Here is a 113,776-nt window from a genome sequence, read left to right on the forward strand (position 1 = left end):
CTCCCGCGCCGCCTCGTCCACCGCCTCGACGACGAACGGCAGCGTCACCCCGAGCGGGCCGTGCACCCGGCCGCGCACGCCCGCGGCGAGCCGGGCGACGGGCACGGAGACCCCGGTGATCTGCGGCGCCCACTGCGGCCAGCGGGCCGGGACGGCGTAGCGCTCCCAGACCTCGCCCGGCGCCTCCGGCCCGGTCGCGTGCAGGGTCAGGACGGTCACGGTGTCTCCTCTCCGGCCGGCACCGGCCGGGTGCGGCACTGCACGACGACGGCCACGAGCCCGTCGGCCGACCCGGACGCGTGCTCCTCGCCCGGCGCCCACAGCGCCGCCTCGCCGGCCCGCAGCGGGCGGCGCTCGCCCGGCGGCCCGGACACCCAGCCGGCGCCCTCGACCACCAGGTACAGCAGCCACCACCGGGTGGGGTGCCGGCCGATCACGCCGCCGGGCGCCACCCGGACCACGTCGACGGCGAACCCGTCCTCGGGTCCCCGCACGAGCGCCGCCCGCAGCAGCTCCACCCCGCCGCTGCCGTACGCGACGAGCGACCGGGCGGACGGCGTCAGGAGCTCCACGCCGTCACGCCGGCGGGCCGCCGACGAGCAGCTGCCGCAGCATCTGCATCGCGAGGGACACCGACCGCTGCCGCACCGCCGACCGCGAGCCCGGCAGCACGACCGAGCGGGGCAGCTCCTCGGAGTCCGGGCCGATGGCGCACAGGTGCACCGTGCCGACCGGCTTCTCCGCCGTCCCGCCGCCCGGTCCGGCGATGCCGGTGATGCCCACGCCCACGTCGGCGCCGAAGCGGGACCGCGCGCCTCCTGCCAGCGCCCCCGCCACCTGCGGGCTCACCGCCCCGTGGGCGGCCAGCAGCTCCGGCGGGACGCCGACCAGCGCCTCCTTCGCCGAGTTCGCGTAGGACGCCACCCCGCCGAGCACCCACGCCGAGGACCCGGCCCGCTCGGTCAGCCGGGCCACCAGCAGCCCGCTGGTGCACGACTCCGCCGTGGCCACGGTCAGCCCGCGGTCGGCGAACGCCGAGGCGACGACCTCGTCGACCGTCGGGCCGGTGGAGAACAGGGTCTCGCCGTGCGCCTGCGTCACCGCCGCGACCAGCCGGTCGTACTCCGGCTGGGCGTCGGCGCCGTAGCGGGTGACGATCTCCAGCTCGCCGTCCCGCAGGCAGGTGGTGACCTCCAGCCCGGGGAACTCCGCCTGCCGCAGCGTGGCCGCCAGCTGCGACTCCAGCGTCCCCCACAGCCGCAGGGTCTCCTGGCGCAGCTCCTCGCGGCCGGCCAGCGCGTGCTGGACCGGGGCGGCGGCCAGCGCCGCCGGCCACATGCCCTGCAGCTCCGACGGCGGCCCGGGGAGGACGAGGACCACCGGTCCGCCCCGCCCCTCGGCCGGGGGGACGACCAGGCCCGGCGCCGTCCCGACCGGGGCCAGCACCGTGGCGCCGTCCGGCACGAGGGCCTGCTTGCGGACGCCGGCCGCCGTCGCCTCCGGGTCGGCGCGCCAGCCGCGGCGGGCCATGAGCCGCTCGACGATCGCGGCGATCTCCCGCTCCAGCGCCGGGTCGACCGCCGAGGGGCGGCCCTGCACCTCGCCGACGACCTCGGCGGTCAGGTCGTCGGCGGTCGGCCCCAGCCCGCCGGTGGTGACCACCAGGTCCTCGCCGGCGAGGAAGCGCAGCGCGTCGACCAGGTCCGCGGGCCGGTCGCCGACGACGACCACCGCCCCGACGTCGACCCCGAGGCGGCGCAGCTCCTCGGCCAGCCAGGGGCCGTTGCGGTCGATCACCCGCCCGGTGAGCACCTCGGTCCCGGTGACGACGATCCCCGCGCGCACGCCCACCCGGCCGACCCTAGTGAGCCCCCGGCCGGTCCGCGCCGCCTGCCCGACGGCGGGCGCGCGGCCCGATACCGTCCGGGGACGGACCGGTCCCGCCGGGCCGGTGCCCGCCCGCGTCCCGAGCGAGGAGCGACCGTGCCGCAGCCGACCCCCAGCCCCGAGCCCCCGGCACCGCGCCGCCCGGCCGACCCGCGCACCCCGGACCCCGCGCCGGCCGCCGCAGCCGCGCACCCGTCGCCCCCGGACGGCGGCGTGCAGCCGATCGGGCCGGTCGGGGCCGTGCCCGGCCCGGCCCCCGCCGCGCCACCGCCGGCCCCCGCCGTCCCGCCGCGCGCCCGGCGGACGGCGACCGCCCCGGCCCGCCGGCCCCGGACCCCGCGCCCGCCGCAGGTGCGGGCCGCCCGCGTGGGCGCCGGCCTGGCCGCGCTGTCCCTGCTGCTGCTGCAGGGCGGCCTGCTGACCGGCGCGGGCGGCGTGCCGCTGTGGACGGCCGCGCCGCTGTGGTCGGCCTCCGCCACGCTCGCCACCCTCGCCGGGGTGGTGCCGTTCGCCGGCCGCCTGCTGCCCGCGGTCCGCCGGCGCCCCGACGCGGCCTGGCAGGTCGCCGCCGCGGGGCTGACCGGCACGGCGGTGTTCTGGGTGCTCGTCGTGCTCCCGCGGGTGGACACCGACCGCGGGTTCGTGCTCACCGCCGCGCTGGCCGCCCTCGGCGCCGCGCTGTGGGTCGCACCCGGCCGGGACGGGGGCTGACCGCCGCGGGTCAGCGGTCGCTGCGGTCCCGGTCGTCGTCCACGTCGTCCGGTGCCGGGTCCTCCACGGCCGGGTCGTCCCCGGCCGGGTCCTCCGCCGGCTCCTCCTCCGGGAGCTCCTCGTCCGGCTGCTCCGGCGTGGGCGGTGCCCACGGGTCCACCGCCTCGGGGGCCACCGGCTCCCCCTCCGCCGTCCGCTCCGGGGGGGTGGCTGACGGGGACGGCGTCCCGGAGGGCGCGGCGTCCGCCGGCCGCTCCTGCCCGGGCGTCGGCGGCGTGCTCGGCGTGGGCTCCGCCGGCGCGGGCGCCGACCGCCGCGGCACCTCGTACCCGTCGGCCACCCGGCTGGCCGACGCGGGCGGGCGCTGCGGGACCGGTGCGGGCTCGGGGGCGACCGCGAAGGACACCCGGACGGCGTCGCCGGCCCGCAGCTGGGCGCCGGCCGGGTCGACGGCGGTGACCCGGCCCGGGGTCGCGGCCGCGGTGACGTCCTCCACCCGCTGCACCAGCAGCCCGAGCGCGGACAGCGCCAGCGCGGCCTCGTCCACCTCCCGGCCGACGTAGTCCTCCGCGGCCAGGACGATGCGGGCGTCCTCGGTCCGGGCGGCGACCACGGTGGGCAGGCGGTCGTCGCCGCCGGCGGAGACCGCCGCGAAGACGCCCGCGGCCGCGCCGGCGCCCAGCAGCAGGGTCACCACCGGCACGAGGACGGCGGCCAGCCGGCGCCGGTGGCCGGCGGCGGACGCGCCGGCCGCGTCGCCGGGCGCGCGGTGCCGCCCGGTCGGCGGGCCGGGCCGGACGGCGGTCAGGGTGGGCGGCGGCTCGGGCTGCAGCCGGCCGGCGCGCACGTCGTCCACCGCCGCGACGAAGGCGGCGCCGTCGGGGATCCGCGCCGCGGGGTCCTTGACCAGGGCCCGCCGGATCAGCGTGCGCAGCCCGCCGGGCAGGTCGTCGGGCAGCGGGTCGGGGTCCTCGCGGACCTGCTTGAGCGCGATGGTGACGGCGTTCGCGCCGTCGAAGGCCGGGTGGCCCGTCAGGCACTCGTAGCCGACCAGGCCCAGCGCGTACACGTCGCTGGCCGGCAGCGCGTGCCGGCCCTCGGCCACCTCGGGGGCCAGGTACTGCGGGGTGCCGATCACCTGCCCGGTGCGGGTGAGCGGCACGCTGCCGGCCGACCAGGCGATGCCGAAGTCGGTGATCTTCACGCTGCCGTCGTCGCGGACCAGGATGTTGCCCGGCTTCACGTCGCGGTGCACCAGCCCGACCCGGTGGGCCTCGGCGAGCGCGGAGGCGGCCTGCTCGAGCAGCGCGAGCGTGGCCGCGGCCGGGAGCCGCCCGTCCTGCTGCAGCAGCGCCGAGAGCGGCCGGCCCTCCACCAGCTCCATGACCAGGTAGGCCAGCGTCTCGCCGCTGCCGTCGGTGGCCTCGGTCTCGCCGTAGTCGAAGACCGCGGCGATGTGCGGGTGGCTCAGCGCGGCCGCGTGCTGGGCCTCGGCGCGGAAGCGGGCGCGGAACGTGGGGTCGCCGGTGTACTCGCTGCGCAGCACCTTGACCGCGACCGGCCGGCCGAGCAGGACGTCGGTGCCGCGCCAGACCTGCCCCATGCCGCCGGCGGCGATCAGCTGGGCGAGCTCGTACCGCTCACCCACGCTGCGCCGACCAGGCTCCACCACCGCGGCCACCCCCCGCCCGTGCTCGTCCGCGGCCCCGGGACGACAGCGCCCCCGACCGTGGATCATCTGCTCCCCGTCCGAGCACACACCCCCGGGTGCTCTGCTCGCACCCGGCAGGCGTGCCACCGTCGTCCGACACCCATCGTCCCAGGTGTACGCCGTCCCCGGGGGGAACGGTTCGTCACGAACCGGCGACGACGGACCGGCCGCGGGGTGTCCGGGCGCGCTTGCCAGGACCCCGCCCGGCTGTGACGGTGGACACCGCGGCGCCCGGCGGAGGGCGCCGGGCGACGGAGGGGGGCGGCGGCGGTGAGCACCTACACCGACCGGCCGTGGCTGGCCCTCTACCCCGAGGGCGGGCCCACCGACATCGCGCCCGAGCAGGCCACGGTGCTCGACGTGTTCCGGGCCTCGCTGGCCGCCGCGCCGGACGCCGTGGCGATCCGCTACTTCGACGGCGTCCTCACCCTCGCCGACCTCGACACCGCCTCCGACGCCCTCGCCGTGGGCCTGGCCGACGCCGGCTTCGCCCCCGGCGACCGGATCGGCCTGTACGTGCAGAACGACCCGGCGTTCGTCATCGGCCTGCTCGGCGCGTGGAAGGCCGGCGGCGTCGCGGTGGCGGTCAACCCGATGAACCGGGCCCGCGAGCTGACCCACCTGCTCACCGACTCCGGGGCCACGGCACTGCTGTGCCTGGAGGAGCTGTACGAGTCCGTGGCCCGCGACGTCCTGCCCGGCACCCGGGTGCGCACCGTGGTCACCTGCTCGGCCCTGGACCGGCAGTCGCGGGACGACGAGCGGGTGCTCGGCGGCGTCGTCCGCTCCCGGCCGGAGGGCACCCTGGACCTGGAGGAGCTGGTCACCACCACGGCCGGGCGGCGACCGGCGGCGGCGTCCCTGGCCGCGGACGACGTGGCGGTCCTGACCTACACGTCGGGGACGACCGGCGTGCCCAAGGGCGCGATGAACACCCACGCGAACGTGGTGTTCAACGCCCAGGTCTACCGGGACTGGGTGGGGCTGACCCCGGACGACGTCGTCCTGGGCGTGGCGCCGCTGTTCCACATCACCGGCCTGGTCGGGCACGTCGCCGTCGCGCTGCTGACCCCCTGCCCGCTCGTGCTGGCCCACCGCTTCCACCCCGAGGTGGTGCTGGACGCCATCCGCGAGCACCGGCCGACGTTCACCGTCGGGGCGGTCACGGTGTTCATCGCGCTGGCCGGGGTGCCCGGCGTCGGCCGGGAGGACTTCGCGTCGCTGCGCACCGTCTACTCCGGCGGCGCGCCGATCGCCCCGGCGGTCACCGACTCCTTCGAGGCCGTGACCGGGCGGTACATCCACAACGTCTACGGGCTCACCGAGACCAACTCGCCCTCGCACGCGGTGCCGCTGGGCCGGCGGGCGCCGGTGGATCCGGCCTCGGGGGCGCTGTCGGTCGGGGTGCCGGTCTACAACACCGTCGTCCGGGTCGTCGGCGAGGACGGCGGGGAGCTGCCCGTGGGCGAGGTCGGCGAGCTGGTCACCTCCGGGCCGCAGGTGGTGCCCGGCTACTGGGGCCGGCCGGAGGCGACCGCGGAGTCCCTGCCCGGCGGCGAGCTGCGCACCGGCGACGTCGGGTTCATGGACGCGGAGGGCTGGTTCTACCTGGTCGACCGCAAGAAGGACATGATCAACGCGGCCGGCTACAAGGTGTGGCCGCGCGAGGTCGAGGACGTCCTCTACGGGCACCCCGCGGTGCGCGAGGCGGCCGTGGTGGGCGTCCCGGACGCCTACCGCGGGGAGACGGTGAAGGCCTTCGTCTCGCTCAAGCCCGGCGCCTCGGTGACGCCGGAGGAGGTCATCGCCTTCGCCCGGGAGCGGATGGCCGCCTACAAGTACCCGCGGACGGTCGAGGTGGTCGCCGAGCTGCCCAAGACGACGACCGGCAAGATCCTGCGGCGGGAGCTGCGCGACCCGGCTCCCGGATGACGACGGACGAGAGGGGGGCGCGACGGTGCCCGAGACCGTGACCCGCGAGGACGCCGGCGGGGTCGCCACGATCACCATGCTGCGCGCGGGGCTGACCCACGAGTCGCGGCGCGAACTGCTCGACGCCGTGCGGGGGGTCGCCGCCGACGACGCGGTGCGGGCCGTGGTGCTCACCGGCACCGGCCGGGCCTTCTGCGTCGGGCAGGACCTCGGCCAGCACGTGGCGGCGCTGCGCGGGGACGCCGCGACGTCGCTGTCGGTGGTCGAGGAGGAGTACAACCCGCTGGTGCTGGCCCTGGCCGGGCTGCGGGTCCCGGTGGTCGTGGCCGTCAACGGCGCCTGCGCCGGCGCGGGCCTGGGCATGGCGTTGGCCGGTGACCTGCGGGTGGCCGCCGCGGGCGCGAAGTTCACCACCGCGTTCGCCGGCATCGGCCTGTCCAGCGACTCCGGGCTGGCCTCCCGCCTGGTGCACTGCGTGGGCGGCTCGCGCGCGGCCGAGCTGCTGCTGCTGCCCGAGCCGTTCCTCGCCGAGACCGCGGCGCAGTGGGGGCTGGTGCACCGGGTCGTGGAGCCCGAGCGGGTGCTCGCCGAGGCGCAGGCGCTGGCCGCGCGGCTGGCGGCCGGGCCCACCGCCGCCCACCGGGCGATCAAGACCGTGCTGGCCACGGCGGCCACCGACCGGCTCGAGGACACCCTGGCGCTCGAGGCGCGGCTGCAGACCGAACTGGGCCGCACCGCCGACCACCGCGAGGCCGTCGAGGCGTTCCTCGCCAAGCGCGCCCCGGAGTTCACCGGGCGGTGACGGACCCCGGCGTCAGCTGGTGAGGACCACGCAGGCCGGGCAGACGTCGCGGGCCGGCGTCGGCCAGGGCTGCTCCCGATCGACGCGGGCCAGCGAGCCGCAGAGGGTGAGCTCGCAGGCGCCGTCGACCTCGGCGGCCGGGCGGTGCAGCGCGACGGCGTGCCACAGGGCCGACGTCGGGCCGTGGGGGCGGCTGCGGGCGGCCAGGACCGTGGCGGTGACCGAGGCGGGGACGGCGGGGGCACTCATGCCCTCAGGGTCGGCAGCGCGCGGCCGCCGGCTGAGCACCGGCACGGCCGTCCCACCCCACCGGGTGAGGCGGTCGGCCCGGCGGCGGCCCCCGCGGGAGCGGGGCAGGATGCCGTCATGGAGCTGACCAAGCACGGCCACGCCTGCGTCGTCCTCAGCGAGGGCGACCGGCGGCTGGTCATCGACCCCGGCGCCTTCACCGACCCGGCGGCCCTGGACGGTGCCGGCGCCGTCCTGGTGACCCACGAGCACGCCGACCACTTCGTGCCCGACGTGCTGCTCCGCGCGATGGACGCCGACCCGGCGCTGGAGGTGTGGACCAACGGCTCGGTCGCCGCCCGGCTGGAGGGCGTGGGCGCGCGGGTGCACGTGGTCGGCGACGGCGACGCGGTCACCGCCGCCGGGTTCGAGGTGACGGTGCACGGGGAGCTGCACGCGGTGATCCACCCCGACCTGCCCCGGCCGGCCAACGTGGGCTTCCTCGTCGGCGGGGCGGTGTTCCACCCGGGCGATGCGCTCACCGTGCCGCAGGAGCCGGTGGCCACCCTGCTGCTGCCGGTCCACGCGCCGTGGTCGAAGATGTCCGAGGTGGTCGACTACGTGCGCGCCGTGCACGCCGACCAGGCGTACGCCATCCACGACGGGCTGCTCAACGACGACGGGCTGCGCATCGTAGGCACGCTGCTGGGCGAGGGCGGCCCGGGCACCCCGACGCCCTACGGCCGGCTGGTCCCGGGGGACACCGTCGAGGTCTGAGCCCCCCGGGGGCCGGGGTCAGCGGGGGACGGCCCGGCGGCCGGCCGCGCCCTCCGCGATGCCGATCAGCAGGACCGCGGTGATCAGGGCGAACAGGAAGCCCCAGAAGTTGAGCTCGGTGATCGAGCCGACGTCCAGCCAGTCGGCGATCAGGCCCCCGATGACCGCGCCGGCGACGCCGAGCAGCAGCGTCGCGAGGAGGCTCATCCGCTGCCGGCCCGGCTTCACCAGGCGGGCCAGCGCCCCGATGACCAACCCGACCGCGATGAGCCCGAGGAGCTGGGACACGTGCCCTCCTGGTGTCCGGGGTGGGCGCCGGCCCGCGGGCCGGCCGGTGCCGGGGACCCCGCCGCACTGCAGGGTCCCCGGTCGCAGGTCAGCGGATGGCGCGGCTGTTGCGGCCGGTGAGCGTGGAAGCAGCCACGACCAGCACCGCGGCGAGGATGATGGAGATGATCCACCGCATCCAGTCGATGCCAGGGGTGGCGGCCACGCCCAGCGCGCCACTCACGTAGTAGCCGATGAGCACCCCGCCGATGCCGCACAGGATCGTGAGCCAGATGGGCGTGTTGTCCTTGGCGCCGGGCGCCACGAACTTCCCCAGCAGGCCGATGATGAGACCCGCGATGATCAGACCGATGATCTCCATGGCACATCTCTCCTATAGCCGGACCGGAGTGCACAGTCCCAGCACAGTGCTGGGTGTGCCGCCGGTGCGCGACGGGAGACCTACCCACAAGATCACACGAACACACACCCCGGTCGTGGGACGACCGGTCACACCGCCGGCGACTGCGCCACGTGGGCGGGCAGCCGGTCCAGCTCGCCGTCCACCGTGCGCTGCACCATCTCCCGGACGCCGCCGCGCATCAGCCGGTGGGTGACCCGCTGGACGAACCGCCCCCCGGGGTGTGCCTCGTGGCTGACGGTGATGACGACCCGGGTGGCGCCGGGGCCGGCGTCGGCGAGCTCGATCGTCGTCGTCCAGGTCTCCGGGGTCAGCTTCAGCCGGGTGGTGACCCGCTCCCGCGGCACCCACTCGACGATCTCGCCCTGCGGCGCACCGGGGGGCGGGGCCACGCCGTCGTCCAGGCGGCCGGGGACGCAGACGAACCGGGTCCCGCGGCGCGGCGGGCCCGCGCCGTCGACGACGTAGGAGACGTCGCAGACCGCGCAGTACGGCGCGAGGACGGCCAGCGCCTCCCACACCCGGCGCCGCTCGTGCGGCACCTCGCGGGTGCCGCTGACGGTGACCGGCTCGGGCATGGGACCTCCGGGGACGACGGGCGCGGCTCGCCCGACGGTACGGCGAGTGCCTGGAACGGGCCCCGTCCAGGGGACCGGCCTGAGCGTGCGGAGGCTGGGGGAGGACGGGGTCCTTCGTCAGCGTCCGGTGACCGAGACCTCGAACTCGACCTGGCTGACGTCGGGCCGCAGCCGGGAGAAGCTGTGCACCAGGGGGTGCCCGGCGCTGTCGTGGACCGTCGTCCGGACGACGAGCAGCGGCGAACCGGCGACCACCTGCAGCAGGTCGGCCTCCTCCGGGGCCGCCGTCGCCACGTCAACGACGATCCGGGCGTGCGCCAGATCCGCCGCGTACTCGCGCCGGAGGAACTCGTAGAGCGACCCCTCGCTCAGGTCGGCCTCGGCCGCCCGCGGGTAGCGCCCGGCCGGCAGGAAGCTGTGCGCCACGTGGTTGGGGGCGCCGTCCACGCTGCGCAGCCGGACCAGCTCCACCGCGTCGGTCGACGGCTCGAGCCCGAGCTCGGCGGCCACCGGCTGCTGCACCGGCACCACGCGCTGGGTGAGCACCGTGGTGCCCACCTGCGCGCCCTGCTCGGTCATCACCGAGCTCCAGCCGGCGATGCGGTGCACGAAGCTCTCGCGGTACTCGTGCCGGATCGCCGGGCGGGTCACGTAGGTGCCCCTGCCCTGCTGGCGTACCAGGTGACCGTCGGCGACCAGGCCGTCGACGGCGCGGCGCAGCGTGATCCGGCTGACCCCGTACTCCGCGCAGAGCACCGGCTCCGGCGGCAGCACCGCGTGCTCGGGCAGCGCCGACACCCGCCTGCGCAGGTTCTCGCGGACCGACAGGTACTTCGGCCCGGACACGGCGGTCGTCACGGGTCGAAGGTACTGGTGGTGTAGACGTCTGGTCGTCTCAGACGTCTGCCCGTCCCCAGGACGGGTCACCGGCCGTGCGCACGGCCGCTCGCGCCCCGGATGGTGGAATGCCTGGTGACGCGTCCGGACACGGAGGCCGAACGACCGGGGGACGCCGCGGGACCGAGGGGGGACCGACCGTGACCCAGGCGCACCGCGCCCGCCAGTACGCCGCCACGCACCAGCGCATCTACGACACGGCCATGGCGCTGTTCGCGGAGTGCGGCTACGAGGAGGTGGCGATCGGGCAGATCGCCACGGCGGCCGGCGTCTCGGTGCCCACCTTCTACGCCCACTACGCGAGCAAGGACGAACTGATCATGGCGCTGCCCGAGCGCGCCGAGGTCGCCGCCCTGCTCGCCGCCGCGCCCGCCGACCGCCCGCTGGCCGAGCGGTTGCGGTTGATCCTCGGCGGCTTCCTGGCGGGCATGGCCGCGGAGCGCCGGGCCGACACGCTGGCCCGGTGGCGGATCATCGCCTCGACGCCCCGGCTGCGCTACCGGGCGGCGGGGTACGAGCGGGCGACGGCGCAGATGCTCCTCGACGAGCTGGGGGTCGCCGAGGACGGCGACCCCGCCGTCGTCGTGGTCACCGCGCACTTCTCCGCCTACACGCAGGCGCTGCTGCGCTGGGGCGCCTCCGGCGGCACGCTGCCGTTGGAGGAGGTCGCCGCGGAGGCCATGGCCGTGCTGCGCGGGATGTGAGCCGCGGGATGTGAGCCGCGGGATGTGAGCCGCGGGATGTGAGCCGCGGGATGTGAGCCGCGGGATGTGAGCCTCAGGGGGCGCGGAGCTCGACGACGGCCACCTCGGGGCGGGCGCCGACCCGCATCGGCGGCCCCCAGAACCCCGCGCCGGTCGTGACGTACAGCTGGGTGTCGCCGACCCGGGACAGCCCCTGCACCGCCGGCTGGTCCAACCGCACCGCGTAGTCGAAGGGCCACAGCTGCCCGCCGTGCGTGTGCCCGGACAGCTGCAGGCCCACGCCCGCGGCCGCGGCCTGGGCCACCTGCACCGGCTGGTGGGCCATCAGCACCACGGGGACGGCGTCGTCGCGGCCGTCGAGGGCCGCGTCGAGGTCGGCGCCGTGCCCGGGCACCCCCGAGCCCAGCGCCGTCCGGTCGTCGATGCCGGCCAGGTCCACGTACGCACCGCCCCGCCGGATCGGCACCCGCTCGTTGCGCAGCACCTCGACGCCGAGTGTCGGCAGGTGCCGCAGCCAGGTCTCGGTGTCGACGAAGTACTCGTGGTTGCCGGTGACGAAGTAGACGCCCTGCCCGCTCACCAGGTCGGCCAGCGGGGCGGCCTCCTCGCGCAGCTCGGACAGCTCGCCGTCGACCAGGTCGCCGACGATCGCCACGACGTCGGGCCGCTGGGCGTTTACGATGTCCACCAGCCGCTCGAACCGCCGCCCGCCGTACAGCGCCGAGAGGTGCCCGTCGGAGAAGGTGACGATCCGCAGGCCGTCCAGGGCCGGGTCCAGCCCGGCCAGGGTGACCGGCACCCGGCGGACGACGGGCGGGCTGTTGGCGAAGTAGGCCCCGACCCCCGCCGTGCCCACCGCCGCCACGCCGGCCGTGGCGGCCAGCCCCCGCGCCAGCAGCAGCCGGCGCGCGGGGTCGATGACATCGTCGTCCTCCGGACGACCACCGCGGCCAGGTGCCGTCCCGACCGCCGGGGAGCCGACGTGGGCCCCGACCGGCACCGGCACCGCCGCGCGGGTCCACCCGCGCAGCAGCAGCCGCACCGGCTCGAGGGCCAGCAGGGTCAGGAACAGGTAGAAGAGCACGCCCAGCCAGCCGAAGCCGACCCACTGCAGCACGGTGGTCGCCGCGGAGTCCTCGCGCCGGAGGACGACCGCGGCCATGGGCAGCGGGGCCAGCAGCAGCAGGCCCAGGGTGAGCAGCCGCCGGGCGCGGCCCGGGACGGTGGTGCTGTGGGCCACCCGCCACCACACGTAGCCGTGCAGGACGACGATGGCCAGGAGGACGACGGTGACGAACCCCAGCAGGCCGATCAGGGACAGCGGACGGACCTCCTCGTCCCCCTGGAGGGACCACCCCGCCCCCTGCAGGGAGGCCGGTCGAGGCTCGCAGCGGCCCACCGAGGGGCCGGCCCGAGCGGGGGGACCCGCTCAGCCTAGGCGGACGACGGTCGTGATCGCCCGGCGCAGCTCCGGCTCCACGACCCAGAAGCCGTCCTCGGACGCGGCCGCCCGGACCTCCTCCAGGCCGTGCAACCGGCCGAAGGTCCAGGCGTTCTCGCCCGCCGCGAAGGCGGCCAGGCCCACCCGGACGGCGACCTCCCGGGTGACGACGGTGTCCTGCGCCGCGCCCAGCAGCTCCTGCACCTGCTTGGCGCAGGAGATCAGCGCGGTGGCCGGCTCGCCGAGCGTGCCCACCGCGACCTCCGCGGTGTACCGCACCCGCTTGGTGGCCTTGCGCACCTCGTGCAGCGCCAGGTGGCGGGCCTCCCCGGCGGCCTCGCGCGCCACCTCGATCTCCCCGCGCAGCCGCTTGCCGCTGCGCCGGACGGCGTCGGCGAGCACGCCCGGGGCCGGGGCGGCGGCCAGCTCGGTCAGCGGCGGGTCGGCCAGCAGCGCGTCGAGGGCGTCGAGCAGCAGCAGGTAGCGCCGCTCGGTGAGGGTGCGCCCGACCTGGCGGGCGCCGGCCCCGTGGTCCTTGGCCTCGGTCTGCTGCAGCCGGGCGGCGACCGGGCCGAGCACCAGCTCCGGGGGCTGGGCGGCGACCAGCGCGCGCAGGTGGGACAGCGCCACCTCGGTGTCCCGGGCGCCGGAGAGCTCGGCACCCACCCACTGCAGCTCCACGCGCAGCGGGTCGGTGCGCTCCCGGACCAGCACCGGGCGGAAGGCGGCCAGGATGCTGCGCAGCCGGCGGCAGGCCACCCGCAGGTCGTGCACCCCCTCGGGCTGCTCGGTGCGCACCGCGAGGTCGGCGTCGCGCAGCGCCTGGAGCTGGCCGGCCACCGCCCCCAGCACGACCTCTCCCGCCGTGCGCACGGGGACCGCCCTCCCCTTCTTGCCCTTGCCGCCCTTCTTGCCCTTCCCGTCCCGCTCCCCCGCGGCCGGGGCGGGGCCGGGCACCACCGGCCCGGGCAGCCGGCCCTCCAGCACCCGGCCCAGCTTGGAGGACGCGGCGGAGGGGCGGGCGCCGGCCGCGACGAGCCGCTCGCCGACCGCCTCGAGCAGTGCCTCGTCGCCGTCGACCAGCTCGACCTCGACCTCCCGCCAGCCCGTGACGGTGGTCGGCTCGCCGGGTCCGGTTGCCAGGGCGGTGCCGACGACGGAGTCGTCGGCCACCTCGGCCAGCACCCGGCCGTCGCCGTCGAGCAGCCGGTGCACCACCCGGCGGGTGGTGATCGTCGCGACCGGCGCGGCCGCGGCGGTCCCCAGCAGGCCGAGCACGGGGGCGACGACGGCACGCGGGGCGGTCCGGGCGGCCCGGCCGGCCGGCTGGTGCAGCTCCCGCCGGGAGCCGCCCTTCCCGGGCAGCTTGAGGTGCCAACCGGCGTCGGTGCCGCCGGTGCGCCGCCGCAGCGTCACCCGGGCGCGCAGCAGCCGCAGGTCCGGCGTGTCGTGGTAGGTGGCCTCCAGCGACTGCTCCTCCGGCGCACCGACCGCCACGACGCCCCCGGCGCCGGTGAGGTCGGGGAGGGAGAAGGTGTCGTCGGCCTCGTACTTGCGCTCGACCTCGACGTGCTCGGTGGTCACCGTGCCACCGTAGGCAGCTCACCTCGCGTGGGCACGTCCGCCGGGCACGTGATGTTCGGTCGGTGTCCCGGTTGGGCACGGTCGTCCGGAGGGTCCACGCGGACCCCCGTGGACGAGGGGAGCCGACCCGGTGTTGAGCGAGCGAGAGCTGTCCGCGGCGATCGGCAGCACGGCTTACGGGCCCGACGGCGAGAAGATCGGCACGGTCGAGCACTTCTTCACCGACGACCGCACCGGGGCCGCCACCTGGGTGGCGGTCTCCACGGGGCTGTTCGGCACCCGGCACAGCGTGGTCCCCGCGGCCGACGCCACCTTCGCCGACGGCAGCGTGCGGCTGCCCGTCACCCGGGACGCCGTCCGCGCCGCCCCGTCGGTGCCCGACCAGCACCTCGCCCCGGAGGACGAGGCGCTGCTGCGCCGGCACTACGGCCTGGACACCGGCCTGCCCGCCGGCCCGGCCCCCGCCGCCGCAGCCGGGGACGACGCCACCACCCACGACCTGTCCCGGCTGCCGCGCGACACCGCGTCGGCGCCCGCCCGGCAGGACACCGTCGACATCGACCGCTCCGCGGACCGCGGGGGGACCGTGCCGGTGTCCGCCGTCCCCTCACCCCCTGCCGCCGGCGCCATGACCCGCAGCGAGGAGCAGCTGCGGGTGACCCTGCAGCGCCACCCGGCCAAGCGGGTGCGGGTGGTGAAGTACGTGGTCACCGAGGAGGTGACGGTCACCGTCCCGGTCCGCCGGGAGGAGATCCGGGTCGAGGAGGTGCCCCTGGACGCCGACGCGCCCGCGGCGGCCACCGGCACGGGAACCGGCACCGGCCTGCCCGAGGTGATCGTGCTGCACGCCGAGCGGCCGGTGGTCACCACCGAGGTCGTGCCGGTCGAGCGGGTGCTGCTGAGCACCGAGGTGGTCACCGAGCACGTGCAGGTCCGGGACACCGTGCGCCGCGAGCAGGTGGACGTCGACCAGGACCGCGTCCCGGCCCCGCGCCCGTGACCACGCGCCTGTCCGCGTACGTCGTCCACCGCGACGCCCGGGCCGCCCTGGACTGGCTGACCGCGGTGGGTTTCACCGAGGTCCGGCGGCAGGAGGGGTCCGACGGCGTCGTCACCCACGCCGAGGTGCGCTGGGACGACGCGGTGCTCGTGGTGGACGGCGGCGGGGAGGCCGACCCCCCGGCGCCCCCGCTGGCCGGCCAGTCCACCGGCCGGGGTCTGCACCTGCGCGTCGACGACGTCGACGGGGTGTTCGAGCGGGCCGTCGCCGCCGGTGCCCGGCCGGTGGTCCCGCCGGAGAACACCATCTGGCACACCCGCCGGGCCCGGGTGGTCGACCCCGGCGGTCAGGAGTGGACCTTCGCGACCTACGAGCCCGGCGTCGGCTGGTGACCTCCGGGCCCGGCCACGGGCCGGAACGGCCCTCCCTCAGCGGCGGTCGGCGAGGAAGGCCAGCCGCTGCCGGGTGGCGGTGACCTCGGCGGGGTCGACATCGGCCACCAGCACGGTCTCCACGCCGGCCGCGGTCGCCAGCAGCTCGCCCATCGGGCTGACGATGCGGCTGTCGCCGGCGTGCGGGGTGCCGTCCCCGGCGGTGCCGACCCGGTTGCAGGCCACCACGTACGCCTGGTTCTCGATCGCCCGGGCCTGGAGCAGCGTCTGCCAGTGCAGCCGCCGGGCCGCGGGCCAGTTGGCCGTCACCAGGTAGACGTCGGTGTCCAGGGCGGCGTGCCAGAAGACGTCGGCGAAGCGCAGGTCGTAGCAGACGAACGGGGTGACCCGCAGGCCACCGACGTCCACCGTGACCGGCTTCTCGCCGGCCCGGAAGCGCTCGTGCTCCCCGCCGTGGGTGAACGGGTGCAGCTTGCGGTAGCGGTGCACCGTGCCGTCGGGGCCGGCGAGGACGAAGGAGTTGTAGGGCAGCTGACCGTCCGGGGCGACCTCCGGGCAGCTGCCGGCCACCCAGACGCCGTGCTCGGCGGCCTGCGCCTGCAGGAACCCCGCCGACGGGCCGCCCTCGGGCTCGCCGATCCCCGGCGTCATGCTGAACCCGGTCGAGAACGTCTCGCTGAGCAGCACGAACTCCGCCCCCGCGCCGGCCGCGCGGGCCACCAGCGGCGCCAGCCGGGCGTAGTTCGCCGCCCGGTCCTCCCAGACGATGTCGTGCTGGACCACCCCGAACCTCATGCCGCCATCCCCTCCAGTCGCCCGACCGCCTCGCCCAGGACGGCGTCGCTCTTGCAGAACGCGAAGCGCACCAGGTGCCGACCCAGGTGCGCGTGCTGCGCGGAGTAGAAGACCACCGTCGGGACGGCGACCACCCCCGCCCGCTGGGGCAGCGCGCGGCAGAAGGCCAGCCCGTCGCCGTCGGGCTGCACCGGCCGGACGTCGACCGTGGCGAAGTAGGTGGCCTCCGGGCACACCACCGGCAGTCCCGCGGCGGTCAGGCCCGCGACCAGGACGTCGCGGCGGCGCTCCAGGTCCCGCGCGATGCCGGCGAACCAGGCGTCGGGCAGCCCCAGGCCGGCCGCGACGGCGGGCTGGAACGGGCCGCCGTTGACGTAGGTGAGGAACTGCTTGGCCGTGCGGACGGCGGACACCAGCGGCGCCGGGCCGCAGATCCAGCCGACCTTCCAGCCGGTCACGTTGAACGTCTTCCCGGCGCTGCCGACCACGAGGGTGCGCTCCCGCATGCCCGGCACCGTGGCCACCGACGTGTGCCGGGCGCCGCCGAACACCAGGTGCTCGTAGACCTCGTCGGCCAGCACCAGCAGCTCGTGCTCCATGGCCAGCGCGGCCACCGTGCCGAGCTCCGCCCGGGTGAACACCTTGCCGGTGGGGTTGTGCGGGGTGTTGAGCAGCAGCACCCGGGCCCGCGGGGTCACCGCGGCGCGCAGCTCGGCGGCGTCGAAGGTCCAGGGGCCGGCGCCGCCCGCCGGCGGGTGCAGCGGCACCGGCCGGGCGACCCCGCCGGCCATGGCGATCCCCGCGGCGTAGCTGTCGTACATCGGCTCGAACAGCACGACCTCGTCGCCGGGCTCGAGCAGCGCCAGCAGCGCGGCGGCGACCGCCTCGGTCGCGCCCGCGGTCACCAGCACCTCGGTGTCGGGGTCGTAGCCGTGCCCGCCGAAGCGCTGCACGTGGTCGGCGACGGCGTGGCGCAGCTCGGGGGCGCCCGGCCCCGGCGGGTACTGGTCGTGCGGCCCGCCGATCGCCGCGCGGGCGACGTCGAGCACCTCGGGCGGTCCGGGGTAGTCGGGGAAGCCCTGCCCGAGGTTGATCGACCCGGTGGCGACGGCCAGCGCGCTCATCTCGGCGAACACCGTCGTGCCGAAGCCCTGGAGGCGGGACGACAGGTACGGCGCGCGGGTCATGCCACCAGCCTGGCAGTTCCACGTGGAACCGCGCTCAGCGGACCCGCACGTCCTCCATGCCCTCCACGCTCACCACGTCGCCGCGGCGCACCTGCCGCCCGCGCCGCTCCTCGGGCTCGCCGTTGACGCGGATGGCGCCGGTGAGCAGCACGTCCTTCACCTGGGCGCCGGTCGGGACGGCGTCCACCAGCTTGAGCAGCTGCCCCAGCCGGATGGACTCCTCCCCCGGCCGCAGGTGCACGGTGCGCACGCTCACCACCCGGCCAGCTCGTCGCCCACGGCCACGGGGCCCGGCCGGCTGACCAGCGCGGCGATCGCCAGGCAGCCGTTCCGCTCGCGGTGGACCGCCTTCAGGACGCCGGTGTCACGGCCGATCCCACCGGGCTGCGGGCGGGTCACCATGACGCAGCGGGGCACCTGCGCGACGACGTCCAGCCCGGCGCCACCGAGCCACACCCGCTGCCCGACCAGCGCGTCCTCCCCCTCGCCGTCGAGCACGACGTTGGCGCGGAACCGGCGCCGGTCCCAGGTGCCCAGCGTGCCGGTGGACACCAGGGAGACCCGGGTCCGCGAGCTGTCGTGGAAGGCGCCGCGGGCCCCGGCGAAGGTGTCCCAGTCGTACTCGCCGTCCTCCCCCACCCCGAAGGGGTTCTCGTAGTGCCGCTCCCCCGGCGCGTCGGTGGCGGACCGCAGCGTCACCGGGCGGCCCAGCCGCTCCGAGAGGACGGCGTCCTCCGACGTGACGGACCCGTCCGGCAGCACCACCGCCACGGTGCCGTCGCCGCGCATCCGGCCGGTGAGGAACAGCAGGTCGGGGACCCGCCGGGCGGTCAGGCCCAGGCCGGTGGTGGCGTCGAACAGCGCCCACCGGCGGTCGCCGGCCAGCCCCTCGGGCCCGACCTCGGCGCCCGCCAGCCGCTCCCCCTGCAGCGACTTGACCGGGTAGCGCCACAGCTCGGCGACCCGCACGTCAGCTCTCCCAGCCCAGGGTCCAGGTGCCCGACCAGTCCGCGCCGGGCTCGAGGACGACGAGGTCGGCACGGTCGGCCAGCGCGTCGGGCGGGCAGGTCATCGGCTCGACGGCGATGCTGCGCCGCCGTTCCCCGGGCGGGAGGGTGTCGCCGGTGAAGACCTGCAGCCACGGCCAGGCGCCGTCGACGGCCAGCTCCAGGGTGCCGAGGGCCGGGCTGCGCAGCCGCACCCGCGCCCAGCCGTCGGGGTCGCGGTCGAGGTCGGTGAGGGGCGTGTCGAGCACCCGGTCGCCGACCCGGCCGACCGCGCCGTCGAAGGGGCGTCGCTCCCCCGTCGGCAGGCCGCCGCCGTCCACCACCAGCTCGGTGCGGGCCGGGAGCTCGAGCTCGGCACCGGCGACGTCGCCGTCCTGCTGCGCGCCGACGGCGAGGTACGGGTGGAACCCGGCGCCGAGGGGTGCGGGTTCGGCGCCGGCGTTGCGGACCCGCATCGTCACCGTCAGCCGGCCGGGCGCCAGCGCGTGGTCGACCGCCGCGGCCAGCCGGAACGGGTAGCCGGAGCGGGCCTCGACCACGGTGCCGACGGTGACCGCGTCACCGGACCGCTCCAGCACCGACCAGGGCTGCCAGCCGACCAGCCCGTGCATCGCGACCGGCTTGTCCGGGCCGGCGAGGTCCAGCTGCAGGTCGCGGTCGCCCCAGCTCCAGCGGCCCTCGCGGATGCGGTTCGGCCAGGGCAGGAGCACCCGGCCGCGGCTGCCCCGGGGCACCGTGCCCGCGGCGTAGCCGTCGAGCAGCTCGCGGCCGGCGACGGTCAGGGAGCGCAGCGCCCCGCCGCGCAGGTCGACCGCCAGCCGTGCGTCCCCGCTGGCGATCTCGACCTCGGTGGGCTCGGTCGCGGGCCAGGCAGCGCTCATGGGCCCACCCCACCACACCGTCCGCATCCCGGCGGTCGCCGCAGCCGGCGGACCCCTGGGTCGACTCCGGGCCCGGCGCAGCTGGGCTGCGGCGCGCTGATCTCCGCCGCCCGGGCCCGCTGGCTGGCCTGCGACTCCGCCGTCACGAGGATCGTGCTGGGCCCGGACGGCACCCCGCTGGACCACGGCCGCACCCACCGGCTGGTCCCGCCGCACCTGCGCCGGGCGGTCGAGGTCCGCGACCAGGGTTGTGTGTTCACCGGCTGCGCCGCCCCCACCACCTGGTGCGACGTGCACCACGTACTGGCCTGGATCGACGGCGGGGACACCAACCTGGCCAACTCCGCGCTGCTGTGCGAACGGCACCACACCGAGGTCCACCACGGCTTCCGCGTCCAACGACGACCCGACGGCCGATGGCGCACCTGGCGCCCCGACGGCACCGGGATCCGCACCGGCCTGGGCAGCACCGGCCCACCCCTGACCGGCGCCGCCTGACCGCAGCGCCCAACACCCGAGCCGCACGACCACCGAGGTCGTGCGGCCCGGCGTGCGCCCACAGGTCCGGGCGTGGAGGTCACCCGCGCCGGCGTTGCGCTCAGCCGCCCAGCGGGTCCTCGTCGTCCCCCAGCAGCCGGATCCGCACCAGTCCCGCGGCGAAGCGGGCCAGCTCGTCCCCCGGGACCAGGCGGGCCAGTGCATCGGCGTCGGTGGGCAGGCCGACCCGCCGTGCGCCGTCGAGGGCCCGGTCGTCGAGGTGCGGCCGCACCCACGGCCAGACCGCCTGCACCTCCCGGAGGAACACCGCGGCGCCGGTCGGCCCGATGCCCTTGACCTCCTGGAGCAGCCCGGCCGCCCGGCCGCGGTCCCCGTCCGCCTCCGCCGCCAGCCGGCGCAGGTCGCCGCCGTACCGGTCGAGCACCAGCCCGGCCAGGTCCCCGAGCTGGGTGGCCGTGCGCTCGTCGTACCGGCGGTAGTGGCCGCGGCCGAGCGCGTCGACGCGGTCCTGCCCGGCGGCCGCCCGCATCCGCTCCGGCGTGGTGAACCCGGCCTCGCGCAGCTCGACCGCGGCGGCGACCGCGATGCCCGCGTCGATCCGCGCCGACAGCAGCTCGGCGAGCACGAGGAGCTGGAACAGCGGCGCCGGGGTGTCGGCCAGCCGGATGCCGGCCTCCTCGGCGTACGTGGTGCCGTACCGGTCGAGGACGGCGCAGGCGGTCTGCTCGGCGGAGCTGCTCATGCCGCGCCCGGTACCCGCGCCGGCACCGGCAGCAGCCCTGGACGCCTGACGCGTTCCACGTGGAACCGGTGACGTCCGTCAGTACCGCGCGGGCCCCACCCCGCCCGAGACTGGACGCCCGTACCGAGGAGGAGCCCGAGATGCCCGAGCCGCACCTGCGTGCCGCAGACGCCGACCGCGCCGCCGTCGCCGACCGGCTGGGTGAGCAGATGAGCGCGGGGCGGCTCACCGTCGCCGAGTACGACGAGCGCCTGGCCCGTGCCTACGCCGCCCGCACCTACGGCGAGCTCGACGAGCTCACCGCCGACCTGCCGCGGCCGGGGACGCGCCGCGCGGCCCCCGTGCCGTCCGCCGTCCCGGCCGTCCGCGGCGGCTGCGGGGGGTGGAGCGGCGGGCCGAGCCGGCAGGCCGCCTGGCGCACCTGGGCCGTGACCGCCGTCATCGTGCTCGCCGTCTGGACCACGTCCTCGATCGCCCAGGGCGACCTCCAGTACTTCTGGCCGTTCTGGGTGGTCGGCCCGTGGGGCGCGGTGCTGCTGGTCCAGACGCTGCACCGCAGCCCGGCCGGCGAGCGCCGCCGCCAGCTGACCTGACGGGTGTCCCGGCCGGAGCGGGACCCCGCTCCCTTCGTGCCGGGACACCTCCCGCCCCAGGGTGACGGCACACCGGCGGGTCCTCCGGATCGCCTCCGAGGCGGTGCACACCGCCGTCGGGCACGCCGCCGCCACCGCGGTGCGGGTGACCGTCCGTGTCCGGGGTGTCCGCCGAGCTCGGCGCCCGCGACCGCGCGCAGGCCGTGGACAGGGCACGGGAGGCGGGCCCGGGCCGGTCGTGACCGGCGGGTGGGGACGCCGGGACCCGGGTAGGTGGCGGGCCAGTGCCCGGACCACCAGGAGGACTGCCTTGCACTCGATGACCGAACGCTTCACCGACGCCCTGCACCGGATCGACAGCGACCGCGACGTCGGCCCCATGGTCGAGCTCACCGGGGACGACGCCGAGCTGGTCAAGCTCGACGAGCACCACCAGACCCGCGGCAAGGACGGCGCCAGGACGTTCTGGGAGGACTACCGCAACGTCTTCGGTGACCTGGAGACCACCTTCACGCACAGCGTCGTCGGCGAGGACAGCGCCGCCCTGGAGTGGACGTCGACCGGCACCCTGCGCAGCGGCAAGCCCTTCCGCTACCGCGGCGTGACCGTCATCCAGGGCGACGACGAGCGGCTCACCGGCGTGCGCACCTACTACGACTCCGCGGCCTTCATCCAGGAGCGCGGCGGCACCGCCTGACACGCGAGGGCCCCGGGGACTTCCCCGGGGCCCTCGTCGCACCTGTGGGCAAGGGGGGAGTTGAACCCCCACGTCCTCTCGGACACACGGACCTGAACCGTGCGCGTCTGCCATTCCGCCACTTGCCCCGGCGAGGCACGACAGTAGCAGCCCCGCGGGGGAACCCCGGGAGGCCCCCGGACGTCGTCCCTGGGGTCCGCCGGGTGCCGCCCGACGTGAGTCGGTCCGCGGCTGGCCGGCCCGCACCCGGCTACGATCACCGGTGGCGGAGCGGACGACCGGGCGAGGGCGGGGGAGCGACTGTGGGTGTGCTGCAGCGCTTCGAGCGGCGGCTGGAGGGGATGGTCGGGCTCGCCTTCGCCCGCATCTTCAAGGGCAAGGTGCACCCCGCGGAGATCGCCAAGGCGCTGACCCGGGAGGCCGACGAGCAACGCGCGGTGATGGGCGAGGGCCGGGTGCTCGCGCCCAACGTCTACGACGTCCGCCTCGGCGCCACCGACTACGACCACCTCGCCGAGTGGTCCGAGCAGCTGGCCGCGCAGCTCGCCGACATGGTCACCGAGCACATCGAGGGCGAGGGCTACCAGGTCTTCGACGCCGTCCAGGTCCGCCTGCAGCGGGACGACGACCTGCCCACGGGCGTCTTCGAGGTCAGCTCGCACGTCGCCGACCCGGCCCGCCCGAGCACCCCGCTGGACCCCCCCGCCGGTCCGCGCAGCGGCGCGATGCCCCCCCTGCCCCCGCTCAAGGGCCGCATGGCCACCGACACCGGCCGGCAGGCGCCCTCGACCGTGGTCGGCCGCGCCGGCAGCCGCCCCGGCGTCACCCACGTCCTGCTCGTCGACGGCCCGGGCACGCGGCACGAGCTGACCACCGGGCGCAACGTCATCGGCCGCGGCACCGACGCGGACATCCGGCTGCCCGACACCGGGGTGAGCCGCAAGCACGTCGACGTCGTCCTGGACAACGGGACGGCGATCGCGGAGGACCTCGGCTCCACCAACGGCACGCTGGTCAACGGCCGCCGGATCACCCGCCAGCCGCTCGCCGACGGCGACGTCATCCGGATCGGCCACTCGGTGCTGGTCTACCGGCAGGACGGCGCGTGAGGCGGGTCGTGTCATGACCGCCGAGATCGTGCTGCAGATCTTCCGCTTCGGGTTCCTGCTGCTGCTGTGGCTGTTCATCTTCGCCGCCTTCCGGGTGGTGCGGGCCGACCTGTTCGGCGGCCGTGCCGGCCGGGTGGCGTCGGTGCCACCACGCGCGGCGTCGGGGGGCCGCAAGCGCTCCCGCGGGCCCCGCACGCTCGTGGTCACCGCCGGCCCGCTGAGCGGCACGAAGATCACCCTGTCCGACCAGCCGATCCTCATCGGCCGCGCCGACGACTCCACCCTGGTGCTGACCGACGACTTCGCCAGCTCCCGGCACGCGCGGCTGACCAACCGCAACGGCCAGTGGTACGTCGAGGACCTCGGCTCCACCAACGGCACCTACCTCGACCAGCAGCGCGTGCAGGGCCCGCTGCTGGTCGCCCCGGGCCAGCCGATCCGGATCGGCCAGACCGCCCTGGAGCTGCGCTCGTGACCGGCGGCACCGCGGGGGGCCGGCCCCGATGAGCCTCGCGCTGCGCTACGCAGCCCGGTCCGACCGCGGCCTGGTCCGCGGCAACAACCAGGACTCCGTCTACGCCGGCCCGCGGCTGCTGGCCGTCGCGGATGGCATGGGCGGGCACGCCGCGGGCGACGTCGCCAGCAAGGTGGTCATCGCCGCGCTGGAGCACCTGGACGACGACGCGCCGTCCGGCGACATGCTGCAGGCGCTGCGCGAGGCGGTCTTCGACGGCAGCGAGCACCTGCGCGAGGTCATCCGGGACTCGCCGCAGCTGGAGGGCATGGGCACCACGCTCACCGCCGTCCTGTTCGCCGGCGGCCGGCTGGCGCTGTGCCACGTCGGGGACTCCCGCGCCTACCTGCTGCGCGACGGCGTGCTGCAGCAGATCACCCACGACGACACGTTCGTGCAGACGCTCATCGACGACGGGCGGATCACGCCCGAGGAGGCCAACCACCACCCGCAGCGGTCGCTGCTGCTGCGCGCGCTCAACGGCCAGGACGTCGACCCCGACCTGTCCATGCGCGAGGCCCGCGCCGGCGACCGCTACCTGCTGTGCTCCGACGGGCTGTCCGGCGTGGTGAGCGAGGAGACCCTCGCCGAGGCGCTGCAGGACCCCGACCCGCACGCCACCGCGGACCGGCTGGTGGAACTGGCGCTGCGCAGCGGCGGGCCGGACAACATCACCGTGATCGTCGCCGACGTCGTCGAGGACGGCGGGGAGGGCACCTACCCGGTCGACCCGGTCGTCGACGGCGCCGCCGGGGACAACGTCGGGCAGCGCGCGGTCGACCCCCGCTCGGCCGCCGGCCGGGCCGCGCTGGCCGACCCGCGGCCGGCGCCGCCGGCCGCCGGGGTGGGTGGCGGAGCCGGCCGGGCCGCCGCCCCGCCGCCGGGCCGCCGCCGGCGCCGCGTGCTGGCCGCGCTGGCCGCCGTCGTCCTGCTCGGTGCCGCCGCTGTCGGCGCCTACCTGTGGGTGCTGTCCAACTGGTTCGTCGGGGTGCAGGACACCGCGGACGGCGAGCGGGTGACCGTGTTCCGCGGGCTGGAGACCTCGCTGCTGGGCATGGACCTCAACCGCGTCTCCAGCGTCACCGACCTGCCCGTCGCCGACCTCACGCCGGCCGGCGCGAGCAAGGTCGAGCGGGGCATCGAGGCCACCGACGCCGGCCACGCCGAGCGCATCGTCGCCATGCTGCGCGACCAGCGCCTGCAGCCGTGCCCGCCCCCGGAGGAGCCCGAGCCGACCCCGTCGCCGTCCCCGGCGCTGCCCAGCGCGGCACCGGCGACGCCCCCCGACCCGGCGGTGCCCGGCGCCGTCCCCACCGACGGCGTGCCCGCCACGCCGACCCCGACCACAGCCGCGCCGACATCGCCGCGCGCCACGGCCACACTGGAGCCCGGGGTGGACTGCCGGGAGGCGCCGTGAACCGGCCGGCCGGCCGGCGTCGGGTGCGGGAGGAGGTCGCATGAGCAGCGGTCCCACGACCGACCCGCAGGCGACGGCGGGGGCGGCCCCGCCCACCCGCCGCAGCACCGAGCTCGCCCTGCTCGGCTTCGCCGTCCTCATCACGGTGGTCGCCCAGGCGATCGTCGACCTCACCGTCACCGGAGCGCTGACCACCGAGCTGGCCACCTTCGGCCTGTGGTTCACCGCCCTGTGGGCCGTCGCGCACCTCGTCGTGCGCCGGTGGGCCCCCTACGCCGACCCGCTGCTGCTGCCCTCGGTCGCGCTGCTGGTCGGCCTCGGGCTGTCCTTCATCCACCGGCTGGACCTCGCCGCCCGGCAGGCCGGCAGCACGGCCAGCCGGGAGGACGCCCCGGTCCAGCTGGTCTGGGCCACCCTCGGCCTGGTCCTGTTCGTCGCCGTCCTGCTGGTGCTGCGCGACCACCGGCTGCTGTCCCGCTTCGCCTACACCCTGGCCCTGGTCGGCCTGGTGCTGCTCGCCATCCCGGCGGTGCTGCCGGCCTCCCTGTCGGAGGTCAACGGCGCCAAGATCTGGATCCGGGTGGCCGGCTTCAGCATCCAGCCCGGCGAGTTCGCCAAGATCTGCCTGACCGTCTTCTTCGCCGCCTACCTGGTCGACAAGCGCGACGTGCTGGCGCTGGCCAGCCGCCGCGTCATGGGCCTGGAGCTGCCCCGCGGCCGCGACCTCGGCCCGGTCCTGGTGGCCTGGATGCTGTCGATCCTCGTGCTGGTCTTCGAGCGCGACCTGGGCAGCTCGCTGCTGCTGTTCGGCATCTTCGTGGTGATGCTCTACGTGGCCACCGAGCGGGCCAGCTGGCTGGTCATCGGCCTGGGCCTGTTCGCCGGCGGGGCGTTGATCGCCTACCAGTTGTTCGGCCACGTGCAGCAGCGCGTGGACTCCTGGCTGGACCCCTTCGAGTACTACGACGGCTCCGGGTTCCAGGTGGCCCAGGCGCTGTTCGGCCTGGGCACCGGCGGGCTGTTCGGCGCCGGCCTCGGTGGCGGGCGCCCCGACCAGGTGCCGGTCGCCAAGAGCGACTTCATCGCCGCCGCGGTCGGTGAGGAGCTGGGCCTGTTCGGCCTGGTCGCGGTGATCATCGTCTATCTCGTGCTGGTCGAGCGCGGCCTGCGCACCTCGCTGATCTGCCGCGACGCCTTCGGCAAGCTGCTCGCCGCCGGGCTGTCCTTCACCATCGCCTGGCAGGTGTTCGTCGTGCTCGGCGGGGTCACCGGCCTGCTCCCGCTGACCGGGCTGACCACCCCGTTCCTCGCCTACGGCGGGTCCTCGCTGGTGGCCAACTTCGTGCTGGTCGCCGTCCTGGTGCGGATCAGCGACGCCGCCCGCCGCCCGGCCGCCCCCACCGGGCCGCCCCGCCCGGCCCTCGGCGACGCCCCGACCGAGGTGGTGCAGACGTGAACGCCCCGCTGCGCCGCGTCGCGATCAGCGTGCTCGTGCTGTTCACGCTGCTCATCGTCAACGTCAACGTCATCCAGGTGGTCCGCTCCGAGGAGCTGCGCTCCGACGGCCGCAACACCCGCGTGCTGGCCGAGGAGTACGACCGCGAGCGCGGCTCGATGATCGTCGGCGGCACCGAGGTCGCCTTCTCCGTGCCGACCGACGACCGGCTGACCTACCTGCGGCAGTACGACCAGGGCCCCGTCTACGCCCCGGTCACCGGCTACTACTCCCTGGTCTACGGCAACGTTCAGATGGAGCGGGCGGCCAACGAGGTGCTCGCCGGCACCGACGAGCGGCTGTTCGTCCGGCGGCTGGCCGACCTGTTCACCGGGCGCGACCCCTCCGGCGGCGACATCGTGCTCACCCTGGACCCCGCCGTCCAGCAGACCGCGATGGCCGGCCTGGAGGGCGTCACCGGCGCCGTCGTGGCCCTGGACCCCTCCACCGGCGCGGTGCTGGGCATGGCCAGCACGCCGACGTACGACCCGAACCTGCTGTCCAGCCACCAGCCGGCGGAGATCCGCGCCTACGCCGACCAGCTGGACGCCCAGGAGCTCGACCCGCGGCTGAACCGGGCGACCGACGCCCGGTACTCCCCCGGGTCGATCTTCAAGGTGGTGGTGTCCGCCGCGGCGCTGGCCGGCGGCGACTACAGCCCGGACACCGTCGTCCCGGCGCCCGACGAGCTGGTCCTGCCCGGCACCCGGACGCCGCTGGAGAACTTCGGCGGCTCGGCCTGCGATCCCAGCGGCCGGCAGAGCCTGCTGGACGCCCTGACCGTCTCCTGCAACACCGCCTTCGCCCAGCTGGGCATCGACCTCGGCGAGGACCGGGTGCGGGAGATGGCCGAGGCGTTCGGCATCACCGGCGAGGGCATGGAGATCCCCCTGGGGGTCGCGGGCAGCACCCTGGGCGAGATCGAGAACGACGCCCAGCTCGGCGTCAGCTCCATCGGCCAGCAGGACGTGCAGCTCACCCCCCTGCAGGCGGCCATGATCGCCTCCGCGGTGGGCAACGACGGGACGCTGATGAGCCCCCACCTCGTCGAGCAGGTCCGTGCCCCGGACCTGTCGGTCATCGACCAGGCCGATCCCGACGAGTTGGGCGAGCCGGTCACCCCCGAGGTCGCCGACCAGCTGACCGAGATGATGGTCAGCGTCGTCGAGGACGGCAGCGGCCGGCGCGCGCAGATCGACGGCGTCACCGTCGCGGGCAAGACCGGGACGGCGGAGAACGAGGGCCCCGACCACAACTGGTTCATCGGATTCGCCCCGGCCGACGACCCGCAGATCGCCGTCGCGGTCTTCGTGGCCAACGGCGGGGGCACGGGCGGCGACGTGTCGGCGCCCATCGCGCGTGAGGTCATGCAGGCCCACCTCGAGGGACAGGGCGGCTCATGACGCTGTCGACCGGGACCATGCTCTCCGGGCGCTACGAGATCACCGCACCCATCGCCACCGGCGGCATGGGCGAGGTGTGGCGGGCCCGGGACCGCGTGCTGGACCGCGAGGTCGCCGCCAAGGTGCTGCGCAGCGAGTTCACCGGCGACCCGAGCTTCGTGGCCCGCTTCCGCAACGAGGCGCGACACACCGCGGCGCTGTCGCACCCCAACATCGCCTCGGTCTACGACTACGGCGAGACCACCGACGAGCGCGGCTCGCAGCTGGCCTTCCTGGTCATGGAGCTGGTCGAGGGCAAGCCGCTGGTGACCATCCTGCACGAGGAGGGGACGCTGCCGGTCGACTGGACGCTGCACGTCCTCGGCCAGGCCGCCGACGGGCTGTCCGCGGCCCACCACGCCGACGTCGTGCACCGCGACATCAAGCCGGGCAACCTCATCGTCCGGCCCGACGGCGTGGTGAAGCTGACCGACTTCGGCATCGCCCGGGCCCGCGACGCCACCCCGCTGACCCGCACCGGCATGGTCGTCGGCACCGCCCAGTACCTGTCCCCCGAGCAGGCGCAGGGCTTCGAGGTCACCGCTGCCTCCGACGTCTACTCCCTGGGCGTCGTCGGCTACGAGTGCCTCACCGGCGGGCGGCCGTTCGACGGGACGTCGCAGGTCGCGGTGGCCCTGGCGCACATCAACCGGCCGCCGCCGCCGCTCCCGGCCGACGTGCCCCCGGCGGTGCGGCTGCTGATCGAGCGGGCCCTGGCCAAGGACCCCGCCGACCGGTTCCGCGACGGCGCCGCGTTCGCCGCCGCCGTCCGGTCGGTGGCCGCCGGGAACGGCCTCGCCTCCGGCCACGTCCCCGCCGTCCCCGCGGCGCCGGGGCCCGGGACGACGCCGCCCGTGCCGCTCGCCGCCGGGGCCGCCACCGCCCAGACCGAGGTGGTCGACGACCTCGCCGACTCGCGCACGCAGGTGATCGGCGCCGCCTCCGCGGGCGGTGCCGCCGGCACGCGGACGTCGGTGGGCGCCATGCCGCCGCTGCGCCGCCCCCCGGAGGACGACGGGGACCGCTACGCCCCCGCAGCTGCCCCCGCCGGCGACGCCGGCCGCCGCCGCTCCCGGTGGCCGCTGGCGGTGGCCGGCCTGGTGCTGCTCGTGCTGCTCGGCGTCGGCGCCGCGTTCCTGCTCGGCGGTGGCGACGAGGACCCCGCGGGCACCACCGCCGACCCCACGGCCCCGGCGCCCACCACCGCGGCCGCCCCGGCCCCCGGGACGGTGTTCGTCGACAGCAGCGCCTTCGTCGGCGACCCGGTCGACGACGTCGAGCAGCTCCTGGCCGGCCAGGGCCTGCAGGTGGTCACCGAGGAGGCCGACGCCGACGACCTGGCCACGCTGGGCCGCGCGCTCGACGAGGGCGACGTGGTCACCACCGACCCGTTCGACCAGGCCGTGGCCGAGGGCGCGACGGTCACCCTCTACTACGCGCCGGAGGACTACTCCCCCGACACCGGCGACGGGGACACCGGGACCGGCCAGGACGACGCCCCGGCGCCCGCGGACCCGACCACCGAGGCCCCGCAGCCCCGGACGTCCGCCCCCGCGCCGGCCCCGACGCCCACCCGCAGCAGCTCCGCGCCGACGACCGCGGCGACGACGACCGCCTCGACGTCCGCGCGCCCGTCGACCAGCGCGTCGGCCTCGCCCACGCAGCCCGGCAGCCCGGCGCCGACGGCGACCCCGACGACGAGCGTGCAGCGCGGCCAGCCCGCCCCGAGCCCGGCGGACGACACCGTCGCGGAGGGCCGGGCGGCCGCGCCGCAGCAGACGGGCCCGGGCGCGGACGGGTGACCGGTCCCCCTCGCGCCGTCCCGGTCCGCGGGGCCGCAGCGGTTAGGCTGCCCGCCGGCCCAACCGTCCGTTGCGGTCCGCCGAGCACCGCCCGGATGCAGGACCGCACCGCCCGAGAGGACCTCCGATGACCACGCCTCCCGTGCTGGGCGAGCGCTACGAGATCGGTGGGGTGCTCGGCCGCGGCGGCATGGCCGAGGTGCACCGCGGCCGGGACCTGCGGCTGGGCCGCGAGGTGGCGGTCAAGGTGCTGCGCCAGGACCTGGCCCGGGACCCCTCCTTCCAGGTCCGGTTCCGCCGGGAGGCGCAGGCCGCGGCGTCGCTGAACCACCCGGCCATCGTCGCGGTGTACGACACCGGCGAGGACCGCAGCTCCAGCGGCGCGACGCCCTACATCGTCATGGAGTACGTCGAGGGGGAGACCCTGCGCGACGTGCTGCGCCGCGAGGGCGTGCTCGCCCCGCAGCGGGCCATGACGCTGGCGGCCGACATCTGCAACGCCCTGGACTTCAGCCACCGCAACGGCATCGTGCACCGCGACGTGAAGCCCGGGAACGTGATGATCACGCCCGAGGGCACCGTCAAGGTCATGGACTTCGGCATCGCCCGGGCGGTGTCGGACTCCGCGGCGACCATGACCTCCACGGCCGCGGTGATCGGGACCGCCCAGTACCTCTCCCCCGAACAGGCCCGCGGCGAGAGCGTGGACGCCCGGTCCGACGTCTACTCCACCGGCTGCCTGCTCTACGAGCTGGTCACCGGGGCACCGCCGTTCACCGGCGACTCCCCCGTCTCGGTCGCCTACCAGCACGTGCGCGAGGACCCGCGGCTGCCGTCGTCGGTCAACCCGGCCATCCCGCCGGACCTCGACGCGATCCTGCTCAAGGCGCTGAGCAAGAACCCGGCCAACCGCTACCAGTCCGCCGCCGACATGCGCACCGACCTGCTGCGGGCCCTGGCCGGCCAGCGGGTCGAGGCCACGCCGGTCATGGGCGACGCGGAGAGGACCGCGATCATCGGCGCACCGCCCGGCGGGTACGGCGGGGACTGGGACGACGAGGACGGCGAGGACCGCACCCGGCGGCGCAACCGGGTCATCGCCGCCGTCGTCGCCGGCCTGCTGCTGATCGGCGGCGTGGTCGCCGTGGCCCTGCTGCTCGGCGACGGCACCGAGCCGCCGGCCGCCACCCCGCCGGTGGCCACGCAGGTCTCGGTGCCCAACGTGGTCGGCCAGGACGAGGCGACGGCCACTGCGACCCTGCAGGGGGCGGGGCTGACCGTCGGCCAGGCGACGACCCAGGTCACCCGGGACGAGGCCCAGATCGGCACCGTGCTGGGCACCACCCCGCCCAGCGGCACGCAGGTCGACCAGGGCAGCACCGTGGCCCTGGTGCTCGGCGTCGGGCCGGACACCGTCGAGGTGCCGGCCGTCATCGGGCTGGACGCCGACCGGGCCGAGGCGACGCTGGAGAACGCCGGGTTCGAGACCGTGACCACCGAGGAGATCGACTCGGTGGCCCCCGAGGGGCAGGTCACCGGGGTCGAGCCCGGAGAGGGCCAGGCGGTCGACCCGGGCACGACCGTCACCCTGCAGGTGTCCGACGGCGACGCCCAGGTGCCCGACGTGACCGGCCAGCAGCAGGCCGCGGCCACCCAGGCGCTGCGGGCCGCGGGCTTCACCAACGTCGTCCCCGAGGAGGTCGAGGCCGAGCAGGCCGCAGGCACCGTCGTGGCGACCGACCCGGCCGCCGGCGACCAGGCGTCGGCCGACGACGAGATCACGCTGCAGGTGTCCAGCGGCCCGGCCGAGGAGGAGACCGTCGCGGTGCCGGACGTCGCCGGCCAGACGGGCACCGCCGCGCTCGACGCGCTCGAGGGCGCCGGCTTCACCGACGTGACCGTCGTGGACGCCACCGGCGAGGAGGCCGAGCCCGCCGGGGCGACGGCGGTCCGCACGAACCCGCCGGCCGGTTCCGAGGTCACCGTGGACACCCCGATCGTGCTCACCGTCCAGGGGCCCGCGCCGACGGCGACCCCCAGCCCCACCGGCTGAGCGGGCCGCCCGGCTACGCGGTGACCGTGGTGAGCCGGGCGGCCGCCGCGCCGGCCGCCTCGACGACGGCCGGGTCGGGGGCCAGCCCGCAGGACGCCAGCCAGGTGGCCAGCATCCGGTGGCCGCCCTCGGTGAGCACCGACTCCGGGTGGAACTGCACGCCCTCGACGGGCAGCTCGCGGTGCCGCAGCGCCATGACGACGCCCGACGGCGTCGTCCCGGTGACCTCCAGCTCGGGGGGCACGGTGTCGCGGTCCACGGCCAGGGAGTGGTAGCGGGTGGCGGTGAACGGCGACGGCAGCCCGGCCAGCACGCCGGCGCCGTCGTGCACCACCTGGCTGGTCTTGCCGTGCAGCAGCTCGGGGGCGCGCACCACCTCGGCGCCGAACGCCTCGCCGACGGCCTGGTGGCCCAGGCACACGCCCAGGACGGGCGTGCCGGCCTCCGCGGCCGCCCGCACCATCGGCACGGTCACCCCGGCCTGGGCCGGCGTCCCCGGGCCGGGGGACAGCAGCACTCCGGCGACGTCGAGGTCGGGCAGCTCGTCGACGGTGACGGCGTCGTTGCGCCGCACGACGCAGCGCACGCCCAGCTGGCCGAGGTACTGCACCAGGTTGTAGACGAAGCTGTCGAAGTTGTCGACGACGAGGACCGGGCGGCTCACGCCCCCTGTCTACCAGGAGGAGGACCCCCCGGAAGGACGCCGTCGCCCCCGCCACTCGCAGGCTCGCGGCGGGTCCCTGCGACGCGGCCGGGGCCTCAGCCCCCGGCGGCGGTCGCGTACTCCATGGCCGGCGGGGTGTCGTAGCCCGGCAGGGTGAGCTCCGCGCGCTCCTGGACGCTGAACCCCAGCCCGTAGTCCTGGACCGCCTGCTGGAACACCCGCACCTGCGGGGAGGCGGCCAGCTGCGCCCGGACGGCGTCGGCGTCGGCCACGGCGGTCACCACGAACGGCGGGGAGTACGTGCGGCCCTGCAGGAGCAGCACGTTGCCCACGCAGCGGACGGCGCTGGTGGCGATCAGCCGCTGGTCCATGATCGCCACCGCGTCGGCGCCCGCGGCCCACACGGCGTTGACGACGGCCTGCACGTCGGACTGGTGGATGACCACGTCGTCGGGCTCGGCCCCCAGCGGCAGCGAGCCGTCCGGCCGCCGCGGGGCGTCGTCCAGGGTGATCTCCACGCCGGGGCCGGTGACCGGCAGCAGACCGGCCGAGAGCAGCCCGGCGTCCCCCGCGTCGCGGGCGGCGGCCACGTCGCCGTCCCGGGCGGCCGCGGCGTCGGTGAGGGCCTGCACCCGGGTCTGCAGCGCGGTCAGCTGGTCCTGCTGCTCGGCGACGACCACCTCGCGGGCGCGGATGAGCGCGGACAGCTCGGTGGCCTCCCCGCCGCGCAGGTCGGTGCCCTGGGCGGTCTGGCTGGAGGTGGCGAACAGCAGCCCGGCGGCCAGCGCCACCACCGGCACCAGGGCGGCCCACGCCGTCCCGCCGCGGGTCAGCCGCGGGCGCAGGCTGCGGGCTGTGGCCACCCCCGCAGCTTAGGCTGGGCCGGTCACGGCCGGTCGCGACGGACCGGCCCCGGAGGGAGTTCGCACGGTGCCCAAGTCCAAGGTGCGCAAGAAGTCGGTCTACACGCCACCGGCGGGTGTCCTGCAGCCGGGCACGTCGGCCGCCCGGGTCGCCGGGCCCAGCCCGCGCTGGTACGCCCCCGTGATGGTGACCCTCATGCTGCTCGGGTTGCTGTGGATCGTGGTGTTCTACGTGGCCGGCGAGAGCATCCCGTTCATGGCGGGTCTGAACGTGTGGAACTTCGCCATCGGCTTCGGCCTCATGGTCGCCGGCCTGGTCATGTCGATGCGCTGGCGCTAGCCGGGGAGCCACGCCGCTGCGGCCCTCGTCCCACCAAGGACGGGGGCCGTTCGTCTGTCATCGCTCGGATACGCACAGTGTTGTCCACAGACGGCGCTGTGCACAGCCCGAGAGCGCTGTCCACAGGTCGACAAGGCGCTGGACCCCCAGGGTTGTCCACGACATGTGGAGAACGGGTGTTCGACGGCGAGCCGCTGACCTGCGGCTCCACCACCACTGTGGTGGGTGGGACGGGAAGGGCACCCCGGTAACTACAGGACTGTGAGTCCATCCCCAGTTGTGCACAGCGCTGTGGACGAGTCGACACGTCGCCAGCCCCGGGGCCGGGGGTCCGGTCGCCGTCCCGCCCCGGCCGTGGTAGGCCGACACGCCGTCTGACCACGGCGGACGCCGGCCTCCCCGCACCGCCGACGGGACGCCGACGGCCCCCGGTCCGCTGGGACCGGGGGCCGCGGGGTGGACCGTGGACGGGCCTCAGTCGGAGGCGAGCAGCTCCAGGACGGTGGCGTTGGCCATCCCGCCGCCCTCGCACATCGTCTGCAGGCCGTAGCGGGTCCCGGTGGCCAGCATGCTGTGGACCAGCGTGGTCATCAGGCGCGCCCCGGACCCGCCGAGCGGGTGGCCGAGGGCGATGGCGCCGCCGCGGGGGTTGAGCCGGCCGGCGTCGGCGCCGGTCTCTGCCAGCCAGGCCAGCGGCACCGGCGCGAAGGCCTCGTTGACCTCGAACAGGCCGATGTCGCCGATCGACAGGCCGGACCGCTGCAGCACCCGGTGCGTGGCCGGGATGGGGGCGGTGAGCATGACCACCGGGTCGTCGCCGGCGACCACGGTGGTGTGGACGCGCACCAGCGGGCGCAGGCCGAGCTCGCGGGCCCGCTCGGAGGTGGTGACCAGCAGTGCGGCCGACCCGTCCGAGATCTGGCTGGCATTGCCGGCGGTGATGACGCCGTCGGCCCGGAACGGGGTCTTCAGCGTGGCCAGCTTCTCCAGGGTGCCGCCGGGGCGGATGCCCTCGTCGGCGCGGACCACCGTGCCGTCCGGCGCGGTGACCGGGACGACCTCCTCGTCGAACGCGCCGTCGGCCTGCGCCTTGGCCGCCGACTCGTGCGAGGCCAGGGAGTACTCGTCGAGCCGGGTGCGGGAGAACCCCCAGCGCTCGGCGATCATCTCCGCGCCCACGCCCTGGTTGGGGAAGACCCCCTCGTAGCGCTCCAGGAACCGCGGCCCCAGCGGCGCCCCGGCGCCGACGGCCTCGCCGTACGTGGAGCCCATCGGCACCCGGCTCATCGACTCCACCCCTCCGGCGACGACGACGTCGGCCTGGCCGCTGACCACGGTGGCCGCCGCGAAGGCGACCGCCTGCTGGGAGGAGCCGCACTGGCGGTCGATGGTCGTCCCGGGCACCGACTCCGGCCAGCCGGCCGCCAGCACGGCGTTGCGGCCGATGTTGGAGGTCTGCTCGCCGACCTGGCTCACGCAGCCCCAGAAGACGTCGTCGACAACGACCGGGTCGACGCCGGTGCGCTCGACCAGCGCCCCGAGCACGGCGGCGGACAGGTCGACGGCGTGCACGCCGGACAGCCCCCCGCCGCGCTTGCCCACCGGGGTGCGCACCGCGGCGCAGATGACGGCGTCTCGCATGACCACTCCTCGTCCCTGGGCGGCGTTCCGCCCGCGCGGCGATGGTAGGACGTCCACGCACCCGCACCCGCCCGCTGGCAGGCTGGGGGCCGTGCAGTGGTCGCCACCCGCGGGGCAGACGGCCGTCCTGGCGGCCGCGGGCGTCCTGCTGGCCGGCGCCGCGGTGCTGCTCGACCCCCTGGGCCGGGTCCTGGTCGGCGGGGCCGCCGTCCTGCTGCTGGCGCTGGCCGCCCGCGAGCGGCTGCTGCGCCCGCGGCTGGCTGCCGGGCCGGCCGGGGTGGCCGTCCGCCGGCTGGGCCGCACCACCGAGCTGCCCTGGGCCACGCTGCGGGTGCGGGTGCGCGACACCCGGCGGCTCGGGCTGCGCTCGCGGCTGCTGGAGCTGGACACCGCGGCCGGGCCGGACGACGGGCGGCCCCGTCTGGAGGCTCGCCCCGAGCTTGCGAGGGGTGAGAGGGACGGGGTCCTTCCTGAGGAGGACGGGGTCCTCGTACTGCTCGGCCGCCTGGACCTCGGCGCCGACCCGGCCGAGGTCGCCCGGGCCCTCGGCGCGCTGCGGCCCAGGTGACGGACCAGGTGACGGACCAGGTGACGGGCTAGCCCAGGACGACGAGCGTGGACACCGTCAGCGCGACCACGACGAGCGCCGCGGTGAGCAGCATGAGGCCGAGCACCTGCAGCTCGGTGCGCCGCCGGGCCAGCACCACGACGCCGGTGGCCACGAAGCCGGCCACCAGGCCGCCGAGGTGGCCCAGCAGCGAGACGCCGGGCAGGAAGCTGACCAGCACGTTGATGGCCAGCAGGGTGAGCAGGCCACGCAGGTCCTCGCGGCGGGACATCATGACCACGGCCAGCCCGCCCAGCAGGCCGTAGATCGCGGCCGACGCGCCGGCCACCGGCCGGCCGGGCTCGCCGAACAGCTGCAGGGCGACCGCCCCGCCGAGCAGCGACACCACGTAGACCGTCAGGTAGCGCCACCGGCCGAGCTGGCGCTCCAGCTCGGAGCCGAACACCAGCAGCGCGAGCATGTTGAGGACCAGGTGCATCAGCCCGATGTGCAGGAACGCCGCGGTGAGCAGCCGCCAGTCCTCCCCGAGCTGGACGAGCACCGGGATCTGCGCCAGCTGCGCGAACACCGGGGAGAGCTCGTTGTCCAGCGGGTTGGCGCCGGCCAGGCCGGCGGAGACGGCGGTGACCACGAAGACGGCCACGTTGAGCACGATCAGGCTGACCGTGGTGACGCCGAACTGCCGGCCGGCGCGGCGCAGCAGCGGCGTCTGGCGGACCGGGCGGACGCCGGCGTTGCCCGCGCGGACGTCGTCGGGGCACTGGAAGCCCACGGAGGCCGGGGTCATGCACTCCGGGCAGATCGGCCGCCCGCACCGGGTGCAGGAGATGCGGGTCGGCCGGTCGGGGTGCCGGTAGCAGGCGGGGGCCGGGGGCGCCGGCTGCGGCTGGCCGGCGCCCCCCTCGTCCGGGGTGGTGGTCAGCTGCGCTGCACCTCGACGGACTGCAGGACGACGTCCTCCGCCGGGCGGTCGCCGCGGCCGGTCGGCACCTTGGCGATCCGGTCGACGACGTCGCGGCCGGCCTGGTCGGCCACCTCGCCGAAGATGGTGTGCTTGCCGGTCAGCCAGGTGGTCGGGGCGACGGTGATGAAGAACTGGGAGCCGTTGGTGCCGGGCCCGGCGTTGGCCATGGCCAGCAGGTAGGGCCTCGTGAAGGCCAGCTCGGGGTGGATCTCGTCGCCGAACTGGTAGCCGGGGCCGCCGATGCCCTGACCCAGCGGGTCACCGCCCTGGATCATGAACCCGTCGATGATCCGGTGGAACACGGTGCCGTCGTAGAGGCGGTCGGTCGTCTTCGCGCGGGTCTGCGGGTGGGTCCACTCCCGGCGTCCCTCGGCCAGGTCGGCGAAGTTCGCCACCGTCTTGGGCGCGTGGTCGGGGAACAGGTCGACGGTGATGTCGCCGTGGTTGGTGTGCAGGACGGCGCGGCGTGCGGGGGTCGCTTCGGTCACGGCATCCACTCTCCCACCGGACGGGCGGCGGCGTCGCAGCGGCCGGGGCCGCTCACCCCTCGGTGCAGGCGGCCCGGCCTGCGGACCCCTGAGGGCGGAGAACGGACGGAGGAAGTCGTCATCGAGGTCGACGACTCGGTCGGCCTCGTGGATCAGCGCCTGCGAGACGTCGCTGTTCCCAGCCGGCTCGACGGCCATCAGCACGACCTGGACGCCGAGGGACTGTGCCTCGGCCACGCCCTCGCACAGGTCCTCGTCCCCGGCCACGAGGTACGCGGTGGCCACCGACCTCTGTCGGGCGAGCGTGGTCAGGTCACGGTAGATCAGCGCGTCGACGCCCTTCTGCCGTCCCTGCACGAGGCGGCCCAGCCGCAGCTCGGTGTAGTCGAGCTCGCGCAGTGCGGCGAGTTCCGCGGAGAGCCGGCCATTGGGGACGCCGTCGTACCAGTACGTGCGCAGCAGAGGCAGCTCGGCGTCCCGCTCGACGCGGTCGGCCAGGGCAGCCGCCAGCTTGCACACCTCGACGTCCAGGCAGTTGCGCCGGTGCTCGGCCACGGTGAGGCTGCCACCGCCGGAGAGCAGGTGACCGGCGTCGATCAGCGGGACAGTGCGGTCCACCCCGACGACGGTGCCGATCGGGTCCCCGCTGGACCAGCACCGCCTGGCCCGTGTCCCGGACGTGGACCCGGGGCCGCTCAGCCCTCGGTGCAGGCGGCCGTGAGCTCCCCGTGGTAGGCCAGCACCAGCGGGGGGCCGCTGCACACGGTGCTGCGGCCGGGTTCGAGCGCCGCCGCGCCGGTGCCGCCCACGGAGGAGGTCGCGCCGAGGAAGGACTCGAGGAACCCGGGGCCGGCCACCCGGTCCACGCGGGTGTCGTCGGGGTCGGCGCCGTTCATCTCGGCGGCGTACCGGTAGGCCTCCTCGCGGCCCAGGACCCGGTCGACCAGGCCGCGGTCGACGGCGGTGTAGCCGTCGAAGACGAAGGCGCCCAGCTCGTCGACGATCGTCTGCGCCGGGATGCCCCGCGCCTGGGACACCCACGAGACGAACTCGGCGTACTCGCGGTCCAGGCCCGCGCCGAGCACCGCCCGCTCCTCCTCGGTGATGTCGCGGTAGGGGTTGCCGAAGTCCTTGCCGCGGCCGCGGGTGAAGTACTCCTCGGTGATGCCGCCCTCGGTGGTCACGCCCGGCTCCAGCAGCGAGCCGGGGATGCCGGTGACGTCCCGGAAGCGCTGCAGCGGGCCCATGATGACCCCGATGCTGCCGACCAGGCTGCCGTGGTCGGCGACGATCTGGTCGGCCCCGGCCATCGCGTACATGCCACCGGAGGCGGACAGGCCCTGCACGTGGGCCATCACCTGGTTGCCGGTGCGCTTCTGGTAGCGCTCCACGGCGTCGGCGATGGCGCGTGAGCCGTAGATCGTGCCGCCCGGGGTGTTGAGCTCCAGCACCAGCCCGTCGGCGTCCTCGGCGGTGAGGGAGTCGATGGTGTCGGCGACGTCGTAGCCGTAGGTCGCCGTGCCGAAGGTGGCGCCGTCGCTCTGCCCGCCCAGGATGACCCCGGTGACCGGGACGGCGATCAGCCGCCCGCCGGCCGTCGGCTCGCCCCAGACGGTCTCCGTGACCGGCCCGCTGGTCGCGGTCTCCCCGCCGCCGGAGGCGAGCCCGACCAGGGCCAGCACCATGACCACGACCAGCCCCAGGCCGACCGTCCCCAGCGCCAGGCCGGCGCCCAGGCTCGCCCCCAGGCCCAGGCCGAAACCGCGCCGGAAGGGGCTCGGCTGCCGCGGGGGCGGCAGCGGACGCCAGACCGGCGGCGGTGACGGGGGCGGCATCGGCGGGGACGGCGACGACGGGGGCGGCGTCGACGCGTCGGGTGCCGGCTGCTGGGTGCTCACGTCGGGCCCTCCAGGGTCTCGGGACAGCGAGGCGCGACAGTACCCATGCGCGTGCGGAGCGGGCGCTCAGCGCGCCACGCCGTGCCTGCACCGTGACCGAGGGGTGGCGACGACGGGATCGATCCCGGCCCCGCGTTGCCGAACCGATCGAGGGGAGGTCCCGGCGCGGTGAGCCGCTCCGACCACCCGTCGTGACCGGCGCTCCCGTCGACCTCGTGGCCGGTAGCAGTCCCGGGCCCCGGGAGGTGTCGCGCCCGGCAGATCTGCCACCACCCGTGTGGCCCGCTGCAGGGAGCATCAGCCCGGTCGCGGCGGCCGGGAGAACAGCTCGAGCGCGATCCCGTCCGGGTCACGGAAGTCCAGCACCTTGCCACCACGTGGAGGCGCGCGTCCGCCACCGGCGAGTGCTGCACCGCCGGAGCGCTCAGCCGCTGCTGCCAGGTCAGCAGCGCCTCTGGATCCGGAACGGCCAGGGCGACGTGGTCGCGGCCGGTCCTCCGCTCGTCGAACTCCTGACCGCTGCCGGGCAGGTGCCGGTGGATCACGAGGATGGTCCCGCTCTCCGCGTGACCACAGAGGGTCCGTCGCCAGCGGTCGGTCGTCTCCGTCGCCAGCGGCTGGAAGCCCAGGACGTCCCCGTACCAGCGGACGCTGCGGTCGTGATCCCCCACGGACAGCGTGACGTGCGCCCACCCGGCCATGGCCACCATCCCGCACAGGGCAAGGAGTGCCGCACCTGGCCGAGAAGGCGGAGGAGCGTCGAACCGACGCGGGGCGGCCGCGGCCCCGACGAGGCCGCCCGGGCCACCGCTCGACGAAGCAGCGCGCGACTGCCTCCGAGGCGGCCCCGGTGCAGGACGATGTCGACATGGACGAGCTGGAGGTCGAGCGCTGGTTCGACTCCTACCTGGAGGAGTTCGCCGCGGTGGGTCGCGGTGACGTCGAGGACGTACGGCGACTGCTGGAGTACTACGGCGTACCGCTGTTGGTCGGCACTGACACGGGGTGCCCAGCCCTCGAGGACGAGTCGCAGGTGCTCGCGTTCGCGCGGCAGCAGGTCGGGAGCCTGCGCTCGGCGGACTACGACCGCAGCGACAGGCTCACCGCCGAGACCACTGTCCTGAACGGGTCCTGCGCCGTCCACGAGGGGCGGTTCTCCCGCCTCCGGGCGGATGGGAGCGAGATCGCACGGATCACCTGCACCTACCTGATCACCAAGGGCCCGGGTGGCCACCGGATCTCAGCCATCGTGGTGCACTCCGGGTCCCCCACCCACGCGGACTGAAGCCGGGTGCAGCTGCTCCACGGGCGGGACGGGCTCGGCGAGCGACTCCGGCAACGGCGCCCTGCCGAGCCGACTGACGGGTGACCGCGCCCGGCTCCGGGCCGGGTCGTCGCCGAGGACGTCCTGGTGCGCCGTGCCGGTCGTCCGCGGAGGCGCGGACAATCCGCAGGTCGTGCGCGTGGAGACGAGGGGAATCGAACCCCTAACCCCCGCCTTGCAAAGGCGGTGCTCTGCCAATTGAGCTACGTCCCCGGGGTGGGCGCGCCGGGACTCAGCGGGTGGTGGGCCTGCTGACGGCCTGGGGGCCGCGGGTGGCCTCGGCCCAGAGGTCGGCCTCGGTTCGGCCGGCCGACCGTCTGCGGACGGCGGCGAGGGCGCTCGCCGCCGCGGCCGCGAGGACCAGCTTCCTGAGCACGCGCGGTACCTCCTCGAAGCGGGTCCCCTCCTCGCGGAGGGGCCGGGAGCCGGCCCGCGGAGCGGGTGCGGGCCGGTGGCGCCGGGACACGGGTGGGCCTGGGAGGACTTGAACCTCCGGCCTCATCCTTATCAGGGATGCGCTCTAACCGCCTGAGCTACAGGCCCGTGGACCTTGGCCAGCGTACCCGGCGGCCCGGCCGGGGCCGCCGGGGGGTCCTGGCTCAGTCCCGCTCGGAGAGGGTGACCTCCAGGCCGCCGACCAGGTCGGAGCACATGTTGTAGATGAACGCCGCGACCGTGCACAGCGCGGTGAGCAGCACGATGTTGATCGCGCCGACGACCGCGGCCCCGCCGAAGACGATGCCCGGGGTGATGACCTCGCTGCGGCCGTCGGCGCCGGAGGCGGTGCCGAGCTGGCCGAACAGGTCGTTGAGGGTGTCGAAGACGCCGAGGCCGGACAGCACGCCGTAGAGCACGCCGACGGCGACCATCCAGATGAAGAACAGCGCGATCGACAGGACCAGCGAGATCTTCAGCGCGGAGAACGTGTCGATGTGCCGCAGCTGCAGGCGGGCCCGGCGCGGACCGCGGGCGGCCTTCTGCCCGGCCGCGGCGTTCTGCCCGGCCGCGGCGTTCTGCCCGGCCGCGGCGTTCTGCCCGGCCGCGGCGTTCTGCCCGGCCGCGGCCTTCTGCCCGGCCGCGGCCTTCGCGGGGCCGGCGGCCGGCTGCGTGCCGGTGACCGGGGCGACGGCGGGCTGCGTCGCGGACGCCGGGCCGGCCGCGGCGGGGGCGCCGCCGTCGGCCGCGGCGGGGGCGCCGCCGTCGGCCGCGGCCTGGGTCCGGGCGGTGTGCGCGCCGGGGATGGACTGGGTGGCCCCCACGGGCGGCACGCCGTCAGCCGCGGGCTGCTGGCCGGTGGCCGTCCCCTGTGCCGGGGCGGTGTCCCCGGTCCGGGACCCGGTGCGCACCGAACCCTGCGTCCGGTCGCTCATGCGAGTCTCCCGTTCCCCAGCGGCCCACGCCGCTGCCTCGCACCCGGGGGTCCCGGCGCGCTGCCGGGGGCGCCTGGGCGCCCGTCATGGTCGGGACGACGGAGGCGGGGTGCCCCGATCCGGGGGAACCGGGCACCCCGCCTCCACCGTCGTCGGACCCAGCCTAGGCGGACGCCTCGTCGTTGTCCGTCGTACGCGCGATCGCCACGATCGACACGTCCTCGGGCAAGTTCATGAGCTTGACACCCATGGTGGCCCGGTCCTTGTTGTGCCGGACGCCGTTGACCGGGGTGCGGATCACGCCGCCGCCGGAGGTGATGGCGTAGAGCTCGTCGCCGAGCTGCACCGCCAGCGCCCCGACCAGGTTCCCCTTGCGCGCCTTGGGGTCGGCGGTGAGGACGCCCTTGCCGCCGCGGCCCTGCGGCGGGTAGTTCTCGATGCCGGTCCGCTTGGCGAAGCCGCGCTCGGTGGCCACGAGGACGTCGACGCCCTCGGTCACCACCATCATCGACAGCAGCGAGTCGTCGCCGGCCAGCGCGATGCCGCGCACGCCCTCGGTGGCCCGGCCCATAGGCCGCAGCGTGGCGTCGTCGGCCTTGAACCGGATCGACATCGCCTTGCGGGTGACCAGCAGCAGGTCCTGGTCGGCGTCGATGAGGGCGGCGCCCACCAGCTCGTCGCCCTCGCGCAGGTTGATGGCGATGACGCCGCCGCTGCGCGGGGAGTCGAAGTCGGTCAGCCGGGTCTTCTTCACCTGCCCGTTCGCCGTGGCCAGGACCAGGTACGGGGCGACCCCGTAGTCCTTGATCTGCATGACCTGGGCGATCTTCTCGTCGGGCTGGAAGGCCAGGATGTTGGCCACGTGAGCGCCGCGGGCGGTGCGCGCGGCCTCCGGCAGCTCGTAGGCCTTGGCCCGGTAGACCCGGCCCTTGTTGGTGAAGAACAGGATCCAGTCGTGGGTGGAGCCCACGAAGAAGTGGTCGACGATGTCGTCCTGCTTCAGGGTCGCGCCCATCACGCCCTTGCCGCCGCGGCGCTGGGACCGGTAGAGGTCGCTCTTGGTGCGCTTGGCGTACCCGGTGCGGGTGATGGTGACGACGACCTCCTCCTCGGCGATGAGGTCCTCCATGGAGACGTCGCCGTCGTTGGCCACGAACTTCGTGCGCCGGTCGTCGCCGAACTTCTCGACGATCTCGGCCAGCTCGTCGCGGACGATCTGCCGCTGCCGCTCCGGGGAGTCGAGGATGGCCTGCAGGTCGGCGATCCGGGCCTCGATCTCGGCCAGCTCGTCGACGATCCGCTGCCGCTCCAGCGCCGCCAGCCGGCGCAGCTGCAGGTCCAGGATCGCCGTCGCCTGGATCTCGTCGACGTCCAGGAGCTCCATCAGGCCGGTGCGCGCGGCGTCGGCGGACTCGCTGCTGCGGATCAGGGCGATCACGGCGTCGAGCTGGTCGAGGGCCTTGGCGTAGCCGCGCAGGATGTGCGCGCGCTCCTCGGCCTTGCGCAGCCGGTAGCGGGTGCGCCGGACGATGACCTCGACCTGGTGGTGCACCCACTTGCGGACCAGCTCGTCGAGCCGCAGCGTCCGCGGGACGCCGTCGACGATGGAGAGCATGTTGCAGCCGAACGACGTCTGCAGCTGGGTGTGCTTGTAGAGGTTGTTCAGCACCACCTTGGCCACGGCGTCCCGGCGCAGCGTGATGACCAGCCGGCGGCCGACGCGGTCGCTGGACTCGTCGGCGATCTCGCTGATGCCCTGCAGCCGGCCGTCGCGGACGGCGTCGGCGATCGCCTCGGCCAGGTTGTCCGGGTTGACCTGGTAGGGCAGCTCGGTGACGACCAGCTGCACCCGGCCGCGGGTGTCCTCCTCGACGGTGACGACGGCGCGCATGCGCACCGACCCCCGGCCGGTGCGGTAGGCGTCCTCGATGCCCTCGCGGCCGACGATGAGGCCGTGCGTGGGGAAGTCGGGGCCCTTGACCCGCTCCATGCAGGCGGCGAGCGCCTCCTCCGGCTCGGCGTCCGGGTGGTCGAGGACCCAGTAGGCGGCCTCGGCGACCTCGCGCAGGTTGTGCGGGGGCATGTTGGTGGCCATGCCGACCGCGATGCCGGCCGAGCCGTTGACCAGCAGGTTGGGGATGCGCGAGGGCAGGACCAGCGGTTCCTCGGTCCGGCCGTCGTAGTTGGCCTGGAAGTCGACGGTCTCCTCGTCGATGCCGGCCAGCATCTCCATGGCCAGCGGGGTGAGCCGGCACTCGGTGTAGCGCATGGCCGCCGCCGGGTCGTTGCCCGGGGAGCCGAAGTTGCCCTGGCCGTCGATCAGCGGGTAGCGCATCGACCAGGGCTGGGCCAGCCGGACGAGGGCGTCGTAGATCGCCGAGTCGCCGTGGGGGTGGTAGTTGCCCATCACCTCGGCGACCGGCCGGGCGCACTTGACGTAGCCGCGGTCGGGGCGGAAGCCCTGGTCGTACATGGCGAACAGCACCCGGCGGTGCACCGGCTTGAGGCCGTCGCGGACCTCGGGCAGCGCGCGGCCGACGATCACGCTCATCGCGTAGTCGATGTAGCTGCGCTGCATCTCCTGCTGGAGGTCGACCGACTCGACGCGGTCGCGGGCGGGTGTCTCGGTCACGGTTCAGTTCTCCGGTGTTGAGGCGAGGAAGCGAGTCCGGCGCATGGCCCCCTCGCAGGGGCCCGCGCCGAGCGGAGCGAGGCGTGGGGGGCGAGGGGGTCCTGTCTCAGACGTCGAGGAAGCGGACGTCCCGGGCGTTGCGGGTGATGAAGCTGCGGCGGGCCTCGACGTCCTCGCCCATGAGGATGCTGAACAGCTCGTCGGCGGTGGCGGCGTCCTCGAGCGTGACCTGGCCGAGCAGCCGGGTCTCGGGGTTCATCGTGGTCTCCCACAGCTCGCTGGCGTTCATCTCGCCGAGCCCCTTGTACCGCTGGATCATCTCCTCGCGGACGCGGCGTCCCTCCTCCTTGCCCGCCTTGAGCAGCGCGTCGCGCTCGCGGTCGGAGTAGGCGTACTGGTCGCCCCACTTGCCGCCCCACTTGATCTTGTACAGCGGGGGGCGGGCCAGGTAGACGTGCCCGGCCTCGACCAGCGGCCGCATGAAGCGGAACAGCAGGGTGAGCAGCAGCGTGCAGATGTGCTGGCCGTCGACGTCGGCGTCGGCCATCAGCACGATCTTGTGGTAGCGCAGCTTGGCCAGGTCGAACTCGTCGTGGATGCCGGTGCCGAAGGCGGTGATCATCGACTGGACCTCGGTGTTCTTGAGCACCCGGTCGATGCGCGCCTTCTCGACGTTGATGATCTTGCCGCGGATGGGCAGGATCGCCTGGAACATCGAGTCGCGGCCGGACTTGGCCGAGCCGCCGGCGGAGTCGCCCTCGACGATGTAGACCTCGGAGTTGCGCGGGTCGGTCGAGCGGCAGTCGGCCAGCTTGCCGGGCAACCCGGTGGAGTTCAGCGGGTTCTTCCGCGCCAGCTGGCGGGCCTGCTGGGCGGCGCGGCGGGCCCGCGCGGCCGAGCTGGCCTTGGTGATGATCTGCTTGGCCTCGGCCGGGTTGGCCTCGAACCAGTGCCCGATCTGCTCGTTGCAGACCCGCTGCACGAAGCCCTTGACCTCGGTGTTGCCGAGCTTGGTCTTGGTCTGCCCCTCGAACTGCGGGTCGCCGAGCTTGACCGACACGATCGCGGCCAGGCCCTCGCGGATGTCCTCGCCGGTGAGCTTCTCGTCCTTGCTCTTGAAGAGCTTCTTGTCCTCCGCGTAGCGGTTGACGATCGAGGTCAGCGCCGCGCGGAAGCCCTCCTCGTGGGTGCCGCCCTCGTGGGTGTTGATGATGTTGGCGAAGGTGTGCACCGACTCCGAGTAGGCCTCCGACCACTGCATGGCGACGTCGACGGACATCGCCGTGTCGTTCTTGCCGGTGCCGTCGGCGGAGAAGCCGATGACCGAGCGGTGGATGGCCGTCCGGGTCCGGTTCAGGTGGGCGACGTAGTCCTTGAGACCGCCCTCGTAGAGGTAGGTCACCTCGGTGGGCTCGAACGCCGGCTCCTCGGCGTGCGCCGCCGGCGCCGCTTCGGCGAGGGACGCCTCCTCGGCCATGCCGGTCTCGGCCTTGCTGTGCCCGGGACGCTCGTCGCGCAGGACGATCCGCAGGCCGGCGTTGAGGAAGGCCATCTCCTGCAGCCGGCGGCTGATCGTGTCGAACGAGTAGGTCGTGGTCTCGAAGATGTTCGGGTCGGCCCAGAAGGTGATCTGCGTGCCGCGCTTCCTGGTCGGCCCGATCTTCTCCAGCGGGGAGGGCTTGGCCTCGGCGTAGTGCTGGTGCCACTCGGTGCCGTCCCGCCAGATGCGGACGTCGAGCTCCGTGGACAGCGCGTTGACCACGGTGACGCCGACGCCGTGCAGGCCGCCGGAGACGCCGTAGCTCTTGCCGTCGAACTTGCCGCCCGCGTGCAGGATGGTCATCACGACCTCGACGGTCGGCCGCTTCTCCACCGGGTGCAGGTCGACCGGGATGCCGCGGCCGTTGTCCTCCACCCGCACGCCGCCGTCGGCGAGCAGGCTGACCCGGACGGTGTCGCAGTAGCCGGCGAGCGCCTCGTCGACGGCGTTGTCGACGACCTCCCACACCATGTGGTGCAGGCCCCGCTCACCGGTCGACCCGATGTACATGCCCGGGCGCTTGCGGACCGCCTCGAGACCCTCGAGGACGGTGATGGAGCTGCCCGAGTAGGCGTTCTCAGCCGGGGCGTCGGTCTTCGGTCGCGCGACCACGTGGGGCCTCCCTGTCGCGCACCCGGCCCACGGCGCCCGACGAGGACAGGGGCGCAGAACGGCTCTCAGCCGGATGCTGGCGGATTCTCCCTCCGAGGATACCGGGTGCCACGACAGGAACGCGGCCGTCCCGGCCCTCACGCCGTGTCTGCGCCACTCGCAGCACGCCTGCCACCCCAGGTGTTGCCCCCGGGGCCGACACGCCCGTGAGGACCCCCCTGTCCCCCACCACCCGCGGGCTCGTGGCGGGCCCCTGCAGGGGGGCCTTCAGTTGTGCGGGCCGGTCGGCCCCCCGCCGGTCAGGTGGCCGGGGTCGAGACGGGGCGTCCCGCTGCCGCTGCGCCGGGTGGCCAGGACCGTCACGCCCCACAGGACGACGCCGATCCCCAGCAGGACCCCGGCGATCCGGTACTGCTCGGCAGGCCGTCCGGCCCAGGGCGTGGCCAGGTAGGCGCAGGCCAGCGCCCCGACGACGGGGAGCACCGTGGGGGTGCGGAAGTGCTCGGCGTCCACCGGGTCGCGGCGCAGCACCAGGACGGCGACGTTGACGACGGTGAACACGATGAGCAGCAGCAGCGCCGTGGTGCCGCCGAGGGCCGGCACCGCCCCGACGAAGGTGATCAGGCCGAAGGCCAGGGCGGTGGTGAACAGGATCGCCGTGGTCGGCGTGCGGCGGCGGTGGTGCACCACGCCGAGGAAGCCCGGCAGCACCCGCTCGCGGCTCAGGCCGTAGACCAGCCGGCTGGCCATGAGCATGTTGATCAGCGCCGAGTTGGCGACGGCGAACATCGTGATGACGCCGAACAGACCCAGCGGGAAGCCCGGGGCGCCGGCCTCCACCACCTGCAGCAGCGGCGTGTCGCCCTGGCTGAGCCGGTCGGCCGGCACCAGGGCGATCGCGGAGATCGACACCAGCACGTAGATCAGGCCGGTGAGGCACAGGCCGGCCAGCAGCACCCTGGGGAAGATCCGCCGCGGCTCCTTGCACTCCTCGGCCATGTTGACCGAGTCCTCGAAGCCGACCATCGCGAAGAACGCCAGGCCGGTCGCGGCGATGACCCCGCCGACGACCGAGCGCTCGCCGGTGTCGAACTCGGTCACCCGGGAGAAGTCCCCGCCCCCGCCGCCGAGGGCCCACACGCCGACGCCGATGACGATCAGCAGGCCGGTCAGCTCCACGCAGGTGAGTAGCACGTTGGCCTTGACGCTCTCGCCGACGCCGCGCAGGTTGACCAGCGCGATCAGGGTCATGAAGCCCAGCCCGATCAGCGTGATGCCGATGCCCGTGCCGACGTCCAGGTCGACGACGTTGGCGAAGTTGGCGCTGAACGCCCGGGCGGCGGTGGACGCCGAGGTGATGCCGGAGCTCATCACCGCGAAGGCGACGAGGAAGGTCACGAAGTGGACGCCGAAGGCCTTGTGCGCGTACAGCGCGGCGCCGGCGGCCTGCGGGTACTTGGTGACCAGCTCCAGGTAGCTGAACGCAGTGACCAGCGCGACGAGGAAGGCGACCAGGAACGGCAGCCAGACCACGCCGCCCACCTGGGCGGCGACCTGGCCGGTGAGCGCGTAGATGCCGGTGCCCAGGACGTCGCCGACGATGAACAGCAGCAGCAGACCCGGGCCCATCACCCGCTTGAGGGCCGGCTGGCCGTCGGCGGTGCGGTCGGGTGCTGCCGTGGTGTCGGCCATGGGGACCCCCTGATCGGTGGTACCGGTGCGTGCGACCGCCGTTGGCCCGGGTCCCGATCGTGGCGGGTGGACCGCCGCGGCGCGACCCGAGCGCGCGCGGCGATGACGCCGGACACTGGGGCATGGCCGAGACCCACGGCACCACCGCCGCCCCCCTGACCTGCCTCGTCACCGGGGCCACCGGCTACATCGGTGGCCGGCTGGTGCCCGAGCTGCTGGCCGCCGGCCACCGCGTGCGGGTGATGACCCGCTCGCCGGAGCGGCTGCGCGACCACCCGTGGGCCGGGGACGTCGAGATCGCCCGGGCCGACGCCGGCGACCCCGAGGCGGTCGCCGGGGCCTGTGCGGGTGTCGACGTCGTCTACTACCTGATCCACGCCCTGGGCACCGGCCCGGAGTTCGAGGGGACCGACCGGCGCACCGCGCGGGTGATAGCCCGCGCGGCGCGGGAGGCCGGCGTGCGGCGGCTGGTCTACCTCGGCGGGCTGCAGCCCGAGGGCGAGGAGCTCTCCCCGCACCTGCGCTCCCGGGCCGAGGTGGCCGAGATCCTCATGGGCTCCGGCGTCCCCACCGCCGTGCTGCGGGCCGCGGTGGTGCTGGGCTCGGGGTCGGCGTCCTTCGAGATGCTGCGCTACCTGACCGAGCGGCTGCCGGTCATGGTCACGCCCCGCTGGGTGCACAGCCGCATCCAGCCGATCGCCATCCGCGACGTGCTGCGCTACCTCGTCGGCTGCGCGACCCTGCCGCCGGACGTGCACCGCTCCTTCGACATCGGCGGCCCCGACGTCATGACCTACCTGGAGATGATGCAGCGCTTCGCCGCGGTCGCCGGGCTGGGCCGGCGGCGGATCCTGCCCGTGCCGGTGCTCACCCCGGGGCTGTCCAGCCACTGGGTCGGCGTGATCACCCCCGTGCCGCCGTCCATCGCCCGCCCGCTGGTGGAGTCGCTGCGCAACACCGTGGTCTGCTCCGAGCACGACATCGCCCGGTACGTGCCCGACCCGCCGGAGGGCCTGCTCGGCTTCGACGAGGCGGTGCGGCTGGCCGTGCAGAGGGTCCGGGACCAGACGGTGGCCACCCGCTGGTCGTCGGCGTCCGTGCCCGGCGCGCCCTCGGACCCGCTGCCCACCGACCCGGACTGGGCCGGCGGCACCCTCTACCTGGACGAGAAGACCCGGGTGACCGACGCCTCCCCGGAGGACCTCTGGCGGGTGGTCGAGGGCATCGGCGGGGACAGCGGCTGGTACTCCTTCCCGCTGGCCTGGGAGGTGCGCGGCTGGCTGGACCGCGCCGTCGGCGGCGTGGGCCTGCGGCGGGGACGGCGCTCGCCGTCGGACCTCTACGTCGGCGAGGCCCTGGACTTCTGGCGGGTCGAGGCGCTCGACGAGGGCCGGCTGCTGCGGCTGCGCGCGGAGATGCGGCTGCCCGGGCTGGCCTGGCTGGAGTTCCACGTGGAACCACAGGAGGACGGGCGCCCCCTGCTGCGGCAGAAGGCGACGTTCAAGCCCTCCGGGCTGCTCGGCCACCTCTACTGGCGGGTGCTGGTGCCGTTCCACGGCCCGATCTTCGGCGGCATGGTCCGCAACATCTGCCGCGCGGCCGAACAGGGGACGGCGGCCTCGGTGGGCTCGCACCGCGCCCAGGCGGCGTGATCTGTCGGCCTACCGGCCGACACCGCGGCCAGGTGACGTGCCCCGGCTGCGCTGAGCCCATCCCGGCGACCCGGCGGGGACCCTCCGGGCCCGCCACCGGGCCACCGCCTCGCAGGGCGGCTCCCGCTCGTCAGACCAGCAGCTGGGCGGCGGCGAGCTCGCGGTAGAGCGGGCTGGTCTCCACCAGCTCCTCGTGGGTGCCGCTGGCGACCACCTGCCCGGCGTCCAGCACCACGATCCGGTCGCTGTCCAGCACCGTGGACAGCCGGTGGGCCACCACGAGCAGCGCCCGGTCGGCCGACGCCGCGGCCAGGGTGTCGCGCAGCAGGGCCTCGTTGCGGGCGTCGAGGCTGGCGGTCGGCTCGTCGAGCAGCAGCAGCGCGGGGCGGGCCAGCAGCGACCGGGCGATGGCCAGCCGCTGGCGCTCCCCGCCGGACAGCAGCACGCCGTCGTCGCCCACCGGCACGTCCAGACCGCGGGCCGAGCGCTGCACCACCCCGGTGAGCCCGACGTCGGCGAGCACCGCCCACAGCTCGGGGTCGGTGGCCTGCGGCGCGGCCAGCAGCAGGTTGTCGCGCACCGAGCCGGCCAGCACCGGCGCCTCCTGCTCGACGTAGCCCAGCCGGGCGCGCAGGCCGGCCCGCGGCAGGTCGCGCACGTCGGTGCCGGCCCACCGCACCGCCCCGCCGGTCAGCGGGTAGAAGCCCTCGACCAGCGCCAGCACCGTCGACTTGCCCGCCCCCGAGGGCCCCACCAGGGCCACCCGACTGCCGGCCGGGACGGCGAGGGAGACCCCGCGCAGCACCTCGGTGCCGTCGGGGTAGCCGAACGACACGTCGTCCAGCTCCAGGAGCGGCACCGCCCGCGACGGCGGGCGCGCCGGCACGGGCAGCGGCGCACCGCCCCGCTCCGGGCGCGCGTCGTCCTCCGGGTCGAGGGCGAGCACCTCCTGCACCCGCGCCAGCGCCCCGAGACCGCTCTGCAGCTGGGTCCACGCCCCGATGGCCTGGCCCAGCGGCATGACCAGCAGGAACAGGTACAGGATGAACGCGACCAGGTCGGCGACGGCGATCGAGCCGGTGGCCACCCGGTAGCCGCCCAGGCCCAGGACGGCGAGGAAGGCCCCCTGGACGGCGATCGAGCCGGCCGGGCTCACCAGCGCCTGCAGCCGGGCCACCCGCACGCCGGCCGTGTACGCCCGGCCGGCGCTGGCCGCGACGACGTCCACCTCGCGCGCGGTCGCGCCGCTGGCCCGGATGGTGCGCACCGCCGACAGCGCCCGCTCGACGGCGGCGGTCATCGCGCCGACCTCCTCCTGGGCCTGCTGCGACAGCCGCCGCACCCCGCGGGACACCGACACGACCACCGCCAGGCCGACCCCGACCGAGACCACGGTGACCAGCAGCAGCCAGCCGTCCACCAGGGCCATCGCGACCACCGCGCCCACGGCCACCACCGCGGAGCCCGCGACCTCCACCACCCCCGAGGTGACCGTCGCGCGCAGCAGCGTGGTGTCCGCGCCCACCCGCGACATGAGGTCCCCGGTGCGCCGCCGGTCGTACTCGGCCACCGGCAGCCGCAGCAGCCGGTCGGTCAGCGTGCGCCGGGTGGAGAGCACGACGCCCTCGGCGGTGCGCTGCAGCAGGTACTGCTGCACCGCGTTCAGCGCCGCCGACGCCACCAGGACGACGACCAGCAGCCCCACCGGCGGCAGCAGGTCCCCGCCGGACCCGACCACGTCGATGACCCGGGCCACCAGCGCCGGCTGGGCCAGCGCCCCGGCCGCGGCGACCAGCGACAGCGCGGCGGCCGCGGCCAGGGGGCGGCGGTGCGGGCGGACCAGGGGCCACAGCTGGCGCAGCGTGGCCTGCGGGGCGGCCTGCGCCGGGGTGCTCACCTGCGCGCGCTCAGAGCGCGGGGGCGAGGGCGCCGACGACGGCGGTCAGCAGCCGGGCGTGGTGCTCGATGAGCTGCGGCCGGTGCCCGTCGGGCCGGATCGCCGCGATCCAGCCACCCGCCAGCCCGCCCCCGCCGGGCCCGGGCGCCGTCCAGAACTCGTCCCCGTCGTCGGTGCCCAGCAGCAGGCCGCGGACGGCATCCGAGCCGACCAGCGCGCGGGCGGCCGGGCCGTCCTCGGCGGCCAGCAGGACCCAGCGGGTGTCGAAGGCGGGGTCACCGCTGGGCACGTGCACCAGCCCGCCGGTGCGGTGCCGCCAGAAGCGGGCCGGCGAGAGCCGCAGCGGCGGCAGCGCACCCAGCACGGGGGCGGCGGTGACCGCGTACTCGGGCACCGCGTACCGCCCGGAGGCGAACAGCACGTCGAAGGCGACCAGGTCCAGGGTGCCGTAGCGGCCGCGCATCACCCCGGCCGGCCGGTGGTCCCTGGTGGCGCGGACCGGGGCCGTACGCACCAGCTCGGCCAGGGCGGCGTCCTCCGGGCCGGTGCCGTCGGAGATGTCCCAGCCCTGCTGCACCGCCCAGGCCTGCGCGCCGACCGGGTCGCCCTGGTAGGCGAAGAGCCGCTCCACCTCGCCGGGGGTGCGCGGCCGGCGCGGGCCGAACAGGCCGCCCCCCGCCGGCGGGCCGGCGGTCCGCGGCCCGGCCGGCGGCTGCTGCGCGGGGCGGTCGGGGGCGGCCGGCGGCAGCTCCCAGCCCGGGGGCTGCCAGGCGGTGCTGCCGCCGCCCTGCTCCGGCCCGGCGGGCGGCGGCTGCGAGGCGGGCGGCTCGGAGGCCGGGGGCTGCGGAGCCGGGGGCTGTGGGGCGGCGGGCTCGGCGCCGGAGCGGTCGCCGCCGCCGAGGTGGCCGGGCTCGCGCCAGCCGCTGCCCTCGTCGGGGCGCTGCTCGAAGCCGTCGCGATCAGAGCCGTCGCGATCGGAGCCGTCGCGGTCTCGCGGGCTGCTCATGCCTGCATCGTCCTCCCGGAGCCGCCCCGCACCGCGCGGCGGCTCCTATCCGTACGTGTCGCGAGGTCCGCGTCCGCGGACCGAGCGGGGACCCTTCTTCCAGCTCGGGGCCGTCGGTCCGACAACGCGCAACCGCGTCACCACGTCCCCACCGACCGAGGCGTGCAGCCGGGCGAGGATCGTCGGGGCCAGCAGCCGCAGCTGGGTGGCCCAGGCGGTGGACTCCGCGACGACCAGCAGCTCGCCCTCGGTGAGGGTCTGCGGAGTGCAGTGCGCGGCGATGTCCGGGCCGACCAGCGCCGACCACCGGCCGAACACCGCACCGACCTTCGTGTGCTCCGACCAGTCCTGGGCCTGCACCAGGTGGTCGACCAGCCGGCCCAGGGGCTGCGGGTCGTCGTCCCCCGGCCGGGGGCCGCTCCAGCTCCGCTTCGGCCCGGCGATCCGGCGGCGGGTCGGGCGGGGCCGGGCCGCCGAGGCCGCGCGGGCGGCCTCCAGCGCCGCGCGCGCGATGTCGCTGGGCCGGGCCGGCCGTTCCTCGCTCATGGGACCTCCTCCCGCACCGCCCCATCCTCGGCGGCCGCCGGGTCCAGCGGTACCGCCTGCCCGCCGGCGACCTGCACCACCGCGCCGCGCAGCTCCACCGGGACGTCGTCGAGCACCGCGGCGGTGACCAGCGTCTGCTCCGCCGACCGGGCCACCGCGGCGAGGGCCGCCCGCCGCTCGGCGTCCAGGGTGGCGAAGACGTCGTCCAGCACCAGGATCGGCTCGTCGCCGTCGGCCCGGAGCAGCGCGAAGCAGCCCAGCTTGAGCGCCAGGGCCAGCGACCAGGACTCGCCGTGGCTGGCGAACCCCTTGGCCGGCATCGACCCCAGCGACACCACCAGGTCGTCGCGGTGCGGGCCGACCAGCGTCATCCCGCGGTCGACCTCCTCGCCGCGCCGCTCGGCCACCCGGGCGCGCAGCGCGGCCGACAGCTCCGCCGCCGTCGGCAGCGGCGTCCCCTCGGCGAGGGGTGTCCCGTCCCCGGCGGCGGGCACGGTGCTGGCGTAGCCCAGGGCGGCCACGGCGGCGTCGGCCCCGGCCACCCCGGCGTAGGCCCGCGCCACGTGCGGTGCCAGGTCGGCGACCAGCCGCAGCCGGGCGGCCAGCAGCTGACCGCCGAGGTCGACCAGGTGGCCGTCCCAGACATCGAGGGTGGCCAGCGCGTCGGCGCGGGCCAGCCGCGCGGTCTTGAGCAGCGCGTTGCGCTGCCGGAGCACCCGGTCGTAGTCGCTGCGGACGCCGGCCAGCCGCGGGGTGCGGCTGACCAGCAGGTCGTCGAGGAACCGGCGCCGCTCGGCGGGGTCGCCGCGGACGAGCACCAGGTCCTCCGGGGCGAACAGCACCGACCGCACCAGCCCGAGCAGCTCGCGGGGCCGCGGCAGCGGCGCCCGGTTCACCCGCACCCGGTTGGCCCGCCCGGGGTTGATCTCGATCTCCACCAGGAGCTCGCGGTCCTCCCGGCGCAGGGCGGCGCGGACCACCGCCTGGGCGGCGCCCTGCCGGACCAGCGGGGCGTCGCCGGCGACCCGGTGGCTGCCCAGCGTGGCCAGGTAGCCGACCGCCTCGACCAGGTTGGTCTTGCCCTCGCCGTTGCGGCCGACGAAGACCGTCGGCCCCGGACGCAGGGCGAGGTCCACCCGGTCCCAGTTGCGGAACGAGCCGAGCTGCAGGTGGCGCAGGTACACCTCAGCTCGCCCGCGGTGGTGTGCTGGGACGGCCCCCCTGCAGGGCCCCGCCACGAGCCTGCGAGTGGTGGGGGGCAAGGGGGTCCTCCATCATGCCGGGCGCTCGACCTCCTGCTGGCGGACGGCCTGCACGGCGTGCCCGCCGAACTGGTTCCGCAGCGCCGCGACGGCCTTCATCGTCGGCGAGTCCTCCTGGCGGGAGGAGAACCGGGCGAACAGCGCGGCGGCGATGGCCGGCATGGGGACGGCGTTCTCGATGGCCTGCTCGACGGTCCACCGGCCCTCCCCGGAGTCCTCGGCGTAACCGCTGATCCGCTCCAGCGCCGGGTCCTCCTCCAGGGCGCGGACCAGCAGGTCCAGCAGCCAGGAGCGGATGACGGTGCCCTGCGTCCAGGACCGCACCACGCCGGGGACGTCCTCGATCAGGTCGACGGCGGCCAGCAGCTCGTAGCCCTCGCCGTAGGCCTGCATCATCGCGTACTCGATCCCGTTGTGGACCATCTTGGAGAAGTGGCCGGCGCCCACCGGGCCGGCGTGCACGAAGCCCGCGCCGGGCATGTCCTGGCCGGACTCGTCGGTGGGCGCGGGCGGCTTGAGGGCGTCGAACACCGGCTGCACCTTGGCGACGTCGTCCTTGGTCCCGCCGACCATCAGCGCGTAGCCGTTCTCCAGGCCCCAGACGCCGCCGGAGACGCCGGCGTCGATGTAGCCGACGCCCTCCTCGCGGCACATCACGTCGTGGATCTGGTCGTCGGTGTACTTGGAGTTGCCGCCGTCGACGATGACGTCACCGTCCTCCAGCAGCCGGGCGAGCTCCTTGACGGTGGCTCGGGTGGGCTCACCGGCGGGGACCATCACCCACACGACCCGGGGGGCCTCGAGCGCCTCGACCAGCGCCGGCAGGCTGTCGACGTCCCGCTTCTCCGGGCTGTGGTCGTAGCCGACGACCTCGTGGCCGGCACGGCGCAGCCGCTCGGCCATGTTGCCGCCCATCTTGCCCAGCCCGATCAGCCCCAGCTGCACGATGCTGTCCTCTCCTCGGCGATCCTCGGTCCCATCGTGGTGGTCCGGCCCGGCCGCCGCCCGGCGGCAGCCGGGGCCGCGCTCAGCCCGGCAACCGCACCGGCATGATCAGGTAGCGGTAGCTGCCCGCGCGCTCGGCCGGGCGGGCGGGGGCCTGGTCGTCGTCCGCGGCGGGCTCGGGCACCCCGGAGAGCACGGCGGGCTTGAGCGGGCTGGTGAAGTCCATCCGCGCTCGCGGGGTGTGCACGGCGGCCAGCCCGTCGAGCAGGAACGTCGGGTTGAAGCCGATGGTCAGCGGGTCCCCGTCGAACTCGACGTCGCAGCGCTCCTCGGCCTGGCCCTCGTCGTCGGTGCCGCCGGCGCGCAGGGTGACCTGGCCGGGGGTGAACTCGCAGCGCAGCGGCGTGCCCCGCTCGGCGACCAGCGCGACGCGCTTGGCGGCGTCGGTGAACGTGCCCACCGGCAGCGTGGCGTTGCTCGCCGACTCGCTGGGCATGATCGCGCGGTACTTGACGAACTCGGCGTCCAGCAGCCGCGTGGTGGTCTGCCGGTCCTTGCCCGAGAGGCCCAGGATGCCCTCGCCGGAGCCCCCGGAGGCCAGCGACAGGGTGATCTCCGGGCCACTGGTGAGCGTCTTCGCGGCGTCGGCCAGCGTGCGGGCGGGGACGAGCACTGCCGCGGTCACGCCGGGGGTGTCCGGGCGCCAGGCGAACTCGCGGACGGCGAGCCGGTAGCGGTCGGTCGCGGCCAGCGTGACCAGGTCGTCCTCGATCTCCAGCCGGACGCCGGTGAGCATCGGCAGGGTGTCGTCGCGCCCGGCGGCCACGGCCACCTGCCCGACGGCCTCGGCGAACACGTCGCTGTCGACGACGCCGGCCGACGACGGCATGGCCGGCAGGGAGGGGTAGTCCTCGACCGGCAGCGTCGGCAGGCTGAAGCGGGCGTTGCCGCAGGAGATGGCCAGCCGCGGCCCCTCGGCGGTCAGGACGACCGGGTGCGGCGGCAGCGCGCGGGTGATCTCGGCGAGCAGCCGGCCCGGCACGAGCACCCGGCCGCTCTCGGAGGCCTGCACGTCGACCTCGGCACGCGCGGAGACCTCGTAGTCGAAGCCGGAGACCGACAGCTGGTTGCCGTCGACCTCGAGCAGGATCCCGGCCAGGACCGGCACCGACGGCCGTGGCGGCAGGCTGCGCGCCGTCCACGCGACGGCATCGGCGAGCACCTCACGTGCCACCCGGAACTCCATGACCCACTCCACCCCAGCCGTCGTCGTGTCCTCGCTGCCCGATGCGGTGCTCATCGTGCCCTGTGCCGCCGACGCGGTGGGCACCGCTGGCCTGCGATCGGGCCCCTCCTGGCGCAGCGTCCCCACCCAGAGTGTGGTTCGAGACACCCGATCTCTCTCCCTCATCCTCGTCATCACAGGTGTGGAAGCTGGGGATCGGGGTCGTCCGCCCAGGTCAGGGCACGAGTCGACGTGTTGGCGGACTGTGGGTGGACAGGGGCCTCCCTGTGTCGACACGTGGACATCTCGACGGTTGCCCACACCGGTCGCCGGCTCTCCACCCCCTGTCCCCCGGTTCCCCCAGGTCCGTCCCCAGGCCGTACCCAGGTGCGGGCGCCGGGCGTCCCCGCGAGCGGCCCGGTGCGGTGTCCGCGCAGGTCAGGACGGCGCCGGGCCGGTGCCGACGGTGCCGGAGGGGGCAGGCGGGCGACGATCTCCCCAGCCTGTGCACATCGTTGGGGACAACTCGTCGACTCCTCGACCGGCGGTCACCCGGCTACTGGCGGGCGCGGCTCTTGATCCGCGCGGTGAGCTCGGTGACCTGGGTGTAGGTGGCCCGCCGTTCGCTCATCAGGTTGGTGATCTTCTTGACCGCGTGCATGACCGTGGTGTGGTCCTTGCCGCCGAAGGAGGCTCCGATCCGCGGCAGGGACAGCTCGGTGAGCTCCCGGCACAGGTACATGGCGATCTGGCGGGCGTTGACCAGCGTGCGGCTGCGGTTGGCGCCCTGCAGCTCCTCCATCGTCACGGAGAAGTACTCCGCGGTCGCGGCCATGATGATCGCCGCGGTGATCTGCGGGCCCTGCTCGTCGCTGATCAGGTCCTTGAGCACCAGCTCGGCCAGCGGCAGGTCCACCTGCTGGCGGTTCAGCGACGCGAACGCCGTCACCCGGATCAGCGCGCCCTCGAGCTCGCGGATGTTGGTCTGCACCTTGCTGGCGATGAACTCCAGCACCTGGTCGGGCACCTGCAGCCGCTCGCCGTAGGCCTTCTTGCGCAGGATGGCGATGCGGGTCTCCAGGTCCGGCGCCTGGACGTCAGTGATGAGCCCCCACTCGAAGCGGGTGCGCAGCCGGTCCTCCAGCGTCGTCAGTTTCTTCGGCGCCCGGTCGGAGGTGATGACGATCTGCTTGCTGGCGTTGTGCAGCGTGTTGAAGGTGTGGAAGAACTCCTCCTGCGTCCGCTCGGCGCGCTCCAGGAACTGGATGTCGTCGATGAGCAGGAAGTCGATGTCCCGGAACCGGCGCCGGAACTCCTCGGCGCGGCCGGAGTGCACCAGGTTGATGAACTCGTTGGTGAACTCCTCGGTGCTGACGTAGCGCACCCGGACGTTGGGGAACATCCGCGCCGCGTAGTGCCCGATGGCGTGCAGCAGGTGGGTCTTGCCGAGCCCGGAGTCGCCGTAGACGAACAGCGGGTTGTAGGCCCGCGCCGGCGCCTCGGCCACGGCGACCGCCGCGGCGTGGGCGAAGCGGTTGCTGTTGCCGATGACGAAGGAGTCGAAGACGTACTTGGGGTTGAGCCCCGGGTCCTGGCCGCCGGCCGGCGTCCGCCGGTCGCCGCCGAACAGGGGGACGGCGTCCCCGCCCCGGGAGCCGCCACGGCGGCCGCGGGAGGGCCCGGGCGGCTCCTGGGGACCCCCGGCGCCGTCCCCGCCGTCGAGGTCGAACGGCAGCACGGCGACGCCGTCCTCGTCGAGGTCGGTGCCGCCCCAGTCGCGCTCGGCCGCACGGGTGCCGCGGCCGGCCGGCCGCCGGGCCGCCGGGCTCCAGTCGGTGGGCGCCCACTCCTCGACGTCCCGCTCGGCGGGGCGGGGGTCGGGTGCGTCGGCGGCGCCGTCCTCCCACGCCGGCCGCACGTCGGCGCGCACGCCGAACGCGCTGCGCCCGTCGTCGGCCCGGTCGCGGGTCTCCCGGTCCTCCTCGGCCCGCTGGGCCTCGACCACCGACCAGGGACGGCGGGTGGGGACCTCCGGCCGCGGCGGGGCGGGCGGCGCGGCGGGGCTGTCCTCCACCTGCACGGCGACCCGGATCTCCCGCCCGAGGTGCTCGGACAGCGCCTCGGCCAGCACCCGGCGCATCCGGGACTCCAGCACGGTCTGGGTGAACTCGTTGGGCGCGGCGAGCACCGCGGTGTCCTCGAAGACGCCGACGGGCCGGGTGAGGTTGAGCATCGCGTTCTGCTGCGGGGACAGGCTCGTGGCCAGTCGCTCGCGGATCTGGTCCCAGACCGCCGCCAGGTCCACCGTGGCATCGGCCATGGCCCTCGTCCTCCCGGGTTCCGTGTGTCGTCGCTCCGCCGTGACCGCCCACCGCCGGCCCCGTGGTCCCCCGGCCGGTCCCTGCTGTGGACATCCGGACACCCGGTGTCCACACCGGTGTCCACAGGCTGTGCACGGTCCGGCGACGCACGCCCACCGGGCCCGTGCGTGCCGTCCTCGTGGGAGCATCCTCGCTGGTCAGAGGCGAGTCGTCGCGCTCGTCGGGAGAGCGTGGGAGTCGGCCGGCGCCGGCGGGGCGGCCCCCGCGCCGGACGTCGGTGTCCGGTGTGGAGCGACGGCGACGCTAACAGCCCCGTCCACAGCCCGGCAACGAGCAGGGCGGCGGGGCCCGGCGTGCCGTGGGCGTGTCGCCCGGGGCCTCCAGCGTGGCACCGACGGGGCCGCCCGCAGTTGCGGGACCGTGAACAGTCGGCGTCCGCACGGGCCCCCGGCACCCCCCTCCCCTCGGCTATGCTGGGCGGAGTCCTGTGGACGGGGACCCGGCTCCCGCCGTGCGCCCGTCCCCGTCGCGTGTGCCCGCCTGCCGGTGGGCGCGCCCCTCGATGCCGTGTAGTGGGAGTACCTCGTGAGCAAGCGCACGTTCCAGCCGAACAACCGTCGCCGGTCCAAGACCCACGGCTTCCGGCTGCGGATGCGCACCCGCGCGGGCCGGGCGATCATCGCCGGCCGTCGGCGCAAGGGTCGCGAGAAGCTCTCCGCCTGAGGTGTTGCCCGCGCAGGCCCGCCTGCGCCGGCGTCCGGAGTTCACCGCGGTCGTCCGGTCCGGGAGGCGGGCCGGACGGCCGACCATGGTGCTCCACTACCTCCCCGAGCGGCCCGTAGCCCTGACCCCCCGCCACGCCGGGGCGGCGGGGGGTCCACGGGCCGGCTTCGTCGTGGGCCGGGCCGTGGGCAACTCGGTGGTCCGCCACCGCGTCACCCGCCGCCTGCGCGCCGTCGTCCTCGAGCAGCTGGACCGCCTGCCGGCGACCGCGGACGTGGTGGTCCGCGCCCGGCCGGAGGCGGCCGCCGCCACCTCCGCGGACCTGCGCCGGGACCTGACCGCCGGGCTGGACCGCGTGCTCCGGGTCCGCACCCCGTGACCGCCGGTCCGCAGGACGGCGCCGCGCGGGGCACGGTCGCGCGGGTGCTGCTGGCCGTCGTCGGGTTCTACCAGCGGGCGGTCAGCCCCAACCTGCCGCCGCGCTGCCGCTTCCAGCCCACCTGCAGCGCCTACGCCGTCGAGGCGCTCACCGTGCACGGCGCATGGCGGGGCGGCCTGCTGGCCCTGTGGCGACTGCTCAAGTGCGCACCCTGGCACCCTGGGGGCCTGGACCTGGTCCCACCGGTCCGCACGCCCCCGCCCGGACCCGACCGACCCGTCCCCCCGGCGCACCGCCGGGCCACGCAGCAGGAGGCTGGCGTTGCTTGACTGGCTGTACACCGCCATCTCCTGGGTCATGGCCCAGTGGCACTCGCTGTGGAGCCTCGTCTTCGACGACCCCGAGGCCGGCACCGGGCTGTCCGGCCTGGCCTGGGCGCTGTCGATCGTGTTCCTCGTGGTCACCGTCCGGCTGATCCTGTTCCCGCTGTTCGTCAAGCAGGTCAAGTCCCAGCGGGCGATGCAGGAGCTGCAGCCGGACATCCAGCGGCTGCGCACCCAGTACGGCAGCGACCGGCAGGGCTTCGCGGTGGCCATGCAGAAGCTGCAGAAGGAGCGGAACGTCAACCCGCTCGCCGGGTGCCTGCCGATCCTGCCGCAGATCCCGATCTTCCTGTCGCTCTTCCACGTGCTGCGCCGGCTCTCCCCGGAGGCGCAGGGCCTCTACAGCTGGTCGACCGAGCTGACCCGCGAGGCGGCCGTCGCTCCGTTCTTCGGCGCGCCGATCTCCTCGTCGTTCTTCATGACCGGCCCCAAGGCGACGGCGATCCTCGACGTGGCCTCCTACACCAACATCCGGGTGGTCGGCTTCCTGCTCATCCTGGTGATGAGCCTGACCACCTACGTGACGCAGCGGCAGATCATGTCGCGCTCCGGCCCCGTCGAGGGGCAGGCCGCGATGGTGCAGAAGCTGCTGCTGTACGTGATGCCGATGAGCCTGTTCGTCTCCGGCTTCTTCTTCCCGATCGGCGTGCTGCTCTACTGGTTCACCAACAACCTGTGGACGCTGGGCCAGCAGTTCTTCATCCTGCGCAAGATGCCGCCGCCCGGGTCCCCCGCGGCGAAGGCCAAGGCTGCTGCCGACAAGCCGGCCGTCGACCCGAAGACGCTGGCGCCCAAGCCCGGTGCCAAGCCGGTGCGCCCGAGGACCGGCCGGACCGCCGCCCCGGCCTCCACCGTGGAGCCGGCGCCGACCGGTGACGCGACGGTCGGCCCGGACGGCAACGGCACGCCCACCAACGGCACGCCCACCAACGGCACGCCCACCAACGGCACGCCGCCCGCGGACACCCCCACGCCCACCGGTGCCACCGCGGCCGGCGCCCACGCCCATCCGCCCGCGGCCCGGTCGGCCAACGGGCGCGCGCGTGGGACGGCCGGGCGCGGCAGCCCCGGCCCGGCCAACCGCGGCAAGCGCAAGCGCCGCTGACCCGGCGCGTGCGGCGCCCGCCCCCGGCGCCCGCGCCGGCCACCGACTCCCGGGGAGCACCCGGACGCCCGCACCGACTGGAGGACACGTCATGAGCGCCCCGCAACACCCCACCGAGCCGGCCGCCCCGACCAGCGAGGCCACCTCCGGCGCGGTCCTGAGCCCGGTGCCGACCGGCGACGGGGGCCCGGCGCAGCCGGACCTGCCCGACCCGGACGAGGACGGGGCGGACGCGGCCGTCGAGCCCGCGGACGTGACCGGGGACGGCGACGGGGACGACGACGCGGCCGCCGACGACCTGCTGGTGCGCGAGGGCGACGTCGCCGGCGACTACCTGGAGCGGCTGCTGGACATCCTCGACGTGGACGGCGACATCGACCTCGACGTCGAGGGCGACCGGGCCTCGGTGGCCATCGTCGGCGGGGAGCTGCAGGACCTCGTGGGCCCCGACGGCGCGGTGCTGGAGGCGCTGCAGGAGCTCACCCGGCTGGCCGTCGCGCAGTCCACCGGCGTCCGCAGCCGGCTCATGCTCGACATCAGCGGTTTCCGCGCCCGGCGCCGCTCGGACCTCGCCTCGCTGGCCGCGGAGACCGCCCGCCGGGTCGCCGGCAGCAGGCAGCCGGAGCGGCTGTCGGCGATGAACCCCTTCGAGCGCAAGGTCGTGCACGACGTCATCGCCGGCGTCGCGGGGGTGCGCAGCGAGTCCGAGGGCGAGGAGCCCAACCGCCGCGTCGTGGTGCTGCCGGAGCGGTGACCGAGCCCACCCCCTCCGGCACGGACGCCCCGGCGGCCCCACCGGCCCCACCGGTGGCGCGGGCGGTCTTCGGCGCGGGCCTGGCCGACGCGGAGCGGTACGTGGCCCGGCTGGCCACCGACGGGGTGACCCGCGGGCTGATCGGCCCGCGGGAGGTGCCCCGGCTGTGGGAGCGGCACGTGCTCAACAGCGCGGCGGTCGCCGAGGCCGTCCCGCGGGGTGCGCGGGTGGTCGACGTCGGCAGCGGCGCCGGCCTGCCGGGCATCCCGCTGGCCCTGGCCCGGCCGGACCTGCGGCTCACCCTGGTCGAGCCGATGGCCCGCCGGGTGGAGTTCCTCGAGGAGGTCGTCGCCGAGCTGGGTGCCCCGTGGCGGGTCGTGCGCGGCCGCGCGGAGGAGCGCCCGGTGCGCGCGGCGGTGGGGGCGGTGGACGTCGTCACGGCACGGGCCGTGGCCGCGCTCCCCCGGCTGGTCGCCTGGTGCCGCGGCCTGCTGCGCCCCGGCGCCCAGCTGGTCGCCCTCGTCGGCGCCCGGGCGGTGGAGGAGCTGCCCGCGATGGTGCCGGAGCTCGAGGCGGCCGGGATGCGGGACGTGCACGTCCGGGCTGTCGGCGCGGAGCTGGGGGAGGCTGCCACTACCGTGGTGGTCATGACGCGTGGGGCCCGCTGAGGCACGTTCCACGTGGAACGTCTCCGTGAGGAGCCCAGCCGTGAGGGGCGCGGCCGTGTTCCACGTGGAACGGACCGGCAGGGAGGAGCTGGGATGACCGACCCGGGCCAGCGGCTGCGCAGCAGCCTCACGGACCAGTCGGCCTCGACCGTCGAGTTCGACAGCCCCATCGCGATGGAGGCGCTGCGGGCCACCCGGGTGCTGCACGCGGCCGACCAGGAGCCGTTCCCCGCACCGGGCCGCATCCGGGTCATCACCATCGCCAACCAGAAGGGCGGCGTCGGCAAGACCACCTCGTCGGTGAACCTCGGGGTCGCCCTGGCGCTGTACGGGCTGCGCACCCTCGTCGTCGACCTCGACCCGCAGGGCAACACCAGCACCGCCCTCGGTGTCGACCACAGCGTCGGGACGCCGTCGGTCTACGACGCCCTGGTCGGTGACAGCTCGCTGGCCGAGGTGGTGCACCCGACGACGGCCACCCCGCTGCTGTCCTGCGTCCCGGCGACCATCGACCTGGCCGGCGCGGAGATCGAGCTGGTCTCCGTGGTCGCCCGCGAGTACCGGCTGCGCCGGGCGATCGAGACCCACCTGCAGGAGCTCCCGCCGGAGCAGCGGCCGCACTACGTGCTCATCGACTGCCCGCCGTCCCTCGGCCTGCTCACGCTGAACGCGCTGGTGGCCGGCGACGAGGTGCTCATCCCGATCCAGTGCGAGTACTACGCGCTCGAGGGGCTGGGGCAGCTGCTCAACAACATCGACCTGGTCCGCCGGCACCTCAACCCGGGGATCGCCGTCCGGACCATCCTGCTCACCATGTACGACGGGCGGACCAGGCTCGCCGACCAGGTCGCCGAGGAGGTGCGCAACCACTTCGGCAGCCTGGTGCTGGACGCCGTCATCCCACGGAACGTACGGGTCTCGGAAGCCCCCGGGTACGGGCAGTCGGTCGTCACCTACGACCCCGGCTCCCGGGGCTCCACCAGCTACGTCGAGGCCGCCCGCGAGCTGGCCCAGCGCGGTGTCGCGCTGCCGCCGCTGCCCTCCCGGCCCACGCCCGGCGCCCCGGTGGGCGCGCCCGTGGGTGCGGCCTCCCCCCACCGGTCCGCGGCGACCGTCCCCGTCCCCCCGTCCCCCGAGGAGACACCGTGAGCGAGCTCACCAGCGGCCCGGGCAGCGCCGCCACCCCGGCCGACCGCCGCGGGGGACCCGCCGGCCGGCGCGGCGGCCTGGGCCGCGGCCTGGCCGCGCTGATCCCCACCAGCGCGCCCGCCGACGAGCAGCCCGCACCGCCGGACGCCGGGGGCGACGCCGCCGGGGAGCAGGCCGCGCACCCCGCGCCGGTGCACCTGCTGCCGCCGGCCGCCCAGGCCGCGGCGACGGTGGCCGCCCAGGCCGCGGCGACGACGAGCGTGCCCGGCGCGCAACTGCGCGAGGTGGCCGTGGGCGACGTCGTCCCCAACCCCCGCCAGCCCCGCCAGGTGTTCGACGACGAGGCGCTGGAGGAGCTCACGCACTCGGTGCGCGAGTTCGGCCTGCTCCAGCCGGTGGTGGTCCGCGAGCGCGGCGAGGGCGGCTACGAGCTGATCATGGGCGAGCGGCGGCTGCGCGCCGCCCGCGCAGCCGGGCTGGAGGCGGTGCCGGCCATCATCCGGGACACCACCGACGACGCCCTGCTGCGCGACGCCCTGCTGGAGAACATCCACCGGGTGCAGCTCAACCCGCTGGAGGAGGCCGCCGCCTACCAGCAGCTGCTGGAGGAGTTCGGCGCCACCCACGAGGAGCTGGCCGCCCGGATCGGCCGCAGCCGCTCGCAGGTCACCAACACCATCCGGCTGCTCAAGCTGCCGGTGCGGGTGCAGGCGCGGGTGGCCGCCGGCGTCATCTCCGCCGGGCACGCCCGGGCGCTGCTCGGCCTGGCCGACGCCGAGGCGCAGGAGGCCCTGGCCACCCGGGTGGTCGCCGAGGGCATGTCGGTGCGGGCCACCGAGGAGGCGGTCGCGCTGGCCGTCGCCGAGCAGCCGGCCGCCAAGCGCCGGCCGCGGCGGTTCACCGCCCCCGGGGTCGAGGACCTCGCCGGCCGGCTGTCCGACGCCTTCGAGACCACGGTCCGCATCCAGATCGGCCGGGCCAAGGGCCGCATCGTCGTCGAGTTCGGCTCGGTCGACGACCTGCAGCGGATCATCGGCCAGATGGCCCCCGACGTCACCGGTCGCCGTTCGGAGGGGTGACCGGGGGCCGGAGACCTGGTTCCGTCACGGATGGATCCAGGTCCCTCCTCAGCGGGTGGCGGCGGCCCGGCGGGCGAGCAGCCGGGCGAGGACGTCGCCCAGCGAGGAGCCGGCCGCCTCGACCGCCATGGGGAACATCGAGGTCTCGGTGAGCCCGGGGGAGACGTTCACCTCGAGGAAGTGGACCCCGCCGTCCGGGGTGACGATCGCGTCGGTGCGCGACAGGTCGGCCAGGCCGAGGACCTCGTGCACCCGGACGGCGATCCGGGCGGCGTGCCCGGCGACCTCGTCGGGCACCCGGGCCGGCGCGTGGTACTCGGTGAGGCCGGGGGTGTAGCGGGAGGTGTAGTCGAACACGCCGGACTCCGGCGCGATCTCCACGGCCGGCAGTGCCTCGGGTCCGTCACCCAGGTCGACGACGGACAGGGCCAGCTCCACGCCGTCGACGAAGCGCTCGACCATCACGGTGTCCCCGTAGGCGAAGCAGCTCACCATGGCGGCGGGCAGGTCCTCGACCCGGCTGACCTTCTGCACGCCGAGCGCGGAGCCGCCCGAGGCCGGCTTGACCACCAGCGGCAGGCCCAGCCGGGCGACGATCAGGTCCAGCACCGCGCCGGCGCCCAGCTCCCGGAAGGTGCTGTGCGGCAGCGCCACCCAGTCCGGGGTGGTCACCCCGGCCGACCGGACGACGGACTTCGCGGCCGGCTTGTCCCACGCCAGGCGGCAGGCCGCGGCGGGGGACCCGACGTAGGGCACGCCGGCCAGGTCGAGCACCGCGCGCAGCGCGCCGTCCTCCCCGGTGGCGCCGTGCAGGGCGATGAACACGGCGTCGGCCGGCGCGGCCGCCAGCCCGGGCAGCAGCTCGGCGTCGGCGTCGCGCAGCTCGGCCTCCACGCCGGCGCGGGCCAGCTCCTCGGCCACCTGGGTGCCCGAGGACAGGCTGACCTCCCGCTCGACGTTGAGCCCGCCGGCCAGGACGACGGCGCGCAGCGGGTGCGCCGCCGCGCCCGGGCGGGGTGCGGCGGCCGGTGCGGTGTCGCTCATGCCCGGTCCCCGTAGCGGTCGCTGGTGGCCGGGCCGACGATGCCCGGCTGGCCGCCGGACACGGCGCGGAAGGTGCCGGTGTCCACGCCGTCGAAGGTGGAGTGCAGGTCCAGCTCGGCCTCGATGACGCGGGCCAGCCGGCGCACCCCCTCGCGGATCTGGTCGGGCTCCGGGTAGCAGTAGGACAGCCGCATGAACTCCTGGCCCGACCCGTCGGCGTAGAAGCCGATGCCGGGCACGTAGGCGACGTGCGCGGTGACCGCGCGGGGCTGCATGAGCTTGGCGTCCAGGCCGTGCGGCAGCTTCAGCCACACGTAGAACCCGCCGTCCGGCCGGGTCCAGGTGGTGCCCGGCGGCATGAGCGCGGCCAGGGACTCCAGGGCGGCGTCGCGCCGCTCGCGGTAGAGCTCGACGAAGTGCTTGACCTGCTCGCGCCACGGCTGGGTGTCCAGGTACCGGGCGACGGCGTACTGGGTGAGCGAGGGCGGGCAGAGCACCTGCGCCTCGGTGGCCAGCACCAGCTTCTCCCGGACGGCGAGCGGGGCGAGCACCCAGCCCACCCGCAGGCCCGGGGAGAACGTCTTGGAGAACGAGCCGAGGTAGATGACCCGCCGGTCGTCCCGGGCGCGCAGCGCGCGCATCGGCTCGCGGTCGAAGCCGAGCAGGCCGTAGGGGTTGTCCTCGATGACCAGCAGGTCGTAGCGGTCGGCGAGCTCCACGATGGCCTGCCGGCGCGGCTCGGACAGCGTCACGCCGGCCGGGTTGTGGTAGTTCGGCACCGTGTAGAGGAACTTCACCCGGTCGCCGGCGGCCCGGCACTCCAGCAGCGCCTGCTCCAGCGCCTCGGGGATGAGCCCGTCGTCGTCCATCGGCACGTGCCGCACCCGGGCCTGCGCGGCCTGGAACACGCCCAGGGCGCCGACGTAGGAGGGGCCCTCGGCGAGGACGACGTCGCCCGGGTCGACGAAGACGCGGGTGACCAGGTCCAGGCCCTGCTGGGAGCCGACGGTGACGACGACCTCGCTGGGGCTGGCGTCGGTGATGCCCTCCAGCGCCATGACGTCGCAGATGCGCTCGCGCAGCCGCGGGTCGCCCTGGCCGGAGCCGTACTGCAGCGTCTGCGCGCCCATCCCGGACACCAGCTCGCCGATCATCGAGCCGACGGCGTCCAGCGGCAGCGCGGTGACCGCGGGCATCCCGCCGGCCAGCGAGACGACCTCCGGGCGGCTGACGACGGAGAACAGCGCGCGGATCTCCGAGGTCTTCATCCCGTGCGTGCGTGCCGCGTACCGGTCGGCCAGGGGGTCCAGCCGCGGGTGGCGCGGCACGTGGGTGGGCTGCGCAGGGTGGTGCGCACCGGGACCCGGGGGCGTGCCGGGCGGGAGGGAGGCCACCCGTCGAGTGTAGGGACGCGGCCGGCCGGGCGGCCCGCACACGGGGGTGCGGCCCGCTGGGACGGACCCGTCCCGTCCCGCCCGCCCCACGCGGCTCAGCCGGCGGTGCCGCTCCGGCCGGGCAGCACGAACGTGCCGGTGGGCGGGTCGGCCTCGGCGGGCAGGAACAGCCGCTGGACGGCGGCCAGGACGGCGCTGGCGACGGTGCTGCGCAGCCGGGCGTCGAGCAGCAGCAGCCGGTCGACGGGGTGGGACAGGTAGCCGCAGTCCAGCCGGACGGCGGGCATCCGGGTCATCCGCAGCAGGTCCCAGGTCTTGGGGTGCGACCCGAGGTCGAGCAGCCCGGTGCGGACGACGACCTCCCGGCGGACCAGGTTGGCGAACTGCTCGCCCACCGTGGAGGACGGGCCCGAGCCGGTGCCGTAGTAGTAGCTGGCCACCCCGCGGGCGTGCTCGGAGCGGTGCGCGTCGGTGTGCAGGGAGAGGAACAGGTCGGCGCGGGCGTCGTTGGCGAACGCCGTCCGCTCGGCCAGGGTGGGGTCCTGCTGCCGGCCGCGGGTCAGGTACACGGTGGCCCCGGCGGCGGCGAGCCGGCCCTCGATGCGGGAGGCCAGGTCCAGCACCAGATCGGCCTCGGTGGTCTCCCCCGCGCTGTACCCGGGGTCGGTGCCGCCGTGCCCGGGGTCGACGACGATCCGCCGGCCGATCAGGTGCGGGCCGCTCTCGACGAAGCTGGCGCTCTGCCGCAGCAGCTGCGGCCGCCCGCCGGTGACCTTGCGGCCGAGCTGGCGCAGCGCGCGCAGCGTGGCCGGCCCGCAGGTGCCGTCGGAGGTCAGCCCGTAGTCGCGCTGGAAGGCCCGCAGCCCCGCCTCGGTGTCCGCGCCGAAGACGCCGTCGACCGGGCCGGCGTCGTAGCCGAGCTCGTGCAGCCGGTCCTGCAGGTTGGTGACGTCGTCCCCGCGCATGGGGCGGACCGGGTCGTGGTGCAGCAGCCGGTCACCCAGCGACCAGCGGGCCTCGGACAGTGCGCGATAGGTCTCCTCCCCGACGCGGCCGTCGACGGTGAGCCCGCGGACCTGCTGGAAGTGCCGGACGGCGAGCTCGGTGGCGGCGTCGTAGACCGCCTGGTCCAGCGGTGCCGGCTCCTGCGCGCCGCCGGTGGCCGGCAGCAGCGTCAGGGCGCGCAGCGCGGCGCGCACGTCGGCCACGGCGGGACCGCGGTCCCCGGGGCCCAGGGGCTGCATGTGGCTGTCGGTTCCCATCGGGGTCGATTGTGGTCCCCGTCCGTCCGGTCGGCCCGGCGGGCCCCGGACGCGCGAGGGCCTCCCCCGCCGGTGGCGGGGGAGGCCCTGGTGACGTGTCAGGCCGTCACGGGTGTGCGGTCCTCACAGGTAGTCGGCGAGGTCGGAGAGGATCGCGCCCTTGGGCTTGGCGCCGATGATGCTCTTCACCGGCTTGCCGCCCTGGAAGACGGTCATGGTCGGGATCGACATGACCTGGTAGTCGCGGGCGATCTGCGGGTTCTCGTCGATGTTGAGCTTGGCGATCGTCAGCTTGTCGCCGTGCTCGGAGGCGATCTCCTCCAGGACGGGGGCGACCATCTTGCACGGTCCGCACCACTCGGCCCAGAAGTCGACGAGCACGGGCTTGTCGCTGCCCAGCACGTCGTCGGCGAAGGTCGCGTCGGTGACCGTCACGGTGTTTGCTGCCATGGTCGCTCTCCTCGTGGTCCGGGGACGGCCGGGGCGCAGGGGCCCCGGCCGGTGGGTCTGTGCGGGACAACCCGCTCGACGGGCCGTGTATGCCCGGGCCGGCCACCCTCCACGGGCCCGCGCAGGGCAGGAGGGTGCTCCCTCAGCGCTCGCCGAAGGCGGTGGCCAGCCAGCGCTCGGCGTCGATGGCGGCCGCGGCCCCGGTGCCGGCGGAGGTGATCGCCTGCCGGTAGATGTGGTCGACCACGTCGCCGCAGGCGAAGACGCCCTCGAGGTTGGTCCGGGTGGTGGGGTGCTCGACCTGGATGTAGCCCTCGTCGTCGAGCTTGAGCTGGCCGACGAACAGCTCGCTGCGCGGGTCGTGCCCGATGGCGACGAAGACGCCGGAGACGGGCAGCTGCTCGGTCGCGCCGGTGCCGACGTCGGTCAGCTCGACGCCGGAGACGGTCTGCTCGCCGAGCACGTCGGTGACCTGCTTGCCCAGCGCCCAGCGGATCTTGTCGTTGCCCTGCGCCCGCTGCTGCATGATCTTCGAGGCGCGCAGCTCCTCCCGCCGGTGCACGACGGTCACCGAGCGGGCGAAGCGGGTGAGGAAGGTGGCCTCCTCCATCGCGGAGTCCCCGCCGCCGACGACGGCGATGTCCTGGTCGCGGAAGAAGAACCCGTCGCAGGTCGCGCAGGCCGACACGCCGCGGCCGAGCAGCCGCTGCTCGTTGTCCAGGCCGAGGTAGCGGTACTTCGACCCGGTGGCGACGATGACCGCGTGCGCGCGGTGCACCTCGTCGCCGACCTTGACGATCTTGGGCTCGGCGGTCAGGTCGACCTCGGTGACGTCCCGGGCCACCAGCTCGGCGCCGAAGCGCTCGGCCTGGGTGCGCATGTCGTCCATGAGCTGCGGGCCCTGGATGCCCTCGGCGAAGCCGGGGAAGTTCTCGACCTCGGTCGTGGTCATCAGCGCGCCGCCGAACTGGGAACCCTCGAACACCAGCGGGTGCAGGTTCGCGCGGGCGGCGTAGACGGCCGCGGTGTACCCGGCCGGGCCGGACCCGATGATGACCAGGTCGCGGACGCCGTCGTGCTCGGCGGGCGGGATGGCGGGCACCGCGTGCTCCTCGGTCACCGCGGGGCCGGGCGTCGGGTGGTTCGTCGTCACGGGCTGCACAACGGGGATCGTAGGGGCCGCATTCCCCGGTGAGGCCCCACCGGAGGGGGGTGGGAGGGTCCTCCGTCACCCCGCCGGGGTGGGGCTCACCTCGGCCACCTCCGCGGAGAACCCACCCTCGGAGGGGGCCAGCCCGGTGACCCACACCAGCACGTACCGGGTGGTCACCGGCTCGTCGAAGGACAGGTCGGTCGCCTCGCCGAGCGTGCCGGCGGCCACCACCCGGTAGGCGTCCAGGCCGCCGTCGGGCCGGTCCCCGACGCGGACCTCCACGGTGGCGCCCGCGCTGCCGCTGACGGCCACGCCGGCCAGGGGCTGCCCGGCACCGAGGTCGTAGAGGACCCCGACGCCGTCCTTGAGGTTGCCGAACGCCGGCGACCCCCGGTAGGTCACCGTCGACCAGGCGGTGGACGGGTCGCCGTCGAAGGACAGCGGGACCTCGTCGGGGTTCTCCGGGTCGCCGTCGCCCTGGGGGTTGTAGACGCTGCCGCCGACGATGGTGGCGGCGGCCGGCGGAGCGGTCTCCTGCGGGGCGGGCGCACCGCTCGACGGCGCGCTGGGGACCGCGGCCGGCTCGCCGGCCACGTCGTCGGTGACCGAGAGCACGCTGCTGCCCAGCCAGGCCGCCAGGGCGACCACCACGGCCAGCGCCAGCAGCGGCAGGCCCACCAGCAGCAGCCGCCGGCGGCGGGCGTCCGCCGGGGCCGGCCGGTCGCCGTCACCGCCGTCGGGGCCGTCCGCCCCGGCCGACAGCGGCAGGAGGTCGTCCTCGTCGTCGGCCGCGTGTCGCCGCGGGGGGACCGGCGGCAGGCCGCGGGCCGCCAGGGGCGGGGCGGAGCCGCCGGAGGCGTCGCGGGTCGGGGCGGGGTCGACCGCGGGCACCCGCCCGCCGGGCTCGGCGCGCTCCTCCTCGCGGCGCTCGCGCAGCCGGCGCAGCCACCCGCTGTCGGACTCGTCGGCGGCGCGCGCCGGGTCGGCGCTGTGCCCGGTGCGGGGCCGCTCCACGAGCAGGGCGGCCATCGCGTCGACGCTGGACAGCCCGGCGCCCGGGTCGGTGGAGCGGGCCCGGCGCACCAGCGCCGCCAGGTCCGGGGGCATCCCGGCCGCCGTTGGGCCGGCGGGGACCGTGCCGGGACGGTGGCCGGTGAGGCAGTACTCGAGCAGCTCGCCGAGGGCGGCCACGTCGCCCCGCACGGTGCCGGTGGCGGCCGGCACCGAGCGCAGCCCGACCAGGCCGCCGCGGCGCAGCACGACGGTCTCCGGGGTGAGCCCGCCGACGGCCAGGCCGACCCGGTGGGCCGCGGCGACGCCCTCGGCGAGCCGGCGCAGCACGCCACGCGCCTCCCGCTCCGGCATGGGGCCCTCGGCCAGCCGCTCGGCGAGGGTGCGGCCCTCGATCCACTCGTTGACGACGTACGCGGCGCTGCCCGGGGCGGCGTCCTCCCCCGCCCGGCCCGCGCCGCCCTCGGCGGCGTCGTAGACCATCGCCAGCGCGGGCGTGGCCAGCCCGCCGGCGGTCAGCGCGCGGGTGATCCACTCGCGGGCGGCCGGCCCGCCGGGGGTGTGCACCCGGATGGCGACGTCGCGGTTGAGGATGCGGTCCTTGGCCCGCCAGGTGCGGATGACGCCGGTGGGCGTGGTCTCGGCGGGGCCGACCTGGTCGATCGGGCGGTAGCGGTCGGGGAGACCGGTGGTCGTGGACGTCATCGGCGCGCCCGGTCCCCCGTCCCCTCCCGGCCGGCGGCTGTGTTGCCCCGGCCCGACGCTGCTCACCCGCGCCCCCGCCGCGCCCTCAGGGCGGCCAGGGGCTCCTGGACCTCGGGGACGCGGGCGACCACGAGCCCGGTGAGGGCCGTGACGCCGATGACCACGGTACCCAGCAGCACGGTGGCGAGCGAGCCTGCCACCGACGGGCCCAGGGCGCCGTCGGCCAGGGACACCGCCAGCCACCCCAGCAGGCCGGCGACGACGGCGACGGCGGCCACGCGCAGCACCGGCAGCAGCGCGGCGCGGCTGTCCAGCGTGCCCAGGCGGCGGCGCAGCAGGACGTTGCCGAGCAGCCAGCCGGCGAGGTAGGTCAGCCCGGTGGCCAGCATCAGCCCGGCCACGACGTGCTCCGGCTCGACCAGCGCCGGTACCAGCAGCAGCAGCGGCACCCGCACGCCGACCATGCCGAGCTGGAGCAGCGTGGGGGTGCGGGTGTCCTTCATCGCGTAGAAGACCCGCAGCTGCAGCAGGGTGACCGCCATCGGCAGCAGCCCGAACGCGCCCACGGCCAGCGCGACGCCGATGGTGCGGGCCTCCTCCACGCCGGTGTTGCCGCGGGCGAAGGCCACGACCGCGATCGCCGGGCCGAGCACGGTCAGCGCCGCGCTGACCGGCAGCAGGCCCACCGCGGACAGCCGGGTGCCCAGCGCCAGGTCGCGCACCACGCCGGGGACGTCGGAGCGGGCGGCGGCCCGGCTCATCCGCGGCACCAGGGCCGTCAGCAGGGCCACGCCGATGATCCCGTAGGGCATCTGGAACAGCAGGCTGGCGTTGGCCAGGCCGAGCGACCCCAGCCCGCCGTCCCGCCCGGCGTCGTTGGCGATCCGGGTGGCCACCACGACGCCCACCTGGCTGATCGCCACGTAGCCGACCACCCACAGGCCGAGCGAGCCGACCTCGCGCAGCCCGGTGTCCCGCAGCCCCCAGCGCGGGCGCAGCGGCACGCCGGCCCGGCGCAGCAGCGGCAGCAGCACCAGCGCCTGGACGGCGATGCCCAGCGCGGTGCCGCCGCCGAGCAGCCAGACCTGCAGCGGGGTGATCGTCACCGGGGTCAGCTCGCCGGGCCCGGCCGCCGCGACGACGAGGAAGCCGGTGGCGATCACCACCACGTTGTTGAGCACCGGCGCCCAGGCCGGCGGGCCGAACACCCCCCGGGAGTTGAGGATCGCCTGGGCCAGGGCGCCGACCCCGTAGAAGACGATCTCCAGGAGCAGGATGCGGGCCAGCCAGGTGGCCAGCCGGTACTGGTCCGGGTCCTCGCCGAGGCCGTAGAGGCGGGTCAGCAGCGGTGCGGCCAGCACCGCCAGCGCGGTGACGACGACCAGCCCGAGGACGGCGACGGTGGCCAGCCGCTGGGCGTAGGCGGCGCCGCCGTCACGGTCCCGCTCCTGGGCGCGCACCAGCAGCGGCACGACCACCGAGGTCAGCACTCCGCCGAGCAGCAGCTCGTAGACGATGTTGGGCAGCGTGTTCGAGGTGTTGTAGGCGTCGCCGACCAGGCCGACGCCCAGCGCCGCGGTGAGCACCATGGTGCGCAGCAGGCCGGTGACGCGGGAGACCAGCGTGGCCACCGCCATCGTGCCGGCCGCGCGCAGGATGCCGCGGCTGGCGCCGGGGCGGCCCTCCCGGGCCTCGACCTCCTCGTCGGTCTCGTCGACCCGCCGCGGCACCGCGGGCAGCACCGGGATCAGCTGGGTGTCGTCCGGGCCGGGCACGAACCGCGACGGCTGCCGCGGCGGGGGCACCGGCGGCAGGTCCCGGACGCGCGGTGTCCGGGGCGGGACCGGCGGCAGCGGCCGCCCGCCCGACGGCGCCTTCGGGTACGGCGGCGGGGGCAGCGGCAGGGCCGCCGGGGTGGCCGGACCGGACACCGGCGGCGGGCCGGCCTCCCGCTGGGCCAGCTCGGCGGGCGGGGGCGTCGCGGCGCGCTCGCGGGCCGGGCGGCGCGGGGCGGCTGGGGGCGGCGGCACGGGCGGCAGCGGCCGGCGCTGCTGCTCGTCCACCGGGCGGTCGGTCACCGGCCGACCCGGCCGGGGCTCACACCGGGCTCCGCGTCGGCGGCAGCGGGACTGCCGCACCCTCGGGCACCGGACCGCCGGGCAGGTCGTCGTCGCCCTCGCCGGGGGTGCCGCGGCGGCGGCGCACCAGGAAGCGCACCAGCCGGCGCAGGAACAGCAGCCCGAGCAGCGCGGCCGCGCCGATGGTCACGACCACCGAGATGGACCCGTAGGCGGTGCTCTGCACCTGCAGCCGCACCGGCTCCCCCAGCGGGACGCCGTCCGGGGTGGTCAGCGTGGCCGCGACGCTGAACCGCCCGGACTGCCGCACCTCGCTGGGCACCTGCAGCGTCGTGCGCTGCTGCGGGCCGAGCACCTGGTCGCTGATGTCGCCCACGGACAGCGCGTTGCCGCGGGTCTGCACCTGCAGCTGGACGCGGAGGGCGAAGGGCAGGTCGTTGAGGACGGTGAGCACCAGCGGCGCGTCGCGGGAGGCCAGGCTGTAGGTGCCCTCGGCGGGGGCGAGCAGGGTGACCCGCTCCAGCAGGCGGGCCGTCGTGGCGCGCACGTCCGCGGCGGCCGCGGCGAAGGCGACCGGGTCGTCCCGCCAGGCCGCCGAGCTGCTCCGGGCCAGGGCGGCGTCCCAGGGCGCCAGCACCGCGTCCGCGTCCCCGGCCACCGCGCCGGCGAGGTCCTCCCGGACGTGGGCGGCGGCGGCGACGTCGGCCAGCCCCTCGGGCTCCAGCCCGTCGGGACCGGAGGGGGGCGCCAGCCCGCCGGTGTCGGTGACCGGCCCCTCGCCCAGCCCGGCCACCGTCGCCGGCCGCAGCCACGGCAGCCCCGCGGCGGCGGCCATCATGGTGCCCACCGCCGCCGGGGCGGGGTCGACCTCCCGCGGCGGGGCCACCAGCACGCTCTGCCCCCCGGGGGCGTCGCCGGCCTGCGCGGCGAGCAGCGCGAGCTCGGCGAGGTGCCGCTGCTCGGCGGCCCGGCCGCCCCCCGGCGTCCGCTCCGCGGTCGCCGCGAGCTCGCCGAGGACACCGTCGGCGACGAGGGCGTCGACCGGCCCGCCGTCGGTGGGCAGCGTCGTGCGGGCCGCCGCCGGGCCGCCCGCACCCAGCGCGGCCTCGCCGTCGGCGAGCGCGCCGGGGTCGAGCACGACCTCCTCGATGCCGCCGCCGGCCAGCACCTCGAGGGTCCCCAGGCGCATCGAACCGCCGACCGCCCAGGCCAGGTCGGTGCGCGCCTCGACGCCCAGGACCTCCCGGAGGATGCCCGCGCCGGCGGCCCCGGTGGCCTCGGCCGGGGGTGCGTCCGGTGGGGCGGGGGCCGCGTCGGGGTCGTCCTGCGCGGTGCCCTCGGGGCTGCCGGGGAGGCTGCGGGCGACGACCCGCGCCAGGCCGGTCGCGGTCAGCGCGTCGGCGTCGACGTCGCCGTAGGGCAGCGCGACGACGGGGTGGTCGGCGGCCACGGCGCGCAGCCGGTCCAGGAAGGCGGCCGCCTCGTCGGTGCCCTCGCCGCCGTCCGCGTCGCCGGCGACGGCATAGGGGCCGGCGGTCATGAGCTGCAGCTCCTCGACCAGGGCGGGGTCGACGGCGAGGGTCACCGGCACCACCGGGCCCGGGTCGACGCCCTCGGCGGGGACCGACCGCGGCAGCCGCTCCACCGTGGCCAGGACGCGGTCCAGCCGCCCGCCCGCCGCGACCTCCGCGGCCAGCTCGTCGTCGACGAAGGTGCCGGAGGCGTCCCGGTGGGTGCGCTCGACCAGCGGCCACAGCCAGGCCACGTCGGTCGGCGCGGCCGGCGCCGCCGGGGGCTGGACCAGGTAGGTGGTCAGCTCCCCGACCCGGCGCCGGTCCCCGTCGGACCCGATGCCGTTGAGGTTGAGCAGCACCGGGTAGACGCCGTCCCCGCCGATGGCCAGCGCGTCGGTGGTCGTGGTCAGCGTGAAGGGCACCGAGTCCTGCGGGCGGAGCTCGTCGGCGACGTCCTGGAACGGGGTGGCGGCGGCGGCCACCGGCTCGGACCCGCCGGCGAGCGCCTGCAGCTCGCCGCGGGTGGCGACGGGCGCGCCGCGCTGCAGGCGCACGTCGAGGTCGGTCAGGGTCTCGGTGCCGGTGTTGGTCAGCTCGCCGGCGACGGTCACCGGGGCGCCGGGGGTCAGGGTGCGCGGCTCGAGCACGGTGAGCTCCACGGTCACCGGTCGGTCGTCGGCACCGGGGGCCGGGTCCTCGGGCGCGGCCGCCGCGGCCGGTGCCAGCGCCACCAGGGGGACGGCGAGCAACGCGGCCAGCGCGCCCCCGGCAGCCGCCCGCCGGGGGGGTGCTGTGCCTGCCGGTGCGCGAGCCGGCCCGCTCACGCGCTGTCGGCGAGGAGCGCGGGCGCCCGCTCGACCAGTGCCCGCTCGTCGGCGTAGGCGAGCCGGGCGCCGAGCTCGTCCAGCGGCACCCAGGCGACCTCGGTGACCTCGACGTCGGCGTCGGACAGCGCGCCGCCGATGGCGCGCAGCAGGAAGTGGTGCACCGTCTTGTGCACCCGGCGGCCGTCGGCGACGAACCAGAAGTCGATGATGCCCAGCGGGGCGACGACCTCGCCGATGATGCCGGTCTCCTCGGCGACCTCGCGGACGGCGGTGTCCTCGGGGGTCTCGCCCGCCTCGATGTGGCCCTTCGGCAGCGACCAGAGCAGCCGCCCGCGGCGGTCGGTGCGGCCGATCAGCGCGGCGCGCGGCCCCGTGATGGGGTCGTCGGCCACCACCAGGCCCCCGGCGGAGGTCTCGTCGACCCGGCGCAACCGGCGGCCGGGGCGCCCTCGCCCGCCCGTCCCAGCCATGCGAGGAGGGTAGCGCGCGACCGGGCACTACCCTGGACCGTCGTGTCCGGTCAGCCGCAGAGTCCTGCCCAGGACGGCGCCCCCGTGCCGGCCGCCGTCCAGGAGACGGTGCGGCAGCTGGTCGACGTCTCCCCGGTGCTGGCCCGGCTGGGCGAGCGGTTCACCGCCGCCGGCCACGAGGTGCACCTGGTCGGCGGGTCGGTCCGCGACGCGCTGCTGGCCGCCGGTCGCGGCCGCCCGGAGGCGCCGGCCCCGGCGCCCGGTGACCTCGACGTCACCACCGACGCCCGGCCCGAGCAGGTCCTCCGCCTGCTGCACGGGTTCGCCCGTTCCACGTGGGACACCGGGATCGCGTTCGGCACGGTGGGTGCCGAGGTGGACGGCGTCCGGCTGGAGATCACCACCTTCCGCGCCGACCGCTACGACCGCGAGTCGCGCAACCCGGAGGTGGCCTGGGGCGACTCGCTGGTCGACGACCTCGCCCGCCGCGACTTCACCGTCAACGCGATGGCCGTCTCCCTCGGCCCCGACCGCACCGTCACCGACCCCCACGGCGGGCTGGGCGACCTGCTCGCCGGGCGGCTGCGGACGCCGGGGGCCGCGGTGGACTCCTTCGCCGACGACCCGCTGCGGATGCTGCGCGCGGTCCGGTTCGTGGCCCAGCTCGGCCTCACCCCGGCCGACGACGTGGTCGACGCGATGACCTCGCTGGCGCCGGAGCTCGGGCGGATCACCCCCGAGCGGGTGCAGGTGGAGCTCTCCAAGACGCTGCTGCAGCACTCGCCGCGGGCGGCGCTGGAGCTGTTCGTCGCCACCGGGCTGGCCGACGTCGTCCTGCCGGAGCTGTCCGCGCTGCGGATGGAGATCGACGAGCACCACCAGCACAAGGACGTCTACACCCACTCGCTGACCGTGCTGGACCAGGCGATCGCCCTGGAGGAGGCCGACCCGGAGCACGGGTCGCCGGACCTGGTGCTGCGGCTGGCCGCGCTGCTGCACGACGTCGGCAAGCCGGCCACCCGGCGGCACGAGCCGCGCGGGCGGGTGTCCTTCCACCACCACGAGGTGGTCGGTGCCAAGCTGGTGCGCCGGCGGCTGACCGCGCTGCGGTACCCCAAGGACGTGGTCGAGGCGGTCGCCCGGCTGACCTTCCTGCACCTGCGCTTCCACGGCTACGGCGGCGGCGAGTGGACCGACTCCGCCGTGCGCCGGTACGTCACCGACGCCGGCGACCTGCTGCCCCGGCTGCACAAGCTGGTGCGCTCGGACTGCACCACGCGCAACCGGCGGCGCGCCGCGGCGCTGGCGGAGACCTACGACTCGCTGGAGCGGCGGATCGCCGAGCTGTCGGCGGCCGAGGACCTCGCCCGGGTGCGCCCGGACCTGGACGGCAACGCCATCATGGCCGTCCTCGGCATCCCGCCGGGCCGCGTGGTCGGCGAGGCGTGGACCTTCCTCAAGGAGCTGCGGCTCGAGCGCGGCCCGCTGGACCCCGAGCAGGCCGAGGCCGAGCTGCGCGCGTGGTGGGCCCGGCGGGACGGCGCCTGACCCGGCTGGAGGCCGACCCCCCGGCTGCCGATCGCAGACACGTGCACGACGAGCCGACCGGCGCCCCGGACCCGCGGCCGCCCGCCCCGCCGGCCGGCCGGCGCCGCCGCGCGGGACGGCGCCGGCTGCTCGCCGTCCCGCTCGTCGCCGGCTGCGCCCTCGCCGGCGCCCTCCTCACCGGGGTGGTGCCCCGGCCCGGACAGCCGCCCGCGGCGGCCGGGGCGCCGGCCGCCTCCCCGGACCGGCACGTGCCGGTCGCCGCCCCGCTCCCGGCCGACCGGCCCACCCCGGGCGCCGGCGCGGCCGCCGCGCCGATCGGCTCTCCGCCGCCGGCGCCACCCGGTGGCGGCCCGCACGTCTTCTCGCTGCTGCAGGACAACGGCGTCTCGCCGGTCGCCTACGACCCGTGCCGGGTCGTCCACTACGCCATCCGGCCGGACGGGGCGCCCGCCGGCGGGGAGGAGCTGGTGCACGCCGCCGTCGCCCGGATCAGCCAGGCCACCGGCCTGGCCTTCCGGTACGACGGTCCGACCGACGAGGTGCCCAGCCCGCAGCGGGAGACCTACCAGCCCGCGCGCTACGGCGACCGCTGGGCACCGGTCCTCGTCGCCTGGCAGACCGAGGCCGAGCAGCCCGACCTGGCCGGGGACGTCGTCGGCCGGGGCGGCAGCACGGCGGTCTCCCTGGGCGACGGGCCGCGGGTCTACGTCACCGGCACGGTCTCGCTGGACGCCGGCCAGTTCCCGGAGGTGCTGGCCGCGCCGGACGGCGCGACCACCGCCGCCGGCATCGTGCTGCACGAGCTCGCCCACGTGGTGGGCCTGGCCCACGTGGAGGACGCCGGGCAGCTGCTGCACCCGGAGACGGTGCCCGGCGTCACCGACCTCGCCGCCGGGGACCTCACCGGGCTGGCCCGGCTGGGTCGCGGGCAGTGCGTCCCCGGCCTGTGAGGCCACCGTCCGGGCCGCCCGGCAGGGGCGAGCGGGCGCCCAGGACGGCGGCGAGCAGGTAGGCGGCACCGACGGCGACCAGGGCCGGCCGGGACTCGCCGTCGGCGGGCAGCAGGAGGGCCGCGGCCAGCAGGGCGAGGACGTAGCTGACGTTGACCAGCGTGTCGTAGACGGAGAACACCCGGCCGCGGACCTCGTCGTCGACGACCCGCTGCAGCGTGGCGTCCACGCAGATCTTCACGCCCTGCCCGAGGAACCCCAGCACGGCGGCGGCCAGGGCGATGCCCTCGGGCCGGAACGGCCAGGCCAGCACGGCCAGCAGCGGTCCCCCGGCGGCCAGCAGCAGGGTCACCCACCGGGCCGTGCCGAGGCGGCGCACCGCCCGCGGCGTCACCACCGCCGCCAGCAGCGTGCCGGCCGCGCCCGCGGCGACCGCCGCGCCGACCCCCAGCAGCCCGCCACCCGCGGGTGCGGCGGCGCGCGCGTACAGCAGCGTCATCAGCGTGAGCAGCCCGAGGCACAGCCGGTGCACGGTGACGACGGCCAGGGCGGTGACCGCCGGCGGGCGCGCCCGCACGTGCCGCACCCCGGCCGCCATCCCGGTGAGCACCTGGCGGGCGGAGGCCCGGGCCGCGCCGTCGTCCGGGCCGAGCGCGCGGTGCCCGAAGCCGGCGGCCACCGCCGCGGCCAGCAGGTAGGGACCGGCCGCGCCCAGGGTGACCAGCGCGTACCCGCCGTCCCCGGTGAGGCCGGCGGCCTGCTGCACGGCGATCGCGGTCGCGCCGCCGGCGACCGCGGCCACCGCGCCGGAGGTCGTCGACAGGGCGTTGGCCGCCACCAGGTCGGCCGTGGTGTGCGGCAGGGACGCCGACAGCGCGGAGAGCACGAAGCGGGCGACGGAGAACAGCAGCAGCCCGGTCAGGAGCAGCGGCGCACCGGCGGTGCCGGCGGCCACGAGCAGGGCCAGCACCGCGACCAGCCCGGCGCGCAGCACGCCGGCGTGCACCAGCACCCGCCGCCGGCTCCAGCGGTCCAGCCAGACGCCGGCGAACGGGCCCACCACCGACCAGGGCAGCAGCAGCACGGCGAAGCCGGTGGCGACGGCGAGCGGGTCGGCGGCCCGCTGCGGGTCGAACACGAGGGTGCCGGCGAGCGCGGCCTGCAGCACGCCGTCGCCGAACTGGGCGGACAGCCGGGTGGCCAGCAGCCGGCGGAAGCCCGGGGCGGACAGCAGGGCGCGCACGGTCGACCCCGCCTGCGGCACGCGGTCACCCTACGGTGGCCGCGCGTCCCGCTCCGGGCGACGACGGGCCGCGCGACCCGCCGCGGACGGCGCGCCCGGCCCGGCCGGGGGGCCCCGCGGTGGGGCACACTGGACGGCGATGACTCTCCCGTCCTCGCCTGAACCCGAGTCGGGTCGCCCGGCCCGCCCCGCGACGGGCCGCCGTCGTCGGGACGCGGTCCCCGCGCTCTGGACCGGCGGCCTGGACGACGTGCGCCCCGGGTCGCTGCTGGTGGCGATGCCGGGACTGACCGACCCCACCTTCGCCGGCACCGTGGTCTACGTGCTCGACCACACCGACGGCGGCACCCTGGGCGTCGTGCTCGGCCGGCCCAGCCAGGTGGAGATCCGCGACGTGCTCCCGGTCTGGTGCGACCTGGCCGTCGACCCCGGCGTGTTCCACGTGGGCGGCCCCTGCGAGACCGACACCGCGCTGTGCCTGGCGGTGTGCGGCAGCCCGGGGGAGGACTGCGGGCTGCGGCGGGTGGCCGGCGACGTGCACCTGGTCGACCTGGACGCCGACCCCGACGAGGTGGCCGGCCGGGTGAGCGGGCTGCGGGTGTTCGCCGGCTACGCGGGCTGGTCGCGCGGCCAGCTGGCGGGGGAGATCGCCGAGGGCGCCTGGGCGTGCGTGCCCGGCGGTGCCGACGACGTGCTCAGCGAGCTGGCCGGGCCGGAGCTGTGGCGCCGGGTGATGGGCCGCCAGACCGGCCGCCTGGCGGTGCTGTCCACCGCGCCGGCCGACCCGACGGCGAACTGACCGGCGTGTCCCCCGGTGCGCGCCGGGCGGGGATCTGGTAGGAATCCGTCGGGAGGGGCGGTCTGGGGAAGAGGCCGCCCCTCCCTCACGTCCTCTCAGAGGCCGACGGCCTCCGCGACGTCCGGGTGCTCGTCGCCGTCCACGGACTCCCCCTCGGCGGGCAGCGTGATCTCCCGCGGGCCGTGGTCCGACAGCGTCACGGTGACCTCGAGCCCCTCCCCCGGCAGCGGCGTGCGGTACTGCACCAGCAGGTCGGTGGACCGGTCCACCGCGACCGACCAGCCGGACGCCGAGGCGTAGAGCCCGGTCAGCTCGCCGTCGATCGAGCGGTCGCCCTGCCAGGTGTAGCCGGCCTCCCGGAACGCCCCGGCCGGGTCGGCCTCCTCCGCGGACAGGTTGAGCACCACCCGGGTGAGCACGTCGACCAGCGGGGCCTCCTCCCCCAGCGTGACCGGCCGCCGCACGTAGGCGGCCTCGGGCAGCCGGGCGGCCTCCAGTGCCGCGGGCAGGCCCGGGACGTCGCCGAACCACAGCTCGTCGGCGGTGAAGAACAGCGTGCGGGTGTCGTCGGGCCGGCCGTCGCCGTGCGTGGTCACCGCCTGGGCCCGCCCGACGCCGCCGGCGAGGTCCACCTCCCCGGTGAGGGTGAGCACGGTGTCCTGGCCGTAGGGCGCGGTGACGACGACGTCCGCGCCGCCCCGCTCCCGGTTGTCGGCCAGCAGCCGGGCCAGCAGCCCGGCCTCCTCGTCGGTGACCGGCGCGCCCTCGACGCGCTCCTCCGCACCGCCGCACCCGGCCAGCAGGACGAGCACCGCCACGAGCGCCGGGAGCTGCGGACGACGGCGCGCGGGCATGCGGCCCAGCCTATTCAGCGGTCCCTGCCCGGACCGCCGTCCCCGCGCCGAGCCGCCGGGCCCGCCCCCGGGGGAGGACGGGCCCGGCCGGCCGAGTCCCGGTGTCAGCGCTCGACGTCGCCCCGGATGAAGGCCTCGACGGCGTCTCGGGCCTCGCTGTCGTCGTACTGCACCGGCGGGCTCTTCATGAAGTAGGCCGACGCCGAGAGGATCGGGCCGCCGATCCCGCGGTCCTTCGCGATCTTCGCGGCGCGGACGGCGTCGATGATGATGCCGGCGGAGTTGGGGGAGTCCCAGACCTCGAGCTTGTACTCCAGGTTCAGCGGGACGTCGCCGAAGGCGCGGCCCTCCAGGCGCACGTAGGCCCACTTGCGGTCGCTGAGCCACGGCACGTGGTCCGACGGGCCGATGTGCACGTTGCCCGCGCCCATGTCCCGGTCCACCTGGCTGGTGACCGACTGGGTCTTGGAGATCTTCTTGGACTCCAGCCGCTCGCGCTCGAGCATGTTCTTGAAGTCCATGTTGCCGCCGACGTTGAGCTGCATCGTGCGGTCCAGGTGCACGCCGCGGTCCTCGAACAGCTTGGCCAGCACGCGGTGGGTGATCGTGGCGCCCACCTGGCTCTTGATGTCGTCGCCGACGATCGGCACGCCCGCCGCGGTGAACCTCTCCGCCCACTCCGGGGTGCCGGCGATGAACACCGGCAGCGCGTTGACGAACGCCACGCCGGCGTCCAGCGCGCACTGCGCGTAGAACTCCGCGGCCTGCTGGGAGCCGACCGGCAGGTAGCAGACCAGCACGTCGGCGCCCGACTCGCGCAGCGCGGCGACGACGTCCACCGGCTCCTCGTCGGACTCCTCGATCGTCTCCCGGTAGTACCGGCCCAGGCCGTCGAGGGTGGTGCCGCGCTGCACGGTCACGCCCAGCGGGGGGACGTCGCAGATCGTGATGGTGTTGTTCTCGCTGGCCACGATGGCCTCGGACAGGTCGCGGCCGACCTTCTTGGCGTCGACGTCGAACGCCGCGACGAACTCCACGTCGGAGACGTGGTACGCGCCGAAGCGGACGTGCATCAGGCCGGGCACCGACGTCGTCTCGTCGGCGTCGCGGTAGTGGTGGACTCCCTGCACCAGCGAGGCGGCGCAGTTGCCGACTCCGACGATGGCGACCTTGACGGATCCCATGGAGATCTCCTTCTGACCGTGTGCGGTCGGTGGACACGGACCGTGGACGGTCCTGCTCGGGGTGGCGGGCGGGGCTGGCCCACCGGGTCATCGGGCCGGTCAGGGACGCGGTGGCGCCGGCGGGTCGCCGGTGTCGGCGCCGCCGTCCCGGGGCGGCTGGCCGTCGGTCAGCTCCCGGTCGATCAGCTCGGCGAGCCACCGGACCTCGCGGTCGACGGAGTCCAGGCCGTGGCGCTGCAGCTCCAGGGTGTAGCGGTCCAGCCGCTCCCGGGTCCGGCTCAGCGAGGCCCGCAGGCCCTCGCGCTGCCGCTCGACGGTGCGCCGGCGGCCCTCCAGGATGCGCAGTCGCACGTCCGCGGCGGTGTGCCGGAAGAAGGCCAGCCGCACGCCGAACAGCCCGCCGTCGTCGTAGGCCTCCGGGCCGGACTGGCCGACCAGCTCGTGGAAGCGCTCCTTGCCCTCGGCGGTGATCGTGTAGACCACCTTGCCCCGCCGGCCGGTCAGCGGAGGGGCGTCGGCCGGCAGCGGGGCGCGCGGGTCGGGCTCGTCGGTGGTGACGTACCCGGCGGCGTGCAGCCGCTTGAGCGCGGGGTACAGCGACCCGTAGGAGATGCTGCGCAGCCCGCCGAGCACCTGGGCGAGCTGCTTGCGCAGCTCGTAGCCGTGCATCGGCGCCTGGTGCAGCAGGCCCAGGATGGCGAACTCGAGCACGTCGCCCTCCTCCCGCTGTCCTGCGGACCGATGTATCGGGACGATACATCAAGGACCCCGGTGCCCCCACCGCTCGCAGGCTCGCGGCGGGACCCTGCACCGGGCCGGAGGACCGGCCCGGGAGGTCGCCCGGGCCGTTGGAGGGCTTCCGCCGTCACCTGCGTTGCGTACATTGACGCCGTGCCCGGACGTCGATCCGTCGTGGACTACGCGCTGCAGCGGCGCGCCGTCCTCGCCGACGTGTACGCCGGCCGCACGGGGCTCTCGGAGGTCTGCGACGCCAGTCCGTACCTCACCCGGGCGGCCAGGTACCACGGTGAGGCCACGGACCTCACCTGCCCGGTGTGCCGCAGAGAGCGGCTCACGCTGGTCCACTACGTCTACGGGGACCGGCTCGGTCCCACGGCCGGCCAGGCGAAGACGCCTGCCGAGCTGGCCCGGATGGACCGGGCCCAGGAGGAGTTCTCCGTCTACTCCGTCCAGGTGTGCCGCGGCTGCGGGTGGAACCACCTGGACTGCTCCTACCTCCTGGGCGCCGAGCCCGACCCGGAGCGCCAGCCGCGCCGGTCGCGGCGGCGGGTGGCCACCGAGTAGCCGGCACCGGGCCGCCACCCGGCGTGACGTCATCCGCGTCACACGGGGAACACGGAGTGCCCCGCGTGGTCGTTGGGACTGCCGGGCGCCCCTGCGCAGCGGGTCTCCCCCGCCCGTACAGCTGAAGACGCCACCCTGGGCGCCGGACGTGTGCCGTCCCGCGCGCCCACCGGAACCGCGAACCAGAGAGGGGCCCCGCGTGCCTCCCCACGACGAGACCTCACCGGTCGGGCCACGCAGCGGCTCGGTCCGCCGTCCGCCGTCCGGTCGCACCGCCGGTGCCTCGGGCGGGGGCGGCCGCCCCCCGGTGGGCAGGGGCCGGCCACCGGCCGGCCGCGGGGGGCGGGCGACGGCGACCCGCGGCGGCCCGCCCTCCCGCGGCACCGGCGGGCCGGCGCGGTTGCGCACGCAGCGCCGCAGGCGCCGGCTCAAGGTCCTCCTCGGGCTGGTCGCCGGCGCCTTCCTGCTGCTCGGCGTCTTCGTCGGCGTCGTCTACGCCACCACCGAGGTGCCCGACCCGGACTCGGTGCAGAACGCGCAGACGACCGTCGTCCACTACTCCGACGGCACCACCGAGATGGCCCGCCTCGGCGCGGAGAACCGCACCAACGTGCCGATCGGCGAGGTCTCCCCGCAGGCCCGCAACGCCGTCCTGGCCGCGGAGAACCGCAGCTTCTACACCGACCCGGGCATCTCGGCGACCGGCATCCTGCGCGCGGCGTGGAACAACCTGACCGGCGGCTCGACGCAGGGCGGCTCGACAATCACCCAGCAGTACGTCGGTCTGTCGTTCCTGGACAACGACGCCACCTACCAGGGCAAGTTCCAGGAGCTCTTCCTCGCCGTGAAGCTGGACAACACGGCCACCAAGGACGAGATCCTGGAGAGCTACCTCAACGCCATCTACTTCGGCCGCGGCGCCTACGGCATCGAGGCGGCCGCGACCACCTACTTCGGCGTCCCGGCCAGCCAGCTCACCGCCCAGCAGGGCGCCGTGCTGGCCGTCCTGGTCCGCAACCCGACCGTGTACGACCCCGAGAACAACCCCGAGGGCGCGCAGGACCGCTGGGGCCTCGTGCTCGACGGGATGGTCGAGGAGGGCTGGCTGACCCAGCAGGAGCGCGACGCCTCGGTGTACCCGCCGGTCCTGCCGCGCACCGGCACCAACCTGGGCATCCCCAGCGGCCCGGAGGGCCTGGTCGTGCAGCGCGCCATCGCCGAGCTGGAGGCCAAGGGCTACGACGAGCAGCAGCTGCGCGCCGGTGGCCTGCGGATCACCACCACGGTCGACAAGCGCTACCAGGACGCCGCCATCTCCTCGGTCGCCGAGGTCATGGAGGGCCAGCCGGACCCGCTGCGCGAGGCCCTGGTGGCCATCGACCCGCGGACCGGGGCGGTGCGCGCCTACTACGGCGGGCCGACCGGCTCCGGCGACGGCGCCGTCGACTACGCCCAGGCGCTGCGCCAGCCCGGCTCGTCGGTCAAGCCCTACGTGCTGGCCACCGCGCTGGAGGACGGCATCGGCGTCACCGCCCGGCGCGACGGCTCCTCGCCGAAGACCTTCCCCGACCGCCCGCAGCCGGTCACCAACTCCGGGGGCGCCTCCTGCGGTGCCTGCACGCTGATGGAGGCGATGACCCGCTCGCTGAACACCACCTACTACGGGCTGGCCTACGAGGTCGGCGCCGACCGGGTGCGGCAGAACGTCCTGGAGGCGACCGGCCTGCCGGAGACCTGGCCGGCCGACCCGTCGTTCGGCTCGCTGGCCGGCAAGAACACCCTCGCCGACCCGGAGACCGGGGGGACCGGCGCCTCGATCGGCATCGGCCAGTACGAGATGCGCCCGATCGACCAGGCGCACGGCTTCGCCACGCTGGCCAACGAGGGCGTCGAGCACGAGCCGTTCTTCGTCTCCCGGGTGACCGACACCCAGGGCGCGGTGCTGCTGGACTACGACGGCGACGCCGGCGACCGGGTTCTCGAGGCCGACGTCGTCAACGACACCACCTACGCGATGACCGACGTCGCCGCGTACTCGCGCCGCTCGCTGGACGGCGGCCGTGAGGTGGCCAGCAAGACCGGCACCCAGGGCCGCGGCGCGGACAACTCCGACGCCTGGATGGTGGGCTTCACCCCGTCGCTCTCCACGGCCGTGTGGATGGGCAACGACTCCCCCGCCGACCCCATCGAGGACGCCAGCGGCCGGATCGTCTACGGCTCGGGCCTGCCCGGTGCCATCTGGCAGACCTTCATGGACACCGTGCTGGCGGACACCCCGGAGGAGGACCTCCCCGACCGGGCGCTGATCCGCGGCGACACCGGCGAGGGCGTCCCGGAGCCGGCCCCGCGGACCCGGGCGCCCGACCCGGTGACCGCGCAGCCGACCCGGCCGTCGGCGCCGTCGACGCAGTCGTCGGCCCCGCGGACGCAGTCCTCGGCCCCCCGCACCCAGTCCTCGGCGCCGCAGACCCAGTCGTCGGCCCCGCCGTCGGCCCCCGCCGGGCGGTCGACGGCCGCCGAGGCCCCGGACGTCGCCGGCGGCCGGCCCGCCGACCCGGCCACCGGCACCGAAGGTGCCGCCGACCCCTCCGAGGGGCAGTCGCCGACCCGGTGACCCCCTCCCGGCGGGGAGACTGATGGCATGAGCACGCAGCCGACGGGCCCGTCCGCACCAGCGGACGGGCCCGTCGTCTCGCACCGGCCCGACCGCGTCGTCCCCAGTTGGACCGACCCGGTCGTGGCGCAGGCCAGCGAGGCGGTGGGCGGCCCGTGGGGCCGGCACGCCGTCGCCGGGCGCGCGTCGTTCTGGACGCCGCTGCGGGTGTGCCTGCTGTTCACCACCGCCGTCCTGGCGCTGGCCTGGCTCAAGCAGGCCCCGTGCTCCGACGGGGACTGGACCGGGTCGTTGCAGTACACCCACCTCTGCTACTCCGACCCGGTGCCGCTGTTCGGCGTCTACGGGCAGGGCGAGGGGGCGCTGCCCTACTGGGACGCCCGGGTGGAGTACCCGGTGCTGACCGGTGCGGTGATGGCGCTCGCCGCCCTGCTGTCGGGCTGGTACGACGGGCTGGCGGCCGCCGCCGGGGTGCTGCCGGCCGTGCCGCCGGTGCAGAGCTACACGGTGGTGACCGCGCTGCTGATGACGCTGTGCGCGCTGGTCGTCACCCGCGCCGTCCTGCCGCTGACCGGCCGCCGGCCGTGGGACACCGCGATGGTGGCCCTGTCACCGGTCCTGCTGGTCTACGCGTTCAACAACTGGGACCTGCTGGCCGTCGCGCTGGCCACGCTCGGGATGTGGGCCTGGGCCCGGCAGCGGCCGGTGCTCGCCGGGGTGCTGCTCGGGCTGGGCGTGGCCGCCAAGCTCTACCCGGTGCTCGTGCTCGGCGCGCTGTTCGTGCTGTGCCTGCGGGCCGGGCGACTGGGCGCCTGGGTACGCGCGGCGCTGGCGGCGGCCGGTGCGTGGCTGGCGGTCAACGTGCCCGTGGCCCTGGCCGCGCCGGAGAACTGGGGCTGGTTCTTCGCCTTCAGCCGCCAGCGGCCGGCCAACCCGGAGTCCGTCTGGAACGTGCTGCTGACCGCCACCGGCGAGCGGGTGCTGGACGGGCCGCTGGCCGAGGGGGAGACGCCGGCGGTGCTCAACGCGGTCGTGGCCGTCCTGCTGCTCGCGTTGGCCGCCTGGGTGGCCTGGCTGGTGCTGTCCGCCCCGGTGCGGCCCCGGGTGGCCCAGGTGGCCTTCCTGCTGGTGGCCGGCTTCCTGCTGCTCAACAAGGTCTACAGCCCGCAGTACGCGCTCTGGCTGCTGCCGCTGGCCGTCCTGGCCCGCCCGCGGTGGCGCTCGCTGCTGGTCTGGCAGGCCACCGAGGCGCTGGTGTGGGTCATGACGATGCTCTACTACCTGGGCACCGCCAACCGCGGCGTCGAGGTGCAGTGGTTCTTCGCCGCCGTGCTGCTGCGCGACGTGGTCCTCGTGGCGCTGGTGGTGGCCGTCGCCCGCGAGGTGCGGCGCCCGGACGACGACGTCGTCCGCACCAGCTGGCCCGGCGTCGACGACCCCGCCGGGGGCGTCCTGGACGGCGCCCGCGACCGGGTGACCCTCGACGGCGGGCGGCTGCGCGCCCGCCCGGCACCCGCGGCCACGACTGCGGTGCGCCCGCTGCCCTGAGCGCCCGGCTCCCGCGTTCCACGTGGAACGCGACCGACCGTCACCCGAGGGCTCGGCGCACCATCTCGATCTCCCCCGCGTGGCCAGCCGCGTCGCCGGGGGTCTCCAGCACGACCGGGCAGTCCGCGGCCCGGGCCACCTCGAGCAGCAGCTCGGCCGGGATCTCACCATCGGCCAGCGGGGCGTGCCGGTCGCGGCTGGAGCCCTGCGGGTCCCGGCTGTTGTTCAGGTGCAGCAGGTCGACACGGCCGGTGACCGACCGGACGTCGTCCACCGCGGTGGCGAGGTCCCAGCCGGCGGCCCAGGCGTGGCAGGTGTCGAGGACGAAGCCGGCGCCGAACCCGCCGACGGCGTCCCACAGCCGGGCGAGGGCGTCCAGGTCGCGGGCCATGGCGTTGCCGCCGCCGGCGGTGTTCTCGATGAGCAGCGGCAGGGGGAAGCCGCCGTCGTCGGCCTGCCGGGCGAAGGTCTTGCGCCAGTTGTCGACACCGGCGGCCGGGTCGTCGGTGCCCAGCACGTGACCGCCGTGCACCACCATGCCGCGGGCGCCGACGGCCGCGGCCACCTGCGCGTGCTGGACGAGCGTCTTGCGGCTGGGGATGCGGATGCGGTTGTTCGTCGAGGCCACGTTGAGCACGTACGGCGCGTGCACGAAGACGGCCGTGTCGCCGGCGAGCAGCGCGAGCTCCTCGGCCGACAGGCGCGGCGCCTTCCACCCCTGCGGGTCGCCCAGGAAGAACTGCACGCCGTCGGCGTCCATCTCCGCGGCACGGGCCAGCGGGCCGCCGCCGTCCATCCCGCCGTCCTGGGTCAGGCCGGGGCCGACGTGCACGCCGATCGGGTGAGCTGCCACGCGACCGAGCGTAGGAGGCCCCCCGACCGGACGGTCCGGGCGGCCCGGCCGGCGCTGGTAGGCTCGCCGGAGCGCGTTCCCCCGGTGTCGTCACCGGGCGGGGCGCGCGACGCGTGTACGACCCTCCTGCTGCAGAACGACTGCAGCCGCCTGAGACCAGAGGAGGTGGGGTTCTCCGTGCGTCGCTACGAACTGATGGTCATCCTCGACCCCGACCTGGAGGAGCGCACGATCGCTCCCTCCCTCGACCGGTTCCTCACCGTCGTCACCAACTCCGGTGGCTCCGTGAAGACCGAGATCTGGGGCCGCCGCCGGCTGGCCTACGAGATCAAGAAGCAGGTCGAGGGCATCTACGCCATCGTCGACATCCAGGCCACGCCCGCCGCGGTGGCCGAGCTCGACCGGCAGCTGAACCTCAACGAGTCGGTCCTGCGCACCAAGCTGATGCGGCCCGAGGTCCACTGACCATGGCCGGCGAGACCGTCATCACCGTCATCGGCAACCTCACGTCGGACCCGGAGCTGCGGTTCACGCCCTCCGGCGCCGCGGTCGCCAACTTCACCGTGGCCTCCACGCCGCGGACCTTCGACCGCCAGTCGCAGGAGTGGAAGGACGGCGAGGCGCTCTTCCTGCGCTGCAACGTGTGGCGGCAGGCGGCGGAGAACGTCGCCGAGTCGCTGACCCGCGGGTCGCGGGTCATCGTCTCGGGCCGCCTCAAGCAGCGGTCGTTCGAGACCAAGGAGGGCGAGAAGCGCACCGTCGTCGAGCTCGAGGTCGACGAGATCGGCCCGTCGCTCCGCTACGCCACCGCGAAGGTCACCAAGGCCTCCCGCGGCGAGGGCGGCGGTGGCGGCTTCGGCGGCGGCGGTGGCGGTGGCGGCTTCGGTGGGGGCGGCGGCGGGTCCAGCGACCCGTGGTCCACCCCGGCGCCGTCGTCCGACGAGCCCCCCTTCTGAACAAGGGCCCCGTCCTCCTCACCCCTCGCAGGCTCGGGGTGAGCCTCTGGACGGGGCCGCCCCTCGCCCCCACGCCTCGCTCCGCCCGGCGTGGGCCCCTGCGAGGGGGTCGTTCCACCCCATCACTTCCTGGAGAACCCAGTGCCCAAGCCCCCCGTCCGGAAGCCCAAGAAGAAGGTCTGCCAGTTCTGCAAGGACAAGGCGACCTACATCGACTACAAGGACACGACCCTGCTGCGGAAGTTCATCTCCGACCGCGGCAAGATCCGTGCCCGCCGCGTCAGCGGCAACTGCAGCCAGCACCAGCGGGACGTCGCCGTGGCCGTGAAGAACAGCCGCGAGATGGCCCTGCTGCCCTACACCTCGACGGCGCGCTGACCATGAGCACCCAGAAGCTGATCCTGACGCAGGAGGTCACCGGTCTCGGGTCCTCCGGTGACACGGTGGAGGTCAAGGGCGGGTACGCCCGCAACTACCTCCTGCCCCGCGGCCTGGCCATCAGGGCCACCCGCGGTGCCGAGAAGCAGGTCGAGTCGCTGCGCCGGGCGCGGGCCACCCGCGAGGTGCGCTCGCACGAGGAGGCGCAGGCCGTGGCCGGGCGCCTGTCCGGCCTCACGGTGCAGGTGCCGGCGCGCGCCGGTGAGGGCGGCCGGCTGTTCGGCCGCATCACCACCGCCGACGTCGTCAACGCCGTGACCGCCGCCGGCGGCCCCGACCTCGACCGGCGCCGGGTGGAGCTGCCCAGCAGCATCAAGACCACCGGCCAGCACACGGTCACCGTCCGGGTCCACTCCGACGTGACCGCGCAGCTGACCATCGAGGTCGTCCCGGGCTGAGGGAGGCCCCTCACGGGACTCCCAGCACCCCGCGGGGGGCGCCGGACCGCGGTCCGGCGCCCCCCGCGGCGTCTCCGCCTGCTCGGGGGCACGGCGTCCTCCCGGGCTGTGGACGTGGGACCGCTGGGACGCCTGCGGCCACCTCCGCGACACGAGACGTACGCCACGGAGATTTCTCGCGGATTTCTCCCGTCCACACCCGGTGGGTGGCCCCCGTGCAGGTCAGGCGCGTGACGCGGGCGGCGGCGCCGCGGCGTCCCCCGCTGTCTCCACATGTCGACACGTCTGTGTCCACCGACTTGTCCACAAGTTGTGCAGAAGCGCGTGCACACCGGTGTTGGACGGGTCCCCCTCGTCCTTCCTAACGTCCTCCCCAGCTCCTGAGGTGCGGAACTGTCGGTCCCTGCCGGTAGGAAGGGCCCGAACACGCGTTCGAGTCAGGTGCACAGCGTGCTGGTGCTCCCCCACCAGGCCCCGGCGGTACCGCCGGGGCCTGCGCGCGGGTGTGCCGTGAGTGGATGGAGGACCACCCCGTGGCGTTGGCCGACGACTTCAGCCGACCGACCCCGACGGCGCCGGCGTACGACCGGCAGCCGCCGCAGGACGTCGCGGCGGAGCAGTCGGTGCTCGGCGGCATGCTGCTGAGCAAGGACGCCATCGCCGACGTCGTGGAGGTGCTGGGCGGCACGGACTTCTACCGCCCGGCGCACCAGGTGATCTTCGACTGCATCCTCGACCTGTACGGGCGGGGCGAGCCGGCCGACGCGATCACCGTGGCCGCCGAACTCAACCGCACCGACCAGCTGTCGAAGATGGGCGGCGCGGTCTACCTGCACACCCTCATCCAGTCCACGCCGACGGCGGCCAACGCCGGGTACTACGCCGCGATCGTGGCCGAGCAGGCGGTGCTGCGGCGACTGGTCGAGGCCGGCACCCGCGTGGTGCAGCTGGGCTACGGCGCGGCGGGCGGCAAGGGCGACGTCGACGACATCGTCGACCGCGCCCAGCAGGAGATCTACGACGTCACCGAGAAGCGCATGAGCGAGGACTACTCGCGCCTCGAGGACGTCCTGCAGCCCACGATGGACGAGCTGGATGCCATCGCCTCGCGCGGCGGCACCGCGCGCGGCGTGCCCACCGGCATCCGCGACCTCGACGAGCTCACCAACGGCCTGCAGGGCGGCCAGATGGTCGTCATCGCGGCCCGTCCCGGGGTTGGCAAGAGCACGCTGGGTCTGGACATCGCCCGGTCGGCGACGGTGAAGCACCAGCTGGCCACCTGCATCTTCTCGCTGGAGATGAGCAAGCACGAGATCACCATGCGGCTGCTGTCGGCCGAGGCGAAGGTGCCGCTGCACCACATGCGGGCCGGCACGCTCTCGGACGAGGACTGGTCCCGGCTGGCCCGCCGGATGGGGGAGATCGCCGACGCACCGCTGTACATCGACGACTCGCCGAACATGACGATGATGGAGATCCGGGCCAAGGCGCGGCGGCTCAAGCAGCGCAACGACCTCAAGCTCGTGGTGATCGACTACCTGCAGCTCATGACGTCGGGCAAGCGCGTCGAGAGCCGCCAGCAGGAGGTCTCGGAGTTCTCCCGCGCGCTCAAGCTGCTGGCCAAGGAACTCGACGTCCCGGTCATCGCGATGAGCCAGCTCAACCGCGGTTCGGAGCAGCGCCAGGACAAGAAGCCGATGCTCTCCGACCTCCGCGAGTCCGGTTGTCTCCCGGCCGGGACGCGCGTCCTGCGCGCCGACACGGGCGCCGAGACGACCATGGGCGAGCTGTTCGCCGGCGGCGCGACCGACGTCCCGGTCTGGGCGCTGGACGACAACCTGCGGTACGTGCGCCGGCACCTGACCCACGTCTTCTCGACCGGCCACGAGGACGTCTTCCGCCTCACCACGTCGTCGGGCAAGACGGTGCGGGCCACGGCGAACCACCCGTTCCTGACCTACGACGGCTTCCGGCCGCTCGGTGAGCTGGCTCCCGGTGACCGCATCGCCGTGCCTCGGCACGTGCCCGCGCCGGACCGGATGACCGTCTGGGAGGACGAGGAGGTCGTCCTCCTGGCGCACATGATCGGCGACGGCAGCGTCGTCCGGCGGCAGCCGCTGCGCTACGCCTCCGTCGACGAGGCGAACCTGCGCGCGGTCACCACCGCGGCCCTGCACTTCGGCGTCATCGCGGTCCGGGACGAGTACGCCGCCGCCCGGTGCACCACGTTGCGGCTGCCCGCTCCCTTCCGGCTCACGCGCGGCCGTCGCAACCCGATCGCGGCCTGGTTCGACGACCTCGGGCTGTTCGGCTTGCGCAGTCACGAGAAGTTCGTGCCGGAGCCGGTGTTCTCGCTGCCGAAGAAGCAGATCGCGGTGTTCCTCCGTCATCTGTGGGCCACCGACGGTTCCGTCACGGTGAACAGGAACGGCCGCGGCGGACGCGTCTACTACGCCTCGACCAGCCGCCGGCTCGTCGACGACGTCTCCCGTCTGCTCCTGCGCTTCGGCATCTCCTGCCGCGTCCGCCGGGTGCGGAAGGCCGGCTACCGGGACGGCTGGACGCTCGACCTCAGCGGCTGCGACGACCAGCGGCGCTTCCTCGGCGAGATCGGGGTCCACGGAGCCCGCGGTGAGGCCGCCGAGCGCCTGCTGGAGATCGTCCGGGAGCTGTCCGGCAACCCCAACGTGGACACGGTGCCGGTGCAGGTCTGGGAGCGCGTGCGGGCGGTCCTGGAGGAGAAGGGCATGAGCCACCGCGCCTTCGCCGCCGCCATGGACTCCGCGTTCTGCGGCAGCACCATGTGGAAGCGCTCCCCCAGTCGCGAGCGGCTCGGGCGGATCGCGGCCGTCCTCGACGACGCGGACCTGGAGATGCAAGCGGTCAACGACCTGTTCTGGGACGAGGTCGTGTCGATCGAGCCGGACGGTGCCGAGGAGGTCTATGACGCGACGGTGCTCGGCGGCCACAACTTCGTGGCCGAGGGGATCGTCGTCCACAACAGCATCGAGCAGGACGCCGACATGGTCATGATGATCCACCGCGAGGACATGTACGAGAAAGAATCTCCGCGCGCGGGAGAGGCCGACATCATGCTGGTCAAGCACCGCAACGGCCCGACCGCGAACGTCACGGTCGCCTTCCAGGGCCACTACAGCCGCTTCGTGGACATGGCCAACTGACCGGTCGCTGGGCGTCCCGGCGGGAGGACGGGAGGGGTGGTGGACGCGGACGGCCGGCAGGTGATCGAGCAGGAACTGGCGCTGCTCGACCCCGAGGTCCGCGGCGACGCGGACCGGGTCCGGTCGTACCTGCACCCCGACTTCGTCGAGTACGGGGCCTCGGGGCGGGTGTGGGACCGCGCGTCCATCACCTCGGTGACCAGCGGGACGACCGGGGTCATCACCGCCGCCGACGTGCAGGTCCGCCGGCTGGGTCCCGGCGCCGTCCTCGTCACCTACCGGTCCCAGGCCTCGGACCGGCGCGCGCTGCGGGGTTCGGGTCTGAGTCCGCGGGCCCGGACCGGGCTGGCTCTTGCTGTTCCACCAGGGGATGCCCTGCGGGTGAACCCGCGGGCCCGGGTCCGTCCGGCGCCGGTGCCGGCCCCAGGGGGGCAGGCCCTGAAGACCTGGTCGGAGGAGCACGTCGAGGCGATGGCCACGGCCCGGGAGCGCCACGACTGCGGCTCGGGCGGCACCGCGCCGGGGCACACCCGGCGGCCGACCGGGCACCCGCGGTGGTGATCCCGGTCACGGTGGGCTAGGAAGGGACTCCCCACAGTTTGGAGATCCCGTGCAGCGACGACGCGTGCCCCGGGCGACCTCGTCGGTCCTCGGCGTCCTGGCCATGACGGCCACCCTCACGGTCACCGCGGCCCCGGTGGCGGCCGGCTCGCCACCGCCGCGGCCCGTGTCGGTCTTCCCCTCCGACGACCTGACCGTCCGCGACCCGGCCCAGCTGACCGGGCGCCGCGTCGCCCTGCCCACCGGCGACTGCGGGCAGCCGGTGCTGTGCGGCCTGGTCCGCGAGCTCAACGAGCTCGACGGCTTCGACCTCGACCCGCGGATCGCCGTCCGGTTCGACGGGGTGGTGGACCCGGTGGAGGCCGCGGGGCGGATCCGCGTCGAGGCGGTCGACGGCCGGTGGCGCACCGGTGTGGACCGGGTCGTCTGGGACCCCGGCACCACCACCCTGTACGCGCATCCCGCCGAGCAGCTCGCGCCCGGCACCACCTACCGGATCCGGGTGGACGCCGGCCGCGGGGGCAGGGGCGGGGGCGAGACGTTCACGACCGCCAGCGCCACCGACGGCCTGCTGGACCTGCGCCGGCAGATCGACAGCGGCGAGGCCGCCACCGTCGCCGGCATCACCGACGGCGGGCTGCAGGTCGACGGCGCGTTCCCCGTGGCCGGCACGGTGCTGCGCTGGGCCCGCGACACCGGCACCACCGACCCGGCGCCCGAACCGCAGCCGCTGGCCCAGCTGCCGCCGACCAGCACGCTGGCCCTCGGGTCCTTCCCGGCCCCGTCCTGGCTGGGCCCCGACGTCACCATCGAGCAGACCCCGACCGCGGACGCCGGACCCAAGCCCGTGGGCGCCGACCGGCTGCCGTTCCTCGCCGTCCTCCCGCCCGGGCCGGCGCCCGACGGCGGCTGGCCGGTCGCCGTCTACGGGCACGGCTTCACCCGCTCCACCGCCGACGTCCTGCTCGCCGCGGCCACCAACGCCCGCAGCGGCATCGCGACCGTCGCCACCAACGTCGTCGGGCACGGCTCCGGCCCGGACAGCCGCTGGCTGGTCACCAGCCCGACGGGTGAGCGGGAGCTGCCCACGTACGGCCGCGGGGTCGACCAGAACGGCGACGGCACCATCGCCACCACCGAGGGCTCCTCGGCGACCGGCGACGCCGCCCCGGCCACGTCCCGCGACGCGCTGCGGCAGACCGCCGCGGACGTCATGACGCTGGTGCGCGCGGTCGGCGGCACCGACGTCGACGCCGACGGGTCGGCCGACCTGTCCGGCGAGGACGTCACCTACTTCGGGCAGAGCTTCGGCGGCATCTACGGCACCATGCTGACCGGCGCCGACGAGACGGTCGCCCGCTCGGTGCTCAACGTGCCCGGCGGCCCGATCAGCGAGATCACGCGGCTGTCGCCCGCCTTCCGGCCGGGGACGGAGGCCGCCCTGGCGGCCGCCGGGCTGCTCAACAGCGACGACCCGACCCGCAACCGCTTCCAGGAGCAGATGCCCCTGCGCGGCGAGGGGCCGGTGACGGTGACCGTGCCGGGTGCGGTGGAGATCCAGGAGTACCTGGCGCGGGCCACCTGGCTGTCCCGCGCCGGCAGCCCGGAGACCTTCGCCCCGCTCATCGAGCCGGAGCGGGTGGTGTTCCAGGTGGCGTTCGGGGACCAGACGGTGCCCAACCCGACGTCCTACACGGTCGTCGACGCCGGGGACCTGTGGTCGCGCACCAGCCTCTACCGCAACGACCGCACGCCGCAGGCGGGCCTCAACCCGCACGGCTTCCTGCTCGACCCGCGGTTCTCCCCCGGGACGCAGCAGGCCCAGCAGCAGGTGGCCGCCTTCCTCGGTGACGGGGAGGTCGTCGACCCCGACGGTTCGCTGCCGGTGTGGGAGGTGCCGATCAGTGACCCGGCGCTGCTGCTGCCGCTGAACTACCCCTCGCCCGCGACGCGGCCCTGACCGGCGGGAGCCACTGATCGGCGGACCAGGACGGATGGACGCCAGGGGCCCGGAACCGTGTCGGTTCCGGGCCCCTGGCGTTCGACGGTCACCCGAGGGCGGCGTTCCTCAGGCCTCGGCGGCGGCCGCGGCCCGCGTCAGGCGCACGCCGGCGGTCAGCTTGCGCTGCAGGGTGCGGCGGACCTTGGGACTGCCCGTGGTCATCTTGTAGAGCACCGCCAGCTGCGGCAGCAGGTTGCGGCGGTTGGTCAGCTCCAGCCAGCCGTTCGGCAGCGACAACCGGATGATCTTGTGCCAGGCCGAGCCGACCTGCTGGGGCAGCGGCGCGGTGTGGTAGTTCAGCCCGTAGCGGTCGAACAGGTCCCGGATCCGCGGCGCGATCTCGGCGTACCGGTTGCTCGGCAGGTCCGGGAACAGGTGGTGCTCGATCTGGTGGGACAGGTTCCCGGTCATGACGTGCATCGCCTTGGACCCGGAGATGTTCGCCGAGCCGAGCATCTGGCGCAGGTACCACTCGCCGCGGGTCTCGCCCTCGATCGACTTCTTCTCGAAGGTCTCGACGCCCTCGGGGAAGTGGCCGCACAGGATGACGGAGTTCGTCCACAGGTTGCGGACCAGGTTGGCGGTGAAGTTGGCCGCCAGCGTGGAGAGGAAGTTCGGGCCCGACAGCAGCGGGTGGATGACGTAGTCCTTGCGCACCTGGGCGCCGATCTTGCCCAGCACGGCCTTGAGGCGGGCGCGGAACTCCGGGTCGCCGGTCTGCTTCCTGGCGATGACCGCGCCCAGTTCCAGGTCGTAGGCGGCGATGCCGTACTCGAAGAAGCAGGCGTTGATGAAGCTCCACAGCGGCTGGCCGAGGTGGAACGGCTGCCACGGCTGGTCCTCGTCGACGCGCATGATGCCGTAGCCGAGGTCGTTGTCCTTGCCGACGACGTTCGTGTACGTGTGGTGCAGCTCGTTGTGCGAGTGCTTCCACTGGTCGGCCGGGCTGACGATGTCCCACTCCCACGTCGTGGAGTGGATCTTCGGGTCGCGCATCCAGTCCCACTGGCCGTGCAGGATGTTGTGCCCGATCTCCATGTTCTCGAGGATCTTGGCCACCGTGAGGCCGACCGTGCCGAGGACCCACGCCGGCGCGAAGCCGGAGGCCAGCAGGACGGCGCGGCTGCCGAGCTCGAGCTTGCGGTGGACGTCGATCACCTTGCGGATGTAGCGGGCGTCGGCCTCGCCACGGGTGTCGATGACGCTCTGCCGGATGTCGTCGAGCTCCTTGCCGAGGAGCTCGATGTCCTCGGGGGTGAGGTGCTCGATCGGGTTGTCGGCCTTCTTCTGCAGCACGGTCATGCGGGGCTCCCAGCGGTCTCGGGGGTCAGTGGTCGATGTCGCAGGCGCCGGCGGCGGCGCTGATGCAGGTCTGGACGAGCACGCCGTCACCGGGGACGGCGGTGGTGACCTCGCCGGTGCGCAGGTCGCGGACGGCGCCCTCGCGCAGCGGCAGGACGCAGCCGAAGCAGATGCCCATCCGGCACCCGCTGGGCATCAGGACGCCGGCGGCCTCCGCGGCGTCCAGGATCGGGGTGGCGCCGTCGGCCTCGACGGCCGCGCCGTTCCGGGTGAAGGTGACCGTGCCGCCCTCACCGGGGACCAGCACCGTGGCGCGGAAGCGCTCGGTGAACAGCCGGTCGGCGATGCCGGCGGCGCTCCAGTGCTCCTCCAGGGCCTCGAGCATGGCCACCGGCCCGCAGGCCCAGGTGGCGCGCTCGGCCAGGTCGGGCACCAGCGCGGCGATCGCGGCGGCGTCCAGCAGCCCGGCGGTGTCGGTGTGCTGCTCGACCAGCCGGATCCGGCCGGCGGCGGCCAGCTCGCGCAGGTCCGCGCCGAAGACGACGTCGTCCGGCGTGGGCGCCGAGTGCACGACGACGACGTCGCGGAGCTCGTCGTGGTTGCGCAGGATGCCGATGACCGGGGTGATGCCCGAGCCCGCGGTGACGAACAGGACCTTCTGCGGCGCCTGCGCGGGCAGCACGAACTCCCCGGTGGCCTGGTCCAGGTGCACCAGGGTGCCCGGCCGGGTGCGGTGCACCAGGTGGTTGCTCACCTTGCCTCCGGGGATGGCCTTGACGGTGATGCTGATGCAGCCGTCGGGCCGGTCCAGGTGCGAGGTCAGCGAGTAGGCCCGCCACATGCGCACGCCGTCGACGTCGATGCCGATGCGCACCCACTGGCCGGGCACGTGCCGCTGCCAGTCGGCGCCGGGGCGGATGACCAGCGTGGCGGCGTCCCGGGTCTCCCGGTGCACGGCGACGACGCGCCCGCGCAGGTCGGCGCCCGCGCGCAGCGGGTTGACCATGTCCAGGTAGTCGGCCGGCAGCAGCGGCGTGGTGGCCAGCTCGGCGAGGCGCAGCACCCGGTCGCGCAGGCCGCCGAGCGCCGAACGGGCCGGCGACGGGCGCGGGACGGTGGCAGTCACACCTCGATGGTTCCCAACGCAGCGCGCAATCACCTGTGTCCTGGACGTGAACCTCGGGCGGCATACTGTCCCGGCCGAACAAGAGGAGGTCCGGTGGCACCCGAGCAGGACACCTTCCCGCCCGAGGTGGCCGCGGCCATGCTCGCCGAGCTCCCCGCCGTCGCGGAGCAGACCGTCGCGGCGATCGTCGTCGAGGTGCCCAGCTACACCGAGGCGTTCACCGGGCCGATGGGCCGCCGCATCGAGAGCGCCGTCCAGCTGGCGCTGGGCGGCTTCCTGGAGCTGGCCAGCGGCGGTGTCGACCCCAGCCGGCCGGTCGGCCCGGCGCTGGAGGAGGCGTTCAAGCTCGGGCGGGGCGAGGCGCGCACCGGCCGGCCCATGGACGCGCTGCTCGCCGCCTACCGGGTCGGCGCGCGGGTGGCCTGGCGGCACATGAGCGAGACCGCCGTGGCCGCGGGGATGCCGGCCGGGGCGCTGGCCCGCTTCGCCGAGCTGGTGTTCGCCTACATCGACCAGCTGTCGGCGGCCAGCGCCTCCGGGCACGCCGACCAGCTCGACACCAGCGGCCGGCTGCGCCGCCGGCACCTGGAGCGGCTGGCCGACCTGCTGCTCACCGGCGCGCCCCCCTACGACCTCACCAGCGCCGCCGAGCGCGCGGACTGGACGCCGCCGCGGACCCTCACCGCCGTGCTGGTGCCCGAGGCGCGGGTGCGCGGCGCGCTCGGCGTGCTCGACGGCCGCACCCTGCAGGCCGGCGAGGACCTGCCGGGCGCGGAGTCCGGCGGCGAACGCGTGGTGCTGCTCGTCCCCGATGCCGAGGGGTACGCCCGCACCCAGCTGGTCCGCGCGCTGACCGGGCGCGAGGCGGTGATCGGCCCGACCCGGCCGTGGCAGCAGGCCCGGACGTCGTACTCGCGGGCGCTGCGGGCGGTGCAGCTGGACCTGCAGCCGGACGGCGACCTGCCCGTGGACACCGAGCTGCGGCTGGCCGACCTGGTGCTGCGGGCCGACGGCGAGGCGCTGGCCGACCTGCGCGCCCAGGTGCTCGGCCCCCTCGACGGGCTGGGCCCCGGCCCGCGGGAGAAGCTCGTCGAGACGCTGCGCTCCTGGCTGCTGCACCACGGCCGCCGGGAGCGGGTCGCCGCCGAGCTGTTCGTGCACCCGCAGACCGTCCGCTACCGCATGGGGCAGCTGCGCGAGCTCTACGGCAACCGCCTCGAGGACCCCCGCTCGGTGCTGGAGCTCACCCTCGCCCTGGCGCTGGCGACCCCCTGAGCCCGGGCCCCGGACCGCGCCCCGCCGGTCAGGGGGCGGGGCGGAGGACGGCGACCAGGAACTCCGACCCGCCGGTGAACGGGCGCAGGTCCCACGTGGACAGCAGCAGGTCCTCGGCCCAGCCGGCCGCGCGGGCGTCGTCCCGGAAGTCGTCGAAGGCGTAGCCGCGGCCGGCCCCGAAGCCGATGACCGCCCGCCCGCCGTCGGCCACGTGCGCACGCAGCCGGGCGAGCACCGGCCGCCGGGTGGACGGCGCCACGAAGGCCATCACGTTGCCGGCGGACACGATGACGTCGAAGGGGTCGGGGACGCCGCGCGCGGGCAGGTCCAGCTCGGCCAGGTCGCCGACCAGCCACCGCGGCCCGGGGTGGTCCTCCTCGGCGGCGGCGATCAGCACCGGGTCGACGTCCACCCCGACGACGTCGTGCCCGGCGCGGGCCAGCCAGCCGCCGGTGCGCCCCGGGCCGCAGCCGGCGTCCAGCACCCGGGAGCCGCGGGCCAGCATCGCGTCGACCGTGCGCGCCTCGCCGGCCAGGTCGAAGCCCTGCGCGGCGAGGTCACGGAACCGCTGCACGTAGGCGGCCGAGTGGCCCGGGTCCTGCTCGGTGATCCGCACCCACGCGCTCCGCTCGACCATGCGCCCATCCTCGCCCGGACGCTGCGGGCACCGATGACCGGCACCGAGGACCGGGCACCGGTGCCCGGCGCGGTCACGGCCGCCAGTCCGGCGGGTCGGCCGGGTGCAGGGCGGGGTCGTCGGAGGCCAGCGTGCGCACCGGTCCGGGCGGGGTCAGCGGGCCCTCGAAGCGGACGGTGACCCGCCCCAGCCCACGCCCCCACACCCACCCGGGGCCGAGGTCGTCGTGCCGCACGTCCTGGCCGGGCCACCACCGCGCCTCGGCGGTCAGCGTCCCGGGCGCCTCCTCGGCCGGCTCGTCGACCGGTGCCGGCCCGTCGTCGGCCGGCTCGTCGTCGGCGGCGAACAGGTCGCCCTGGGCGTAGAGCGACAGCCCGGAGACGCCGACGCCGAGCAGCCGCAGCCCGCCCTGCGTGCCGGCCTCGGCGAGCAGCCGGTGCGCGACGGCGGCGATCACCCGCGGGTCGTCCGTCGGCTGCGGCAGGGTCTGGGAGCGGGTGAGCGTGGTGAAGTCGTAGCGCCGCAGCTTGAGCGTCACCGTCCGGCCGGAGTAGGCGGCGCCGCGCAGCCGGCTGCCGACCCGCGCGGCCATGCTCTCGACGTGGCGGCCCAGCACCGCCCGGTCGGTGAGGTCGCGGGCGAAGGTCTCCTCCTGGGAGATCGACTTGGCCTCCCGCTCGGCCACCACCGGCCGGTCGTCCTCGGCGCGGGCCAGCGCGTACAGCCCCGTGCCGTGCGCCCGACCGGCCAGCGCGACCAGGTCCGACAGCGGCTTGGCGGCCAGGTCGGCGACGGTCGCCACGCCCACCTGGCGCAGCCGCTCGGCCGTGGCCGGCCCCACGCCGCCCAGCCGGGTCACCGGCAGCGGGTGCAGCACGGCCAGCTCGCCGCCCGGCGGGACGACGACCAGCCCGTCGGGCTTGTCCAGGTCGGAGGCGATCTTGGCCATCAGCTTCGAGGACCCGATGCCCACCGACCCGGTCACCCCGCCGGTGGCCGCCGCGATCCGCTCCTTGAGCTCGCGGGCCAGCGCCGTCACGCCGTCCACGGACAGGTCGGTGACCCCGCCGGCGGACAGGTCGACGTAGGCCTCGTCGATCGACACCGGCTCCACCAGCGGGGACACCTCGCGCAGCAGCCCCATGACGACGTCGGAGGTGCGCCGGTAGGCGGCGAAGCGGCCGCCGAGGAACGCCGTCCCGGGCGGGCAGCGCCGCCGCGCCTCGGCCGTCGACATCGCCGAGCGCGCCCCGTAGGCGCGGGCCTCGTAGGACGCCGTCGCCACCACGCCCCGGCCGCCCGTGCCGCCGACGACCACCGGCCGCCCCCGCAGCGAGGGCTTGTCGCGCTGCTCGACCGCGGCGAAGAAGGCGTCGAGGTCCAGGTGCAGGATGCCCGCCTCCCGCCGCACGCCCCACCTCCCCGCCCGTCGTCCCGCCCCATGGTCGCCCGTCCTCCGCCCGGGTGAGAGCGGACGCCCCGGAGCCGGATCTCGTTGATCACCGGCACCCCCGCCTGCCAGTGTCGGGCGGACACCGACGGGAGAGGGGCAGCGTGGAGGTCCTCTTCCTCGTCCTCGGGGCGTTCGGCGTCGGCGTCCTGCTGCTGGCCCTGGTCGTCGGCGAGATCGGTGACCTCGGCGACGCCGACGGCCCGTTCTCCGTCCCGGCGCTGGCCGCGCTGGCCGGCGGGGTGGGCTTCGGCGGCGCCGCGGCCGCGTCGCTGCTGCCCGAGGACCTGCCGGACGCCGGCCGGGCCGCGCTCGCGCTCGCCGCCGGGCTGGCCCTCGCCGTCCCGCTCGCCTGGGCCGCGGTCCGGCTGTCCCGCGGGCTGGGCGACATGCCGACCGCGCCCACCCTGACCCGCCACCACCTGGTCGGCGCCCAGGGCGTCGTCGTGTCCGCCGTCCCGGCGCCGGGCTACGGCGAGGTCCGGCTGGTGCTGGCCGGCCAGCAGCTCAAGTTCGCGGCGAGCAGCGACACGCCGCTGCCCGCCGGCACCCCCGTGTACGTCGTCGAGGCGCGCAGCGAGACCGCCGTCCACGTCGTCTCGACCGCACCCGACCCCGACCCCGGAGGTACCGGTCCGTGGACCTGACCCTGCTCATCGCCCTCGGCGGCATCGCCGTCCTGGTGCTCGTGCTCGTGCTGTTCGTGCTGTCCCGGATCAAGGTCGCCGGGCCCAACCAGGCCTTCATCGTCACCGGCCGGCAGGGCCGGGAGGTCACCAGCGCCTCGGGGATCACCTCCCGGGACGCCTCCGGGCAGAAGGTCGTCATGGGCGCGAGCGTGTTCGTGCTCCCGGTGGTGCAGAAGCTGCACACCCTGGACCTGTCCAGCCGGCGCATCCCGGTGGGCATCCGCGGCGCGGTGTCCAAGCAGGGCGTCAAGTGCGACCTCGAGGGCGTGGCCATCGTCAAGGTCGGCGGCACCGAGGACTCCGTGCGCGCCGCCGCGCAGCGCTTCCTCAACCAGCAGGAGGGCATCGACACCTTCACCTCCGAGGTGCTCGCCGGCGCGCTGCGGTCGATCGTGGGCCGGCTGACCATCGAGGAGATCATCCGCGACCGGGCGGCGTTCGCCTCCGCCGTCGCGGAGGAGGCGGAGTCCTCGCTCACCGGGCAGGGGCTGGTGCTGGACACCTTCCAGCTGCAGGACATCCAGGCCGAGGGCAGCTACCTGGCCGACCTCGGGCGCCCCGAGGCCGCCCGGGTGCTCAAGGAGGCCTCCATCGCCGAGGCGCGCGCCCGGCAGGCCGCCCAGCAGGAGCAGCTGCTCGCCGACGAGGCGATCGCGGTGGCCCAGCGCCAGCTCGCGCTGCGGCAGGCCGAGATCACCGCCGAGACCGACGCGGCCACGGCCCGCGCGGCGGCCGCCGGCCCGCTGGCCCAGGCCGCCCAGGACCAGGCCATCCTCACCGAGCAGGAGAAGGTGGCCGTCCGGACGGCGGCGCTGACCGAGCGGCAGCTGGACACCCAGGTGCGCCGGCCCGCCGACGCCCAGCGGTACAAGGTCGAGCAGGAGGCCGAGGCGCGCAAGAACGCCGCGATCCTCACCGCCGAGGCGCAGCGGCAGGCGACGATCGCCGCCGCGCAGGCGTCCGCCGAGCAGGCCCGGCTCTCCGGTGAGGGCGAGCGGGCCCGCCGGTCGGCGCTGGCCGAGGCGGAGGCGGTCGAGGGCGCCAAGCGCGGCGAGGCCGAGAAACTGCGCCGGCAGGCGATCGCGGACGCCGTCGAGCGCGAGGGCACCGCCGAGGCCGCGGCGATCCTGGCCCGCGGTCAGGCCGAGGCGGAGGCGCTGGACGCCCGCTCGGAGGCGTTCGCCAAGTACGGCGAGGCGGCCGTGCTGGAGATGCTGGTCAAGGTGCTGCCGGAGGTCGTGCAGGCCGCCGCGGCGCCGCTGTCGAGCGTGGACAAGATGACCGTCATCTCCGCCGACGGCGCCGGCGCGCTCGGCCGCTCCGTGGCGGCCAACGTCGCGCAGGGGCTGCAGCTGTCCGGCGACCTCACCGGGGTGGACGTCGCCGCCCTGCTGCGCCGCTTCGCCGCCGCGGACGGCGGGGCCACCCGGATCCCCATCACCACGACGGACGGGGACGGCACCCAGCCGTGATCACCGGCGTCCGGCGGGCCGACACGCCGCAGGGGCCCACCACCCGCCGGTGATCACGGCGGGTCACCGCTCCCAGATGCCGGCGAAGTGGTGCACCGGGCCGTGCCCGGAGCCGACGCCGAGGGTGCCGCCGGCCTGCAGCGCCCGCTGCAGGTAGTCCCGCGCCGGGTCGACCAGCCGCGCCCAGTCGCCGGTGCGGTGCCGGGCGGCCAGCGCGGCCAGCGCGGAGGCCAGCGTGCAGCCGGTGCCGTGCGTCGAGGTGGTGTCCACCCGGGGCCGCCGGGTGACCGTCACGCCGTCGGCGGTGGCCAGCACGTCGACGCTGTCCTCCCCGCCGAGGTGGCCCCCCTTGAGCAGCACCGCCCGAGGGCCGAGGCCCAGCAGCGCGGTGGCCTGGGCGGCCAGCTGGTCGACGTCGGTGGCCGGCGGCACGCCGAGCAGGACGGCGGCCTCGGGCACGTTGGGCGTCACCAGGTCGGCCAGCGGCAGCAGCTCGCTGCGGACGGCGTCGACGGCGGCGTCGTCGATGAGCCGGTCGCCGCTGGTCGCGACCATCACCGGGTCGCACACGACCGGCCCGCCCGGGCGGCCGGCCAGCGCGGCGGCGACCGCGTGCACCACGTCGGCGGTGCCGAGCATGCCGAGCTTGGTGGCGTGCACCGTGACGTCGGCGAACAGCGTGGCCAGCTGCTCGGAGACGAACCCGGCCGGGACGGCGTGCACGCCGGTGACGCCGCGGGTGTTCTGCGCGGTCAGCGCGGTGAGCACCGCCGTCCCGTAGACGCCGAGGGCGCTGAAGGTCTTCAGGTCGGCCTGGATGCCGGCGCCGCCGCTGGGGTCGCTGCCCGCGACGGTCAGCGCCACGGCGGCGCTCACCGGGCCGCCCCGATCGACTCGCGCAGCGCCCGGGCGGCCTCCTCCGGGTCGGCCGCCGCACAGATCGCCGAGACGACGCACACGCCGTCCACCCCGGTGGCGGCCACCTCGCCGGCCCGGTCGGCGTCGATGCCGCCGATCGCGACGGTCGTGAACCCCCCGGCGCAGGCGGTGTCGGCCAGCGCGCCGACGCCGTCCGGGCCGAGCGCGGCACCCGCGTCGGGCTTGGTCGGCGTCGACCACACCGGGCCGATGCCCACCAGGTCGACGGTGCCGGCCGGCAGGGCGCGGGCGACGTCCAGCTCGGCGGCGGAGGAGACGCTGAACCCGAGCAGCCGGCCGGGGCCCAGGAGGGCCCGCACCTCGGCCGGGGGCAGGTCGTCCTGGCCGAGGTGCACGCCGTCGGCCCCGGCGAGCAGCGCGACGTCGACCGCGTCGTTCACCCACAGGGCCACGTCGGGCCGGTCGGCCAGCGCGGCCTGCACCGCGCGGGTGAGCGCCAGCAGCTCGCGGCGGGAGGCGGTCTTGTCGCGCACCTGGACGGTGGTGACGCCGCCGGCCACGGCCGCGCGGACGACGTCGGCCACCGGGCGGGGCCGGCACAGTGCGGTGTCGGTGACCAGGTAGAGGCTCGGGTCGAACGGCCGTCTCATCGGACGTCGGCCGCGGCCAGCGCCTCGCCGTCCACGGCGTCCAGCGCGTCGAGCCAGGCGGGGGTGAAGGTGCCGGGGCCGCCGGCCACCGCGGCCGCCCGCTCGGCGGCGACGGCGACGTGCGCGTGCGCGGCGACCGCCCCGGTGAGCGGGTCCCCGGTCGCGGCCACGTAGGCGGCCACCAGGGCGCCCAGCGCGCAGCCGGCGCCGGTGGTGCGGGTGAGCAGCGGCGAGCCGCCGCCGACGCGGACGGTGCGCCGCCCGTCGGTGACGAGGTCCACCTCGCCGCTCACCGCGACGACCCCGCCGGTGCGGCCGGCCAGCTCGGCGGCGGCCTCGGTGGCGTCCTCGGCGCTGTCGGTGCTGTCCACGCCGCGGCCGCCGGCGCCCGCGCCGGCCAGCGCCATGACCTCCGAGGCGTTCCCGCGGACGACGGTCGGCCGCAGGGTCACCAGCTCGGCGGCCAGCGCGGTGCGGAAGGCCAGCCCGCCGACCGCCACCGGGTCGAGGACCCACGGCGTGCCGGCCGCGCCGGCCGCGCGGGCGGCCAGCCGCATGGCCTCCGCCGTGCGGGCGGTGACGGTGCCCACGTTGACCAGCACCGCGGAGGCGACCGCGGCGAAGTCACCGGCCTCCTCGGGGGCGTCCACCATCGCCGGCGCGGCACCGGCGGCGAGCAGCGCGTTGGCGGTGACCGCCTGCACGACGGTGTTGGTCAGGCAGTGGACCAGGGGGGTGCGGGTGCGCAGCGCCGCGGAGGCCGCGCGCAGGTCGAGGACCGGCATGCCGGTGACATCCCTTCGCCAGTGCGAACTGGAGCAGGTTCGACGGGTGTGCTCTCAGTCCCCGGGCGGGGACACCCCGTGCCGCGCCGAACGTAACACCGGCCGGGCCGGTACCGTCCCGGCCACTGACCACGGGAGCCCGCACCGAGCGGGCTGAGAGGGCGGCTGGGGCCGCCGACCGTCCGGACCTGTCCGGGTCGTGCCGGCGTAGGGAGGCCGTACGTGCGTGCCGTCCGTTTCTCCGGGGTGGGCCGCCCCCTGACCGTCGAGGACGTCGAGGCGCTGCGCCCGGGTCCGGGCGAGGTGCTGCTGGACGTCGCCGCCGCCGGGGTGTGCGGCACCGAGCTGCACTTCCTCGACGGCCTGCTCACCCCGGCCCGGACGCCGATCACCCTCGGCCACGAGGTCGCCGGGGTGGTGGCCGCGCTGGGCGAGGGGGTCGACGGCGTGGCGGTGGGCGACCGGGTCGCCGTCCACTACCTGCACGCCTGCCACCGGTGCCGCTGGTGCACGGCGGGGGACGACCACCTGTGCGACGCACCGCTGGGCTTCCTCGCCTTCGCCACCGACGGGGGGTTCGCCGAGCAGGTCGCCGTCCCGGCCTCGTCGGTGGTGCCCGTACCGGAGGGGGTGGACCTGCCCACGGCGGCCACGCTGTGCTGCAGCGGGACGACGGCGCTGCACGCGGTGGCGGTCGCCGAGGTGCGGTCCGGCGCGGACGCGGTGGTGTACGGCGTCGGCGGCGTCGGGCTGGCCCTCGTGCAGGTGCTGCGGGAGGCCGGCGCGCGGGTGGTCGCGGTGGGCCGCAGCCGGGCGAAGCTGGAACTGGCGCGCGAGCTGGGCGCCGGGGTGACGGTGGACGCGTCCTGCACCGACGTCGCCGCCGCCGTCCGGGAGGCCACCGACGGTCGGGGGGCCGACGTGGTGTTCGAGCTGGTCGGCACCAAGGAGACCGGTGTCGCCGCGCTCGCCGCCCTCGGCAAGCGCGGCACGCTGGTGTACGTCGGGTACTCCGCCGACCGGGTGGAGGTCGACCCGCTGGCGATGGTGGTGCCCGAGCAGCGGATCGTCACCTCGGTGGGCAACCGGCGGGCCGAGCTGGTCGCGGCCCTGGACCTGGCCGCCCGCGGCCGGCTGGTCACCAGCGTGACGACGCACCCGCTGGCGGACGCCGCGCGGGTGCTCGAGGACCTGCGCGCCGGCCGGGTGGTGGGGCGCGCCGTCCTCGTGCCTTGAGCCGGGCGGCACCGTCCGAGGCGGGGATCGCGGGTCAGCCGCCGGTCAGCGCCACCGGCGGCAGCCAGTCGGCGTCCAGCAGCTCGGCGACCTCCCGCAGCGCCGAGGTGTCCGCACCGGCGGTGGAGCCGCTGACCGCCAGCCGCTCCACCATCACCCGGGCCACCTGCTCCTCGACGGTGTCCGCGGCGAACGCCACCCGCCACGGGGAGACCTGGCCGTCGCGGTGGGTGCGGCCGGTGACCTGGCGGGCCTGGATGCCGGAGAACCGCGGCTGGTGGAACAGCCCCACCCGCGGCCTGGTCGAGGCGGTCGCGCCGCCGGGCAGCAGCTCGCCGGCGTGCAGGCTGATCGACGCGGTCACGGTGAACACGCACACCGGCGCCGCCCCGGTCTGGAAGCGCAGCCGCTCGGCCTCGACGTCGAACCGGTCCCGCCCGTAGATCGACGCCACCGCGACGCCGCAGTCCAGCAGCGCCTCCCGGATCGGGTCGGCCGCCGTCTCCACGAACTCCACCGACACCGCGACCTGGCGCTCGGCCTCCACCTGGGCCCGCACCCAGTCGACGGTGGCCCGGGCGCGGATCAGCCCGGCCTTCTGCCGGAACCGCAGCAGCGCGGCCCGCCCGCGCGCGGTCTGCCGGGCGCGGCGGGCCAGCTGCATCTCCGCCCGGAACTCCTGCCACTCCGACTCGTAGGCGGCCCGCTCGGCCGGCGTGAGCGCGACCGGCGTCCCGGTGACCGACACCGGACCCCACGGCGCCGGGCGGTGCAGCGTGGCGGGCGGGTCGCCGCCGGCCAGCCAGCCCTGCAGCCGGGCCAGGTCGGCGCGGCGGGCGTCCGGGTCCTCGGTCCAGGCCCACCCGTACCGGCCACGTTCCACGTGGAACCCGTGCTCGGCGAGCCGCGCGGGCAGGTCCGCCCAGGCGCGCAGCGGGTCGCCGTGCCGCTGGGCGAACTGCGGGGCCAGGTAGGGCAGCTCCAGCGGCGTGTGCGCCGGGGTGGCGGTGGCGGCGATGACGAAGGGCACGTCCCTCGCCCGCCCGGCGCCGGAGACGGCCCGCCAGTGCGCCCACCGCTGGGTGGTCGTGTGCCGGACCATGTGCGCCTCGTCGGCGATGACGACGTCGAACCGCAGGCCGGCGACCTTGGCCAGCCGGTCCCACGTGGTGACGCACCAGCGCAGCCCGCCGTCGCCGAAGCCGGCGATCGACCGGGTCCAGTGCGGGACGGTGATGGCGGCCGGGCGGTCGGCGACGACCAGCACCCGGTCGCCGCCGCGCGCCTCGCAGACCTCGCGGGCGGCCAGGACGGCGGTGCCGGTCTTGCCCACGCCCGGGTCGTCGCCGAGCAGGAACACGCGGTGCCCGGCGGCCGCGGAGGCGACCACGGCCTCCGCGCCGGTGGCCTGCTCCTCGCGCGGGACCAGCGGCCGGCCGGGCGGGACCGGGCGCGGGGTGTCGTTGAGCTCGTCCTCGAGGAACCGCTCGACGGTGTACGGCGGCGGGTCGTAGGGCGCCAGCGCCGGGGGCAGCGCGCGGCCGACCCAGACGTGCGCCTGCAGCTCCGGGTGCCACCGCGCGCCCGGCGCCGGGGCGCGGAAGGGCACGGCGAGCACCCACACCCGCTCCCCCGGCCCGGCGACCGGCCGCTCGGCGGGGGGCGGCGCGGTGCGGCGGGCCGGCGTCTTCCGCCGGGTGGCCGTCGCGGTGCGGGTGGCCCCGGGAGAGCGGCTGGTCGTCCGGCGGCGCCGTCCGGGCATGGTGGCGGTGCTCCTCTCCTCCGGCGGTGGCCGGGTGTCCGGGTCGCCGCAGGGATGGTGCGGCGGCCCGGCTGCGATCCCGTGGCGCCCCGCCGGGCCGCGATCGGCTCGTCCTCCGCCGCGGACGCCTGTGGTGCGATGACCGGGTGACCGACACGGAGGAACGGCTGCACGGCCGGACGCTGGGGGACGCCGGGCCGCGGGTGGTGTTCGTGCACGGGCTGTTCGGCCAGGGCAGGAACTGGACGACGATCGCCAAGGGACTGTCCGGCGACCACCGGGTCACCCTGCTGGACCTGCCCAACCACGGGCACTCGCCCTGGACCGACCGGATCGACTACGTCGACATGGCCGGGCTGGTGGCCGCCGAGCTGCGGGCGGCCGACGAGCCGGTCACCCTCGTCGGGCACTCGATGGGCGGCAAGGTGGCGATGCAGCTGGCGCTGCGGCACCCGGAGCTGCTGCGCGCGCTGGTGGTCGTCGACGTCGCCCCGGTGGAGTACCCGGTCTCCGGCGGCCGCACCGACGACCCCGACGAGGAGGCCTCGCCGTTCGCCGCCTTCATCGCGGCCATGCGGGCGGTGGACCTCGACCGGCTGGAGACCCGCGAGGACGCCGACGCCGCGCTGCGCGCCGCCGTCCCCAGCACGATGGTGCGCTCGTTCCTGCTGCAGTCCCTGGTGCGCGACGGCGTGGGCCCGGACGGCGGCTGGCGCTGGCGGCTCAACCTGGAGGTGCTCGAGCGCGACCTCGGCGAGCTGCGGGGCTTCCCCGAGCCGCCGCCGGGCGCCCGCTACGACGGCCCGGTGCTGTGGATCGCCGGGGCGAGGTCGCACTACGTGCTGCCCGGCGACCGGGCGCGCATGGAGGAGCTGTTCCCCAGCACCCGGCTGGTGCGGGTGAAGGACGCCGGCCACTGGGTGCACTCCGAGCAGCCGGAGGTCTTCCTGGAGACCGTGAGACGGTTCCTGGAGCGGGTGGGGGGCCGACCCGGGCGGTGAGCGGCCCCGGGCCGGCCCCGCACGTCAGGCCGCGGCCTGCTGCTCCGCCGGGTCCTCGGCGAGCAGGAACGCCTGCAGCCCGGGCAGGTCGTCGGTGTTGACGTGGTCGACGTCGGCGGCCACCAGCTCGCCCCACAGCGCGTCGCGCTGCGGTCCGGGCAGGTCCGGCGTCGCCCAGAACCGCACCCGGTGGCCCTCGGCGTGCGCCGTGGCGACGATCTCGCGCAGCCGCGCCCGCTCGGCCTCGGGCATCGGGCCGATGCCCAGCCAGGTGAAGTGCCGGGTCCAGTTGTCGCTGACCAGCGGCACCAGCGTCGACGGCAGCCCGGACCCGAGATCGGCGAGCCGGCCGTCGTAGCCGGCGAAGCGGGTGCGCTGCGCGGTCATCGCGGGCAGGTCGCGGTTGCCGCTGATGACCGCGGTGACCGCGCGCTCCCGCTCGCGGTCGTCGGTCCAGCGGGTCATCAGCACCGCGTACTCGCGCAGCTGCGCGTCGATGGCCGCGTAGGTGGCCGACGCCTCGCTCTTGACGTCGACGAGCAGCTGCAGCGAGCCGTCCCAGCCGGGGTACACCGAGCCGCCGCTGGCCGCGACCCGCTCGGCCAGCGGCTGCAGGTACAGCGACTCCAGCGTCACGCCCGGCTGCGTGTCGATCAGGTCGTGGGCGACCCGCAGCTCGCCGTCCACCAGCCACACGTCGGCCTCCACGCTGGTGAAGCCGTGCTCCAGCGCGTCGTCCAGCGGGCGGTCGTGCTCGTAGTCGTTGTGCGCGTGCGCCCGCTCGAGCGGCTGGACGTCGGAGGCGGGCGGGGCGGCGGCGGCCGGGGCGACCGCCGGCGCCAGGGTGGCGGCGACGACGCCGAGGAGCAGGGTCAGCACCCTGCGGGGGGAGGTCATGGCGACGACGGTTCCCCCGCCCCGGGACGGGCCCGGTGCGCGCCGGTGGCGGCCGGCTGGACAGCGGGCGACGCGACGGCCGCCGCCGCGGGTCACCGTCGCCCGCCGCGGACGGCGACGTCGACCCACACCATCCGGTGGTCGGAGCTGGGGAAGCCGTTGGTGTACTGCGGGTCGTAGACCCCGGTCAGCCGGGACAGCGGGTCCTCCAGCGGCGGCCAGAACACGCCGGCGCCGGTCACCCGCAGGCCGCGCGAGGGCAGCGCGTAGTCGACCCGCAGGTTCCCCGGGCCGGTCGGGCCGTCGGAGAAGTCGGCGGTGTCGAAGGCCGGGTCGCCCTCGTGCGCGAGGTTGGCCCCGCCCTGCAGCGCGGTCGCCTCGACGGCGCCCTCGCTGGCCGGCAGCGGGTCGCGGACCTGCGGCAGCGCGAGCAGCTGGTCGGCCGCGCCGGGCAGGCCGTTGCCGTCGTCGGCCGGGTCGGCGTTGAGGTCGCCCATGACGACGAACGGCTCCCCGCCGGCCAGGCCGCCGGTCCTGCCCTCGTCGTCGTAGACGTACCCGCCGGCCCCCGGGGTGACGTAGTCGGCCCAGAAGCGGATCTCGTCGGCGTTGCGGGTGCCGTTGCGGTCCTCGGGCCCGTCGAAGCCGGGCGGGGTGGGGTGGCTGGCCAGCACGTGCACGGTGCGCTTCCCGATGCGGACCGGGACGTCGACGTGGTTCTTGCTGGACAGCCGGAAGACCTCGAGCTCCTCCGGCGAGTACCAGTCGGCGGGCTCCGGGGTGGCCGGGTCGTCGGGCAGCCGGGCGCCGGGCATGTCGGCCCAGCGGAAGGTCTGGAAGGTGCGGACGTCGTCGGTGTCGATCGGGTGCCTGGACAGGACGGCGAAGGCGTACTGGCCGGGGAACTCACCGAAGCCGAAGGAGTCGTCGCCGTAGGCCCGGCCCTCCTCGCCGACCTGGCCGTCGCCGTTCAGGTCGAAGCCGGTGGCCACGCCGGTGTTGGACGGGAAGGCGAGCG

Annotated in this window: 107 protein-coding genes, 3 tRNA genes and 1 riboswitch (2 of these 111 cut by a window edge); of the genes, 47 read left to right on the forward strand and 63 right to left on the reverse strand. The window is 75.7% G+C overall.

The window, feature by feature from the left end:
• The 3 genes in view from CHB98_RS11960 to CHB98_RS11970 are tightly spaced (at most 4 nt apart) and all read right to left on the reverse strand, a layout consistent with a single transcriptional unit that may run on beyond the window.
• On the reverse strand, positions 1-219 hold the 5' portion of the coding sequence (locus CHB98_RS11960; RefSeq protein WP_089305828.1) for an SRPBCC family protein. 177 nt of this gene lie to the left of the window's left edge; only the first 219 of its 396 coding nucleotides appear in the window; its start codon is at positions 217-219; its stop codon lies beyond the left edge, outside the window.
• Positions 216-572, reverse strand: coding sequence for a cupin domain-containing protein (locus CHB98_RS11965; protein ID WP_089305829.1), 357 nt, complete (start codon positions 570-572; stop codon positions 216-218). The genes CHB98_RS11960 and CHB98_RS11965 overlap by 4 nt, the downstream gene beginning before the upstream one ends.
• 4 nt (positions 573-576) lie before the next feature.
• Positions 577-1,851, reverse strand: a complete 1,275-nt coding sequence (locus CHB98_RS11970; RefSeq protein WP_089305830.1) for a competence/damage-inducible protein A — start codon at positions 1,849-1,851, stop codon at positions 577-579.
• 132 nt (positions 1,852-1,983) lie between these two features.
• Between CHB98_RS11970 and CHB98_RS11975 the strand changes: the two genes are divergently transcribed.
• Positions 1,984-2,598 carry a hypothetical protein gene (locus CHB98_RS11975; protein WP_089305831.1) on the forward strand — a complete coding sequence of 205 codons (615 nt, stop codon included), beginning with the start codon at positions 1,984-1,986 and terminating at the stop codon, positions 2,596-2,598.
• Between the two features lie 10 nt (positions 2,599-2,608).
• On the opposite strand, the gene CHB98_RS11980 is transcribed toward CHB98_RS11975, so the two are convergent.
• Positions 2,609-4,270 (reverse strand): serine/threonine-protein kinase, encoded by a 1,662-nt coding sequence (locus CHB98_RS11980; RefSeq protein WP_245821105.1) that lies wholly within the window; start codon positions 4,268-4,270, stop codon positions 2,609-2,611.
• 309 nt (positions 4,271-4,579) lie between these two features.
• Between CHB98_RS11980 and CHB98_RS11985 the strand changes: the two genes are divergently transcribed.
• A complete protein-coding gene (locus CHB98_RS11985; protein ID WP_089305832.1) occupies positions 4,580-6,241 on the forward strand; it encodes a class I adenylate-forming enzyme family protein in 1,662 nt (553 codons plus the stop codon).
• Between the two features lie 25 nt (positions 6,242-6,266).
• The gene (locus tag CHB98_RS11990) at positions 6,267-7,043 is read left to right on the forward strand and encodes an enoyl-CoA hydratase-related protein (protein WP_089305833.1); all 777 of its coding nucleotides are present in this window, start codon (positions 6,267-6,269) and stop codon (positions 7,041-7,043) included.
• Between the two features lie 12 nt (positions 7,044-7,055).
• On the opposite strand, the gene CHB98_RS11995 is transcribed toward CHB98_RS11990, so the two are convergent.
• A complete protein-coding gene (locus CHB98_RS11995; protein ID WP_089305834.1) occupies positions 7,056-7,292 on the reverse strand; it encodes a hypothetical protein in 237 nt (78 codons plus the stop codon).
• A 117-nt stretch (positions 7,293-7,409) separates the two neighbouring features.
• Here CHB98_RS11995 and CHB98_RS12000 point away from each other — a divergent pair, with 117 nt between their 5' ends.
• Complete coding sequence (locus CHB98_RS12000; protein WP_089305835.1) at positions 7,410-8,048, forward strand: MBL fold metallo-hydrolase; 639 nt, start codon at positions 7,410-7,412, stop codon at positions 8,046-8,048.
• A gap of 18 nt (positions 8,049-8,066) precedes the next feature.
• Here CHB98_RS12000 and CHB98_RS12005 read toward each other — a convergent pair whose 3' ends face one another.
• The 4 genes from CHB98_RS12005 to CHB98_RS12020 all read right to left on the reverse strand — a co-directional run bounded on the left by CHB98_RS12005 (position 8,067) and on the right by CHB98_RS12020 (position 10,172).
• Complete coding sequence (locus CHB98_RS12005) at positions 8,067-8,336, reverse strand: GlsB/YeaQ/YmgE family stress response membrane protein (protein WP_089305836.1); 270 nt, start codon at positions 8,334-8,336, stop codon at positions 8,067-8,069.
• 88 nt (positions 8,337-8,424) lie between these two features.
• Positions 8,425-8,697 (reverse strand): GlsB/YeaQ/YmgE family stress response membrane protein, encoded by a 273-nt coding sequence (locus CHB98_RS12010; RefSeq protein WP_089305837.1) that lies wholly within the window; start codon positions 8,695-8,697, stop codon positions 8,425-8,427.
• A gap of 128 nt (positions 8,698-8,825) precedes the next feature.
• On the reverse strand, positions 8,826-9,314 hold the full coding sequence (locus CHB98_RS12015; RefSeq protein ID WP_089305838.1) for an SRPBCC family protein: 489 nt from the start codon (positions 9,312-9,314) through the stop codon (positions 8,826-8,828).
• 117 nt (positions 9,315-9,431) lie between these two features.
• Positions 9,432-10,172, reverse strand: coding sequence for a GntR family transcriptional regulator (locus tag CHB98_RS12020; RefSeq protein ID WP_245821106.1), 741 nt, complete (start codon positions 10,170-10,172; stop codon positions 9,432-9,434).
• 179 nt (positions 10,173-10,351) lie between these two features.
• Between CHB98_RS12020 and CHB98_RS12025 the strand changes: the two genes are divergently transcribed.
• The gene (locus tag CHB98_RS12025; RefSeq protein ID WP_179224449.1) at positions 10,352-10,915 is read left to right on the forward strand and encodes a TetR/AcrR family transcriptional regulator; all 564 of its coding nucleotides are present in this window, start codon (positions 10,352-10,354) and stop codon (positions 10,913-10,915) included.
• A gap of 73 nt (positions 10,916-10,988) precedes the next feature.
• On the opposite strand, the gene CHB98_RS12030 is transcribed toward CHB98_RS12025, so the two are convergent.
• Positions 10,989-12,314, reverse strand: coding sequence for a metallophosphoesterase (locus CHB98_RS12030; protein WP_245821107.1), 1,326 nt, complete (start codon positions 12,312-12,314; stop codon positions 10,989-10,991).
• A gap of 30 nt (positions 12,315-12,344) precedes the next feature.
• Positions 12,345-13,940, reverse strand: a complete 1,596-nt coding sequence (locus tag CHB98_RS12035) for a CYTH and CHAD domain-containing protein (protein ID WP_089305840.1) — start codon at positions 13,938-13,940, stop codon at positions 12,345-12,347.
• A 130-nt stretch (positions 13,941-14,070) separates the two neighbouring features.
• Here CHB98_RS12035 and CHB98_RS12040 point away from each other — a divergent pair, with 130 nt between their 5' ends.
• Positions 14,071-14,940: a DUF2382 domain-containing protein gene (locus CHB98_RS12040; RefSeq protein ID WP_089305841.1), complete on the forward strand. Its 870-nt coding sequence runs from the start codon at positions 14,071-14,073 to the stop codon at positions 14,938-14,940.
• Positions 14,937-15,332, forward strand: coding sequence for a VOC family protein (locus tag CHB98_RS12045; protein WP_089305842.1), 396 nt, complete (start codon positions 14,937-14,939; stop codon positions 15,330-15,332). Before CHB98_RS12040 ends, CHB98_RS12045 begins: the two co-directional genes overlap by 4 nt.
• A gap of 36 nt (positions 15,333-15,368) precedes the next feature.
• On the opposite strand, the gene CHB98_RS12050 is transcribed toward CHB98_RS12045, so the two are convergent.
• The 5 genes from CHB98_RS12050 to CHB98_RS12070 are packed head-to-tail and all read right to left on the reverse strand — an operon-like array spanning position 15,369 to position 19,202.
• Complete coding sequence (locus CHB98_RS12050; protein ID WP_089305843.1) at positions 15,369-16,127, reverse strand: nitrilase-related carbon-nitrogen hydrolase; 759 nt, start codon at positions 16,125-16,127, stop codon at positions 15,369-15,371.
• On the reverse strand, positions 16,124-17,314 hold the full coding sequence (locus CHB98_RS12055; RefSeq protein WP_089305844.1) for a pyridoxal phosphate-dependent aminotransferase: 1,191 nt from the start codon (positions 17,312-17,314) through the stop codon (positions 16,124-16,126). Before CHB98_RS12055 ends, CHB98_RS12050 begins: the two co-directional genes overlap by 4 nt.
• Positions 17,315-17,348: 34 nt before the next feature.
• Entirely contained in the window at positions 17,349-17,570 is a 222-nt protein-coding gene (locus CHB98_RS12060) for an RNA-binding S4 domain-containing protein (protein WP_245821108.1), read from the reverse strand.
• The gene (locus CHB98_RS12065; RefSeq protein WP_089305846.1) at positions 17,567-18,283 is read right to left on the reverse strand and encodes an MOSC domain-containing protein; all 717 of its coding nucleotides are present in this window, start codon (positions 18,281-18,283) and stop codon (positions 17,567-17,569) included. The genes CHB98_RS12060 and CHB98_RS12065 overlap by 4 nt, the downstream gene beginning before the upstream one ends.
• A gap of 1 nt (position 18,284) precedes the next feature.
• On the reverse strand, positions 18,285-19,202 hold the full coding sequence (locus CHB98_RS12070; RefSeq protein ID WP_245821109.1) for an aldose 1-epimerase family protein: 918 nt from the start codon (positions 19,200-19,202) through the stop codon (positions 18,285-18,287).
• Positions 19,203-19,325: 123 nt separating this feature from the next.
• Here CHB98_RS12070 and CHB98_RS12075 point away from each other — a divergent pair, with 123 nt between their 5' ends.
• Positions 19,326-19,700: an HNH endonuclease gene (locus CHB98_RS12075; RefSeq protein ID WP_342744031.1), complete on the forward strand. Its 375-nt coding sequence runs from the start codon at positions 19,326-19,328 to the stop codon at positions 19,698-19,700.
• A gap of 100 nt (positions 19,701-19,800) precedes the next feature.
• On the opposite strand, the gene CHB98_RS12080 is transcribed toward CHB98_RS12075, so the two are convergent.
• Entirely contained in the window at positions 19,801-20,442 is a 642-nt protein-coding gene (locus CHB98_RS12080; RefSeq protein ID WP_089305847.1) for an HhH-GDP family DNA glycosylase, read from the reverse strand.
• A gap of 140 nt (positions 20,443-20,582) precedes the next feature.
• Here CHB98_RS12080 and CHB98_RS12085 point away from each other — a divergent pair, with 140 nt between their 5' ends.
• Both CHB98_RS12085 and CHB98_RS12090 read left to right on the forward strand, forming a co-directional pair.
• Positions 20,583-21,035: a DUF1707 SHOCT-like domain-containing protein gene (locus CHB98_RS12085; protein WP_089305848.1), complete on the forward strand. Its 453-nt coding sequence runs from the start codon at positions 20,583-20,585 to the stop codon at positions 21,033-21,035.
• A gap of 319 nt (positions 21,036-21,354) precedes the next feature.
• Entirely contained in the window at positions 21,355-21,732 is a 378-nt protein-coding gene (locus CHB98_RS12090) for a nuclear transport factor 2 family protein (RefSeq protein ID WP_089305849.1), read from the forward strand.
• Between the two features lie 45 nt (positions 21,733-21,777).
• On the opposite strand, the gene CHB98_RS12095 is transcribed toward CHB98_RS12090, so the two are convergent.
• A tRNA-Leu gene (locus CHB98_RS12095) sits at positions 21,778-21,860 on the reverse strand.
• Between the two features lie 174 nt (positions 21,861-22,034).
• On the opposite strand from CHB98_RS12095, the gene CHB98_RS12100 reads away from it, so the two are divergent.
• The 7 genes from CHB98_RS12100 (at position 22,035) to pknB (ending at position 31,564) form a co-directional block, all read left to right on the forward strand.
• On the forward strand, positions 22,035-22,841 hold the full coding sequence (locus CHB98_RS12100) for an FHA domain-containing protein (protein ID WP_089305850.1): 807 nt from the start codon (positions 22,035-22,037) through the stop codon (positions 22,839-22,841).
• Between the two features lie 13 nt (positions 22,842-22,854).
• The gene (locus CHB98_RS12105) at positions 22,855-23,316 is read left to right on the forward strand and encodes an FHA domain-containing protein FhaB/FipA (RefSeq protein ID WP_089305851.1); all 462 of its coding nucleotides are present in this window, start codon (positions 22,855-22,857) and stop codon (positions 23,314-23,316) included.
• 28 nt (positions 23,317-23,344) lie between these two features.
• On the forward strand, positions 23,345-24,772 hold the full coding sequence (locus CHB98_RS12110) for a PP2C family protein-serine/threonine phosphatase (RefSeq protein WP_089305852.1): 1,428 nt from the start codon (positions 23,345-23,347) through the stop codon (positions 24,770-24,772).
• Positions 24,773-24,812: 40 nt separating this feature from the next.
• Positions 24,813-26,228 (forward strand): FtsW/RodA/SpoVE family cell cycle protein, encoded by a 1,416-nt coding sequence (locus tag CHB98_RS12115; RefSeq protein WP_089305853.1) that lies wholly within the window; start codon positions 24,813-24,815, stop codon positions 26,226-26,228.
• The gene (locus CHB98_RS12120) at positions 26,225-27,670 is read left to right on the forward strand and encodes a peptidoglycan D,D-transpeptidase FtsI family protein (RefSeq protein WP_089305854.1); all 1,446 of its coding nucleotides are present in this window, start codon (positions 26,225-26,227) and stop codon (positions 27,668-27,670) included. Before CHB98_RS12115 ends, CHB98_RS12120 begins: the two co-directional genes overlap by 4 nt.
• Positions 27,667-29,511, forward strand: a complete 1,845-nt coding sequence (locus CHB98_RS12125; protein ID WP_089305855.1) for a serine/threonine-protein kinase — start codon at positions 27,667-27,669, stop codon at positions 29,509-29,511. Before CHB98_RS12120 ends, CHB98_RS12125 begins: the two co-directional genes overlap by 4 nt.
• Before the next feature lie 127 nt (positions 29,512-29,638).
• A complete protein-coding gene (gene pknB, locus CHB98_RS12130) occupies positions 29,639-31,564 on the forward strand; it encodes a Stk1 family PASTA domain-containing Ser/Thr kinase (RefSeq protein WP_089305856.1) in 1,926 nt (641 codons plus the stop codon).
• Positions 31,565-31,577: 13 nt separating this feature from the next.
• Here pknB and CHB98_RS12135 read toward each other — a convergent pair whose 3' ends face one another.
• Together CHB98_RS12135 and CHB98_RS12140 are read right to left on the reverse strand one after the other, a co-directional pair.
• The gene (locus tag CHB98_RS12135) at positions 31,578-32,228 is read right to left on the reverse strand and encodes an aminodeoxychorismate/anthranilate synthase component II (protein WP_089305857.1); all 651 of its coding nucleotides are present in this window, start codon (positions 32,226-32,228) and stop codon (positions 31,578-31,580) included.
• 95 nt (positions 32,229-32,323) lie between these two features.
• The gene (locus CHB98_RS12140) at positions 32,324-33,091 is read right to left on the reverse strand and encodes a DUF881 domain-containing protein (protein WP_089305858.1); all 768 of its coding nucleotides are present in this window, start codon (positions 33,089-33,091) and stop codon (positions 32,324-32,326) included.
• Positions 33,092-33,158: 67 nt separating this feature from the next.
• Between CHB98_RS12140 and crgA the strand changes: the two genes are divergently transcribed.
• Complete coding sequence (gene crgA, locus CHB98_RS12145) at positions 33,159-33,431, forward strand: cell division protein CrgA (protein ID WP_089305859.1); 273 nt, start codon at positions 33,159-33,161, stop codon at positions 33,429-33,431.
• 474 nt (positions 33,432-33,905) lie between these two features.
• On the opposite strand, the gene CHB98_RS12150 is transcribed toward crgA, so the two are convergent.
• A complete protein-coding gene (locus CHB98_RS12150) occupies positions 33,906-35,072 on the reverse strand; it encodes a thiolase family protein (RefSeq protein ID WP_089305860.1) in 1,167 nt (388 codons plus the stop codon).
• Positions 35,073-35,163: 91 nt separating this feature from the next.
• Here CHB98_RS12150 and CHB98_RS12155 point away from each other — a divergent pair, with 91 nt between their 5' ends.
• Entirely contained in the window at positions 35,164-35,640 is a 477-nt protein-coding gene (locus CHB98_RS12155) for a PH domain-containing protein (RefSeq protein WP_179224451.1), read from the forward strand.
• 28 nt (positions 35,641-35,668) lie between these two features.
• Here the strand turns inward: CHB98_RS12155 and CHB98_RS12160 are convergent, their stop codons facing one another.
• The 4 genes from CHB98_RS12160 to CHB98_RS23050 all read right to left on the reverse strand — a co-directional run bounded on the left by CHB98_RS12160 (position 35,669) and on the right by CHB98_RS23050 (position 39,700).
• Positions 35,669-36,427 carry a rhomboid family intramembrane serine protease gene (locus tag CHB98_RS12160; RefSeq protein ID WP_089305862.1) on the reverse strand — a complete coding sequence of 253 codons (759 nt, stop codon included), beginning with the start codon at positions 36,425-36,427 and terminating at the stop codon, positions 35,669-35,671.
• A gap of 131 nt (positions 36,428-36,558) precedes the next feature.
• Positions 36,559-37,710, reverse strand: coding sequence for a peptidylprolyl isomerase (locus CHB98_RS22900; RefSeq protein WP_179224453.1), 1,152 nt, complete (start codon positions 37,708-37,710; stop codon positions 36,559-36,561).
• A gap of 77 nt (positions 37,711-37,787) precedes the next feature.
• Positions 37,788-38,990 (reverse strand): S49 family peptidase, encoded by a 1,203-nt coding sequence (locus CHB98_RS12170; protein WP_089305864.1) that lies wholly within the window; start codon positions 38,988-38,990, stop codon positions 37,788-37,790.
• The gene (locus tag CHB98_RS23050; RefSeq protein ID WP_089305865.1) at positions 38,987-39,700 is read right to left on the reverse strand and encodes a VOC family protein; all 714 of its coding nucleotides are present in this window, start codon (positions 39,698-39,700) and stop codon (positions 38,987-38,989) included. Before CHB98_RS23050 ends, CHB98_RS12170 begins: the two co-directional genes overlap by 4 nt.
• A 158-nt stretch (positions 39,701-39,858) precedes the next feature.
• Between CHB98_RS23050 and CHB98_RS12180 the strand changes: the two genes are divergently transcribed.
• A complete protein-coding gene (locus CHB98_RS12180; RefSeq protein WP_143425078.1) occupies positions 39,859-40,275 on the forward strand; it encodes a DUF6841 family protein in 417 nt (138 codons plus the stop codon).
• A 179-nt stretch (positions 40,276-40,454) separates the two neighbouring features.
• Here the strand turns inward: CHB98_RS12180 and CHB98_RS12185 are convergent.
• From CHB98_RS12185 to CHB98_RS12215, 7 genes are all read right to left on the reverse strand, one after another.
• A tRNA-Ala gene (locus tag CHB98_RS12185) sits at positions 40,455-40,527 on the reverse strand.
• Positions 40,528-40,546: 19 nt separating this feature from the next.
• Complete coding sequence (locus CHB98_RS21655) at positions 40,547-40,690, reverse strand: DLW-39 family protein (RefSeq protein WP_179224455.1); 144 nt, start codon at positions 40,688-40,690, stop codon at positions 40,547-40,549.
• A gap of 93 nt (positions 40,691-40,783) precedes the next feature.
• A tRNA-Ile gene (locus CHB98_RS12195) sits at positions 40,784-40,857 on the reverse strand.
• Between the two features lie 56 nt (positions 40,858-40,913).
• Complete coding sequence (locus CHB98_RS12200) at positions 40,914-41,684, reverse strand: DUF3566 domain-containing protein (RefSeq protein WP_089305868.1); 771 nt, start codon at positions 41,682-41,684, stop codon at positions 40,914-40,916.
• A gap of 163 nt (positions 41,685-41,847) precedes the next feature.
• Entirely contained in the window at positions 41,848-44,316 is a 2,469-nt protein-coding gene (gene gyrA / locus CHB98_RS12205; protein WP_089305869.1) for a DNA gyrase subunit A, read from the reverse strand.
• Positions 44,317-44,422: 106 nt separating this feature from the next.
• Complete coding sequence (gene gyrB, locus CHB98_RS12210) at positions 44,423-46,468, reverse strand: DNA topoisomerase (ATP-hydrolyzing) subunit B (protein ID WP_089305870.1); 2,046 nt, start codon at positions 46,466-46,468, stop codon at positions 44,423-44,425.
• A 267-nt stretch (positions 46,469-46,735) separates the two neighbouring features.
• A complete protein-coding gene (locus CHB98_RS12215) occupies positions 46,736-48,160 on the reverse strand; it encodes an APC family permease (protein WP_089305871.1) in 1,425 nt (474 codons plus the stop codon).
• 122 nt (positions 48,161-48,282) lie between these two features.
• On the opposite strand from CHB98_RS12215, the gene CHB98_RS12220 reads away from it, so the two are divergent.
• On the forward strand, positions 48,283-49,812 hold the full coding sequence (locus CHB98_RS12220; protein ID WP_089305872.1) for an SDR family oxidoreductase: 1,530 nt from the start codon (positions 48,283-48,285) through the stop codon (positions 49,810-49,812).
• 130 nt (positions 49,813-49,942) lie between these two features.
• Here CHB98_RS12220 and CHB98_RS12225 read toward each other — a convergent pair whose 3' ends face one another.
• The 7 genes from CHB98_RS12225 to dnaA all read right to left on the reverse strand — a co-directional run bounded on the left by CHB98_RS12225 (position 49,943) and on the right by dnaA (position 59,013).
• Positions 49,943-51,709, reverse strand: a complete 1,767-nt coding sequence (locus CHB98_RS12225; RefSeq protein ID WP_089305873.1) for an ABC transporter ATP-binding protein — start codon at positions 51,707-51,709, stop codon at positions 49,943-49,945.
• 10 nt (positions 51,710-51,719) lie between these two features.
• Positions 51,720-52,715, reverse strand: coding sequence for a hypothetical protein (locus tag CHB98_RS12230; protein WP_089305874.1), 996 nt, complete (start codon positions 52,713-52,715; stop codon positions 51,720-51,722).
• Between the two features lie 45 nt (positions 52,716-52,760).
• The gene (locus CHB98_RS12235) at positions 52,761-53,261 is read right to left on the reverse strand and encodes a DciA family protein (RefSeq protein WP_089305875.1); all 501 of its coding nucleotides are present in this window, start codon (positions 53,259-53,261) and stop codon (positions 52,761-52,763) included.
• On the reverse strand, positions 53,258-54,445 hold the full coding sequence (recF, locus tag CHB98_RS12240; protein ID WP_089305876.1) for a DNA replication/repair protein RecF: 1,188 nt from the start codon (positions 54,443-54,445) through the stop codon (positions 53,258-53,260). The genes CHB98_RS12235 and recF overlap by 4 nt, the downstream gene beginning before the upstream one ends.
• A gap of 90 nt (positions 54,446-54,535) precedes the next feature.
• Positions 54,536-55,468, reverse strand: coding sequence for a phosphogluconate dehydrogenase (NAD(+)-dependent, decarboxylating) (gnd, locus tag CHB98_RS12245; protein ID WP_089305877.1), 933 nt, complete (start codon positions 55,466-55,468; stop codon positions 54,536-54,538).
• An 82-nt stretch (positions 55,469-55,550) separates the two neighbouring features.
• Complete coding sequence (gene dnaN, locus CHB98_RS12250; protein WP_245821110.1) at positions 55,551-56,768, reverse strand: DNA polymerase III subunit beta; 1,218 nt, start codon at positions 56,766-56,768, stop codon at positions 55,551-55,553.
• 481 nt (positions 56,769-57,249) lie between these two features.
• Positions 57,250-59,013, reverse strand: a complete 1,764-nt coding sequence (dnaA, locus tag CHB98_RS12255) for a chromosomal replication initiator protein DnaA (protein WP_089305878.1) — start codon at positions 59,011-59,013, stop codon at positions 57,250-57,252.
• Between the two features lie 586 nt (positions 59,014-59,599).
• Between dnaA and rpmH the strand changes: the two genes are divergently transcribed.
• From rpmH to CHB98_RS12295, 8 genes are all read left to right on the forward strand, one after another.
• Positions 59,600-59,737: a 50S ribosomal protein L34 gene (gene rpmH, locus CHB98_RS12260; RefSeq protein ID WP_089305879.1), complete on the forward strand. Its 138-nt coding sequence runs from the start codon at positions 59,600-59,602 to the stop codon at positions 59,735-59,737.
• A 1-nt stretch (position 59,738) separates the two neighbouring features.
• On the forward strand, positions 59,739-60,116 hold the full coding sequence (gene rnpA / locus CHB98_RS12265; protein ID WP_089305880.1) for a ribonuclease P protein component: 378 nt from the start codon (positions 59,739-59,741) through the stop codon (positions 60,114-60,116).
• Positions 60,113-60,445, forward strand: a complete 333-nt coding sequence (gene yidD, locus CHB98_RS12270; RefSeq protein WP_089305881.1) for a membrane protein insertion efficiency factor YidD — start codon at positions 60,113-60,115, stop codon at positions 60,443-60,445. The genes rnpA and yidD overlap by 4 nt, the downstream gene beginning before the upstream one ends.
• Entirely contained in the window at positions 60,438-61,604 is a 1,167-nt protein-coding gene (gene yidC, locus CHB98_RS12275; protein WP_179224457.1) for a membrane protein insertase YidC, read from the forward strand. Before yidD ends, yidC begins: the two co-directional genes overlap by 8 nt.
• Before the next feature lie 91 nt (positions 61,605-61,695).
• Positions 61,696-62,358 (forward strand): Jag family protein, encoded by a 663-nt coding sequence (locus tag CHB98_RS12280; RefSeq protein ID WP_089305882.1) that lies wholly within the window; start codon positions 61,696-61,698, stop codon positions 62,356-62,358.
• Complete coding sequence (gene rsmG / locus CHB98_RS12285) at positions 62,355-63,026, forward strand: 16S rRNA (guanine(527)-N(7))-methyltransferase RsmG (protein ID WP_089305883.1); 672 nt, start codon at positions 62,355-62,357, stop codon at positions 63,024-63,026. Before CHB98_RS12280 ends, rsmG begins: the two co-directional genes overlap by 4 nt.
• A 93-nt stretch (positions 63,027-63,119) precedes the next feature.
• The gene (locus tag CHB98_RS12290) at positions 63,120-64,175 is read left to right on the forward strand and encodes a ParA family protein (protein ID WP_089305884.1); all 1,056 of its coding nucleotides are present in this window, start codon (positions 63,120-63,122) and stop codon (positions 64,173-64,175) included.
• Positions 64,172-65,254, forward strand: coding sequence for a ParB/RepB/Spo0J family partition protein (locus CHB98_RS12295; protein WP_089305885.1), 1,083 nt, complete (start codon positions 64,172-64,174; stop codon positions 65,252-65,254). Before CHB98_RS12290 ends, CHB98_RS12295 begins: the two co-directional genes overlap by 4 nt.
• Positions 65,255-65,302: 48 nt before the next feature.
• On the opposite strand, the gene CHB98_RS12300 is transcribed toward CHB98_RS12295, so the two are convergent.
• The 9 genes from CHB98_RS12300 to CHB98_RS12340 all read right to left on the reverse strand — a co-directional run bounded on the left by CHB98_RS12300 (position 65,303) and on the right by CHB98_RS12340 (position 77,162).
• Complete coding sequence (locus CHB98_RS12300; RefSeq protein WP_089305886.1) at positions 65,303-66,298, reverse strand: D-alanine--D-alanine ligase family protein; 996 nt, start codon at positions 66,296-66,298, stop codon at positions 65,303-65,305.
• Positions 66,295-67,692 carry an aminotransferase-like domain-containing protein gene (locus tag CHB98_RS12305; protein ID WP_218822343.1) on the reverse strand — a complete coding sequence of 466 codons (1,398 nt, stop codon included), beginning with the start codon at positions 67,690-67,692 and terminating at the stop codon, positions 66,295-66,297. The genes CHB98_RS12300 and CHB98_RS12305 overlap by 4 nt, the downstream gene beginning before the upstream one ends.
• A gap of 95 nt (positions 67,693-67,787) precedes the next feature.
• A complete protein-coding gene (locus tag CHB98_RS12310; protein WP_245821111.1) occupies positions 67,788-68,954 on the reverse strand; it encodes an N-acetylmuramoyl-L-alanine amidase in 1,167 nt (388 codons plus the stop codon).
• A 123-nt stretch (positions 68,955-69,077) separates the two neighbouring features.
• On the reverse strand, positions 69,078-69,404 hold the full coding sequence (gene trxA / locus CHB98_RS12315; protein WP_089305889.1) for a thioredoxin: 327 nt from the start codon (positions 69,402-69,404) through the stop codon (positions 69,078-69,080).
• A 142-nt stretch (positions 69,405-69,546) separates the two neighbouring features.
• Positions 69,547-70,566 (reverse strand): thioredoxin-disulfide reductase, encoded by a 1,020-nt coding sequence (gene trxB / locus CHB98_RS12320; protein ID WP_245821112.1) that lies wholly within the window; start codon positions 70,564-70,566, stop codon positions 69,547-69,549.
• Positions 70,567-70,632: 66 nt separating this feature from the next.
• Positions 70,633-72,273: a protein kinase family protein gene (locus CHB98_RS12325; protein WP_089305891.1), complete on the reverse strand. Its 1,641-nt coding sequence runs from the start codon at positions 72,271-72,273 to the stop codon at positions 70,633-70,635.
• 62 nt (positions 72,274-72,335) lie between these two features.
• Positions 72,336-74,351 (reverse strand): murein biosynthesis integral membrane protein MurJ, encoded by a 2,016-nt coding sequence (gene murJ, locus CHB98_RS12330; RefSeq protein WP_089305892.1) that lies wholly within the window; start codon positions 74,349-74,351, stop codon positions 72,336-72,338.
• Between the two features lie 19 nt (positions 74,352-74,370).
• On the reverse strand, positions 74,371-76,614 hold the full coding sequence (locus CHB98_RS12335) for a DUF6049 family protein (protein ID WP_143425079.1): 2,244 nt from the start codon (positions 76,612-76,614) through the stop codon (positions 74,371-74,373).
• A 71-nt stretch (positions 76,615-76,685) separates the two neighbouring features.
• Positions 76,686-77,162, reverse strand: a complete 477-nt coding sequence (locus tag CHB98_RS12340; RefSeq protein ID WP_089305894.1) for an NUDIX hydrolase — start codon at positions 77,160-77,162, stop codon at positions 76,686-76,688.
• A gap of 84 nt (positions 77,163-77,246) precedes the next feature.
• Here CHB98_RS12340 and CHB98_RS12345 point away from each other — a divergent pair, with 84 nt between their 5' ends.
• Both CHB98_RS12345 and CHB98_RS12350 read left to right on the forward strand, forming a co-directional pair.
• A complete protein-coding gene (locus CHB98_RS12345; protein ID WP_179224459.1) occupies positions 77,247-78,710 on the forward strand; it encodes a CCA tRNA nucleotidyltransferase in 1,464 nt (487 codons plus the stop codon).
• Between the two features lie 41 nt (positions 78,711-78,751).
• A complete protein-coding gene (locus tag CHB98_RS12350; RefSeq protein WP_179224461.1) occupies positions 78,752-79,660 on the forward strand; it encodes a peptidase in 909 nt (302 codons plus the stop codon).
• Here CHB98_RS12350 and CHB98_RS12355 read toward each other — a convergent pair.
• On the reverse strand, positions 79,611-80,924 hold the full coding sequence (locus CHB98_RS12355) for an MFS transporter (protein ID WP_089305896.1): 1,314 nt from the start codon (positions 80,922-80,924) through the stop codon (positions 79,611-79,613). The two genes, CHB98_RS12350 and CHB98_RS12355, sit on opposite strands and share 50 nt — an antisense overlap.
• 118 nt (positions 80,925-81,042) lie before the next feature.
• On the opposite strand from CHB98_RS12355, the gene CHB98_RS12360 reads away from it, so the two are divergent.
• Complete coding sequence (locus CHB98_RS12360) at positions 81,043-81,702, forward strand: YqgE/AlgH family protein (protein ID WP_245821113.1); 660 nt, start codon at positions 81,043-81,045, stop codon at positions 81,700-81,702.
• A gap of 95 nt (positions 81,703-81,797) precedes the next feature.
• Here the strand turns inward: CHB98_RS12360 and CHB98_RS12365 are convergent, their stop codons facing one another.
• The 3 genes from CHB98_RS12365 to CHB98_RS12375 form a co-directional block, all read right to left on the reverse strand.
• The gene (locus CHB98_RS12365; RefSeq protein ID WP_143425080.1) at positions 81,798-82,556 is read right to left on the reverse strand and encodes a hypothetical protein; all 759 of its coding nucleotides are present in this window, start codon (positions 82,554-82,556) and stop codon (positions 81,798-81,800) included.
• Positions 82,557-82,660: 104 nt separating this feature from the next.
• Positions 82,661-83,740 (reverse strand): inositol-3-phosphate synthase, encoded by a 1,080-nt coding sequence (locus tag CHB98_RS12370; RefSeq protein WP_089305898.1) that lies wholly within the window; start codon positions 83,738-83,740, stop codon positions 82,661-82,663.
• 99 nt (positions 83,741-83,839) lie between these two features.
• Positions 83,840-84,451, reverse strand: a complete 612-nt coding sequence (locus CHB98_RS12375; RefSeq protein ID WP_089305899.1) for a PadR family transcriptional regulator — start codon at positions 84,449-84,451, stop codon at positions 83,840-83,842.
• Positions 84,452-84,631: 180 nt separating this feature from the next.
• Between CHB98_RS12375 and CHB98_RS12380 the strand changes: the two genes are divergently transcribed.
• From CHB98_RS12380 to CHB98_RS12390, 3 genes are all read left to right on the forward strand, one after another.
• Positions 84,632-85,045: a DUF5318 family protein gene (locus CHB98_RS12380; RefSeq protein WP_245821114.1), complete on the forward strand. Its 414-nt coding sequence runs from the start codon at positions 84,632-84,634 to the stop codon at positions 85,043-85,045.
• A 400-nt stretch (positions 85,046-85,445) separates the two neighbouring features.
• Entirely contained in the window at positions 85,446-87,659 is a 2,214-nt protein-coding gene (locus CHB98_RS12385) for a transglycosylase domain-containing protein (RefSeq protein WP_245821115.1), read from the forward strand.
• Positions 87,660-87,686: 27 nt separating this feature from the next.
• Complete coding sequence (locus tag CHB98_RS12390) at positions 87,687-89,207, forward strand: glycosyltransferase family 87 protein (RefSeq protein WP_089305902.1); 1,521 nt, start codon at positions 87,687-87,689, stop codon at positions 89,205-89,207.
• Between the two features lie 40 nt (positions 89,208-89,247).
• Here the strand turns inward: CHB98_RS12390 and CHB98_RS12395 are convergent, their stop codons facing one another.
• A complete protein-coding gene (locus CHB98_RS12395; protein WP_089305903.1) occupies positions 89,248-90,060 on the reverse strand; it encodes a deoxyribonuclease IV in 813 nt (270 codons plus the stop codon).
• Positions 90,061-90,237: 177 nt separating this feature from the next.
• Here CHB98_RS12395 and rpsF point away from each other — a divergent pair, with 177 nt between their 5' ends.
• From rpsF to CHB98_RS12430, 7 genes are all read left to right on the forward strand, one after another.
• Entirely contained in the window at positions 90,238-90,525 is a 288-nt protein-coding gene (gene rpsF / locus CHB98_RS12400) for a 30S ribosomal protein S6 (protein ID WP_089306018.1), read from the forward strand.
• Positions 90,526-90,527: 2 nt separating this feature from the next.
• Positions 90,528-91,016, forward strand: a complete 489-nt coding sequence (locus tag CHB98_RS12405) for a single-stranded DNA-binding protein (RefSeq protein WP_089305904.1) — start codon at positions 90,528-90,530, stop codon at positions 91,014-91,016.
• A gap of 141 nt (positions 91,017-91,157) precedes the next feature.
• Positions 91,158-91,394: a 30S ribosomal protein S18 gene (gene rpsR / locus CHB98_RS12410; protein WP_089305905.1), complete on the forward strand. Its 237-nt coding sequence runs from the start codon at positions 91,158-91,160 to the stop codon at positions 91,392-91,394.
• Between the two features lie 2 nt (positions 91,395-91,396).
• Positions 91,397-91,852, forward strand: a complete 456-nt coding sequence (rplI, locus tag CHB98_RS12415; protein WP_089305906.1) for a 50S ribosomal protein L9 — start codon at positions 91,397-91,399, stop codon at positions 91,850-91,852.
• A 518-nt stretch (positions 91,853-92,370) separates the two neighbouring features.
• Positions 92,371-95,034: a replicative DNA helicase gene (locus CHB98_RS12420; protein ID WP_089305907.1), complete on the forward strand. Its 2,664-nt coding sequence runs from the start codon at positions 92,371-92,373 to the stop codon at positions 95,032-95,034.
• A 36-nt stretch (positions 95,035-95,070) separates the two neighbouring features.
• On the forward strand, positions 95,071-95,595 hold the full coding sequence (locus tag CHB98_RS12425) for a nuclear transport factor 2 family protein (RefSeq protein WP_089305908.1): 525 nt from the start codon (positions 95,071-95,073) through the stop codon (positions 95,593-95,595).
• Positions 95,596-95,644: 49 nt separating this feature from the next.
• Positions 95,645-97,555 (forward strand): hypothetical protein, encoded by a 1,911-nt coding sequence (locus tag CHB98_RS12430; RefSeq protein WP_143425081.1) that lies wholly within the window; start codon positions 95,645-95,647, stop codon positions 97,553-97,555.
• A gap of 108 nt (positions 97,556-97,663) precedes the next feature.
• Here the strand turns inward: CHB98_RS12430 and CHB98_RS12435 are convergent, their stop codons facing one another.
• Both CHB98_RS12435 and CHB98_RS12440 read right to left on the reverse strand, forming a co-directional pair.
• A complete protein-coding gene (locus CHB98_RS12435; RefSeq protein WP_089305910.1) occupies positions 97,664-98,899 on the reverse strand; it encodes a fatty acid desaturase family protein in 1,236 nt (411 codons plus the stop codon).
• Between the two features lie 25 nt (positions 98,900-98,924).
• Positions 98,925-100,025 carry a ferredoxin reductase gene (locus CHB98_RS12440; protein ID WP_089305911.1) on the reverse strand — a complete coding sequence of 367 codons (1,101 nt, stop codon included), beginning with the start codon at positions 100,023-100,025 and terminating at the stop codon, positions 98,925-98,927.
• 93 nt (positions 100,026-100,118) lie between these two features.
• On the opposite strand from CHB98_RS12440, the gene CHB98_RS12445 reads away from it, so the two are divergent.
• A complete protein-coding gene (locus tag CHB98_RS12445) occupies positions 100,119-101,300 on the forward strand; it encodes a PucR family transcriptional regulator (protein WP_218822344.1) in 1,182 nt (393 codons plus the stop codon).
• Positions 101,301-101,328: 28 nt separating this feature from the next.
• Here the strand turns inward: CHB98_RS12445 and CHB98_RS12450 are convergent, their stop codons facing one another.
• Complete coding sequence (locus CHB98_RS12450; protein WP_089305912.1) at positions 101,329-101,937, reverse strand: class I SAM-dependent methyltransferase; 609 nt, start codon at positions 101,935-101,937, stop codon at positions 101,329-101,331.
• Positions 101,938-102,010: 73 nt separating this feature from the next.
• Complete coding sequence (locus CHB98_RS12455) at positions 102,011-103,348, reverse strand: DNA polymerase IV (protein ID WP_089305913.1); 1,338 nt, start codon at positions 103,346-103,348, stop codon at positions 102,011-102,013.
• A gap of 143 nt (positions 103,349-103,491) precedes the next feature.
• Between CHB98_RS12455 and CHB98_RS12460 the strand changes: the two genes are divergently transcribed.
• Together CHB98_RS12460 and CHB98_RS12465 are read left to right on the forward strand one after the other, a co-directional pair.
• Positions 103,492-104,034, forward strand: coding sequence for an NfeD family protein (locus CHB98_RS12460; RefSeq protein ID WP_218822345.1), 543 nt, complete (start codon positions 103,492-103,494; stop codon positions 104,032-104,034).
• Entirely contained in the window at positions 104,025-105,548 is a 1,524-nt protein-coding gene (locus CHB98_RS12465; protein WP_245821116.1) for a flotillin family protein, read from the forward strand. The genes CHB98_RS12460 and CHB98_RS12465 overlap by 10 nt, the downstream gene beginning before the upstream one ends.
• A 63-nt stretch (positions 105,549-105,611) precedes the next feature.
• Here CHB98_RS12465 and thiD read toward each other — a convergent pair whose 3' ends face one another.
• The 3 genes from thiD to thiM all read right to left on the reverse strand — a co-directional run bounded on the left by thiD (position 105,612) and on the right by thiM (position 107,862).
• The gene (gene thiD, locus CHB98_RS12470) at positions 105,612-106,424 is read right to left on the reverse strand and encodes a bifunctional hydroxymethylpyrimidine kinase/phosphomethylpyrimidine kinase (protein WP_089305914.1); all 813 of its coding nucleotides are present in this window, start codon (positions 106,422-106,424) and stop codon (positions 105,612-105,614) included.
• Complete coding sequence (gene thiE, locus CHB98_RS12475; RefSeq protein WP_089305915.1) at positions 106,421-107,077, reverse strand: thiamine phosphate synthase; 657 nt, start codon at positions 107,075-107,077, stop codon at positions 106,421-106,423. The genes thiD and thiE overlap by 4 nt, the downstream gene beginning before the upstream one ends.
• A complete protein-coding gene (gene thiM, locus CHB98_RS12480) occupies positions 107,074-107,862 on the reverse strand; it encodes a hydroxyethylthiazole kinase (protein WP_089305916.1) in 789 nt (262 codons plus the stop codon). Before thiM ends, thiE begins: the two co-directional genes overlap by 4 nt.
• A riboswitch (TPP riboswitch) is annotated at positions 107,856-107,951 on the reverse strand. It overlaps the preceding gene by 7 nt.
• Positions 107,952-108,084: 133 nt before the next feature.
• Between thiM and CHB98_RS12485 the strand changes: the two genes are divergently transcribed.
• Positions 108,085-109,098, forward strand: a complete 1,014-nt coding sequence (locus CHB98_RS12485; RefSeq protein WP_089306022.1) for an alcohol dehydrogenase catalytic domain-containing protein — start codon at positions 108,085-108,087, stop codon at positions 109,096-109,098.
• A gap of 34 nt (positions 109,099-109,132) precedes the next feature.
• On the opposite strand, the gene CHB98_RS12490 is transcribed toward CHB98_RS12485, so the two are convergent.
• On the reverse strand, positions 109,133-110,860 hold the full coding sequence (locus CHB98_RS12490) for a DEAD/DEAH box helicase (RefSeq protein WP_089305917.1): 1,728 nt from the start codon (positions 110,858-110,860) through the stop codon (positions 109,133-109,135).
• A gap of 146 nt (positions 110,861-111,006) precedes the next feature.
• Between CHB98_RS12490 and CHB98_RS12495 the strand changes: the two genes are divergently transcribed.
• Positions 111,007-111,861, forward strand: coding sequence for an alpha/beta fold hydrolase (locus CHB98_RS12495; RefSeq protein ID WP_089305918.1), 855 nt, complete (start codon positions 111,007-111,009; stop codon positions 111,859-111,861).
• Between the two features lie 24 nt (positions 111,862-111,885).
• Here the strand turns inward: CHB98_RS12495 and CHB98_RS12500 are convergent, their stop codons facing one another.
• Positions 111,886-112,758, reverse strand: coding sequence for a phosphatidylinositol-specific phospholipase C/glycerophosphodiester phosphodiesterase family protein (locus CHB98_RS12500; protein WP_143425082.1), 873 nt, complete (start codon positions 112,756-112,758; stop codon positions 111,886-111,888).
• A gap of 92 nt (positions 112,759-112,850) precedes the next feature.
• On the reverse strand, positions 112,851-113,776 hold the 3' portion of the coding sequence (locus CHB98_RS12505; protein WP_218822346.1) for an endonuclease/exonuclease/phosphatase family protein. The gene runs 361 nt beyond the window's last position; 926 of the gene's 1,287 nt are visible here — the last part of the coding sequence; its start codon lies off the right edge, out of view; its stop codon occupies positions 112,851-112,853.

Origin of the sequence: Geodermatophilus pulveris (genome assembly GCF_900188375.1) — a bacterium.
GTDB classification, from domain to species: domain Bacteria; phylum Actinomycetota; class Actinomycetes; order Mycobacteriales; family Geodermatophilaceae; genus Geodermatophilus; species Geodermatophilus pulveris.

Bases quoted from the DNA above. Each gene is read 5' to 3' on its own strand.
- CHB98_RS11995 (WP_089305834.1), bottom strand. From the start codon at position 7,292: ATGAGTGCCCCCGCCGTCCCCGCCTCGGTCACCGCCACGGTCCTGGCC.
- CHB98_RS23050 (WP_089305865.1), bottom strand. From the start codon at position 39,700: ATGGTGGCCATGGCCGGGTGGGCGCACGTCACGCTGTCCGTGGGGGAT.
- CHB98_RS12055 (WP_089305844.1), bottom strand. From the start codon at position 17,314: ATGACCCGCGCGCCGTACCTGTCGTCCCGCCTCCAGGGCTTCGGCACG.
- CHB98_RS12050 (WP_089305843.1), bottom strand. From the start codon at position 16,127: ATGAGGTTCGGGGTGGTCCAGCACGACATCGTCTGGGAGGACCGGGCG.
- CHB98_RS12070 (WP_245821109.1), bottom strand. From the start codon at position 19,202: ATGAGCGCTGCCTGGCCCGCGACCGAGCCCACCGAGGTCGAGATCGCC.
- CHB98_RS12405 (WP_089305904.1), top strand. From the start codon at position 90,528: ATGGCCGGCGAGACCGTCATCACCGTCATCGGCAACCTCACGTCGGAC.
- CHB98_RS12105 (WP_089305851.1), top strand. From the start codon at position 22,855: ATGACCGCCGAGATCGTGCTGCAGATCTTCCGCTTCGGGTTCCTGCTG.
- CHB98_RS12000 (WP_089305835.1), top strand. From the start codon at position 7,410: ATGGAGCTGACCAAGCACGGCCACGCCTGCGTCGTCCTCAGCGAGGGC.
- CHB98_RS12370 (WP_089305898.1), bottom strand. From the start codon at position 83,740: ATGGGATCCGTCAAGGTCGCCATCGTCGGAGTCGGCAACTGCGCCGCC.
- CHB98_RS12365 (WP_143425080.1), bottom strand. From the start codon at position 82,556: ATGCCCGCGCGCCGTCGTCCGCAGCTCCCGGCGCTCGTGGCGGTGCTC.
- pknB (WP_089305856.1), top strand. From the start codon at position 29,639: ATGACCACGCCTCCCGTGCTGGGCGAGCGCTACGAGATCGGTGGGGTG.
- dnaN (WP_245821110.1), bottom strand. From the start codon at position 56,768: ATGAGCACCGCATCGGGCAGCGAGGACACGACGACGGCTGGGGTGGAG.
- CHB98_RS12435 (WP_089305910.1), bottom strand. From the start codon at position 98,899: ATGACCGTGCTGCAGAAGAAGGCCGACAACCCGATCGAGCACCTCACC.
- CHB98_RS12125 (WP_089305855.1), top strand. From the start codon at position 27,667: ATGACGCTGTCGACCGGGACCATGCTCTCCGGGCGCTACGAGATCACC.
- CHB98_RS12360 (WP_245821113.1), top strand. From the start codon at position 81,043: ATGACTCTCCCGTCCTCGCCTGAACCCGAGTCGGGTCGCCCGGCCCGC.
- CHB98_RS12290 (WP_089305884.1), top strand. From the start codon at position 63,120: ATGACCGACCCGGGCCAGCGGCTGCGCAGCAGCCTCACGGACCAGTCG.
- CHB98_RS12390 (WP_089305902.1), top strand. From the start codon at position 87,687: ATGAGCACGCAGCCGACGGGCCCGTCCGCACCAGCGGACGGGCCCGTC.
- CHB98_RS12340 (WP_089305894.1), bottom strand. From the start codon at position 77,162: ATGGCTGGGACGGGCGGGCGAGGGCGCCCCGGCCGCCGGTTGCGCCGG.
- CHB98_RS12085 (WP_089305848.1), top strand. From the start codon at position 20,583: ATGCCCGAGCCGCACCTGCGTGCCGCAGACGCCGACCGCGCCGCCGTC.
- rplI (WP_089305906.1), top strand. From the start codon at position 91,397: ATGAGCACCCAGAAGCTGATCCTGACGCAGGAGGTCACCGGTCTCGGG.
- CHB98_RS12230 (WP_089305874.1), bottom strand. From the start codon at position 52,715: ATGAGCAGCCCGCGAGACCGCGACGGCTCCGATCGCGACGGCTCTGAT.
- CHB98_RS12110 (WP_089305852.1), top strand. From the start codon at position 23,345: ATGAGCCTCGCGCTGCGCTACGCAGCCCGGTCCGACCGCGGCCTGGTC.
- thiE (WP_089305915.1), bottom strand. From the start codon at position 107,077: ATGAGACGGCCGTTCGACCCGAGCCTCTACCTGGTCACCGACACCGCA.
- CHB98_RS12015 (WP_089305838.1), bottom strand. From the start codon at position 9,314: ATGCCCGAGCCGGTCACCGTCAGCGGCACCCGCGAGGTGCCGCACGAG.
- CHB98_RS12235 (WP_089305875.1), bottom strand. From the start codon at position 53,261: ATGAGCGAGGAACGGCCGGCCCGGCCCAGCGACATCGCGCGCGCGGCG.
- CHB98_RS12220 (WP_089305872.1), top strand. From the start codon at position 48,283: ATGGCCGAGACCCACGGCACCACCGCCGCCCCCCTGACCTGCCTCGTC.
- CHB98_RS12310 (WP_245821111.1), bottom strand. From the start codon at position 68,954: ATGGGAACCGACAGCCACATGCAGCCCCTGGGCCCCGGGGACCGCGGT.
- CHB98_RS12200 (WP_089305868.1), bottom strand. From the start codon at position 41,684: ATGAGCGACCGGACGCAGGGTTCGGTGCGCACCGGGTCCCGGACCGGG.
- CHB98_RS12450 (WP_089305912.1), bottom strand. From the start codon at position 101,937: ATGGTCGAGCGGAGCGCGTGGGTGCGGATCACCGAGCAGGACCCGGGC.
- trxA (WP_089305889.1), bottom strand. From the start codon at position 69,404: ATGGCAGCAAACACCGTGACGGTCACCGACGCGACCTTCGCCGACGAC.
- CHB98_RS12080 (WP_089305847.1), bottom strand. From the start codon at position 20,442: ATGAGCAGCTCCGCCGAGCAGACCGCCTGCGCCGTCCTCGACCGGTAC.
- dnaA (WP_089305878.1), bottom strand. From the start codon at position 59,013: ATGGCCGATGCCACGGTGGACCTGGCGGCGGTCTGGGACCAGATCCGC.
- CHB98_RS12325 (WP_089305891.1), bottom strand. From the start codon at position 72,273: ATGACGTCCACGACCACCGGTCTCCCCGACCGCTACCGCCCGATCGAC.
- CHB98_RS12090 (WP_089305849.1), top strand. From the start codon at position 21,355: ATGACCGAACGCTTCACCGACGCCCTGCACCGGATCGACAGCGACCGC.
- CHB98_RS12150 (WP_089305860.1), bottom strand. From the start codon at position 35,072: ATGCGAGACGCCGTCATCTGCGCCGCGGTGCGCACCCCGGTGGGCAAG.
- CHB98_RS12420 (WP_089305907.1), top strand. From the start codon at position 92,371: ATGGAGGACCACCCCGTGGCGTTGGCCGACGACTTCAGCCGACCGACC.
- CHB98_RS12160 (WP_089305862.1), bottom strand. From the start codon at position 36,427: ATGACCCCGGCCTCCGTGGGCTTCCAGTGCCCCGACGACGTCCGCGCG.
- CHB98_RS12115 (WP_089305853.1), top strand. From the start codon at position 24,813: ATGAGCAGCGGTCCCACGACCGACCCGCAGGCGACGGCGGGGGCGGCC.
- CHB98_RS12490 (WP_089305917.1), bottom strand. From the start codon at position 110,860: ATGCCCGGACGGCGCCGCCGGACGACCAGCCGCTCTCCCGGGGCCACC.
- CHB98_RS12280 (WP_089305882.1), top strand. From the start codon at position 61,696: ATGAGCGCCCCGCAACACCCCACCGAGCCGGCCGCCCCGACCAGCGAG.
- thiM (WP_089305916.1), bottom strand. From the start codon at position 107,862: ATGCCGGTCCTCGACCTGCGCGCGGCCTCCGCGGCGCTGCGCACCCGC.
- CHB98_RS12300 (WP_089305886.1), bottom strand. From the start codon at position 66,298: ATGAGCGACACCGCACCGGCCGCCGCACCCCGCCCGGGCGCGGCGGCG.
- CHB98_RS12180 (WP_143425078.1), top strand. From the start codon at position 39,859: ATGGACGAGCTGGAGGTCGAGCGCTGGTTCGACTCCTACCTGGAGGAG.
- CHB98_RS12500 (WP_143425082.1), bottom strand. From the start codon at position 112,758: ATGACCTCCCCCCGCAGGGTGCTGACCCTGCTCCTCGGCGTCGTCGCC.
- CHB98_RS12010 (WP_089305837.1), bottom strand. From the start codon at position 8,697: ATGGAGATCATCGGTCTGATCATCGCGGGTCTCATCATCGGCCTGCTG.
- CHB98_RS12215 (WP_089305871.1), bottom strand. From the start codon at position 48,160: ATGGCCGACACCACGGCAGCACCCGACCGCACCGCCGACGGCCAGCCG.